114 protein-coding genes and 2 pseudogenes (2 of these 116 only partly in view) are annotated in these 112,555 nt (G+C 66.6%); 55 read left to right on the plus strand and 61 right to left on the minus strand.

Annotation, left to right across the window (positions count from 1 at the left end):
* Positions 1-110, minus strand: the 5' portion of a protein-coding gene (locus CFB34_RS13710; protein ID WP_089442227.1) for an oxidoreductase-like domain-containing protein. The gene continues 88 nt to the left of window position 1, outside the view; 110 of the gene's 198 nt are visible here — the first part of the coding sequence; the start codon lies at positions 108-110; its stop codon lies off the left edge, out of view.
* An 82-nt stretch (positions 111-192) separates the two neighbouring features.
* Complete coding sequence (locus tag CFB34_RS13715) at positions 193-381, minus strand: hypothetical protein (RefSeq protein WP_089442025.1); 189 nt, start codon at positions 379-381, stop codon at positions 193-195.
* 155 nt (positions 382-536) lie between these two features.
* Between CFB34_RS13715 and CFB34_RS13720 the strand changes: the two genes are divergently transcribed.
* The gene (locus CFB34_RS13720; protein WP_089442024.1) at positions 537-959 is read left to right on the plus strand and encodes a RidA family protein; all 423 of its coding nucleotides are present in this window, start codon (positions 537-539) and stop codon (positions 957-959) included.
* An 87-nt stretch (positions 960-1,046) separates the two neighbouring features.
* On the opposite strand, the gene creD is transcribed toward CFB34_RS13720, so the two are convergent.
* The 5 genes from creD to CFB34_RS13745 form a co-directional block, all read right to left on the minus strand.
* Entirely contained in the window at positions 1,047-2,438 is a 1,392-nt protein-coding gene (gene creD / locus CFB34_RS13725; RefSeq protein ID WP_089442023.1) for a cell envelope integrity protein CreD, read from the minus strand.
* Positions 2,439-2,548: 110 nt separating this feature from the next.
* Entirely contained in the window at positions 2,549-4,000 is a 1,452-nt protein-coding gene (gene creC, locus CFB34_RS13730; protein ID WP_089442022.1) for a two-component system sensor histidine kinase CreC, read from the minus strand.
* A 15-nt stretch (positions 4,001-4,015) separates the two neighbouring features.
* Positions 4,016-4,732, minus strand: a complete 717-nt coding sequence (gene creB / locus CFB34_RS13735; RefSeq protein WP_089442021.1) for a two-component system response regulator CreB — start codon at positions 4,730-4,732, stop codon at positions 4,016-4,018.
* Positions 4,733-4,816: 84 nt separating this feature from the next.
* The gene (locus CFB34_RS13740; protein WP_089442020.1) at positions 4,817-5,530 is read right to left on the minus strand and encodes an SDR family NAD(P)-dependent oxidoreductase; all 714 of its coding nucleotides are present in this window, start codon (positions 5,528-5,530) and stop codon (positions 4,817-4,819) included.
* A 106-nt stretch (positions 5,531-5,636) separates the two neighbouring features.
* Positions 5,637-6,545, minus strand: coding sequence for a sterol desaturase family protein (locus CFB34_RS13745; protein WP_089442019.1), 909 nt, complete (start codon positions 6,543-6,545; stop codon positions 5,637-5,639).
* 850 nt (positions 6,546-7,395) lie between these two features.
* On the opposite strand from CFB34_RS13745, the gene CFB34_RS13750 reads away from it, so the two are divergent.
* From CFB34_RS13750 to CFB34_RS13775, 6 genes are all read left to right on the plus strand, one after another.
* Positions 7,396-8,472, plus strand: a complete 1,077-nt coding sequence (locus CFB34_RS13750; protein WP_089442018.1) for a hypothetical protein — start codon at positions 7,396-7,398, stop codon at positions 8,470-8,472.
* Positions 8,473-8,566: 94 nt separating this feature from the next.
* Complete coding sequence (locus CFB34_RS13755; protein ID WP_089442017.1) at positions 8,567-8,872, plus strand: EF-hand domain-containing protein; 306 nt, start codon at positions 8,567-8,569, stop codon at positions 8,870-8,872.
* 43 nt (positions 8,873-8,915) lie between these two features.
* Positions 8,916-9,629, plus strand: a complete 714-nt coding sequence (locus CFB34_RS13760; RefSeq protein WP_089442016.1) for a response regulator — start codon at positions 8,916-8,918, stop codon at positions 9,627-9,629.
* Positions 9,629-10,975, plus strand: a complete 1,347-nt coding sequence (locus CFB34_RS13765; RefSeq protein WP_089442015.1) for an ATP-binding protein — start codon at positions 9,629-9,631, stop codon at positions 10,973-10,975. The genes CFB34_RS13760 and CFB34_RS13765 overlap by 1 nt, the downstream gene beginning before the upstream one ends.
* Positions 10,976-11,401: 426 nt before the next feature.
* Complete coding sequence (locus CFB34_RS13770; RefSeq protein WP_089442014.1) at positions 11,402-12,169, plus strand: DUF4410 domain-containing protein; 768 nt, start codon at positions 11,402-11,404, stop codon at positions 12,167-12,169.
* 159 nt (positions 12,170-12,328) lie between these two features.
* On the plus strand, positions 12,329-13,021 hold the full coding sequence (locus tag CFB34_RS13775; RefSeq protein ID WP_089442013.1) for a dihydrodipicolinate reductase: 693 nt from the start codon (positions 12,329-12,331) through the stop codon (positions 13,019-13,021).
* Positions 13,022-13,515: 494 nt separating this feature from the next.
* Here the strand turns inward: CFB34_RS13775 and CFB34_RS13780 are convergent, their stop codons facing one another.
* Both CFB34_RS13780 and CFB34_RS13785 read right to left on the minus strand, forming a co-directional pair.
* Positions 13,516-14,325, minus strand: coding sequence for an SDR family oxidoreductase (locus tag CFB34_RS13780; RefSeq protein WP_089442012.1), 810 nt, complete (start codon positions 14,323-14,325; stop codon positions 13,516-13,518).
* The gene (locus CFB34_RS13785) at positions 14,322-15,155 is read right to left on the minus strand and encodes a molybdenum cofactor biosynthesis F family protein (RefSeq protein WP_089442011.1); all 834 of its coding nucleotides are present in this window, start codon (positions 15,153-15,155) and stop codon (positions 14,322-14,324) included. The genes CFB34_RS13780 and CFB34_RS13785 overlap by 4 nt, the downstream gene beginning before the upstream one ends.
* A gap of 170 nt (positions 15,156-15,325) precedes the next feature.
* Here CFB34_RS13785 and CFB34_RS13790 point away from each other — a divergent pair, with 170 nt between their 5' ends.
* The 3 genes from CFB34_RS13790 (at position 15,326) to CFB34_RS13800 (ending at position 18,126) form a co-directional block, all read left to right on the plus strand.
* On the plus strand, positions 15,326-16,120 hold the full coding sequence (locus tag CFB34_RS13790) for an AraC family transcriptional regulator (RefSeq protein WP_089442010.1): 795 nt from the start codon (positions 15,326-15,328) through the stop codon (positions 16,118-16,120).
* Positions 16,121-16,344: 224 nt separating this feature from the next.
* Positions 16,345-17,313 (plus strand): DMT family transporter, encoded by a 969-nt coding sequence (locus CFB34_RS13795; protein ID WP_242808610.1) that lies wholly within the window; start codon positions 16,345-16,347, stop codon positions 17,311-17,313.
* 264 nt (positions 17,314-17,577) lie between these two features.
* On the plus strand, positions 17,578-18,126 hold the full coding sequence (locus CFB34_RS13800) for a permease (protein ID WP_089442008.1): 549 nt from the start codon (positions 17,578-17,580) through the stop codon (positions 18,124-18,126).
* A 99-nt stretch (positions 18,127-18,225) separates the two neighbouring features.
* Here CFB34_RS13800 and CFB34_RS13805 read toward each other — a convergent pair whose 3' ends face one another.
* Positions 18,226-18,360: an entericidin A/B family lipoprotein gene (locus tag CFB34_RS13805; protein ID WP_006485835.1), complete on the minus strand. Its 135-nt coding sequence runs from the start codon at positions 18,358-18,360 to the stop codon at positions 18,226-18,228.
* A 233-nt stretch (positions 18,361-18,593) separates the two neighbouring features.
* Here CFB34_RS13805 and CFB34_RS13810 point away from each other — a divergent pair, with 233 nt between their 5' ends.
* Entirely contained in the window at positions 18,594-19,889 is a 1,296-nt protein-coding gene (locus CFB34_RS13810; RefSeq protein WP_089442007.1) for an aspartate carbamoyltransferase, read from the plus strand.
* Between the two features lie 110 nt (positions 19,890-19,999).
* On the opposite strand, the gene CFB34_RS13815 is transcribed toward CFB34_RS13810, so the two are convergent.
* Both CFB34_RS13815 and CFB34_RS13820 read right to left on the minus strand, forming a co-directional pair.
* Entirely contained in the window at positions 20,000-20,419 is a 420-nt protein-coding gene (locus CFB34_RS13815) for a PIN domain-containing protein (RefSeq protein WP_089442006.1), read from the minus strand.
* Entirely contained in the window at positions 20,416-20,655 is a 240-nt protein-coding gene (locus CFB34_RS13820) for an Arc family DNA-binding protein (RefSeq protein ID WP_089442005.1), read from the minus strand. Before CFB34_RS13820 ends, CFB34_RS13815 begins: the two co-directional genes overlap by 4 nt.
* A gap of 322 nt (positions 20,656-20,977) precedes the next feature.
* On the opposite strand from CFB34_RS13820, the gene CFB34_RS13825 reads away from it, so the two are divergent.
* The 6 genes from CFB34_RS13825 (at position 20,978) to CFB34_RS13850 (ending at position 26,715) form a co-directional block, all read left to right on the plus strand.
* A complete protein-coding gene (locus CFB34_RS13825) occupies positions 20,978-23,221 on the plus strand; it encodes a TonB-dependent siderophore receptor (protein ID WP_089442004.1) in 2,244 nt (747 codons plus the stop codon).
* A gap of 3 nt (positions 23,222-23,224) precedes the next feature.
* Positions 23,225-23,992: a tetratricopeptide repeat protein gene (locus CFB34_RS13830; RefSeq protein WP_089442003.1), complete on the plus strand. Its 768-nt coding sequence runs from the start codon at positions 23,225-23,227 to the stop codon at positions 23,990-23,992.
* Complete coding sequence (locus CFB34_RS13835) at positions 23,989-24,672, plus strand: Fe2+-dependent dioxygenase (RefSeq protein ID WP_089442002.1); 684 nt, start codon at positions 23,989-23,991, stop codon at positions 24,670-24,672. The genes CFB34_RS13830 and CFB34_RS13835 overlap by 4 nt, the downstream gene beginning before the upstream one ends.
* Before the next feature lie 330 nt (positions 24,673-25,002).
* Positions 25,003-25,683, plus strand: a complete 681-nt coding sequence (locus CFB34_RS13840) for a M15 family metallopeptidase (RefSeq protein ID WP_242808611.1) — start codon at positions 25,003-25,005, stop codon at positions 25,681-25,683.
* A 103-nt stretch (positions 25,684-25,786) separates the two neighbouring features.
* Positions 25,787-26,371 carry a nucleotidyltransferase family protein gene (locus CFB34_RS13845; RefSeq protein WP_089442000.1) on the plus strand — a complete coding sequence of 195 codons (585 nt, stop codon included), beginning with the start codon at positions 25,787-25,789 and terminating at the stop codon, positions 26,369-26,371.
* 203 nt (positions 26,372-26,574) lie between these two features.
* Positions 26,575-26,715, plus strand: coding sequence for a hypothetical protein (locus tag CFB34_RS13850; RefSeq protein WP_021158153.1), 141 nt, complete (start codon positions 26,575-26,577; stop codon positions 26,713-26,715).
* Positions 26,716-26,786: 71 nt separating this feature from the next.
* On the opposite strand, the gene CFB34_RS13855 is transcribed toward CFB34_RS13850, so the two are convergent.
* The 8 genes from CFB34_RS13855 to panE form a co-directional block, all read right to left on the minus strand.
* Positions 26,787-27,545 carry an SDR family oxidoreductase gene (locus tag CFB34_RS13855; RefSeq protein WP_089441999.1) on the minus strand — a complete coding sequence of 253 codons (759 nt, stop codon included), beginning with the start codon at positions 27,543-27,545 and terminating at the stop codon, positions 26,787-26,789.
* Complete coding sequence (locus CFB34_RS13860; protein ID WP_089441998.1) at positions 27,542-29,089, minus strand: FGGY-family carbohydrate kinase; 1,548 nt, start codon at positions 29,087-29,089, stop codon at positions 27,542-27,544. Before CFB34_RS13860 ends, CFB34_RS13855 begins: the two co-directional genes overlap by 4 nt.
* Before the next feature lie 29 nt (positions 29,090-29,118).
* Complete coding sequence (locus tag CFB34_RS13865; RefSeq protein ID WP_089441997.1) at positions 29,119-30,207, minus strand: alcohol dehydrogenase catalytic domain-containing protein; 1,089 nt, start codon at positions 30,205-30,207, stop codon at positions 29,119-29,121.
* 46 nt (positions 30,208-30,253) lie between these two features.
* On the minus strand, positions 30,254-31,267 hold the full coding sequence (locus CFB34_RS13870; RefSeq protein ID WP_089441996.1) for an ABC transporter permease: 1,014 nt from the start codon (positions 31,265-31,267) through the stop codon (positions 30,254-30,256).
* Positions 31,254-32,774 (minus strand): sugar ABC transporter ATP-binding protein, encoded by a 1,521-nt coding sequence (locus CFB34_RS13875; RefSeq protein WP_089442226.1) that lies wholly within the window; start codon positions 32,772-32,774, stop codon positions 31,254-31,256. The genes CFB34_RS13870 and CFB34_RS13875 overlap by 14 nt, the downstream gene beginning before the upstream one ends.
* A gap of 62 nt (positions 32,775-32,836) precedes the next feature.
* Positions 32,837-33,781: a substrate-binding domain-containing protein gene (locus tag CFB34_RS13880; RefSeq protein WP_046548304.1), complete on the minus strand. Its 945-nt coding sequence runs from the start codon at positions 33,779-33,781 to the stop codon at positions 32,837-32,839.
* A 120-nt stretch (positions 33,782-33,901) separates the two neighbouring features.
* A complete protein-coding gene (locus tag CFB34_RS13885) occupies positions 33,902-34,861 on the minus strand; it encodes an AraC family transcriptional regulator (protein ID WP_089441995.1) in 960 nt (319 codons plus the stop codon).
* A gap of 238 nt (positions 34,862-35,099) precedes the next feature.
* Positions 35,100-36,047, minus strand: a complete 948-nt coding sequence (gene panE, locus CFB34_RS13890; RefSeq protein WP_089441994.1) for a 2-dehydropantoate 2-reductase — start codon at positions 36,045-36,047, stop codon at positions 35,100-35,102.
* Positions 36,048-36,306: 259 nt separating this feature from the next.
* On the opposite strand from panE, the gene CFB34_RS13895 reads away from it, so the two are divergent.
* Positions 36,307-37,860 carry a methyl-accepting chemotaxis protein gene (locus CFB34_RS13895; RefSeq protein WP_089441993.1) on the plus strand — a complete coding sequence of 518 codons (1,554 nt, stop codon included), beginning with the start codon at positions 36,307-36,309 and terminating at the stop codon, positions 37,858-37,860.
* Between the two features lie 102 nt (positions 37,861-37,962).
* On the opposite strand, the gene CFB34_RS13900 is transcribed toward CFB34_RS13895, so the two are convergent.
* From CFB34_RS13900 to CFB34_RS13920, 5 genes are all read right to left on the minus strand, one after another.
* Positions 37,963-38,412: an OmpA family protein gene (locus CFB34_RS13900; RefSeq protein WP_089441992.1), complete on the minus strand. Its 450-nt coding sequence runs from the start codon at positions 38,410-38,412 to the stop codon at positions 37,963-37,965.
* Positions 38,402-39,049 carry a M35 family metallo-endopeptidase gene (locus CFB34_RS13905; protein WP_089441991.1) on the minus strand — a complete coding sequence of 216 codons (648 nt, stop codon included), beginning with the start codon at positions 39,047-39,049 and terminating at the stop codon, positions 38,402-38,404. Before CFB34_RS13905 ends, CFB34_RS13900 begins: the two co-directional genes overlap by 11 nt.
* Positions 39,050-39,053: 4 nt before the next feature.
* A complete protein-coding gene (locus tag CFB34_RS13910; protein WP_089441990.1) occupies positions 39,054-39,590 on the minus strand; it encodes a PAAR domain-containing protein in 537 nt (178 codons plus the stop codon).
* Between the two features lie 9 nt (positions 39,591-39,599).
* Complete coding sequence (locus tag CFB34_RS13915) at positions 39,600-40,262, minus strand: hypothetical protein (RefSeq protein WP_089441989.1); 663 nt, start codon at positions 40,260-40,262, stop codon at positions 39,600-39,602.
* Positions 40,263-40,381: 119 nt separating this feature from the next.
* Entirely contained in the window at positions 40,382-41,053 is a 672-nt protein-coding gene (locus CFB34_RS13920) for a response regulator transcription factor (RefSeq protein WP_089441988.1), read from the minus strand.
* Positions 41,054-41,440: 387 nt separating this feature from the next.
* Between CFB34_RS13920 and CFB34_RS13925 the strand changes: the two genes are divergently transcribed.
* A complete protein-coding gene (locus CFB34_RS13925) occupies positions 41,441-41,935 on the plus strand; it encodes a hypothetical protein (protein ID WP_069252109.1) in 495 nt (164 codons plus the stop codon).
* A gap of 27 nt (positions 41,936-41,962) precedes the next feature.
* On the opposite strand, the gene CFB34_RS13930 is transcribed toward CFB34_RS13925, so the two are convergent.
* From CFB34_RS13930 to CFB34_RS13960, 7 genes are all read right to left on the minus strand, one after another.
* Positions 41,963-42,469: a hypothetical protein gene (locus tag CFB34_RS13930; protein WP_089441987.1), complete on the minus strand. Its 507-nt coding sequence runs from the start codon at positions 42,467-42,469 to the stop codon at positions 41,963-41,965.
* A gap of 133 nt (positions 42,470-42,602) precedes the next feature.
* Complete coding sequence (locus CFB34_RS13935) at positions 42,603-44,000, minus strand: sigma-54 dependent transcriptional regulator (RefSeq protein WP_242808646.1); 1,398 nt, start codon at positions 43,998-44,000, stop codon at positions 42,603-42,605.
* 135 nt (positions 44,001-44,135) lie between these two features.
* Positions 44,136-44,720: a hypothetical protein gene (locus CFB34_RS13940; RefSeq protein ID WP_089441985.1), complete on the minus strand. Its 585-nt coding sequence runs from the start codon at positions 44,718-44,720 to the stop codon at positions 44,136-44,138.
* Positions 44,721-44,876: 156 nt separating this feature from the next.
* Positions 44,877-46,670, minus strand: coding sequence for a chemotaxis protein CheA (locus tag CFB34_RS13945; RefSeq protein WP_089441984.1), 1,794 nt, complete (start codon positions 46,668-46,670; stop codon positions 44,877-44,879).
* Between the two features lie 44 nt (positions 46,671-46,714).
* On the minus strand, positions 46,715-46,996 hold the full coding sequence (locus tag CFB34_RS13950; RefSeq protein ID WP_089441983.1) for a hypothetical protein: 282 nt from the start codon (positions 46,994-46,996) through the stop codon (positions 46,715-46,717).
* 74 nt (positions 46,997-47,070) lie between these two features.
* Entirely contained in the window at positions 47,071-47,661 is a 591-nt protein-coding gene (locus CFB34_RS13955) for a hypothetical protein (protein ID WP_089441982.1), read from the minus strand.
* Positions 47,662-47,773: 112 nt separating this feature from the next.
* Positions 47,774-48,097 carry a hypothetical protein gene (locus CFB34_RS13960; RefSeq protein ID WP_089441981.1) on the minus strand — a complete coding sequence of 108 codons (324 nt, stop codon included), beginning with the start codon at positions 48,095-48,097 and terminating at the stop codon, positions 47,774-47,776.
* Positions 48,098-49,763: 1,666 nt separating this feature from the next.
* Between CFB34_RS13960 and CFB34_RS13965 the strand changes: the two genes are divergently transcribed.
* From CFB34_RS13965 to CFB34_RS13985, 5 genes are read left to right on the plus strand one after another with little or no spacing between them, the layout of a single operon-like run.
* Positions 49,764-50,201, plus strand: coding sequence for a hypothetical protein (locus CFB34_RS13965; protein ID WP_242808612.1), 438 nt, complete (start codon positions 49,764-49,766; stop codon positions 50,199-50,201).
* On the plus strand, positions 50,194-51,201 hold the full coding sequence (locus CFB34_RS13970; RefSeq protein WP_089441979.1) for a UDP-glucuronic acid decarboxylase family protein: 1,008 nt from the start codon (positions 50,194-50,196) through the stop codon (positions 51,199-51,201). The genes CFB34_RS13965 and CFB34_RS13970 overlap by 8 nt, the downstream gene beginning before the upstream one ends.
* Positions 51,198-52,187: a UDP-glucose 4-epimerase GalE gene (gene galE, locus CFB34_RS13975; protein WP_089441978.1), complete on the plus strand. Its 990-nt coding sequence runs from the start codon at positions 51,198-51,200 to the stop codon at positions 52,185-52,187. Before CFB34_RS13970 ends, galE begins: the two co-directional genes overlap by 4 nt.
* Positions 52,188-52,222: 35 nt before the next feature.
* Positions 52,223-53,626: a UDP-glucose/GDP-mannose dehydrogenase family protein gene (locus tag CFB34_RS13980; protein WP_089441977.1), complete on the plus strand. Its 1,404-nt coding sequence runs from the start codon at positions 52,223-52,225 to the stop codon at positions 53,624-53,626.
* Between the two features lie 26 nt (positions 53,627-53,652).
* Positions 53,653-56,313: a glycosyltransferase gene (locus tag CFB34_RS13985; protein ID WP_089441976.1), complete on the plus strand. Its 2,661-nt coding sequence runs from the start codon at positions 53,653-53,655 to the stop codon at positions 56,311-56,313.
* Between the two features lie 45 nt (positions 56,314-56,358).
* Here CFB34_RS13985 and CFB34_RS13990 read toward each other — a convergent pair whose 3' ends face one another.
* Positions 56,359-57,282 (minus strand): AraC family transcriptional regulator, encoded by a 924-nt coding sequence (locus CFB34_RS13990; RefSeq protein WP_089441975.1) that lies wholly within the window; start codon positions 57,280-57,282, stop codon positions 56,359-56,361.
* A 458-nt stretch (positions 57,283-57,740) separates the two neighbouring features.
* Here CFB34_RS13990 and CFB34_RS13995 point away from each other — a divergent pair, with 458 nt between their 5' ends.
* The 4 genes and pseudogenes from CFB34_RS13995 to CFB34_RS14010 form a co-directional block, all read left to right on the plus strand.
* Positions 57,741-58,202, plus strand: coding sequence for a (2Fe-2S)-binding protein (locus CFB34_RS13995; RefSeq protein ID WP_089441974.1), 462 nt, complete (start codon positions 57,741-57,743; stop codon positions 58,200-58,202).
* Positions 58,203-58,204: 2 nt separating this feature from the next.
* Positions 58,205-60,415, plus strand: coding sequence for a xanthine dehydrogenase family protein molybdopterin-binding subunit (locus tag CFB34_RS14000; RefSeq protein WP_089441973.1), 2,211 nt, complete (start codon positions 58,205-58,207; stop codon positions 60,413-60,415).
* Between the two features lie 468 nt (positions 60,416-60,883).
* Positions 60,884-61,282, plus strand: a complete 399-nt coding sequence (locus tag CFB34_RS14005) for a winged helix-turn-helix domain-containing protein (RefSeq protein ID WP_089441972.1) — start codon at positions 60,884-60,886, stop codon at positions 61,280-61,282.
* Positions 61,283-61,791: 509 nt separating this feature from the next.
* A pseudogene (locus CFB34_RS14010) lies at positions 61,792-61,986 on the plus strand (lytic transglycosylase); the annotation flags it as partial.
* 19 nt (positions 61,987-62,005) lie between these two features.
* Here the strand turns inward: CFB34_RS14010 and asnB are convergent.
* Together asnB and CFB34_RS14020 are read right to left on the minus strand one after the other, a co-directional pair.
* The gene (gene asnB, locus CFB34_RS14015; protein WP_089441971.1) at positions 62,006-63,973 is read right to left on the minus strand and encodes an asparagine synthase (glutamine-hydrolyzing); all 1,968 of its coding nucleotides are present in this window, start codon (positions 63,971-63,973) and stop codon (positions 62,006-62,008) included.
* 265 nt (positions 63,974-64,238) lie between these two features.
* A complete protein-coding gene (locus CFB34_RS14020) occupies positions 64,239-65,072 on the minus strand; it encodes an autoinducer binding domain-containing protein (protein ID WP_089441970.1) in 834 nt (277 codons plus the stop codon).
* Between the two features lie 283 nt (positions 65,073-65,355).
* Here CFB34_RS14020 and CFB34_RS14025 point away from each other — a divergent pair, with 283 nt between their 5' ends.
* Positions 65,356-66,261, plus strand: a complete 906-nt coding sequence (locus CFB34_RS14025) for a LuxR family transcriptional regulator (protein WP_089442224.1) — start codon at positions 65,356-65,358, stop codon at positions 66,259-66,261.
* A gap of 127 nt (positions 66,262-66,388) precedes the next feature.
* Here CFB34_RS14025 and CFB34_RS14030 read toward each other — a convergent pair whose 3' ends face one another.
* Both CFB34_RS14030 and CFB34_RS14035 read right to left on the minus strand, forming a co-directional pair.
* The gene (locus CFB34_RS14030; RefSeq protein ID WP_089441969.1) at positions 66,389-68,035 is read right to left on the minus strand and encodes an NRAMP family divalent metal transporter; all 1,647 of its coding nucleotides are present in this window, start codon (positions 68,033-68,035) and stop codon (positions 66,389-66,391) included.
* Between the two features lie 119 nt (positions 68,036-68,154).
* Positions 68,155-68,292, minus strand: coding sequence for a hypothetical protein (locus CFB34_RS14035; protein WP_179243746.1), 138 nt, complete (start codon positions 68,290-68,292; stop codon positions 68,155-68,157).
* Between the two features lie 1,080 nt (positions 68,293-69,372).
* Here CFB34_RS14035 and CFB34_RS14040 point away from each other — a divergent pair.
* Both CFB34_RS14040 and CFB34_RS14045 read left to right on the plus strand, forming a co-directional pair.
* Positions 69,373-69,642 (plus strand): hypothetical protein, encoded by a 270-nt coding sequence (locus CFB34_RS14040; RefSeq protein ID WP_089432988.1) that lies wholly within the window; start codon positions 69,373-69,375, stop codon positions 69,640-69,642.
* A 125-nt stretch (positions 69,643-69,767) separates the two neighbouring features.
* Positions 69,768-71,255 (plus strand): carbohydrate porin, encoded by a 1,488-nt coding sequence (locus CFB34_RS14045; protein ID WP_089441968.1) that lies wholly within the window; start codon positions 69,768-69,770, stop codon positions 71,253-71,255.
* Between the two features lie 96 nt (positions 71,256-71,351).
* Here the strand turns inward: CFB34_RS14045 and treA are convergent, their stop codons facing one another.
* Positions 71,352-73,115 (minus strand): alpha,alpha-trehalase TreA, encoded by a 1,764-nt coding sequence (gene treA, locus CFB34_RS14050; RefSeq protein WP_089441967.1) that lies wholly within the window; start codon positions 73,113-73,115, stop codon positions 71,352-71,354.
* A 377-nt stretch (positions 73,116-73,492) separates the two neighbouring features.
* On the opposite strand from treA, the gene CFB34_RS14055 reads away from it, so the two are divergent.
* The gene (locus CFB34_RS14055) at positions 73,493-74,881 is read left to right on the plus strand and encodes an MFS transporter (protein ID WP_089441966.1); all 1,389 of its coding nucleotides are present in this window, start codon (positions 73,493-73,495) and stop codon (positions 74,879-74,881) included.
* A 388-nt stretch (positions 74,882-75,269) separates the two neighbouring features.
* Positions 75,270-76,484: a crosslink repair DNA glycosylase YcaQ family protein gene (locus tag CFB34_RS14060; RefSeq protein WP_089441965.1), complete on the plus strand. Its 1,215-nt coding sequence runs from the start codon at positions 75,270-75,272 to the stop codon at positions 76,482-76,484.
* A gap of 58 nt (positions 76,485-76,542) precedes the next feature.
* On the opposite strand, the gene CFB34_RS14065 is transcribed toward CFB34_RS14060, so the two are convergent.
* Entirely contained in the window at positions 76,543-76,761 is a 219-nt protein-coding gene (locus tag CFB34_RS14065) for a DUF1653 domain-containing protein (RefSeq protein WP_006480837.1), read from the minus strand.
* 57 nt (positions 76,762-76,818) lie between these two features.
* Entirely contained in the window at positions 76,819-77,271 is a 453-nt protein-coding gene (locus CFB34_RS14070; protein WP_089441964.1) for a GNAT family N-acetyltransferase, read from the minus strand.
* A gap of 223 nt (positions 77,272-77,494) precedes the next feature.
* Here CFB34_RS14070 and CFB34_RS14075 point away from each other — a divergent pair, with 223 nt between their 5' ends.
* Both CFB34_RS14075 and CFB34_RS14080 read left to right on the plus strand, forming a co-directional pair.
* Positions 77,495-77,755, plus strand: coding sequence for a type II toxin-antitoxin system prevent-host-death family antitoxin (locus CFB34_RS14075; protein WP_089441963.1), 261 nt, complete (start codon positions 77,495-77,497; stop codon positions 77,753-77,755).
* Entirely contained in the window at positions 77,752-78,018 is a 267-nt protein-coding gene (locus CFB34_RS14080) for a Txe/YoeB family addiction module toxin (protein WP_011354451.1), read from the plus strand. The genes CFB34_RS14075 and CFB34_RS14080 overlap by 4 nt, the downstream gene beginning before the upstream one ends.
* 14 nt (positions 78,019-78,032) lie before the next feature.
* Here the strand turns inward: CFB34_RS14080 and CFB34_RS14085 are convergent, their stop codons facing one another.
* Complete coding sequence (locus tag CFB34_RS14085) at positions 78,033-78,473, minus strand: DUF4087 domain-containing protein (RefSeq protein WP_179243747.1); 441 nt, start codon at positions 78,471-78,473, stop codon at positions 78,033-78,035.
* A gap of 138 nt (positions 78,474-78,611) precedes the next feature.
* Here CFB34_RS14085 and CFB34_RS14090 point away from each other — a divergent pair, with 138 nt between their 5' ends.
* Positions 78,612-79,235 carry an HAD hydrolase-like protein gene (locus CFB34_RS14090; RefSeq protein WP_089441961.1) on the plus strand — a complete coding sequence of 208 codons (624 nt, stop codon included), beginning with the start codon at positions 78,612-78,614 and terminating at the stop codon, positions 79,233-79,235.
* Positions 79,236-79,629: 394 nt separating this feature from the next.
* The gene (locus CFB34_RS14095) at positions 79,630-80,208 is read left to right on the plus strand and encodes a DUF4142 domain-containing protein (RefSeq protein WP_089441960.1); all 579 of its coding nucleotides are present in this window, start codon (positions 79,630-79,632) and stop codon (positions 80,206-80,208) included.
* A gap of 111 nt (positions 80,209-80,319) precedes the next feature.
* On the opposite strand, the gene CFB34_RS14100 is transcribed toward CFB34_RS14095, so the two are convergent.
* Both CFB34_RS14100 and CFB34_RS14105 read right to left on the minus strand, forming a co-directional pair.
* Positions 80,320-80,919: a GNAT family protein gene (locus CFB34_RS14100; protein ID WP_089427035.1), complete on the minus strand. Its 600-nt coding sequence runs from the start codon at positions 80,917-80,919 to the stop codon at positions 80,320-80,322.
* A gap of 54 nt (positions 80,920-80,973) precedes the next feature.
* Positions 80,974-81,888: a LysR family transcriptional regulator gene (locus CFB34_RS14105; protein ID WP_089441959.1), complete on the minus strand. Its 915-nt coding sequence runs from the start codon at positions 81,886-81,888 to the stop codon at positions 80,974-80,976.
* A 109-nt stretch (positions 81,889-81,997) separates the two neighbouring features.
* Between CFB34_RS14105 and lysA the strand changes: the two genes are divergently transcribed.
* The gene (gene lysA / locus CFB34_RS14110) at positions 81,998-83,236 is read left to right on the plus strand and encodes a diaminopimelate decarboxylase (RefSeq protein WP_089441958.1); all 1,239 of its coding nucleotides are present in this window, start codon (positions 81,998-82,000) and stop codon (positions 83,234-83,236) included.
* Positions 83,237-83,315: 79 nt separating this feature from the next.
* Here the strand turns inward: lysA and CFB34_RS14115 are convergent, their stop codons facing one another.
* Positions 83,316-84,203: a DMT family transporter gene (locus CFB34_RS14115; protein WP_089441957.1), complete on the minus strand. Its 888-nt coding sequence runs from the start codon at positions 84,201-84,203 to the stop codon at positions 83,316-83,318.
* Between the two features lie 126 nt (positions 84,204-84,329).
* Between CFB34_RS14115 and CFB34_RS14120 the strand changes: the two genes are divergently transcribed.
* The gene (locus CFB34_RS14120; protein WP_089441956.1) at positions 84,330-85,787 is read left to right on the plus strand and encodes a PLP-dependent aminotransferase family protein; all 1,458 of its coding nucleotides are present in this window, start codon (positions 84,330-84,332) and stop codon (positions 85,785-85,787) included.
* A 13-nt stretch (positions 85,788-85,800) separates the two neighbouring features.
* On the opposite strand, the gene CFB34_RS14125 is transcribed toward CFB34_RS14120, so the two are convergent.
* Positions 85,801-86,709, minus strand: a complete 909-nt coding sequence (locus CFB34_RS14125; RefSeq protein WP_089441955.1) for a LysR family transcriptional regulator — start codon at positions 86,707-86,709, stop codon at positions 85,801-85,803.
* 154 nt (positions 86,710-86,863) lie between these two features.
* On the opposite strand from CFB34_RS14125, the gene CFB34_RS14130 reads away from it, so the two are divergent.
* The 3 genes from CFB34_RS14130 to CFB34_RS14140 all read left to right on the plus strand — a co-directional run bounded on the left by CFB34_RS14130 (position 86,864) and on the right by CFB34_RS14140 (position 89,332).
* Complete coding sequence (locus CFB34_RS14130) at positions 86,864-87,730, plus strand: NmrA family NAD(P)-binding protein (RefSeq protein ID WP_089441954.1); 867 nt, start codon at positions 86,864-86,866, stop codon at positions 87,728-87,730.
* 424 nt (positions 87,731-88,154) lie between these two features.
* Entirely contained in the window at positions 88,155-88,859 is a 705-nt protein-coding gene (locus CFB34_RS14135; RefSeq protein WP_089441952.1) for a M35 family metallo-endopeptidase, read from the plus strand.
* Positions 88,856-89,332: a hypothetical protein gene (locus tag CFB34_RS14140; protein WP_089441951.1), complete on the plus strand. Its 477-nt coding sequence runs from the start codon at positions 88,856-88,858 to the stop codon at positions 89,330-89,332. The genes CFB34_RS14135 and CFB34_RS14140 overlap by 4 nt, the downstream gene beginning before the upstream one ends.
* An 87-nt stretch (positions 89,333-89,419) precedes the next feature.
* Here CFB34_RS14140 and CFB34_RS14145 read toward each other — a convergent pair whose 3' ends face one another.
* Both CFB34_RS14145 and CFB34_RS14150 read right to left on the minus strand, forming a co-directional pair.
* The gene (locus CFB34_RS14145; protein ID WP_089441950.1) at positions 89,420-90,853 is read right to left on the minus strand and encodes a nicotinate phosphoribosyltransferase; all 1,434 of its coding nucleotides are present in this window, start codon (positions 90,851-90,853) and stop codon (positions 89,420-89,422) included.
* A 73-nt stretch (positions 90,854-90,926) separates the two neighbouring features.
* On the minus strand, positions 90,927-91,967 hold the full coding sequence (locus CFB34_RS14150; RefSeq protein WP_089441949.1) for a bifunctional nicotinamide-nucleotide adenylyltransferase/Nudix hydroxylase: 1,041 nt from the start codon (positions 91,965-91,967) through the stop codon (positions 90,927-90,929).
* Positions 91,968-92,158: 191 nt separating this feature from the next.
* Here CFB34_RS14150 and CFB34_RS14155 point away from each other — a divergent pair, with 191 nt between their 5' ends.
* Both CFB34_RS14155 and CFB34_RS14160 read left to right on the plus strand, forming a co-directional pair.
* Positions 92,159-92,611, plus strand: a complete 453-nt coding sequence (locus CFB34_RS14155) for an SRPBCC family protein (protein WP_027789550.1) — start codon at positions 92,159-92,161, stop codon at positions 92,609-92,611.
* Positions 92,612-92,697: 86 nt separating this feature from the next.
* Positions 92,698-92,877 carry a hypothetical protein gene (locus CFB34_RS14160; RefSeq protein WP_089441948.1) on the plus strand — a complete coding sequence of 60 codons (180 nt, stop codon included), beginning with the start codon at positions 92,698-92,700 and terminating at the stop codon, positions 92,875-92,877.
* Positions 92,878-93,018: 141 nt separating this feature from the next.
* On the opposite strand, the gene CFB34_RS14165 is transcribed toward CFB34_RS14160, so the two are convergent.
* The 6 genes from CFB34_RS14165 to CFB34_RS14190 are packed head-to-tail and all read right to left on the minus strand — an operon-like array spanning position 93,019 to position 96,951.
* Positions 93,019-93,435: a hypothetical protein gene (locus CFB34_RS14165; RefSeq protein WP_089441947.1), complete on the minus strand. Its 417-nt coding sequence runs from the start codon at positions 93,433-93,435 to the stop codon at positions 93,019-93,021.
* A complete protein-coding gene (speD, locus tag CFB34_RS14170) occupies positions 93,432-93,815 on the minus strand; it encodes an adenosylmethionine decarboxylase (RefSeq protein ID WP_089441946.1) in 384 nt (127 codons plus the stop codon). Before speD ends, CFB34_RS14165 begins: the two co-directional genes overlap by 4 nt.
* Entirely contained in the window at positions 93,812-93,961 is a 150-nt protein-coding gene (locus tag CFB34_RS14175; protein WP_155291822.1) for a hypothetical protein, read from the minus strand. Before CFB34_RS14175 ends, speD begins: the two co-directional genes overlap by 4 nt.
* Positions 93,958-95,475, minus strand: coding sequence for a DUF4178 domain-containing protein (locus CFB34_RS14180; protein WP_089441945.1), 1,518 nt, complete (start codon positions 95,473-95,475; stop codon positions 93,958-93,960). The genes CFB34_RS14175 and CFB34_RS14180 overlap by 4 nt, the downstream gene beginning before the upstream one ends.
* 9 nt (positions 95,476-95,484) lie before the next feature.
* Positions 95,485-96,537: an SPFH domain-containing protein gene (locus CFB34_RS14185; protein ID WP_089441944.1), complete on the minus strand. Its 1,053-nt coding sequence runs from the start codon at positions 96,535-96,537 to the stop codon at positions 95,485-95,487.
* Between the two features lie 27 nt (positions 96,538-96,564).
* Positions 96,565-96,951, minus strand: coding sequence for a DUF350 domain-containing protein (locus tag CFB34_RS14190; RefSeq protein WP_021163477.1), 387 nt, complete (start codon positions 96,949-96,951; stop codon positions 96,565-96,567).
* Between the two features lie 121 nt (positions 96,952-97,072).
* Here CFB34_RS14190 and CFB34_RS14195 point away from each other — a divergent pair, with 121 nt between their 5' ends.
* The 7 genes from CFB34_RS14195 (at position 97,073) to CFB34_RS14225 (ending at position 103,411) form a co-directional block, all read left to right on the plus strand.
* The gene (locus tag CFB34_RS14195) at positions 97,073-98,587 is read left to right on the plus strand and encodes a polyamine aminopropyltransferase (RefSeq protein WP_089441943.1); all 1,515 of its coding nucleotides are present in this window, start codon (positions 97,073-97,075) and stop codon (positions 98,585-98,587) included.
* Positions 98,587-100,206 (plus strand): NAD(P)/FAD-dependent oxidoreductase, encoded by a 1,620-nt coding sequence (locus CFB34_RS14200; protein WP_089441942.1) that lies wholly within the window; start codon positions 98,587-98,589, stop codon positions 100,204-100,206. The genes CFB34_RS14195 and CFB34_RS14200 overlap by 1 nt, the downstream gene beginning before the upstream one ends.
* A gap of 124 nt (positions 100,207-100,330) precedes the next feature.
* Positions 100,331-101,077 carry an N-acetylmuramoyl-L-alanine amidase gene (locus CFB34_RS14205; protein WP_089441941.1) on the plus strand — a complete coding sequence of 249 codons (747 nt, stop codon included), beginning with the start codon at positions 100,331-100,333 and terminating at the stop codon, positions 101,075-101,077.
* 54 nt (positions 101,078-101,131) lie between these two features.
* Positions 101,132-101,521 (plus strand): lysozyme inhibitor LprI family protein, encoded by a 390-nt coding sequence (locus CFB34_RS14210; RefSeq protein ID WP_089441940.1) that lies wholly within the window; start codon positions 101,132-101,134, stop codon positions 101,519-101,521.
* Between the two features lie 93 nt (positions 101,522-101,614).
* A complete protein-coding gene (locus CFB34_RS14215) occupies positions 101,615-102,193 on the plus strand; it encodes a hypothetical protein (RefSeq protein WP_089441939.1) in 579 nt (192 codons plus the stop codon).
* Positions 102,194-102,456: 263 nt separating this feature from the next.
* Positions 102,457-102,918 carry a lysozyme inhibitor LprI family protein gene (locus tag CFB34_RS14220; protein ID WP_242808613.1) on the plus strand — a complete coding sequence of 154 codons (462 nt, stop codon included), beginning with the start codon at positions 102,457-102,459 and terminating at the stop codon, positions 102,916-102,918.
* A gap of 133 nt (positions 102,919-103,051) precedes the next feature.
* On the plus strand, positions 103,052-103,411 hold the full coding sequence (locus CFB34_RS14225; RefSeq protein ID WP_143329495.1) for a hypothetical protein: 360 nt from the start codon (positions 103,052-103,054) through the stop codon (positions 103,409-103,411).
* A gap of 129 nt (positions 103,412-103,540) precedes the next feature.
* Here CFB34_RS14225 and CFB34_RS14230 read toward each other — a convergent pair whose 3' ends face one another.
* Positions 103,541-104,041, minus strand: a complete 501-nt coding sequence (locus CFB34_RS14230; RefSeq protein ID WP_143329494.1) for a hypothetical protein — start codon at positions 104,039-104,041, stop codon at positions 103,541-103,543.
* A gap of 311 nt (positions 104,042-104,352) precedes the next feature.
* On the opposite strand from CFB34_RS14230, the pseudogene CFB34_RS14235 reads away from it, so the two are divergent.
* Both CFB34_RS14235 and CFB34_RS14240 read left to right on the plus strand, forming a co-directional pair.
* Positions 104,353-104,631, plus strand: a pseudogene (locus CFB34_RS14235) (integrase); the annotation flags it as partial.
* 151 nt (positions 104,632-104,782) lie between these two features.
* Positions 104,783-105,139 (plus strand): hypothetical protein, encoded by a 357-nt coding sequence (locus CFB34_RS14240; protein ID WP_089441936.1) that lies wholly within the window; start codon positions 104,783-104,785, stop codon positions 105,137-105,139.
* 76 nt (positions 105,140-105,215) lie between these two features.
* On the opposite strand, the gene CFB34_RS14245 is transcribed toward CFB34_RS14240, so the two are convergent.
* From CFB34_RS14245 to CFB34_RS14255, 3 genes are all read right to left on the minus strand, one after another.
* Complete coding sequence (locus tag CFB34_RS14245) at positions 105,216-105,920, minus strand: hypothetical protein (protein WP_089441935.1); 705 nt, start codon at positions 105,918-105,920, stop codon at positions 105,216-105,218.
* A 99-nt stretch (positions 105,921-106,019) separates the two neighbouring features.
* The gene (locus CFB34_RS14250) at positions 106,020-106,547 is read right to left on the minus strand and encodes a pentapeptide repeat-containing protein (protein WP_089441934.1); all 528 of its coding nucleotides are present in this window, start codon (positions 106,545-106,547) and stop codon (positions 106,020-106,022) included.
* A 412-nt stretch (positions 106,548-106,959) separates the two neighbouring features.
* Complete coding sequence (locus tag CFB34_RS14255) at positions 106,960-107,193, minus strand: hypothetical protein (protein WP_011549124.1); 234 nt, start codon at positions 107,191-107,193, stop codon at positions 106,960-106,962.
* Between the two features lie 460 nt (positions 107,194-107,653).
* On the opposite strand from CFB34_RS14255, the gene CFB34_RS14260 reads away from it, so the two are divergent.
* Entirely contained in the window at positions 107,654-108,193 is a 540-nt protein-coding gene (locus tag CFB34_RS14260; protein WP_089441933.1) for a GNAT family N-acetyltransferase, read from the plus strand.
* Here the strand turns inward: CFB34_RS14260 and CFB34_RS14265 are convergent.
* Positions 108,188-109,108: a LysR family transcriptional regulator gene (locus CFB34_RS14265; RefSeq protein ID WP_089442223.1), complete on the minus strand. Its 921-nt coding sequence runs from the start codon at positions 109,106-109,108 to the stop codon at positions 108,188-108,190. The genes CFB34_RS14260 and CFB34_RS14265 overlap by 6 nt on opposite strands.
* Before the next feature lie 153 nt (positions 109,109-109,261).
* Between CFB34_RS14265 and CFB34_RS14270 the strand changes: the two genes are divergently transcribed.
* On the plus strand, positions 109,262-110,437 hold the full coding sequence (locus tag CFB34_RS14270) for an FAD-dependent oxidoreductase (RefSeq protein ID WP_089441932.1): 1,176 nt from the start codon (positions 109,262-109,264) through the stop codon (positions 110,435-110,437).
* 26 nt (positions 110,438-110,463) lie between these two features.
* Here CFB34_RS14270 and CFB34_RS14275 read toward each other — a convergent pair whose 3' ends face one another.
* From CFB34_RS14275 to CFB34_RS14285, 3 genes are all read right to left on the minus strand, one after another.
* A complete protein-coding gene (locus CFB34_RS14275; RefSeq protein ID WP_089441931.1) occupies positions 110,464-111,810 on the minus strand; it encodes a glutamine synthetase family protein in 1,347 nt (448 codons plus the stop codon).
* A 152-nt stretch (positions 111,811-111,962) separates the two neighbouring features.
* Positions 111,963-112,520: an XRE family transcriptional regulator gene (locus tag CFB34_RS14280; RefSeq protein WP_089427004.1), complete on the minus strand. Its 558-nt coding sequence runs from the start codon at positions 112,518-112,520 to the stop codon at positions 111,963-111,965.
* A gap of 17 nt (positions 112,521-112,537) precedes the next feature.
* Positions 112,538-112,555, minus strand: partial view of an FAD-binding oxidoreductase gene (locus tag CFB34_RS14285; RefSeq protein ID WP_089441930.1) — the end only. The gene runs 1,272 nt beyond the window's last position; the window shows 18 of its 1,290 coding nt (coding positions 1,273-1,290); its start codon lies off the right edge, out of view — the gene reads right to left on this strand; the stop codon is at positions 112,538-112,540.

Raw genomic sequence — 112,555 nt, forward strand, 5'->3', positions numbered from 1 at the left:
AAGACGCACGGCGAGCAACCGCTGTTGCAGCAGTCTTCGAGTTCGGGCTGGATGGGCGGGGTCGGACGGGGATCGTCGACGGACGGATCCGGAGAGACAGTGTTGGGCACGGCGAAAATCGAATGAATGGACGCGTTCAGTATAAGCGGATGCCGCACGGCATGCGTGCCGCGCGGGCCATACCATGCTGCGTCATATCCCCAGTATCGTCACCTGGTCGTGGCGGATTCGGACCTCGCGCGTCCATGCATCGATTTCGGCAATCACTTCCGCAAGCGCAGCGCAACGCGTGTCCAGACGGTCGATGAAATCCTGCCGCGAATCGCGGAATACGAAGCCGAGCCGCTCGAGTGCCGTCGTTCGCTGCGTGGCGTCGCTCACGCTTCGCCGGGCGCTGATCCATAATGGCGCGATTGTCGGCGAACCCGGCGACGCCTTCGATGTCTCGCTTCCATCGCATTCCGGCCGGCGCACGACCCGGACCCACCGCGACGCTCGCCGCCGCATCCTCGTCATCGCCCCACCGGAGCCGCACGATGGCCGAAGCAGTGAATCCGCCGGAAGTCTGGGCGCCGTTCGGCGCGTTCTCGATGGCCGTGATCCAGGGCGACGGCCGGATCGTGCATCTGAAGGGGCAAGTGTCGCTCGACCGCGACGGCCGGGTGGTCGGCCACAGCGACATGCGCACGCAGGTACGTCAGACGCTCGACAACATCCGCACCGTGCTCAACGCGATGGGTGGACAGATGCAGGACGTGATCTCGCTCGTTCACTACGCGACCGACATCGATGCCTTCATGCAGGCCGGCGACATCCGCAAGACCTACTTCGCCGAGCCTTATCCCGTGACGACGACCGTCCAGGTCGAGCGTCTCTACCATCCCGATCTGCTGATCGAGATCACCGCGGTTGCCGAAATTCCGCTGGAGCGTTTTCGGCGGCCTGCACCGCGCGCGTGAATCAGCGATGTGGCGATGTGGTACCGCGCCACATGGCGCGCCGGCCGTCACCTTCCCGACCGGCGCGCCTGCGCACAATCCACCCGCTTACTTCGCCTGCGCGCCCGGCTTCACGGCTCCCGCACCCGCCTTGTCGGCCAGCGGCTGCCATGCGGCGCCGAGCGAATACCAGTCGACGCGGCGCGTGAGCGTCATGATGCCGGCGAGGATCGCGAACAGCAGCAGCGAACCGAGCATCAGCGCATTGTCTTCCGACAGCAGCAACCCGTAGAGCGCCGCGTACAGCACCGCGAGCAACACCGCGAACACCGCCCCGCGCTTCACGCTGTGCAGCACGAACGACAGGTAGAACGCGAGCAACCCGATGCAGGCGCCGCTCGCCGCGAGATACGCATACGCGAACTTGATGTGTTCGGACAGGCTCAGCAGCAACAGGAAGAACAGCGCGAGCGACAGGCCGACCAGCGTGTACTGGATCGGGTGAATGCGCAGCCGCTTCACGAGCTCGTACATGAAGAAGCTTGCAAACGTGAGCATCACGAACAGCGCACCATACTTCGTCGCACGTTCGGCCTGCAGATAGACGTTCACGGGTTCGATCACCGACACCGACGCCATTTCGATCGCGCCTTCCCCGTCGCCGGAGATGATCTGCTCACGCGCTTTCGTATTGAACGACGTCACGCGCCAGTTGCCGGTGAAGCCGCGCGCATCGACCGTGCGGTTGTTCGGCAGGAACGCGCCGTCGAAGCTCGGATGCGGCCACGTCGATTTCAGCGAGAAATCGTTCTGGTCGCCCACCGGCGCGAACGCGACGGAATCCGCTCCGCGCAACGGCAGGTCGACGCTGAACGGCACCGACGCCCCCGCGTTGGCGTCGGCCAGCGCCGCGAGATCGACGTTCGCGTGCACGCCCTGGCGCAGGCTGTCCAGCCGCGTGCCCTGCTCGACGTCGAAGCGCGTGCCGCCGATGCGCAGGTCGGGCTGCGCGGTCAACCCGCGAATGTCGCCGATGCCGATCGACACATAGGCATCGTCGATCTTGAAGCTCACGTGGCCGTCCGCCTGCGGCAGCTTCTTCAGGTCCGGCAACGGCAGCGTGCCGGTCATCCGGCTTGCCAGCTCGTACACCAGCGCCTTGTGGATGCCGCGATAGCGGACGCTGGTCGTCAGCGTGCCGTCGACGTTCAGCATCTTCGGAAACACGAGCAGGCGCTTCGTCTCGCTGCGCAGGCTCGTCTTCGTCGCGCCGCCGGCCGCCGAATCGTCGCGCACCCGCGTGACTTCCGTGTAGTGCACGACGAGCACGGGGCCCGCCACCGTCTGCGGCCCCGCATAGCTCGACCAGATGCTCTGCAGCGCATCCCGGCGATACGCGGCGCGTTCATGCACGATGCTTTGCACCATCTGTAGCGGGATCAGGATCAGCAACGCGAGAAACGCGGTGATCGCGAATTTGAACAACAGGACTCGATTCATGGCCGACAGGTACCGGAGTAAAAGGGTACGGTCAGCATGAGCCGCCCCGGTGAAGGGCGATTGAAGCCGGTGTGAAGCGAAGGTGTGGCGAATGTGAAGTCGAAGCGTGTTCAGCCCGCCGACGGCAGCGTGAGCGTCGCGCACGCGCCGCCTTCGTCGCGGTTCGCGAGCGCGACCTGGCCGCGGTGCAGCATCGCGACCTCGCGGACGAAACACAGGCCGAGGCCCGTGCTGCGATCCTGCCCGTCGGGGCGCGGCAGCGAATAGAAGCGCTCGAACACGCGCGCCAGTGCGTAGTCGGGCACGCCGGGGCCGTCGTCGGCCACGCGCACGACCGCGACGTGCGCCCTGCCCGCCGGCTGCCGTTCGAGCGCGATGCGGATCGTGCTGCCCTGCGGCGCGAAATCCAGCGCGTTGTCGAGCAGGTTGCCGAGCGCCTGGCGCAGCAGGAACGGATCACCTTCGACGATCGCCGGATCGGCCGCGTCGTGCGCGTCGATCGCGAGGTTCACGCCGCGCTGCCGCGCGCGCGGCTCGATATCGTCGACGAGCTGTTCGAGCACCGGCCGCAGCGCGACCGGTTCGCGCACCGACAGGCGCTGCTTCTGCTCGACTTCGGCGAGCGCGAGCAGCTTGCGGATCATCTGTTCGAGGCGGCCGGCCTGGCGGCGGATGTTCTCGGTGAAGCGCCGCCGGTTCGCCACCGGCATCTCCTCCTGCAGCAGTTCGGCCGCGCCGCTGATTGCCGCCAGCGGGCTCTTCATCTCGTGCGTGAGCGTGTGGATGTAGGTCTCGACGTACTGCCGGTCCTCCAGCCGCTGATGCATGCTTTCCACCGCGCGCCCGAGCTCGGCCAGCTCGCTCGCGCCCTGCAGCGGCATGTCGGCGCGCTCGCCCGCCGCGATCGCGCGCGCATAGCGCTGCAGGCGCCGCAGCCCGACCACCAGCCACCACGTGCAGGCCACGCCGATCAGGATCGCGCCGCCCATCAGCAATGCGCCGTACAGCATGATCTTGCGCTGGCTGCGCGCGATGAACGGCGCGACCGTCTGGTTCGGCTTCGCGATCGTCAGCACGCCGATGATCGCGTTGCCGTGCCGGATCGGCGCCGCCACGTGCATCACGGTGCTGCTGTCGTCGTTCGGATCGCTGCGCGTGCTGCGCGCGCCGTACTCGCCGCGCAGCGTCCGGTACACGTCGTTCCAGCGCGAATAGTCCTGCCCGAGCGCGCGGCCGGACGAGTCGTAGCGCACGATGCCGTGCGCGTCGGTGATGTAGAGGCGGTAGCCGATCGTGTTCTTCTGCACGCCCCACACGTTCGCGCTGATCGGGCGTTCGTGCAGCTTCGACAGTTGCCGCGCGAACGCGCCGTCGGCGATGTGGCCGTTCGCCATGTCGTCGGCGGCCAGCGTCGCGAGCACTTGCGCGGTATCGACGAGCGTGTCCTCCATCGCCTCGCGCACGCCCGGCTTCACCTCCTGCACGAACACGCGCAGCGTGATCAGCGCAGCCAGGCCGACGATCAGGAAAAAACCGAAGAAGATGCGCAGGCCGATATGCATGGGCGGTGCCGGTCGTTACGGTTGCAGCGAATAACCCATCCCGCGATGCGTGCGGATCGGGTCGCGCTCGGGGTCGATCGCGCGCAGCTTCGCGCGCAACGTCTTGATGTGCGTGTCGACCGTGCGGTCGGCCGAGTCGAATGCCTCGTGCCATACGAGGTCCATTAGCTGTTCGCGCGAATAGATGCGCCCCGGATGCCGGACCAGCAGCGCCAGCAGCCCGAACTCGTAGCGCGTGAGGTCCAGTGCGTGGCCGAGCCACGATACGCGGGCGCCGTCGGTGTCGAGTGTGAAACCCGGTGCGGTTGTCTCGGCCGGCGCGGGTGCGGGTGCAGGCGCGGATGCCGCTTCGGGCGCGGCCGTCCGGTAGAAGCGCCGCAGGATCACGCGCACCCGCGCCGCCAGCTCGCGCGGCGAAAACGGCTTGACCACGTAATCGTCGGCGCCGATCTCGAGCCCGACGATCCGGTCGATTTCATCGTGCCGCGCGGTGAGGAAGATCACCGGCACGTCGGAGAACGTGCGCAGCCGCCGGCACACCTCGAAGCCGCTGAGATCCGGCAGGCCGACGTCGAGCACCACGAGATCGACGCGCGTGTCGCGCAGGTGGTCGAGCGCCGCCTGGCCGAGCATGCAGTGGACGGTCTGCATGCCGTCGGTGCCGAGGGCATAGATGATCGTGTCCGCGATCGCCACTTCATCTTCGACGATCAGGATAGTGGGCTGATGCATGGTCTCAGGCTGGGCTCGCGCAATCCGGTGCGACATTGTACGCACGGCCGGCCGTGGCGCGAGTCCCTGCCTTGCCCTGCCGCGCTATGCCACGCGGCCGGTCACCGGAATCGACGCACCGGTGATCGCCTGCGCATCGGCCGACAGCAGGAAGCCGATCGTCGCCGCGATCTGCTCCGGCTTCACCCAGCGCGTGAAATCCGCGTCCGGCATGTCGGCGCGGTTCGGCGGCGTATCGATGATGCTCGGCAGGATCGCGTTCACCGTCACGCCGCGGTCGAGCAGTTCGGCCGCCAGTGCCTCGGTGAGCCGCTCGACGCCGGCCTTCGCGGCCGCGTAGGCGCCCATCCCCGTGCCGGCCTTGAACGCCGCGCCCGCGCCGATGTTGACGATGCGCCCGGCCGGGTTCGCCAGCAGGTGCGGCAGCGCGGCCTTCGATGCGTTCAGCGCGGTCTTCACGTTCAGTTCGTACATGCGATCCCACGTGGCGGCGTCGCCGTCGGCGATCGTCTGCCACACGAACGCGCCCGCGATGTTCAGCAGCGCATCGACCCGGCCGAATTCGCGCTGCACGGTGCCGAGCGCCTGCGCGGCGGCCTGCGGATCGACGAGATCGATGCCGCCGATGCGCAGCGCGTCGGCCGGCACGCCGGGCAGCGCCTGCGCCGCCGGAGCTGCGCCGCGGCCGATCAGCGCGACGCGTGCGCCGCGCGCGCCGAGCCACGCGGCCGTCGCGACGCCCAGATGGCCGAATCCGCCGGTGATCGCGACGGCCTTGCCTTTGAAATCGTGTTCCATCGATGTTTTCTCCTGGATCGAGGGTTGCTTGATGATGCGTGTCGCATGAGCGATGCCGGCCGCGGCATGCGTGCGCGGCCGGCAATGTGCCACAGGGTAGCGCCGTTCACGCATCCGTGCGCACGGCGACGAGGCTGCGACGACGCAGCTCTTCCGTCGTTTCGCCCTGGTTGTCGGGGCGCCAGCCCGGCGGCAGCAGCACGAAGCGGATCGCGGTCCACACGTCGCGAGCGGTTGCGACGTCGCGGGCAAGGCTCGCCCAGTGCTCGAGCTCGACGACGAACGGGTTGCGCGAGCGGGTCGGCGTGACGAGGCCGAAACGGCACGGCTCATCGGCGCGCTCGGCGACGTAGGTGCCGAACAGCCGGTCGAACACGACCAGCACGCCGCCGTAGTTCGCATCGAGATAGTCGAGGTTCGACGCGTGGTGCACGCGGTGCGCGGACGGCGTGTTGAACACGGTTTCGAGCCAGCCGAGCTTCGGCATCCACGTGTTGTGCAGCCAGAACTGGTACATCAGGTTGAACGACAGGATCGCGAGCACGGCTTCCGGACGCACGCCGAGCCACACGAGCGGCGTGAAGAACATCGCGGCGCCGGCGATCTTGCCGGTCCAGCCGAGACGAAACGCGGACGACAGCGTCAACTGGTTCGGCGAATGATGCACCGCATGGGTCGACCAGAAGAACCGCACGCGGTGCGACGCGCGGTGATACCAGTAGTAGCAGAACTCCTGGCCAACGAACACGAGCAGCGCGAGTGCAACGCTGTGGAGCGGGATCGTGAAGAGCCGGTGCGCCCATGCGAGGTCGAACAGCGGCGTGGCGAGCGACAGCGGCACCAGCGCGAGCAGCTTGCGGCCCGCGAGATCGACGAGCGACAGCCACACCTCGTTCCAGTCGAACGGTTCCGGCCCGCGGGCGCGGCGCCAGGTGAGCACGGCCGCCTCGACGAGCGAGACGGCGACGATGAAGAGCGTGACGTAGTACGCGAGCTTTCCTGTGGTGGTGAGCATGATGGACCTTTCCTCCGGTTGAGTCGGACGCGTCATCGGCGGCACGGGCTGCCATCGCGTCGAATGGAACGCACTGTAGTGGGCGCGGAACGGAAAGACCACGCGGGAAATATGTCGCCGTATGTCGTGGGGGAAGGCGCTCGAATGAGGTGTGGCGGGCGGAGGCGCTTGCGGGCTGGAGCGGGCCGATTTCGGGCTGCGCGTTCGTGTGTCATGCGGGAAATGTGTCACCGCATGTCGCGGTGAAATGCGTTCGGGCGGTAAGCGGCGCTCGCGTGCGCTCATGGGTTGAAAACCGACCCGCTTGTGCGTGCGCGCTTGCATGTCCTGCGAGCAATGTATCGCCGCCTGTCGCGCCGAAACCGGTCGACGCTGCACGCAAGCTGCGGCGACGGATACGGCTGCGCGACACATGCATGCGACAGGTGCCGATCGGAAGCCGATTCGTCGGAAGGCATGCGATTACGGCTTCAGGAAGGCGAAGCAGATTCCGATCGCACGTGGCGCACTGCCCGCGTTCCGGTCGCGCGATTCACCGCAATGCATGCATGAATCGGCCGGCAAATATGTCGCCGCATGTCGCCGCGACACATTTGCGCGCTGCGCAAGACAGGTTCGGCCCCCGCGCCGCGCCACCCTGCTCTCACGCAATTGCATCGCCGACAGCCTTGCCCGGCGCGGCATGCCCCCGATAGGCGCGGCCGGCACACGCATTCGTCGTACTTCGAATCGGCACGCCACGTGTAACACCGCGACATCTTTTATGACGCGACGAGCGCGTGTCATCGCCCTAAAGTTCGTCCCGTCGCCACGCCACTGCGTGCACCGAAACGAACCGCAAGGACACCCGATGAAAACCCGCCTCCTCGTCACCGCCACTGCCCTCACCCTCGCCTGCGCGCCGGCCTTCGCCGGCTGGTCCGGCCACGGCACCGCATACACGCCGCGCGGCACCTACAACGGCGCACACGCCGGCTCGTGCGGCGGCGGCAGTTGCTCGCATGCGGGTGGCGTGATCGGCCCCGGCGGCGGTATCGCGACCAACACGGGCACCGTCACGCGCACCGCGCCCGGCCAGTTCTCGAACAGCGGCACGGCGGTCGGCCCGAACGGGCGCTCGGTCGAACACAGCGGCGACACGAGCTGCGCGGGCGGCACCTGCTCGCACACCGGTTCGCTGACGGGCTCGGACGGCCGCAGCGCCACGACGTCGGGCAGCGTGACGCGCAACGGCCCGGGCCAGTATTCGTCGAGCGGCACGATCACGGGCGCGAACGGCAACACGGCCAGCCACACGGCATCGACGAATTGCGCGGGCTCGACCTGCTCGCGCTCGGGCACCGTGACGGGCACCGACGGTGGAACCGTCACGCATTCCGGCAGCGCGACGCGCGTGGCGCCGGGTGTCGTGACGACGTCAGGCGGCTCGACGGTCGTGCACGGCGGCACGGTGTCGACCGGTGGCACGGCCGTGATCCACGGCAGCACGACGGCGGGCGGCACGGTCGTCGTGGCCGGCGCGACGGTGCCGGTTCCTGTCCCGGTGCCCGTCGTGGCGCCCGCGCCTGCTGCCGTGGTCGTGACGGCCCCGCCGCCCGTCGCCACCGTCGCTGTCGCGGCACCGGCGCCCGCACCGGCCGCCGTCGTGGTCACGCCCCCGCCGCCTCCGCCCGCCGTCATCGTCACGCCGCCGCCCCCGCCCAAGGTCGTGCGTGTTGCGGCGCCGAAGGCCGTCGTCGTCACACCCGCGCCGCGCGTCGTCTACGTCGCCCCGCCGCCGCCGAAGGTCCTGTACCTCGCGCCGCCATTGCCGCGCTCCGTGTACGTCGCGCCGCGCGCCGTGTATGTCGCTCATCCGCCGCGCGCCGTCATCTGGGTGCCCGCCCACTGGGCCGGCCGCGTGTGGGTGCCTGCGCACTGGGCGTAACCCGGACGCGCTTCGTTTCGCTTCGTTTCGTTTTCCATCCGTTTCATCAACCACCCGGCCGGCGCAGACCGTCGGCCACGCAAGGAGAAACCCCATGAAGTCCATCAAGAAGATGATTGCCGTCGTCGTTTTGTGTATCGTCTCAGCAGCAGCGTCGGCCCAGCAGATGCCGCCCGGCGCGGCGAACGGCGGTGCGCGCGTCGAACGTGCGCTGATGCAGTTGCAGACCCGCTTCGCCAGCGCGAACACCACGCACGACGGCAAGCTGACCCGCGAACAGGCGGCCGCGGGCATGCCGATGGTCGCGCAGCATTTCGACGAAATCGACACGCAGCACAACGGCTATGTCACGCTCGAGCAGCTCGCCGGCTTCATGCGCCAGCGCATGGCGGCCCGTTGAGCCCGCACGACGATCCGGCCGCGCACGCACCGGGAGGCAAGCGATGGAACAGTCCTGCAGGATCGTCGTGCTCGACGACGAAGCCGAGCTGCGCAACATGCTGCAGCGCTTCCTGACCAGCCACGGCTTCCAGGTGCGCGCGGTCGCCGACGGCAAGCGGCTCGACCGCCTGCTCCAGCGCGAACCGTACGACCTGCTGGTGCTCGACCTGATGATGGAGCCCGAGGACGGCCTGAGCGTGTGCCGGCGCCTGCGCGCCGAAGGCCAGACGCTGCCGATCCTGATGCTCACCGCGAAAGGCGACGCCGCGGACAAGGTCGTCGGCCTCGAGACGGGCGCCGACGATTACCTGGCGAAGCCGTTTCTCCCCGACGAACTCGTGGCCCGCGTCCGCGCGCTGCTGCGGCGACAGAAGATGGCGGCCGGCGAGCCGACGGTCACGTCGCAGCGGTTGCGTTTCGGCGCGTTCACGTTCGACGTCGGCCAGCAGACGCTGATGCGCGACGGCACACCCGTGGAAATCCATTCCGCGCAGATGCTGTTGTTGCATGCGCTCGGCTCGTCGCCGAACCGCGCGGTGAGCCGCGAGAACCTGCTCGCCCGCGCGCGCGGCCGCGACCATGACGCACTCGACCGCAGCGTCGACGTGCAGATCCTGCGGCTGCGGCAGATCCTCGAGGACGACCCCGGCAAGCCACGCTTCATCAAGACCGTCTGGGGCATCGGCTACATGCTGGTGGCCGGCATCGAGTCGTGATGCGCATCCCGCTGCCGCGCTCGCTGCTTGCGCGCAACATCGCGCTGCTGGTGGCGCTCGTCGCGCTGTCGCTCGTCTGTTCGCTCACCGTGCTGCTGCACTACGTGCAGCGTCCACGCATCGAGCGGGCGTCGATCGTCTTCTCCGACTACGTGCAGTTGCTCGACCGCACGCTCACCGCCCTGCCGCCGGACGCCGGCCGCACGGTCATCGCGCAGTTCGGCGGCCAGGCCGCATTGCCGCCCGCCGCCCCGCCACAAACGCCGAACCTGGCGGCTTTCTTCCGCACGTGGCAGCGCGACGTGTTCATGCAGGCACTCGAGCGCCACTTGCCGCCCGACCTCCCCGCGCGCTGGCAATCGGGCGACGACGAGCGCCTGTGGATCCGCCTGCACGTGGCCGGCTCGCCCGTGTGGGTGCCGCTGCCGATGGCCGCCGACGCGCAGGCGAGCGGCATCACGACGGCGCTCGTGCTGTCGGTCGGGCTGGCGCTGCTCGCGGCGCTGACCGGCTACCTGATCCAGCTCCACCTGAACCGGCCGCTCGATGCGCTGGCACGGGCGGCGCAGCGCGTCAGCGCGGGGGAGCGCCCGCCGCCGCTGCCCACCGACGGCCCGACCGAAATCGCCGACGTGAGCCGCGCGTTCAACCAGATGGCCGACGCGCTGCAACAGGCGGACGCGACCCGCTCGCTGATGCTGGCCGGCGTGTCGCACGACATCCGCACGCCGCTCACCAAGCTGCGCCTGGCGATCGCGATGGCGCTGCCGCGCGGCACGCACGACGCGCTCACCACGTCGACCGAGCATTACCTCGACCAGATCGATACGATCCTGCAGCAATTCATGGACTACGCAGGCAGCGGCGAGCGCGAAACGCCTCAAACCGGCGACCTGAATGCGCTGATCGGCCAGCTCGTCGCGGATTTCGCGGGGCTCGGCCATGAATTCGATTTCGACGAAGGCGAGGTACCCGCGTTCGCGTTCCGTCCGATCAGCCTGATGCGGCTGTTGATGAACCTGATGCAGAACGCGGTCGTCTATGGCCGGACAGGGCTCGGCGTGCGTACGTGGGCCGAGCGCGGCATCGCGTACGCGGTGGTCAGCGATCGCGGCAACGGTATCGGCGCGGCCGAACTCGAACGGCTCAAGGCGCCGTTCAGCCGGGGCGCGAATGCGCGCAGTCATGCGGGCGGCACGGGCCTCGGACTCGCGATCGTCGAGCGGATCGCCCGCCTGCACGGCGGATCGCTGACGTTCCGCGACCGGGATGGCGGCGGGCTGGAGGCGGTCGTTGCGTTGCCGCTTGATTCGTCAGGGGCGGTGCGGCGGTCGATGTCGGTCTGAGGGGTTGTTTGGCTTTTTGCTTTTGGCTTTTGGCTTTTGGCTTTTGGCTTTTGGCTTTTGGCTTTTGGCTTTTGGCTTCTGCCCGCTGCCCGCTGCCCGCTGCCCGCTGCCCGAGGTGTGCAGTGTGCGGCGTGGCCGCCTGACCGTCTGACCGTCTGACCATCTGTCATCTGGCCTTTTATCCGACTGTCTACCTGTCCGCGCCAACGCCACACGACCTCGCGTATCCGCGCACCGCAGCACGTGACATGCGCCGACATAATTCCTGCGTGGCGCATCACGCCCGACCTCCGCATACTTGCGCCTGCGTGTTGCGCAACGGCATGAAACCTCTCACCAGCCAGCGATCACGCCCCGCTTCCGATCGTTCGCGTTCCTGAATGCCGCGACAGTATCGGCACCTTCATCCAGGCCACGGAGATCAACATGTTTTATTCCCTTCACGCACTTGCCGCCCACGCCAAACGTCTGACCAGTGTCGCGCTGATCGCCGGCACCCTCGCGATGACCGGCTGCGCATCGACCGCGACCACGTCCATGACCGCCGCGCCGGCAACTCGCACGCAGCCGCAGGTTCATGCGGACGTCGTATATGTATCCACGTTCGACGTGGACACGACCGACGTCAAGGTCGACGGCGGGATGATCAGCAAGATCGCGACCCTCGCGAGCGGATCGTCCGCCGACGTGCAGCGCCAGCAGAGCGCGCTGAAAACTCGCGAGCAGCTCGCCGACGCACTCGTGCGTGAACTCCGGTCGCAAGGCATCCCCGCGCTGCGCGGCCCGGTGCCGGACGGACGCGACGCGCTGGTCGTCGAGGGCCGGTTCGAGTCGATCGACGCGGGCAACCGCCGCCGCCGCACGCTGATCGGGCTCGGCGCGGGCAAGAGCGAAGTGAAGGCGTCGGTCACCGTGCTGTTCCAGCCGGCGCATGGCGCGCCGCAGCCGCTCGGCACGTTCTCGTCCAGCGCGAACAGCGGCCACCTGCCCGGCATGGTGGAAACCGCCGGGGTCGGCGCGGCGGCCGGCCGCCTCGCGACGTCGGCAGCGGTTGGCGCCGGCCTGCATGGCGTGTCGGAAGTGAAGCACGACACGGTGACAGCCGATACGGACCGCCTCGCGCGCTCGATCGCGAAACAACTCGCGACACAGAACGCGGCAAATGCGTGGCTGCCGACGGTGTCCGCGAGCTGACGCACCGGGCCGCCGCCTGCGCGGCCCGGCGGGCACGCAGGCGAGCGGCCGGGCATAATGCGCGAGGCCGGTCCGGCGCACGCGCCGCGACCGTGCCGAGCCACCCGACGGCCCGCATCACGGCCCGTCCCGAATCCTGAACCTCAATCCGTGAATGTCATGCAAGTACTCGTCGTAGGAACCGGCAAGCTGGCCAGCGAACTGCTCGACGCGCACCGGCTCGACCCGGCCACCTATCGCGTGATCCCCTGGTCGGACAGCGCGCGCGACGACGCGCAGCGCAGCGACGCCCGAACGATCGTCGTGCATGCCGGTTCCGGCCGCGAACTCGCCGCCGTGATCGCGTTCTGCGCGGCCACCGGATCGCCACTCGTCGAGCTGTCGACCGGCTCCGAGCTCGAAACCGGTTCGCACGCTTTCCCGGTCGTGCTGTGTCCGAACACGAACATCCTGATGCTCAAGTTCATGAGCATGCTGGAAACCAGCGGCCACCTGTTTCACGACTGCCGGATCAGCCTGACGGAGTCGCATCAGGCCGGCAAGACGTCCGTCCCCGGCACGGCCGTCGGGATCGGCCAGTCGCTCGGCGTGCGGCCGGAAGACATCCGCTCCGTGCGCGACCCGGACGTGCAGCGCAGCGAATTCGCGGTCGCCGACGATCAACTCGGCCGCCACGCGATTCACCGGATCCGCATCGACGACGGCGCGTGCAGCCTGCAGTTCGAATCGCGTGTGGTGGGCGCGACCCCGTACGCCGACGGTGTATCGCGCATCGTCGACGCTGTTCGACAGCACGATCTCGAGCACCGCCGCTATTCGATCGTCGAGTTCATCCGCAACGGCTGGCTGTAGTCGCGGCGATGCGCGGCGGGTGGCACGCACGCGTGACGACGCAGACGCTTTTTTGCGCAACGCGAGAAGAGGTTCTGTGCCGAGTGCCGTGGATGTCGTCGATCGCCCGATCCGCGGTATCCGGGCCGCCATGAATCTCGCCGACCGCGCCTGACGTCCCGCATTGGCAGCGTTCAACATTGCGCCAACCGGCTTCGTCGCCACGGCTGCCAGGAAAATTCGACGAGCAATCGTCCTGCCGCATTCGCTGACAAGTTATCGGCCGAGGTTCATTCGCCGGGAGGGGGCGCGAGGCACCGCTAACGCCGGCGCCTGAACCGCTCCCCGCGCGGACCGCTGGGTGGACTGGCCCGACAGGCCACTCGGGGACCATGACGGGAAGCCGGACTGACGCCTGCGCAGATTCGCCCGACGAATCCCGCCAAGCCCGCTGCGCGAATTCGTAGCGTGCCGCCGGAACCGCCCTGTTCCGCCCGTTGTTGCCCGGCCCAGCGTCACTCGCCGCCAAGCACCGCCCCGCTCTCGGGCAACGTCGCGCCGCCGTCGACGACGATCGTCTGCCCGGTGATATAAGCGGCATCCGCCGACGCGAGAAACAGCATCGCGTTCGCGATATCTTCCGGCTCGCCCATCCGCGCGAGCGGAATGTCGCGCTCGATCTGCGCGGCGACCGACGCGTCACCGAGATTGCCGGCCGCCGGCGTGCGGATCATGCCCGGCTCGACGCCGTTGACCGTCACGTTGCGGCGCGCGAGTTCCAGCGCCGCCGCGCGAATGAAGCCGTTCACGCCGGCCTTTGACGCCGCATAATGCGCGAGCCCCGGATACACGACACGCGGCCCCGTCACCGACGACGTGACGAGCAGCCGCCCCGCTCCGGCGCGCTCGAATGCCGGCAGCGCAGCCTGCGCGAGCCAGAACAGCGCCGACAGGTTGACCGACAGCGTCCGGTCGAGCGTCGGCTCGTCGATCTGCGTGAACGGCGTCAGCGGAAAATACGCGGCATTGTGGACGACCACATCGAGCCGGCCGCCGTCGCGCTCGACCGCCGCGACCAGTGCGCCCAGTTCGTCGCGGCTCGCGGCATCCACCCGATAGGCGCGCGCCTCGCCGCCCGTGCTCGCAAGCGCGTCGGCCTGCGCGGCGGCCGCCTCGCCGTTCAGGTCGGCAAGCGCGACGAACGCGTCGGATTCCGCGAACCGGCGTGCGATCGCCGCGCCGATTCCCTGCGCGGCGCCCGTGACGAGCACGACGCGCCCGCTGAAATCCGCCCGCAGGCGGCCGCTGCCCGGCACGGCATTCATCGCTGCGCCTCGCCGCCGAGCGGATGCACGGTTTCGTTGAGCACCTGTGCGTGCGCGCCGACGGGGAAGTTCGACAGCGTGCCGAAATCGCCGCCCTGATAGCCGAAGATCTTGCCGTCGGTCTTGCGCTGCGCGAGGTCGATCAGGACGACGCCGAGCGTCGGCACCACCTTTTCTCGCCACACGAAGAGATACAATTCGTCCGCAATCCTGAAGTAATGACAGCGGTCGACATCGGCCAGCCCGCCTTCGACACCCTGCAGGCACTGCCACGCGTAGAAATTCTCGTTCAGGTAGATGTGCTCGTAGCATTCGGTCGGGCTGTAGCGATACATCGTCCGCTTGCCGATCAGCTCGCGCGTGGGCCCGTGCAACGGCCCCGGCTGCGTGTGGCCGCCGAGCGTGCCGTGCCGGAACTCGGCCTCGACGCCCGTCAGCGGCAGCCCGCGCGCAACCCGTGTGAACGCGTCGATGCGCGTGTCGGCTTCGGTCGGCAGCGCGCCGACGACCGACGTCCATACGCCGTTGTCGAGATCGATCACGAGACTGACCGACGTCGCGCGGGCGGCCGAATCGATGTAGTCGACGAAGTACAGCCCGTCGCGCAGCCGCGTCACGCGGCACGGCTCGCGGCCGCCCGTGTCGGTCGCCGCATCACGCCACTGCAGTGCGCCGGGCTCGAACGTATAGACGCGCCACGTGCCCGATGCGTCGCCGAGCGCGAGCGTCCGCCCGGCGAGCGCGTCGACGGATGCGAGGATGTTCGCTTCCGGCGCGAAGCCGTCCGCGAGCGCGCCAACCTGAATGAATACCGGATCCTGTCGTTCCACCTGCCGTCTCCCGCGCAGCTTCAGGCCCGGCGGGCCGTGTACGCTGCTCATGTGCACATGGTGCGGGCTGCGCGCGCCGCGCGGTATCGGCCAAAAGGATGAAGGGCGCGCGGCGCCGGAACGCGCTAAAGTGCACGACATCCGCGCCGCGCCCGGCGCGAGGAGCGCACATGCACCGCGTCACCCATTACCGACGGACCGACGAAGGCATCGAGGCAATCAGCCTCGAATCCGACCGTGCATTTCCGCGCCACGCGCACGACGAATTCGGGGTCGGTGTGATCGTCAGCGGCGCGCACCGGTCGTGGAGCGGCCGCGGGCAGGTCGACGCACTGGCCGGCGACGCGATCATGGTCAACCCGGGCGAGATGCACGACGGCTCGCCGATCGAGGCCGGCACGGGCCGGCGCTGGCGAATGCTGTACCTCGCGCCCGCGCTGGTTGCAGACGTGGCGGCGGAAGAAGGCCTCGGCGGTATCGAACTGGCGCATCCGGCGGTACGCGACGCGCGACTCACGGCTGCCGTCGGCCAGCTGCATGCACGTATCGTCGCGGGAGAATCCCAGCCGCTCGCCCGCGACGAGGCGCTCGTGATGCTCGTCGCCGGGCTGCTCGCCCGGCATGCGAACCGCACGCTGCCGGCGGCGGGCGTCGCACCGGCGATCCGCCTCGCCAGGGAACGGCTCGACGCGACGCCGGCCGCGCCCGTTTCGCTCGCCGAGCTGGCCGACCTGAGCGGCGTCAGCCGCTTCCAGCTGCTGCGCGGGTTTGCCCGCGAACTCGGCATCACACCGCACGCGTACCTGATCCAGTCGCGTGCGCGGCTGGCGCGCGCGCTGCTTGCCAGCGGCTTGCCGATCGCCGATGCCGCGGCCGAAGCCGGCTTTGCCGATCAAAGCCATTTGACGCGTGCGTTCGCGCGCCAGTTCGGGATCACGCCGGGGCGGTTCACGCAGGCCGTTTGACGCCGCTGCCATCCTGCAGGGCCCGTCGCCAAACATACTGACCTCGAAGGCTGCGACCACATCGACTACTGCGACGGCACGCCACGCCGTGCGCTGCTCGCGGTGACTCTCGCCCGCCCCGGTCGTCCGAGCATGCCGAATCGCGCGCTCCGTATTCGACACGCCCGCGCACGCTGCAATTTCGTTCAAGACGTGAACGGCCACCGTACGCGACGATGCGGCGCATGAAGACACGACTGATCGGCTATCTCTATCTCGCCGCCGCCATGGCAGGCGTCGGCAGCACCGTCATCGCGAGCCGTCTCGCGGCCGGCGGCCTGCCGCCGTTCGCGGCCACCGCGCTGCGCTTTCTGATCGCGACACCGCTGCTGTTCGCGCTGATGCGCGCGCAGCGCATGCGCTGGCCACGCCTCTCCACGCGCGACGCCGTGCTGCTCGTCATCCAGGCGGCGGCGGGCGGTGTCGGTTATACGGTGCTGCTGATCTGCGGCACGAAGCTGTCGTCGCCGCTCGACGCGGGCGTGATGCTCGGCACGCTGCCCGCGATGTCGACGCTGATTGCGGCCGTCGTGCTGCGCGAGCGGCAGACACCGCGCGACTGGGTGGCCGCCGCGCTCGCAACGACCGGCGTGCTGTTCGTCACGTTCGCGCCCGGTCAGGCCCTGCCGTCGCTCCGCACGCTCGCCGGCGACGCGCTGGTGCTGGCCGCCGTCGCCTGCGAGGCCGTATTCATCCTGCTCAACCGGCGGCTGGCCGCACCGTTGCCGCCGCTGGCGCTGTCCACCGCGATGTCCGGCCTCGGCTTCGTGCTCGCCCTTGTGCCCGCCGCGTTCGAATGGCACGCGGTGGCGACCGGCTGGACTGTCGGCGCGGTGTCGGCGATCGCCTACTACGCGCTGGTGCCGACCGTGCTCGGCTATCTGTGCTGGTACGCGGGCTCGGCACGCACGAGCGGAACCGAGGCCGCGCTGTTCACGGCGGTCGCGCCGGTCTCGGCGGTGCTGTTCGCGGTCGCGCTATTCGGCGAAACGCTCAGCGGCACGCGTATCGCGGGTATCGCGCTCGTCGTCGCCGGCATGGTCGTCGGCGCGACGCGGCGACGCGAACCGCCAGCCGAAGCACGCAATACGCACCCGGTGGATCCGGGTCGACCGTCCCGCCCCGCGCCCGCCGCACAGACAGCCACCGACTGACTCGCGCTCCTCGCGCCGTTGCGCCGTTGCGTCGTTGCGTCGTTGCGCCGTTGTGCCGTTGTGCCGTTGTGCCGTTGTGCCGTTGCGGAAACGGCGGCGGCTCCGCCCCGCCGTGTAACCGGCCGATCCCCGCGTTTCCCCCGTGCGGCCGGCAACTGTAGGAATGTGTCCGCGCACCGCAAAACCGTTGCGCCCCACCCCGCAAGATGCAATATTCGCGTGGCCGGGACCTTTGACAACCATCGAACAACAATCCGCCACGCAATGAACAGGAAGGAAGCCAGAACAAGAATCGCGGTGCTGCTGTCCGCGGGAACGAGGAAGGCCGACGCATTGGCCGAACTGTCCGGACAAGGACTCAAGGATCGCGTGCTTGCGCACCTGATCGCGTCGCACCCCGATCCCGAACGCTGCCGCCGGAACAAGCTGCACGTCCGGATCCTGGTCGCGCTCGGCATCGCCCAGCTCGCGATCAGCCTCATGCTCGCGTACTACTTCTTTGCCACCGGCGCCGGCAACGGCCTCGTGCTGGTGTTCCTGGCGCTGACCGTGCCGCTGTCGCTGCTGTTCATCTGGGGCTTTGCGACCCATCGTGTCGGCGCGTACCACGCGTTCATCCTGCTGTCTCTGCTGCAGGTGCCGAAGACCATCGCCGCGCTCGGACGCGATCCGTCGACCGCGCTGCCGAGCCTCGCGATCACGGTCCTGCTGGTGGGCTATGTCTGGTTCGTCCGCAACCGCCTGTTCCCCGACTACGGCTGGTTCACGCCGCGCAAGGTCGAAGGCCGTTACGCGTTCGTCGAGCACGCCTGACGTCATCGGCATCGAGTGCCGGCCGCAAGAAAAAAGGCGCCGGGCCGCCCCGCAATCGCGGGACGGCCCGGCGCCTTCTGCATTCCGAAACCGGTCAGCTTACTTGGCCTTTTCAGCCGAATCGCTGATCGCCTGGCCGCCCTTCGAAATGTCCTGCCCCACACCGGCGACCGTGTTGCAACCGGCAAGCGCGGCGGTCACCACCAGCAGCATTGCAGCAATCGTACGCGTCATTCTCATTCTCCTTGGAATCAACAAGCCCGACGGGCGAATCGTGTGCGGCGTCGCGCCCGGCAAGATGCCGGGCACGGGGCCTGACCTGATTATACGGAGACGGCCGCCGCGCGCCAGTCCGAACCCGCCGCCTGTCACATGGGCCACACAGCCGGTTCGCGCAGATTTTCCTTGACTTCAACGTGCCACGAACTAATATACGCACCGCGTATATTTTTCGTCAGGAGCCGCCGATGACCGTTCCCCAGCAAGCCTTCCTCCGCGACGCCATGCGCCGCCTCAACATGACGCGCGAAGCGTTCGCCAGCCGCATCGGTGTGAGCCGGCGCGCGCTCGATACCTGGCTGCTGCCCGACGATTCGCAGGAATCGCGCGGGATGCCCGAGATCGTCGAACGCTTCGTATCGGAAATCGTCGAGCGCTCGGTACCGGAAGGCGGAGGATATACGCAAAGCGTAGATAACCAGGGGCTCGCCAAGCAGTTCTTTTTCGAGGGCAAGCCGCAATTGCTGTCGGTCGACCAGTTCTCGCGGGAATCGGTCGAGGCGCTGTTTCGCGTGGCCGACGTGATGCAGCCGATCGCGCGCCGCCACAAGATTTCGCGCGTGCTGGAAGGCGCGGTGCTCGGCAACCTGTTCTTCGAGGCCAGCACGCGTACGCGCGTGTCGTTCGGCGCCGCCTTCTGCCGGCTCGGCGGTTCGGTGTGCGACACGACGGGCTTCACGTTCTCGTCGATGGCCAAGGGCGAATCGATCTACGACACGAGCCGCGTGATGGCCGGCTATGTCGACGCGCTCGTGATCCGCCATCCGGAGAAAGGCTCGGTGGCCGAGTTCGCGCGCGCGACCAACCTGCCCGTGATCAACGGCGGCGACGGCCCCGGCGAGCACCCGAGCCAGGCGCTGCTGGATCTCTATACGATCCAGCGCGAGTTCTCGCGACTCGGCAAGATCGTCGACGGCGCGCACATCGCGCTGGTCGGCGACCTCAAGTACGGCCGCACCGTGCACTCGCTCGTCAAGCTGCTCGCGCTGTACCGCGGGCTCAAGTTCACGCTCGTGTCGCCGCCCACGCTCGAGATGCCTACCTACATCGTCGACCAGATCGCGACGAACGGCCATGTGATCGAGCAGACGACCGATCTCGCAGCCGGGCTGCGCGGCGCGGACGTCGTCTATGCGACGCGGATCCAGAAGGAGCGCTTCACCGACGAGTCGTTCGAAGGCTACACGCCGGACTTCCAGATCAACCAGGCGCTCGTCGATTCGGTATGCAAGCCGGACACGCTGATCATGCACCCGCTGCCGCGCGACAGCCGGCCCGGCGCGAACGACCTGTCGGTCGACCTGAACCGCGACCCGCGTCTCGCGATCTTCCGCCAGACCGACAACGGCATTCCGGTGCGGATGGCGATCTTCGCGGTGCTGCTCGGCGTCGAGAACCTCGTCCAGCATTCGATGCGCGACGCGACGTGGCGCCCGCCGGCGTATCTCGGGCCGGAGGATGCGGTGTTTCACGGGGTGGATTGAGAAGGAACTGCGGGGGCGAGCCAGTCAGGCGCCCCTACGTTCAACGGAAAGCGTGCCGGGCAGCCCGGCGCGCTTTATTTTTTGGGCGGTGACAGGTGAGCAAACGGCGCCTAGGACGCCCACGGATCGATCACCCTCAGGCCGACCGCCTCGAATGGCGCGACGTCGCGCGTCGCAATGATCAATCCGTTCGCCTCGGCCGTCGCGGCGATGAAGCAGTCGGCGGGCGCGATCGCGGTGCCCGCGGCACGGGCCCGCGCGCGTATGCCGGCATAGGCTTTCGTCGCCACCTCGTCGAACGGCAGGATCCGACCGCGAAACAGCGGCACGACACGCTGCTCGATGCTTTGATGAAGCCAGTCGCGCCTGCGACCTTCCGGCAACGCCGCCACGCCGAAGCGCATTTCGGCGAGACTGATCGCAGCCAGAAACAGCGTTTCGACGTTCTGGGCATCGAGCCACTCGATCACGGCCGCGCTCGGCTCGCGCCGCAACGGCTCGGACATCACGTTCATATCAACAAGGATCATTCGAAGCTCATCGGGTCGGTTAGCGTCTTGTCGCGCTGCGTGTCGAAATCGACACCGCCCGCCTCCCGTCCGATTTCCGCCAGCAGCGTCCCCAGCTTGAGCCGGCCGCCCGGAAGAACGGCCTGCTCGAGGATGTCCCGCACCTCGGCTTCGGTGCTGCGCCCATGCTGGGCCGCGCGAATCCGAAGCGCACGGTGCACTTCATCGGGCAGGTTTCGAACCGTAATCACAGGCATGATGCACCTCACTACATTTGCTTTCAATGCAGTCATATTAGCACTTTGATGTCATGGCGGGCGATCCGCGACAGAACCACTCTACCCCGCCAGACACGCCCGCCACAGCTGGTCTTTCGGCCATCAACACCGCCCCGCGCGCCCCACCGCCACCCCGTCACATTAGTTGACACTTTCCTTATCAACGCTAACAAGAACGCTTCTCATTCAATAAAAAATTACATAGAATGCCGCCTGAAAACAAATCGTAATAATTCCCGGCGGCATGCACACTTCCGTAGCGCACCGCCCCCGGGGCCACACCGCGAGGTCGAAGCGCACCATGAAGTCACGTCCCGACGAGCTGAAGCTCGGCAAATTCACCACCCTGTGCAGCGTGCTCGCCGCAAGCCCGGCCTTCGCGGCGGACGGCACGCCGCCGCCCGCCCCGGCCGGCACCGAAGGCCATCTCGCGCCGATCGAGGTCCAGGGCAAGGCCGAGCACAGCTACAAGGCCGACTTCTCCGCTTCGGCGAAATTCACCGCGCCGCTCGTCGACACGCCGAAGTCCGTCACGGTGATCCCGCAGGAACTGATCCAGAACAGCGGCGCGTCGACGCTGACCGAAGCGCTGCGCACCGTACCCGGCATCACGTTCGGCGCCGGCGAAGGCGGCAACCCGCTCGGCGATCGTCCGTTCATCCGCGGCTACGACACGCAGGGCAGCATGTTCGTCGACGGCATGCGCGACACCGGCGCGACGACGCGCGAGATCTTCAACACCGAGCGCATCGAGATCACCAAGGGTTCCGACGGCGCATACGGTGGCCGCGGCGGCGCGGGCGGCAGCATCAACCTGATCACGAAGGCCCCGCACCTCGGCACCACCGCCGCCGCGAGCGCGGGCCTCGGCACCGACCGCTACCGCCGCTTCACGGCCGACGGCAACTGGCAGTTCGCCGACCACGCCGCGTTCCGCCTGAACCTGATGAGCCACAACAACGACGTCGCCGGCCGCGACGCGGTGAACAACGAGCGCTGGGGCGTCGCCCCGTCGATCGCGTTCGGCCTCGGCACGTCGACGCGCGTCGTCGCGAGCTACTACCACCTGCAGACGGACGACCTGCCCGACGGCGGCATCCCGTACTACTACGGCTTCAACCTCCCGAAAGGCGTCGCCACCGACGGCCCGGCGCCCGTCGACCGCCACAACTTCTACGGCCTGACCAACCGCGATTTCCGCAAGACGACGTCGGACATCAGCACGCTGAAGATCGAGCACGACCTCACGTCGTCGCTGACGATCCGCAACACCACCCGCTATACGGAATCGACGCAGGACTACATCTGGACGCAGCCCGACGACAGCCAGGGCAACGTGGTCAACGGCAAGGTCTGGCGGCGCGCGAACACCCGCGACAGCGCGATCAACAGCATCGCGAACCAGACCGAGCTGTTCGGCGAATTCCGCACCGGCCCGTTCAAGCACAGCTTCACGACCGGTATCGAGTTGTCGCGCGAATGGGGCAAGCGCGACACGTACAACGTCGCCGCCGCGAACGGCAAGATCTGCCAGAACGGCATCGGCGCGGCGTCGGGCTACAACTGCACGAGCCTGTGGTCGCCGAACCCGAACGACCCGTGGGCCGGCTCGATCACGCGCAACAACGACTACGCGCATGCGCGCACCGTGACGAAGTCGATCTACGGCTTCGACACGATCGAGATCACGCCGCGCTGGCAGGTCAACGGCGGCGTGCGCATCGACGACTACTCGACCCGCTTCACCGACACCAAGGCCAACGGCGGCAAGACCACCACGCGTGACGACACGCTCGTGAACTGGCAGGCCGGCCTCGTGTTCAAGCCCGCGCAGAACGGCAGCATCTATGCGTCGTACGCGACGTCGTCGACGCCGGCCGGCATGCTGCTCGGCGAAGGCAGCGAAACGCAGTCGCTCACGCCGGGCCGCGGCGGCGTCGGCTCGAACGCCGATCAGCTGGCGCCGGAGAAGAACCGCAGCATCGAGCTCGGCACGAAGTGGAACGTGCTGAACGACAAGCTCGCGCTGACCGCCGCGCTGTTCCAGATCGATACGACCAACGCGCGCGTGACACTGCCGAACAACCAGTACGCGATGGTCGGCAACAAGCGCGTACAGGGTCTCGAGCTCGGCGTCGCGGGCCAGATCACGAAGCAGTGGCAGTTGTTCGGCGGCTATACGTACATGAAGAGCGAACTGCGCGACAACGGCAAGGACACGGCGAACAACGGCAACCGCTTCCCGAACACGCCGAAGCACAGCTTCACGATGTGGTCGAACTACGACGTGACGCCGAAGTTCACCGTCGGCGGCGGCGCGTTCTACATGTCGCAGGTGTTCGGCGACCCCGCGAACCAGCACGCGGTGCCATCGTACTGGCGCTTCGATGCGATGGCGCAGTACCGCATCAACAAGAAGCTCGACCTGCAGCTGAACGTGAACAACCTGTTCAACCGCACCTACTTCGACCAGGCGTATCCGGCGCACTACGCGTCGATCGCACCGGGCCGCTCGGCGTTCGTCACGCTGAACGCGCGCTACTGATCGATGGAGGCAGTGTCGCTGAAGGCGCTCGCGTCGGTTTCGCCGCGCGAGTTCGCCGACATCCTGGCCGGGCCGCCCGAGCGCGCCGCCGCGTGGGTCGCGGCGGCGGCCGACAACGGCATCGTCGATGCCCAGGCCGTCTACGGGCAATACCTGCTCGACGGGCACGGCGTCGCGCGCGATCCGGCAGCCGCGTTCGACTGGTTCCGGCACGCGGCGCGCGCCGGCCACCCAATGGCGATGAACATGCTCGGCCGCTGCTACGAGTTCGGCTGGGGCACGGCCGCGTGCGCGCCGGTTGCCGTGTACTGGTACCGGCTCGCCGCGCAGGCAGGGCTCGACTGGGGCATGTACAACTACGCGACGGCGCTCGCGCTCGGCAACGGCGTCGACGAGAACCGCGCCGAGGCGCTCGACTGGTTCCAGCGCGCGGCCGCGCTCGGCCATGCGAAATCGATCAACCTGATCGGCGGCTTCTACGAGGATGGCTGGGTCGTACCGGTCGACCGCGACGCCGCATTCGACCACTATCGACGCGCCGCCGTGGCCGGCGACTTCCGCGGTCAGTTCAACCTTGCGCGGCTGCTCGCCGAGCGCGGGCGCATCGACGAAGCGCTCGCGTGGCTTGCACGCGTGCCGGCCACCGCGACACCCGCGTTCGTCGCGAAGATGCTCGCGTATCTCGCGTCGTCGCCGATCGACGCGTTTCGTGCGGCGGCGCTGCAGTTGCCACCACAGCCGCAGCCACATTGTATGGACACCGCATCATGATGCTTCACATCCCCGGCGTACTGACGAAAGCACAGGTCGCGCAATGTCGCGAACTGCTCGATGCGGCCGAATGGATCGACGGCAATGCGACGTCCGGCACGCAGTCGGCGCTCGCGAAACGCAACCGGCAATTGCCGGAAGGCGCGCCGGCCGCACGCGCGGTGGGTGACGCGATCCAGGACGCGCTCGCACGTCATCCGCTGTTCTTCTCGGCGGCGCTGCCGCTCAAGGTGTTTCCGCCACTGTTCAATCGCTACGAAGGCGGCGAGACGTTCGGCACGCACGTCGACAACGCGATCCGGCTGCTGCGCGGCACGGATTTCCGCGTGCGCAGCGATCTGTCGGCGACGCTGTTTCTCGAAGAACCCGATGCGTACGATGGCGGCGAGCTGTGTGTCGAGGATACGTACGGCACCCATCGCGCGAAGCTGCCGGCGGGCGACCTCGTGCTGTATCCGGCGTCGAGCCTGCATCACGTCACGCCCGTGACGCGCGGCGAGCGCGTCGCGTCGTTCTTCTGGATTCAGAGCATGGTGCGCGACGACGGCGACCGCACGCTGCTGTTCCAGCTCGATACGCAAATTCAGGCGCTGTCCGCCGAGAAAGGCGCGAAGGATCCGATGGTCATCTCGTTGACGGGGATTTATCACAACCTGTTGAGGAAGTGGGCGGATGCGTAACCAACGATATGCAAGGCAGCCGCTGGACGTATTGCGCGGCTCGGTCGTGCGCTACGACGGTCCCGTCGATCCAATCGAGGAAAGCGGTTGGGAGGCGCCGCCACACGACACGCGAAACGACGGCGTCCACGCGGGCACGACCATCGATACGCGAGGATAAGAGGCTCACGCCCCCGCAGCGGAAACCGCGACACATCCTCCACCGGACTCTGGCATATTGGCGATTCGTCTGACCCAATCAACCACGAGCACCCGGCCTCGCGCAACCGCGCTTCCTGCTGCCAGCCGGACGTGGCCCGCAACCGTCATTGCGCCACTTCGTCCACTATCGTGATTTCGCTCTCCGATCCCGTTGTCCGGTCCATTACCCTGCTGGAGTCGCACGAAGGGTTTGTCGATCTCGCAGGTTTCCATGCACGCATTGCCGTCGATCTCGGCCGCCGCGACATCGAAAGCAGAAGCCCGCATTTCCTGAAAGTGCGTCGTGGCGTGGCCGAACGGCTGATCGCCGCAGCGCACGCGCTCCCCGCCGGCCTGCGCCTGTACGTCAAGGAAGGCTATCGCCCGCTGGCCCTGCAGCGCGACTCCTTCTCCGCACACCTCGCGCATCTGCGCCGCACGCTGAATCCGCTTCCGGACGAAGACGCGCTGATCGCCCTGACGAGCCACCACGTCGCGCCGCCGGAAGTCGCCGCGCACCCAACGGGTGCAGCCGTCGACCTCACGCTGATCTCGGCGGAAGGCATCGAGCTCGACATGGGCTGCATCATGAACGCCACCGACCAGGAATCCTCCGGCGCGTGCTACACGCACAACCCGTTCATCAGCCGCGCCGCCGCCCGCAACCGTCAGGTGCTGATCACCGCGCTGTCGGGCGCCGGCCTGACCAATTACCCGTCGGAATGGTGGCATTGGTCGTTCGGCGACCGCTATTGGGCCGTGATGCACGATCAATCGCACGCCATCTACGGCCCCGTCGAGGAAACCATGCTCGACGAAGCCTCACGCTGACATTCTTTCCGACGAAACGCGCCCGGCTCGGTAACATCCTCACTTGTCGATCGCTGCCCGCTCCCGCACAATCGCAGCACCTGCATCACTCTCCCCCGCGCCGATGTCCTATGCGTCACTCGCCACCGGCGTCCTCCTCGCGGGCGGCCTCGGTCAGCGCTTCGACCCGAGCGGCCTGCACAGCAAGCTGCTCGCGCTGCTTCCCGACGGCACGCCGGTGGCGGTCGCGGCCGCCCGCCATCTCGCGGCGGCCACGGCCGACGTGATCGCCGTCGTGCGTCCCGGTGCCGAAAAACTCGCGATGCTGCTGAACGAAGCCGGCTGCCACGTCGTCTATGCGCCCGACGCCGTGCGCGGCATGGGCGCGAGCCTCGCGGCCGGCGTACGCGCGACGCCCGACGCGAACGGCTGGCTCGTCGCGCTCGGCGACATGCCGTGGATCGCGGCGTCCACCTACGAAACGGTCACGCGCGCGCTCGACGCCGACGACGCGTCGATCGTCGCACCCGCGCACCGCGGCGTGCGCGGCCATCCGGTCGGGTTCGCTGCGCACCATTTCGATGCGCTCGCCGCGCTCGACGGCGACACGGGCGCCCGCGCGCTGTTCGCCAGCGCGGCGGTCAGGCTGCTCGACGTCGACGATCCCGGCATCGTGCGCGACGTCGATACACCGGCGGATTTGCGCTGACCGGGATCGCACCACGCGCGCGGTGCAAAGCAGCGCCAGCGCCGAGCCCAGCGGGCTCCTGCTGAAACTCGTCCATCCGCGGCTTGCACCGACGACAGACCACCCGTCGCCACAATCCCGCTGCAAACGCGCACCCGATTGGCTATAACGGAGACGAGGCGCCCCTGCCGCGCCACCGCCGTCACGCACTGCGCGAGTTCACCATGACCGATCACACGACCCCGACGCCCGAGCCACCGGCCGACCCGAACCGCGACCCGGAGGACGATCCGCTGTCGTCGCCGCCCGGCCATCACGACAACCCGCAGCAACCGGACGGACCGCCGAGCAAGGATCCGGTCTAGCCGCAAGGCGACCGTTCCACCCATTCGCCGCGCGGTTCCCGTCGTCATGCGCCATCGCCGCATGACGTTGCCTAGCGCGCCGTATACCCGCCGTCGATCGGCAGCGACACACCGCTGACCATCGACGCCGCATCGCTGAGCAGGAACAGGATCGGTTCGACGACCTCGCCCGGCTCCGCGAATCGCCCGAGCGGAATCGCGGCCAGCATCGGCGCCCGCTTTTCCGGTTCGCTCCACGCGAACTGCGCCATCGGCGTGAGCGTGACGGTCGGGTTCACACTGTTCACACGAATGCCGTGCGGCCCGAGTTCGATGCACAGCACGCGCGTGATCGCATCCATCGCCGCCTTCGACGCGCAGTAACTCAGATGCGCGGGCAACCCGACGAGCGCGGCCTGGCTCGATACGTTGACGATGCTGCCCCGCGCCTGCGCGACGCCACGCGCGTCGCGCGCGATCATCTTCCGTGCGACGGCCCGGGCAACGAGCGCTGCGCCGCGCGCATTGACGGCCATTACGCGATCGAAGTGCGCGGCGCTCACGTCGAGCGCCGACTCGAGCGATGCAATCCCCGCGCAATTCACGAGGCCGTCGAATGCCTCGTGCGCGGCGAGCGCCGTATCGATCGCATGCTCGTCGCCACCGACGTCGAGCCGCATCGTCTCGCACGCGGCCTCGCCGGCCAGCGCATCGAGCGCGGCCAGGTCGCGCCCGGCCGCGACGACCTGCGCGCCCGCCCGCGCCAGCGCGACCGCGCATGCGCGCCCGATCCCGCTCGATGCCCCCGTGACGAGCACCCGCGAACCGCCGAAATCGAATCGTGTCTTCATGATGGCGTGTGCAACCCGTGCATGATCGGTTTGAGCGCCGGATACAGCGCCGTGTAGAGCGCAAAGCGCGCCGCGTACGCTTTCGCGCGTTCGGCATCGGGCCGTGCGCGCTCGACGAGCGTGACCCAGCCGCCTTGCGCGTCGTCGTGTGATACGAGCCCTGCCCCGACGCCCGCGAGCAAGGCGGCCCCCATCGCGGCTTCGACATCCTGCTCGATCGTCCACACCGGAAAGCCCGTCACGTCCGCGATGATCTGCATCCACAGCGCCGAATGCGCGGCCCCGCCGACGACGATCAGCCGGTCATCCAAAGCCACCGCGCCGCGTCGGCCGGCCTCGATGTTGTGCCGCAACGCGAACGCGACGCCTTCGAGCACCGCGCGATACAGGTGCGCCCGTGTATGCGCGAGACTCAGCCCGACGAACGCGCCGCTCGCCTTCGCGTCCCACACGGGGCTGCGCTCGCCCATCAGGTACGGCAGGAACAGCACGCCGTCGGCGCCCGGCGGCACGCGTTCGGCCGCTTCCTCGAGCAGCACGTGCGGATCGCCGTGCGGCAGCAGGCGCGCCGCATCGATTTCCGCGTGGCAGAACTGGTCGCGAAACCAGGCGACCGACGCGCCGGCCGTGATCGCGCCGCCGAACACGTACAGGTCGCGCTGCCCGTTGAACACGTGCGGCATGCTGACGAGCCCGTGACGCGCATCGACGTGCGGGCTCACGTAACCCCAGCACATGCTGGTGCCGATCATCGCGACATGCTGCCCCGTGCGCGTCGCGCCGGCCGCGAAGGTCGCGACGGCCGCATCGACGCCGCCCGCGACGACGGGCGTGCCGGCCGGCAGCCCGAGCGGCTCCGTCCATTGCGACAACAGCCCGCCGACGATGTCCGTCGATTCGACGAGCCGCTCGGGCATCATCGTCGCCGGAATGCCGAGCATGTCGAGCGCGTCATCGGACCACTCGCGGCGCGCGACGTCGTACACGCCGCCGATATTGCCGGCCGAACTGTGATCGACCGCGACCTCGCCGGTCAGCAGGTAGATCACATACGCGTTCGGCGGCAGGAAATAGCGCACGTTCGCCCACACGTCCGGCCGCTGGTCGCGCAGCCACAGCATCTTCGTGAAGCCGTAGTAGCTGTCGACGCCGTTGCCCGTGATCACGCGCAGCCGCTCGACGTTCACGTTCGCGTCGATCCAGTCGACTTCCGCGGTCGCGCGCCGGTCCATCCAGATCAGGCACGGATGGAGCGGCCGCATGTCGATGTCGACCGGAATGCCCGAGCCGCCGTACAGGCTGCCCACGCACACCGCGCGGATCGCATCGGCCGGCACGCCCTGCGCGCGCGCATCGCTCACGCAGCCGGCGATGCACGCGAGCACCGCATCGAACCACACCTGCGGCCATTGCTCGGCCCACAGCGGGCGCGGCGTATCGGGCTGGTAGCCGGCCGAGCGCCGCGCGACGATCGTGCCATGCCGGTCGACGAGCAGCGCCTTGGTGCTCTGCGTGCCGATGTCGACGCCTATGACGTATTCCATGATGTCTCCGGTGAGGCGCACGCCGGCCGTCAGCGGGCCGGCTTCAGCAGCACCTTGATCGATTCGGGCGATTTCGCGACGCGGATCGCGTCGTCCCAGTCCTCGAGCGCGAAATCGTGCGTGACGATGCCTTTCGACGTGACGAGCCCGCGCGCGAGCAGGTCGATCGCGATCGGATAGCAGTATGGCCCCAGGTGCGCGCCGCGTACGTCGAGCTCCTTGCGATCGCCGATGATCGACCAGTCGACGGTCGCATCCTCGCCGAACACGCTGAATTCGACGAAGCGGCCGAGCTTGCGGATCAGGTCGAGCCCCTGGCTCACGCCGACCGGCGCGCCGGTCGTCTCGATGTAGACGTCGCAACCGTAGCCGTCGGTGAGCGACCGGACGATCTCGCGCGCGTCGTCGCGCGTCGGGTTGATCGTCACGTCCGCACCATACTCGCGCGCGAGTTCGAGCCGTTCGTCGATCAGGTCGATCACGACGAGTTTCTTCGGCGTCTTCAGGTGCGCGACCTGCGTCATCATCAGCCCGAGCGGGCCCGCACCGGCGATCACGACCACGTCGTCGAGCTGGACATCGCCGCGGTTCACCGTATGGATCGCGCACGACAACGGCTCGATGATCGCGGCATCCTCGAGCGATACGCCGAGCGGAATCTTGTGGACGATCGCGGTCGGCGGAATGCGCATGTATTCGGCCATCCCGCCGTCGGCCACCTCGCGCTGGAAGCCGAAGATGTTGTGCACTTCGCACATCCAGTACTGGCCCGACTTGCAATAGCGGCACTTGCCGCACGGCACGATCTGCTCGGCGATCACGCGGTCGCCCACCGCCACGCCGAAATGCTCGGCCGCGCCGTCGCCGAGCGCTTCGACATGGCCGAAAAATTCGTGGCCGGGAATCACGGGCGCCTTCACCCACGGGCTCGGGCCGCCCCAGAACATCTTCGCGCCCGTATAGCACTTGCAATCGCTCGCGCAGATTCCGCATGCGGCGATGCGGATCACGAGCTCGTTCGCGCCGGGGCGCGGCTTCGCGACCTGTTCGACGCGATAGTCCTCGGGGCCGTGGCAGACGACCGCGGTCATCCGCGGCGGGGCTTCGGGTGTCGTCATGAGTTGTCTCTTTCGTGGATGATCTGGATGACTGATGAATCGGTCGTTACCGCGACCGTTCGCGGCTGATGTAGATCGCGAGCAGGATGATTCCGCCCTTGATCACGTTCTGCACATACGGGTTCACGCCGATCATGTTCAGCCCGTTGTTGAGCACGCCGAGCAGCAGCGCACCGACCAGCGTGCCGAGGATCGCGCCGCGCCCGCCCGAGATCGACGTGCCGCCCATCACGACGGCCGCGATCGCGTCGAGTTCGAAGCCCACGCCCGCGTTCGGCTGCCCGCTCATCAGGCGCCCGGTCAGCACGATCGCGGCGAGCGCCGACGTGAGCCCGGCCAGCGTGTAGACGATCAGCTTCACGCGCGCGACCCGCACGCCGGTGAGCCGCGTCGCCTGCTCGTTGCCGCCGATCGCATACACGTAGCGGCCGAACGGCATCCGGTCGAGCAGCAGCCACGCGATCGCATAGACCACCAGCATGATCAGCACGGGTGCCTGGATGCCGAACACCTTGCCGCTGCCGAAGAACGCGACCCAGTCGGGCAAGCCGTCGATCGGATAGCCGCCCGTGTAGATCAATGCGAGGCCGCGCGCGATGCCCATCGTCGCGAGCGTGACGATGATCGGCGGCATCCCCGCGAACGCGACGAACACGCCGTTCAGGAAGCCGAAACCAAAGCCGACCGCGATGCCGATCGCGAGCGCGGCAACCGCGTTCACACCCGCGACCATCAGCCCGGCCGCGAGCGTGCCCGACAGCGCCATCACCGAACCGACCGACAGGTCGATCCCGCCGGTCAGGATCACGCAGGTCATGCCGACCGCGATGATCGCGTTGATCGACACCTGGCGCAGCACGTTCTCCAGGTTCGCGGCGGACAGGAAGCTCGGGCTCGCGATCATCATCGCAATACAGACGACGATCAGGCCGACGAGCGGATAGAACAGCGTCGAGCGCCGCAGCTGCGCCCACCTCGCGCGTGGCGGTCGTGCGTCGCCGTTTCCGGCGGAGGCCGTGAGCGTCGTGGAAGGCGTGGAAGAAGAATCAGGCAGGTTCATGGGTCGCTCCTCGCGTGCCGGCCGTGGCATAGGTCATGACCGTGTCGGGATCGATCTCGTCGCCGTCGAGCGTCGCCTCGATGCGGCCCTGCCGGAACACGGCGACGCGATCGCACATGCCGACGATTTCCGGCAGCTCGGACGAGATCATGATGATGGCGTAGCCGCGCGCGGTAAGTTCGCGCATCAGCCCGTAGATTTCGGCTTTCGCGCCGACGTCGATGCCGCGCGTCGGCTCGTCGAAGATCAGCACCGACGTGTGATGGTTCAGCCAGCGCGCGATCACGACCTTCTGCTGGTTGCCGCCGGACAACGTCGCGACCTCGGTGTGGATCGACGGCGCCTTCACGCCGACGCGCCGCATCACGTCGAGCGTGGTGCGCGCTTCGCCGCGACGGTCGATCAGCCAGCGCATCGACCGGTACTTGCCGAGGTTGTTCAGCGAGATGTTGTCGCGGATCGAGAACGACGTGACGAGCCCTTCCGTCTTGCGGCTCTCCGGCAGGATGCCGATGCCCGCACGCAGCGCGTCGGCCGGATCGGCGAGCTTCGCCGCCGTGCCGCGCACGCGCACGTCCTTGCGGTGTGCACGCGTCGCGCCGATCACCGCGAGCGCGGTTTCCGTGCGGCCCGAGCCGACCAGCCCGGCGAAGCCGAGGATCTCGCCGGCATGCAGCGTGAAGCGATTCACCGGGCCGCCGCGCTCGATCTGCAGTTCGTTGACCTCCAGCACCCGCGGTGCATCGGCCGCGCGCGCCGGCTTCGGCGGAAAGCTGCTTTCGATCCGGCGGCCGACCATCATCCGTACCAGTTGCTCGACGTCCGTGCGCGCGACGTCGGTCGTCGCCACGTACTGGCCGTCGCGCAGCACCGTAATGCGGTCGCACACCGCGAAGATCTCGTCGAGGTGATGCGAGATGAAGATCATCGCGACGCCCTGCCGCTTCAGCTCGCGCATGATCGCGAACAGATGCTCGGCCTCGGCCGGCGTGAGCGTGGCGGTCGGTTCGTCGAGGATCAGGATGCGCGCGTCGAGCGACAGCGCCTTGCCGATCTCGACGAACTGCTGCTGCGCGACCGACAGCGCGCGGATCGGCGCATCGAGATCGATCGCCACGCCGAGCCGCGCGAAGATCGCGGCCGCCGCGTGCCGCATCCGCTTGCGATCGCGCGCGCCCCACCGGTTGCGCGGCTCGCGGCCGAGGAACAGGTTGTCGACGGCGTCGAGGTGCGGAATCAGGCTGAATTCCTGGAACACGATGCCGACGCCCGCCGCGACCGCATCGTGATAGTCCGCGAAATGGCGGGCGGTGCCGTCGATCTCGATCGTGCCCGTATCCGGCTGGTGAATGCCGCACAGGATCTTCATCAGCGTCGACTTGCCCGCGCCGTTCTCGCCGAGCAGCGCGTGAATCTCGCCGCGCGCGATCTCCAGATCGATGTCGGCGAGCGCCTTCACGCCCGGAAAGCTTTTCGTGATGTGGCTGAGCCTGAGTATCGTGTCCATCGGCTTCTCCGTGCGAAGAGCGCCGGCCGTGCCGCCGCCCTTCGCGTCGCATCGCACGTCGTTCACCAGCTGAAGCCCTTCGCGTTGCCGCGATCGACCACCTTCACGTCGACGGGAATCGCCTTCGGCACCGTCGCGCCCCACTTGCGCGCGATCGCGATGCCGAGCGCGATGCGCACCTGGTCGGCCGGGAACTGCGCGGTCGTCTCGATGAACTTCGAATTCGGCTTCTGGATCGCGGCGATCGCCTCGGGCGCGCCGTCGACGCTCGTCAGCTTGATGTCCTTGCCCGAGCTCTCGATCGCGGCGAGCGAGCCCATCGCGCCGCCGTCGTTCACGCTGAAGATGCCCTTCAGGTTCGGATGCGCGGAGATCATGTTTTCCGTGACCGACAGTGCGGTCGCGCGCTCCTGCTTGCCGTTCTGCGTATCGACGAGCTTCACGTTCGGGTATTTCGCGAGCCCGGCCTTGCAGCCGCGTACGCGTTCGAGAATCGGCACGACCGGGATGCCGTCGAGAATGGCGACTTCGCCGCTGCCGCCGATCGCCTTCGCGAGGTAGTCGCACGACATCACGCCCGCATCGTAGTTCTTCGAGCCGACGAACGAATCGACCGGGCCGTTCGCGTTCGCATCGACGGCCACCACCACCGCACCGGCCTTCTTCGCCTGCGTGATCGCCGACTGGATGCCGGTCGAATCGGTCGGGTTCACGAGCAGGATGTCGATCTTCTTCTGCAGCATGTCCTCGACGTCGCTCACCTGCTTGCTGACGTCGTGATGGGCATCGGTGACGACGACCTGCGCGCCGATCGACGCGGCCGCGTCGTTCAGCGCTTTCTGCATCGTCACGAAATACGGGTTGTTCAGCTCCTGGAACGTCATGCCGATGCGCAGCGGTGCGGCCTGCACGGCGGCAGCGGGCAACCAGGCCGCGACGGCGAGCGCGGCAATCGCCGCCATGCGGGCGGCGCGGCGGGGGGATGAAGCGGGCGATGCATGCGTCATGACGGTGTCTCCGGTTATGTGTACGGCTTTTTCGTGGTTGAACGCGCCCCTCGCGACGTGGGCGACGCGATTGCGCTGGGTGAAACGGTGTGGAAAATCAGGCGGGCCGCGGCCCCGCGATCATCCGGGCTGCGGTGCGAGCGCCGGGACGCCGAGCGTGACGACGCGCGGCGGCAGCGGATTGCCGGTGGGCGCCGCGTGCAGCGCGAGCTCGCGGCTGCGCGCGTTCAGACGCTGCAGCGCGCGGAATTCGGACGGCGCCATCCCCTTCACCGCGCGGAACTGGCGGTTGAAGTTCGACACGTTGTTGAAGCCGGCCTGGAAACAGATATCGGTGATGCTCGCGTCGTCGGCGAGCAGCATCTGGCACGCGGACTCGATCCGCAGACGATTCACGTACTGCACGAACGGCATGCCCGTCTGGCGGTGGAATGCACGCGAGAACGCGCTGACGCTCTGCCCGGTCAGTTGCGCGAGATCGGATTCACGCAGCTCGGAGGCAAGGTTCTTGCCGATGTACGACAGCGCATGGCTGAGCCGCGTGGGCGTGACGTCGGCCTGGTCGTACGCGGGGCTCGCGAGCAGCGTGCGTTCGGCCGCTCCGCAAAGCCGTTCGAGGATCGTCATGAACAGCGCGATGCGGCGCATGCCGCGCGCGGCCAACAGCTCGTCGAACAGCGGCGCGATTGCGGCGCTGGTGGCCGCGTCGAAGCCGACCCCGCGCCGCGCATCGTCGAGCAGCGCCTGCGCGTCGCGGCATTCGGGAAACGCGTCCATGCAACGGCGCACGAACGCCGGGTCGAACTGGATCACGAGATTGCGGCGCTCGACGGTTTCGCCTTCGGCCATGTCGCTGACCCAGTTGTGCGGCAGGTTCGGGCCGAGCAGCACGAGATGACCGGGGCCGAACGAGCCGATGTGGTCGCCGACGAAATACTTGCCGCGCGTCGCGACAATCAGGTGCAGTTCGAATTCGGGATGGAAGTGCCAGCGGATCGTGCGGTACGGATAGCCGTGCGACCAGACCTTGAACGACTCGTCGCGTCGCACGTCGACCACTTCCAGATCGGGGTGCATCATGTTGGCGTCTCCATTCCCATGTCTCGCTGGCCGGCCTGTTCGGCTGCTTGCGCGTCACCGCGCATTTCACGCGGCGACGCGACCGGTCGCATGGGAAGCAATGTAGGTCGATCGAGCGCGCGGCTCCACCAACTTTACGCCTGATTTCCGATACTTTTTTGCGCATTCCGGCCATACAGGGCGCCGGACGGCAAATTTGTGCAGCGCGGAATGGCCGGGCGGCCGCCCGCGCCGATGCTCATGCGGCCGCGTGCTCGCGCGCCGTCCGCACTTCGTATGCCTTCAGGTGGTTGTACGCGATCCTCAGCAATGACAACGCATCGGCCGCCTGCGGGTCGCGGCGCGCGAGCAGGTCGCCGATCACGTGATCGGCTTCGACGCGCGCATGGTTCTCGACGTCGCGCAGCATCGACGCGGTCAGCGGCGACGGTGTCAGCACCATCCGCTGCATCCGCTCGATGGCGGCCGGGTCGGGCCGGTGGCCATTGTGCTCGGCAATCGCGCTGCATTCGCCGAGCATCGTCTCGAGCAGGCGGCGGCCGTCCGGCGCGGCGAGAATGTCGCCCACCGAGCCGCGGAACAGCGACGTGCTTGCGGCGAGCGTCGCGAGGAACACCCATTTTTCCCACATCCGCGCAACCACGTTGTCGCTGAGCGTCGCATCGAACCCTGCGCCGCCGAGCACGTCGGCCACCGCGCGCACGCGCGGCGATTCGCCGCCCGCGAGTTCGCCGAAGGTGACCCCGTGCGTGTCGTTGAGGTGCACGATGCGCTGCTCGCGATCGAGCGTCGCCGCGATCACGCACAGCCCGCCGAGCACCCGAGCGGCGCCGAACCGGTCGCGCAGCACGTCGAGATGACGCATCCCGTTGAGCATCGGCAGGATCAGCGTCTGCGGGCCGACGAACGGCGCGAACGACTGAATTGCGTCGTCGAGGCTGTACGCCTTGCAGCTCAGCAGCACGAGGTCGAACGGCGCGACGCCGGCAGCCGCGTCGCCCGCGCGCACGGTCTGCACGTTCGCGAGCGTCAGGTCGCCGCGCGGGCTGCGGATCAGCAGCCCGTCGCGCGCCAGCGCGGCCGCGCGGCCGTCGCGCACCAGGAACGTCACGTCGCGCCCCGCCGCGGCCAGCCGGCCGCCGAAATACCCGCCGACCGCGCCGGCCCCTACCACCAGAATTCGCATCGTTGCCTCCTTTCGGTTTCATTCGCCGCCGCGCCGCCGAGCCGCTGAGGCGGACGTGCGGCGCACACGCCATCGCCCCGTGAGTATAGCGACACCCGTTATGCATATGCATAGATACCCTTGTCGGGATGAGAGGCATGCGTCCACGGTACCGGTTCCTAGGGATAACCCGTCTACGGTGACGCCCGTCGGACGCCGTCAAGACACTTACCCCGTCACGCCGATCCGGGGAGCATCCACGACTGACCGACCACACACCATGCGCAACCTTTCCCTGAATCAGAAACTCGCCTCGATGATCGTCATCCTCTGGCTCGGCCTGCTTGTGATCGCCGGACTCGGCGCATGGCAGACGCGCGCATCGATGATCACGGACCGCCGCGAACAGCTCGCGTCGCTGGTCGCGCAGGCCGCGAGCGTGACCGACCATTTCTACAAGCTGTCGCAGCAGAACGCGCTGCCGGAAGCCGAAGCGAAGCAGAAGGCGATCGAGGCGATCGCCGCGATGCGCCACGGCGCCGACGGCTACATCTCGATCAACGACTCGAAGCCGGTGATCGTGATGCATCCGATCAAGTCCGAGCTCAACGGCAAGGACGTGTCGAATTTCACCGATCCGAACGGCAAGCACCTGTTCGTCGAGATCGTGAAGGCCGGCAACCTGGAAGGCGGCAAGGGCTTCGTCGAATATCTGTGGCCGAAGCCGGGCGCCGACAAGCCGCAGGACAAAACCAGCGCGGTGCAGCGCTTCGCGCCGTGGGACTGGTATCTCGTGACCGGCATGTACATGAACGACGTCCGCTCGGCGGTGCTCGAAAGCGTCGGCCGCTGGCTCGCGATGACGGCCGTGCTCGGCGGGATCGCGACCGCCGTGATGGTGCTGGTGCTGAAAAGCGTGCGCGCGAACCTCGGCGGCGAGCTGGAAGTCGCGCTCGACGCCGCGCAGCGCATCGCGCAGGGCGACCTGACCGCGCGCGTGACCGTGAAGCAGGACGATCGCGGCAGCCTGCTGCATGCGTTGCACACGATGCAGGGCGGGCTGATCGACATGGTGTCGCGCGTGCGGATGGGCACCGAGAACATCAACGTCGGCGCGAGCGAGATCGCGTCCGGCAACACGGACCTGTCGCAGCGCACCGAGGAACAGGCGGCCGCGCTCGTCCAGACCGCGTCGAGCATGGACCAGATGACCGCGAACGTGAAGCAGAACGCGGACAGCGCCGCGCAGGCCGCGTCGCTCGCCGACCAGGCCGCGCAGGTCGCGACGCGCGGCAGCGCGGTGGTCGACGACGTCGTGCGCACGATGAACGAGATCACCGACCGCTCGCACAAGATCGGCGACATCATCGGCGTGATCGACGGGATCGCGTTCCAGACCAACATCCTCGCGCTGAATGCGGCGGTCGAGGCGGCGCGTGCCGGCGAACAGGGCCGCGGCTTCGCGGTGGTCGCGGCCGAGGTGCGCTCGCTCGCGCAACGCTCGGCGACGGCGGCGAAGGAGATCAAGTCGCTGATCGTGTCGTCGAACGAGACCGTCGAGCAAGGCGCGGCGCTCGTCACGCATGCGGGCGAGACGATGGCCGAGATCGTGCAGTCGGTGCGACGCGTGAACGAGATCCTCGACGAGATCAGCCATGCGTCGCGCGAACAGAGCGCCGGGATCGAGCAGGTCAATCGCGCGGTGGGCGAAATGGACCAGGTGACGCAGCAGAACGCGGCGCTCGTCGAACAAGCCGCGGCCGCCGCGCATTCGCTGCGCGATCAGGCCGAGGCGCTGCGGGATGCGGTGACGCGGTTTGCGTTGCCGGCGTAGGCCTTGAAAGCGTGCGGGCCCGTTTTTCCTGCGCGTGGCCCGCACGCTCGATCGGCATCGGTCGGGATGTCCTCGTGTCTGCACGTCGTGACCCGTGGTAGGTCACTGCGTCTTCGGGACGGGGTTCAGGTTCGGGCAGCAGTGATTCGGGCACCCCGGACTAACGTTGACTTCAACGCGTCGCCCGGATTGACCAAACTCGTCCGGCTTGAATACTTTGCCAGCTAAGGCGCTTTTCTCACCGTGGATGGAGTGCTGTTCCAAGACCGCCATCACGTTTTCGGCTCGTCGCTTCGCAAGCTGTTGCGCGTCACGTTCGGTCTTTTCGGCCAATCCGTTCAACCACACGGTATCGATGATCGGAAAGCGCTTGTGCATGTCGCTCGACCACTCGGACAGCCGTGAGCGCTCGGCCGGAGAAATTGCGCTCGAATTGGTATCGAACACAATATCGATGTAATGCCCTGGCATATTCGATGGGCCGTCACATGCGGCGGATGCGTGCGCGCAGGTCAACGCGAGCGCGGTGGCAGCCAGGAATTTAGTCACCATCGACAACGTACCCCGCAATGCTATCGGCGTTATGAATTGCCAAGTCGGGATTCGACCGCCCCCAAGGCGCCAGGAATGGTGTGATGATGTATTGATCGTCAGTGGATGACATGGTGTCGTGAAAATGCGTGGCTTCGTGGATGATAGTTGACACGTGAGAATCAGCGCCGTCCGTCCACGGGCGCATCGTGCAGAACTGCGCGCTGATTGCAATCGTATGCGTCGCCGTATCCGGTGCGCATACGTGGGCGGCTTCGTTATCCCTCCCGCGCGGGTGAAGAGTGCAGCCTGTCGCCAGATCGCCCGCGCTGCCGCTACGAACGACGTTGTGTTCGTTGAACCCGCGCACCACGGCAAGCACTTTCGTTAGGCCGGTAAGTAGGTGCATGCGCGTGCGCTCGTCGTTACGACCGAACCACTTAAACACGCGATTTTTTTCGGCCTGTGACCATCTTTGCAATGCGGCGACGCGTGCGCCTAGCTTTTCGATGGCCTTAGCTTGAGCCTTCGCAAAGACGGCGCGAAATTCTGAGTTGGTCATGTTCTCGCAGATCGGTCGTAGGTCAACATCTGCGAACGTCTGCGATCCTGCAATGGTGTTCGTCGTCGTCTCGGCGACGGTGGTTTGGTTCCCCATCCTCTCAATCCTCGATTACAAGCGTCAATGTCTGCGCGCGTTCGGTTCGCACCCGCTCGGTACAACCCCGCTCGTCGCTCACTCCAGATGCAAGCATGTTTCCAGATCGATCTTTGATCCAATAGCGCACGTTACTTAACAGTTCCTTCGTTCTAACGTCGCGGATGACGAATTGATCGTCGTGGGTGCCGCGAGCGGACGCGAACCGCTCGGGGGAGTACGCGACGTTACCGAAGTACGGCATCGCATCATTGCGGCCGCCGTCCCCGCCAATGAAAAACGTGCAGTCGGCACCTGCGATTAGTCGGTTTTGCCCGCACGGACAAAGTACCGGGTCGCCTTCAACCGCAACGCATCGGTTGGATGAGATAACGCTGACAGCACTCCCCGCGATGGGGAACATACCTTCGCAATTTCCGCACGTCGCCCTATCGCCGTTCAATGCGGCGAGCCTGTCGCTAACAACGATTGACGATGTACCTTCGACGACGATTCCTCCCGTCGTCGTCATGTCGCCAACTCTGATTACTCGTTTGCTCATGGTGTGCCCTCAATCGAAATCGGTAACGATCCATTCGCCGGATTCGGGATCGTGAATCGCGTATTGGTCGACTTCTGCCCCGGTGAATGCAATCGTCGGTGGCTTGCATGTCAGTGCTTCGGCCTCTGCGTCGGCTATCTGATCGGCCGTCCACTTGCGCATCGCGTCAAGCGTTGCACCGAACCCGGATAACCCGGCGCGCTGATAGGCAATTTCGATTCGCTCGACCACCTCATCCGGAAACTGGATGGTGAAATGGTCGCGCTGATCGAGTGGCACGTCGAAGAAGGAAGCAAAGTAGACCATCAAGGGGTGTCCGACATCGGACACAATCAGACGCCCCCCGGTCGCCCCATAGGCATAGTTCACGGCGACTGACAATCGGCCTTGCTGCTCGATGAAATGACGGGTATCGACTTGGCGAAAGTCGATCGGCCAAAAATGGCCGTCGTTACGCGTGAGCGCTCGGGAACCCATGACCGCATCAAGTGGAGAAAGGTAAGTGCAAATGAACGGATCACGCGTACAGATCATCCGCATGTTGCCGCTGTACGTCGGATCGATCACCTCGGGTGCATCGATCGGTGACGTGTGTAGCTGCTGCACCATCGTATAAAGCTTGATTGATGAATGAAGGAAATACGGACATTCGGCATGTTCCTTTTGGGTCATGGACTCGGATACCTGGTACGTCGACGGACCATAGACATTCGCCGGTAAGAATTTCCTTGTCTATAGGATGAGTACGATATTTATTCGTAGTCCGACTCAATAGGCGATCACGCGGATGTTCAGCAAATATCCCTCGACATACCCGATGCCCCACCAAGCCCCAACCCCGCCGCCCGCTGGATCAGCTCGACGTCGTTGCTCACACCAAGCTTCTTCATCGCACTGATCTTCTGCGCGCTGACCGTCTGCTTGCCCTTGCTCAGACGCTGCGCGATCGTCTTGATCGGCACCCCCGACAGATACAGGCGAATGACCTCGATCTCGCGCGCCGACAGCTTCACGGGCGCCTCGCCGCGCTCGCCGAATGCGTCGACCGCGCGCCTGACGAGCGGCGACAGGTAACGCCCGCCGCTGTAGCTCGAATGAATGGCCGTGACGATATGGCCGACCTCGTCGAACTTGCTGACGATGCTCACGCCGCCGATCGCGAGGATCGACCCGAAGATCAGCGGATTCTCGTTCGCGACCAGCGCGACGATCCCGACGTTCGGACGCGTGCGCCGCAGCCAGTCGAACATCGCGAGGCCGTCCATCTGCTCGTCTGCCCGGATCGCATAGTCGACCAGCACGACATCGCAGTCGACGCCGCCGAGCGACGCGACCAGTTCGGCCACGCTCCGGTACACCGCGACGATCTCGATCGCACAGCCGCTGCCCGCGACCTGCTCGATGCCGGCCAGCGTCAACGGCCAGTCGTACGCGAAAACGACGCGAACATTGAATTTCCTCATGCGCAGTTCCAGGTGATTCATCGGCCGCGCGACACGGGGCACGCACGGCCGATTTGGCGTTGAAAGGACATTCAGGCTATTTTTAGCCTGAATGTCGATTCTATGAAGCTGCGCACAGGCGGGATATCGGACGGCATCGGGATCGGTCGTCCGGGACGTAATACGAGTTTGATATTTGCGCCGGTTCGAACGCCCGACACGAGGCGGCCAGTCGCCGCTGACATCCGCCGAATGGCCAGCGTGGCGGCCGATCCGGGCCAAGCGACCGGCCAGCAGGTAAAATCGACGCCTTTGCATCCCGCGCCGGGCCACCGGCGGCGAGCGACGCGCCGATGCCGGCCGCGCGCCGCCGCCCGTTTGCCGGCTGCCCGTACCCCCGCTTTCCCCATGACCGAATCCGACCTGCAACCCGACGACACCTCCATCCACGAAGACGGCCTCTGGCGCGACAACGGCTGGACGGCCCGCATCATCAAGAACGAAGACGACGACGGCTGGGCCGTCGAGATGATCAAGGACGGCGAGTCCGAGCCCGCGCTCGTCGGGCCGTGGACCATGGGCCGCGACAAGAAGAACCCGAAGCCGATGGATGCGAATGCGTTCCGCACGCTCGTGAAGACCGCGACCGAGGTGCTGATGCGGCACGAGCAGCAGCGGCGCGCGATGCTGCACAAGGAAGTGACGGTTCAGGGCGAGGACGACCAGGATGTGTCGGTGACGCTCGACATCGTGCCGGACGAATTCGAGCCGTACGCGCAGCTCAAGGCATTCGATCCGTATGGCGAGCTGCTGGCCGAAGCGAAGGTGTCGGCCGGGTTCAAGCTCAACAAGGCCAGCGCCGAGCGCTGGGTCGCATCGGGCTTCGAGCGGCCGGCCGCCTGATCGCGCGCGCCGCGCCGGGCCGCGCGCTCAGGCGCCGACGCCCTGCCGGGCGCGCCGCAGCCGGCGCGCCGCCAGCTTGCGCCGCACGAGCTGTTCGAACTGCTGCGTCGCGACCGCCGGGTCGCGCGCGGCCAGCCCGAGCGCATTGCGCACGAGCTGGATCGGCGTCAGTACGAGGCCCCACGGCACCCCCCACCAGCCGAACGCGGCCGAAGCCAGCAGCGCGACCGCCTGCTTCCTGCGGCCGCAACGCCGGCAGCACACGTGGCGCCGCGTCGCCCAGCGCGTGACGAACAGCAGCGACACGACGCGATGCGACGCATGAACATCGACCGGCTGGTCGTTGCGACCGCAGATCGGGCATGGCCCGTAACGCCAGTCGTGCACGTACTCCCAGACTTTCGCGTCGGGCACCTGTTCCGCCTCGACGACGATCGGATGCGCTTGCGCGCACGCCGCACGGCAATAGCGGCGGCCGTCGATCGACCGCCCGCCGGCCAGGAACGTCCTGCCGCAGTGACTGCACTCTGCCACGGTAACCTCGGATAAGCGTGATGCGCCGCGTGCCGGCCGTGCGCAGCATGGCTGCACCGGCGGTCCGGACGGGCCGTTTACTGTCTTAACGGCCGGCATCGCGCGGTCTTGAGCGGCGGTGTGCCGCCGCGCGTCAGGCGTGCAGCCCGTGCGCGGTCATCAGCCGGTACAGCGTCGCGCGCGAGATGCCCAGCTCGGCCGCCACGTCCGCATGCTGGTGGCGGTGGCGCATCAGCGTTTCCTCGATCGCGTGCCGCTCGGCCTGCCGGCGCGCTTCCGCGAGCGTGGGCGGCCGCCGCGACGTGTACGGGTGCAGTTCGAGATCCGCGGCCGAGATCAGCGGGCCGTTCGTCATCACGACCGCGAACCGGATCCGGTTGATCAGCTCGCGCACGTTGCCGGGCCATGGGTAGTTGTGGATCGCTTCGATCGCGCACGGCATGAAGCCGCGAATCCGGTGCGAACTGTCGCCGCGATAGCGCCGCAGCACGTGGTCGGCGAGCAGCATGATGTCGCGGCCGCGCACGCGCAGCGGCGGCTCGTCGATGCGCAGCACGCACAGGCGGTAGTACAGGTCGGCACGGAACCGCCCCGCCTGCATCGCGGCCTCGAGATCGACGTGGGTCGCCGACACGATCCGCACGTCCACCGGAATCGACGCGTGCCCGCCGAGCCGCTCGATCGTGCCTTCCTGCAGGAAGCGCAGCAGGCTCGCCTGGCTCTCGAACGGCATGTCGCCGATTTCGTCGAGAAACAGCGTGCCGCCGTGCGCGGCCTCGATCCGGCCGATCTTGCGCTGGTGCGCGCCCGTGAACGCGCCGCGCTCGTGGCCGAACAGTTCGGCCTGCAGCAGCGTCGGCGGAATAGCCGCGCAGTTCACGGCGACGAACGGCGCGTCGGCGCGCGACGACTGCTGGTGGATCGCCGCCGCCGTCAGCTCCTTGCCGGTGCCGGATTCGCCGGCGACGAAGACGGTGGCGTCCGTGTTCGCGACCTTGCGGATCGTCGCGAACAGCCGTCGCATGGCATCGCATGCGCCGATCATCGTGCCGCCGGGGGGCGCCGCAGCAGCGTCCGGGCTGCCGTCCGCGAGCTTCAGCATCCCGTATGCATGGCCGACCAGATAGCCGATCGTCGTATAGGCGTTCGCATTGCGCACGTAGTCGAAGCAGCAGTGGCGAATCAGGCGCGCGACGGTGAGATCCCGCAGGCGCTCATGGTCGGCGAGTGCGACCCAGCCGACGCGCGGATCGCGCAGCAGCGTTTCGAACGACATGACGTCGAGCGACGCGAAGCTGCCGAAGTCGACGATGCCCGCATGCGGGCGATTCACCCTGACGAGATTCAGTGCGTCCGCAACGGTTTTCGCGCGCCACACGTCCCAGCCCCGTGACGCGAGGCAGTCGACGAGCGCGGCATCGTGCTGCTGCGACAGGTAGACGAGTGGCCGCGGCGGCACGACATGGTTGCGCCGGACGGCAACGAACGGCGCCGGTCCTGCCTCGCGTTCGAGATCCTGCGGGCCCGACACCCTGATCTGGCAGCAATAGTTCACGATGGCCTCGTCGCTTGGATGGGTGGTCGAAACGGCCGTTGCCGGATCGCGCGGGGCGGGACATCGTGGTCCCGCGGCGCAGCGCCGGGCCGTCCTCGGATTGACGTTTCGTTATCGACAAAACACGACGCGCTGCGTGTAGATCTGCGGCTCGACGACCGGCTTCGCGGCACGGTTGAGGTCGTCACGATAGGCGCGGTAGGTCTTGCCGTTCACCGTCACCTCCGTCGCAGGAGCCGTCTCGATCGAGCCGAGCCCGTTGCGCTGCCACCCGCTCACCCGCTCCGCCGCCGTCACGCTCGACTCGCCGGCGATCTTCTGCGTGATCGCGCTGCCGTCGCTCCATGGCTGCGTCTGCATGTCCTCGGCATGCTGCATCGCGCCGATCGTCTTGCCGGTCGATATCGGCCCCTTCTGCGCTTCGAACGGTGCGCCACGGCCGTACACCGGCGATTGCCACGACGGGGCGTGGCCTTCCTCCGGCATCATGTAGATCATCTGCGGATCGCCGATCATCATCATCGGCGCGCATGCCGTGTTGTCGGCGCGACCGAGCGTCGACAGCGCCTGCTGAACGCTCACGGCGTTCGCGGCGGTCTGCTCGCCCAGGATCACGAAGACCGCCGGGTTCTGAAATACCGACTGCGCCGCGGCTTGTGCGCTGTACAACAACAGAGCGATCAAAAAGATCCTCATGATTGAGGCCTCCTTGCATCCTCGTCAGGCAAAAAGAGGTGTTGACCTCGGGGATGGGATCAACACCCGTCAAACAGGAAACGACCGTCGGGCATCGGGTCCGAACGTCTCCCGTGCGGCCGGTGTTCCGATCACACGGGAAACCGACCCGCATGCTTACGACGACGTGCTCGTCGAGATGACGGCCGGAGCCGGCACGACCGGTACAGCCGGGGCGGCCTGCTGGTCGACCGAAGCCGGCGGCAATGCTTGCGCCGGATCGGACAACGCCGGCATGTCGGCGGGCTGCGCAGCCGCTGCTTCCGGCGCCTTCGCGTCGGCGGCCGGCATGTCGGCAGGCGTCGCGGCGACGGCCGGCTGCGCGGCTTCCGGTGCGGGCGCTTCCGCGGCGACCGGCGCCGGCTCGGCGGCCTTCGCATCGGCTGCCGGCGCGGGCATCGCGGCTTCAGCCGCGGGCGCCGCAACGACGGCCGCCGCCGGCGTCGGGTCCGCAGCCGGCGCGGCAGCGGCCTGCGCTGCGTTGTCGGTCGCGGCCGGCATCGGCTCCGGCGCCTTGTCGGCGACGGGCTGCACGGGCTCGGGGGCCTTGTCGGCGACTGCCGGTGCGGGTTCCGGTGCCTTGTCGGCGACCACCGGTGCGGGTTCCGGTGCCTTGTCGGCGACCGCCGGTGCGGGTTCCGGTGCCTTGTCTGCGACCGCTGGTGCAGGTTCCGGTGCCTTGTCGGCGACCACCGGTGCGGGTTCGGGCGCCTTGTCGGCCACCACCGGTGCCGGTTCCGGTGCCTTGTCGGCGACCGGTTGCACGGGCTCGGGGGCCTTCGTCTCGGCGACCGGTGTGGCAGGCGCTTGCGATGCCTTGTCCGCGACTGCCGGTGCGGCGATCACGGCGGCAGCAGGCACGGCCGCAATCGCAGCAGCCGGGACGATCGACGCCGCAGGTGCGGCAGCCACCGCAGGTGCGGCGGCGACGGCCGGTGCCGCGGCCGCAACGGCGGGGGCTGCTACGGCAGGTGCGGCCGCAACAGCAGGCGCTGCCACTGCCGGTGCGGCGGCTGCGACAGCCGGCGCAGCAACAGCCGGCGCCGCGGCAACCGGCGCCATCGACGGCACGGGCACCGGTACCGGCACCGACACGGGTGCTGCCTGCACAAAATTCGTCGCCACCGGACGGGGCTGAGCCGGTGCCGGCGCGGCGGCGCCGAGCGGCGGCAAGCCCATGCGGTCGCGCACGATCGGATCGCGATACTTCACGTCGTCGGCGACCGTCGCTTCCACGCTCGGCGCCACGTTCGAACGGGCGAGCGGCGCGGTCGTACCCGGGCACAGGTGCCCGGTCGCTTCCACCGCACGCCGGTTCGCGTCACTCTGGCAGAGCAGCGCGAGCGCTACGTCGGTCAGGCCCATCGCACGGAATTCACGCGCATCGAGACGTCGCACGCAGGCCTGGTCGACCAGCGTCGTGCCGCCCGTCGCGCCGAAGCCCGGGAACGACACACCGACGCTCACCGAGCCCATGCAGGTATCGGACAGCGTGGTCGTGAGGCCCGGCGCCTGGATCGAGGGGTTCGTCTTGATCGTCTGCGTCCCGGAGTAATTGACGTTTTCCGAGGTCTGGGTGTTGTACGGGTTGGTGCCGGGCGCGCCGGACGACTGCAGCGAACTCACGCTCTGCGGCGTCACGTTCGAACCGCCACTCGTGCCGGACGGCATCGTCACGTTCACGTTCACGCTCGAATTGCCGCTGCCGCGGACCCCGCTGGAGCTGGTGGCATTGCCGCCGCGCGAGCTCGTGGTGTTCGTGTTCATGCTCGAGCCGCCGCCCTGGCTGATGGCCGTCGAGCCGCTCGACGACTGCGAGCTCGAAGTCGAGTCGGCGGTTTGCGCCTGGGCGCCGATCGTGGTCATCGCGAACATCGCAGCGCATGCCACCTTGATCCTGTTGCTGTTCATTTCACTCTCCGGACGAGGTTTGACCTCCCACCCAGGCAACCGTACTAGTTCCCCTGATTCCCTTCAGCTTTGCCTGCTTCCCCGAACTGTTTCCAGCCGTTGCCCAGCTGGGACCATGAGCCTGCCGACATGCCCTGCCACTGCTGGGCGTCGGATCCGCCGATGGCACTGCCCGAAGAAAGCGTTTGTTGTTCTGACGGTTTGGTTGTCTGGTCAGGTTTGTTTGACGTCTGCAAATTCGATTGCACGTCGTCGGCAATACGGTCAGCGCCATACGCCGTCAGAGACGCGAGCATCAGAGCGGCGGCAATCAGTTTCTGCTTCATGCCAACTCCTTACGTGACAACAATGTGGGGAAAAGAGACCAGCGTCGCTGGGAAACTGGTCCCCCCACACCTGACTAATGACTGCTTCCGGTCGCACTTGAACTGCCCTGGCTTCCACCCGATGCGGACGGCGAGCCGGCCGGACCCGTACTCCACACGGTCGACGAGTTGTAGTGATTCGAACCCGCGATCGCGCCCGAACCGCCACTGCCCGTCAGGCCAGCGGCCCCCGCGTTGGCATTGCCCTGGTCGTTTCCGCCCGTTGCCGTGTAGTGGTTCGCGCCGAGTACGATCGTGGCGGTTACCCCTCCCGATAGCGCATTCGCGTTCTCGTTCGTGCTGCTGTTTCCACCGTACGAGCCTGCGGCACCGATACCGCCGCCTGCCGCAAATGCGCCTCCGTTCGTGCCCGAACCACTGGCCGTCGAAGTCGAGTTGTGGAAAGCGGATGCCGTGCCGGCGGAACCAGCGGGTGTGACGGTACTGCCTGCATTCGCGCCCGCCGTCGAAGTCGAATTGCTGGTATAGCTACCGGAACCGACCAGCACCGACCCTGAAACACCGGCCGCAACGGATTGCGTCTGGTTGGTCGTGGACGAACCCGCTGCCAATGCAGCCGACGATAAGACGGTGAGCGCTGTCGCTAATATGACGTTGGCTTTCATAGCAATCCCTTGCTGTGATGAAGTTCAGCGGTGGCGGAGCCGGGCCTGCCCCCCATCGGACGAAACCCGGCATCCGTACCGCCAGCCAATGACGAACGCTGCGCGTCGCGGCTTAGTGGTGATACGTCCAGCCGATCGAACCGGCATTCGCACCGCTGGTGCCACCTGCCTGTGCGCCGCCGAAGCCGAAGCCGCCCACTTGCGAAGTGTTGGTGTGGTCCGTGTACGAGATCGAGCTGCTGCTGCCATGGCCGGCCGTGGCGCCAGCTGCACCGAGCGCTGCACCGGCATCGGTCGCGCCGAAAACGCCGAACCCGACGACCCCGGCCGCCGTCGAACCGCCGCTCGACGAGTTGCTGCTCGACACCGTGCCGCTACCTGCGAACGCTGCACCCGAAACCGCCAGAACTGCTGCTGCAATCAGAAGCTTCTTCATGGTCGACTCCAAAACGGCGTGGACGGAGTGAATCAGGAAGATCGCACGCCTTCAATCTTCCCGACTTGAGCAATCCTCAAAATTAAGGATCACTATCTAATAAATAAAATCTCATTGACTTTTAAATCACGTTTTTATGTTTTTGCCAGACGAAGCTTAGCTTCGAGATTTTTCGTTATCCAAATTTTTTTGGTAGGTGTTTTCTATTATTTTTATGAACATTGGCCTTGCACCGAAAACTCCCTTGCTTGATAGACCGGAACGATGCGCACATCTTTCCGGCTGGCGATATCCGATGCACCGCCGGACGGCATGTCATGAATCGACATCCCGTTTCCGGAATCGAAAATTCGCGAATACATTAACCACCGCAAATTGCAGCGCCGCTTGAAATACACCTTTTACGCGGGCGACAAGGGCCTGCATTGCAGCCGGGTGGCGTGTGTTCTCCCTGAGCTATCGACGAAGCGTCTTCCGGATAATCCGGCCGACAGGCTGTTCGATCTAATCCGGCCGGCGCCGGCATGGGCCAGGCGCGATCGGAGCGGCCCTGCATGGCCGAGGACGAATCGGCATCACGCTGTCCGGCACGAACAGCCTGATCCATCCGGGTGAACTGAATGAGAGCGAGTACCGCTGTCGCCCGACTGCCGTGCGGCGCGACAACCGCGACAACCGCGCCAGCAGGCGACGCGCGCGGCGGGCAAGAAACCGGGACAGCGCAACCCGCGAAGCTGGCACAGCGTCGCGAGCGTCACCCCGGCCTTTCCGACTACCCCAGTGATGCGCAAAGTACGCACCGATCAAGCCACTGCTTATGGTCTTCATCGCCGTTTCCCCGACTGCTTATTGACGAGTTGGCCGCCCCACCGCTTTGTTACATCGTTTCAGCCGCCCGCCGGTGCGTCGAATACCGCAAGCAGCGTGCCACGCGATATTCCACCGCAGCTTGCGCGCGGCACACGGCCGCCATGGCGGCCCAGAGCGCCGGGAACGACATTTTTTGTTTCAGGAATGTATCGCAATAACAGTCTGACACCCGCTCCGATCGTTGAGCACCGCGACGCAATCGCCGGATTAGACGGACGAATCCGGCCCGCAGGCCCGCACCGGGCGGCCTGATGAACGAGTGTTTCAAACTTGAGAACGGGGCTGCCGCGCAAGGCCGGCGGCGCGGGCATTTCCGCCGGCAAACCGTGGGGCGCGACGTGTGCGGCCCCTTCCCGTGCCATCACAAACGAGAATCGATTCGCCCGACACCGGGCACCGAAAGCCCGACACGGCAGCCTCGGGCGCGCCTTCGACATGCGATTCTCCCGATGACCGAAGCGGATTTGATTCATCCGTGAAAATACCGACAGGATCACGCACCGCTCGAGGGCCGAAATAGACCGTAAAAAAGAAAATTTTTGTGGCGGCGTAATCATTCAAATGAATGCAAACTCGGGCCTCGTCATGCCGCACGTCATTTTTTCACCTTCATTCGCCCCGCCTTTCACGCACCGAATCGTCCGATTCGCGTCACATTCGGGAAGCGCCTTGAATCGTTTAGCGATGCATTTCTCATCGATGAAACATTCGAACTCGACACCTGTTCGACGACGCCATTTCAGAAAAAGCCTGATTCATCATGCGTTGCGTCGTATCGAATCGCATCGACCCGGCAATGGAATCGCCCGCTTTTCTGTCCCCACGATACATGCATGAAACAGAAGCGCGCATATCGCGCGGCAATTGCGCCGCCGCTCCCGTGCGCATCGCGGCGGCATCGTTCATGGCATGCCGATTGCCTTGTTTCCGGCTCTCACCGAGCGGCACGTCGAAGCACAAGATCACGGACGGCGGCCGGCTCGTCAATCAGCGTATCGGGGAAAAGGCGATGAAGATCACCACCGGGCGATCGACGTGCGCGTCGTTCAGGCATCAACGGGGTAGCCAACGAAACCGGAGCGCCTGTCGCGGCGCTTCGTCGACCTCGGCCCATGCGAGCCGGCGCTTGCCGAAGCGCTACCCGTGCGGCGGGATGGAACGCGTGCGCACCGCCGTCGAGCAAATCGACGTGTGGTTCCTCGATCTGCTCGACGAAGGTGAAAGCCATGAATGACCGGGTCGCGCTCGAGACGCGCGCCGGTCAGCGCGTCCTGGTGACGGGCGGCGCCGGCTTTCTCGGCAGCTACGTATGCGAACGCCTGGTCATGGAAGGCGCGTGCGTCACGTGCATCGACAGCCTGCTGACGGGGCGCAAGCTCAACGTCGCCGACCTGAAGGCGTCCGGCCGCTTCGAATTCGTGAAGGGCGACGTCTCGCTCGGCCTGCCGCAACTGCAGGTGGACGAGATCTGGAATCTCGCGTGCGCGGCATCGCCGCCCACCTACCAGATCGATCCCGTCCATACGATGATGACCAACGTGCTCGGCATGAACCACTGCCTCATGCTCGCGCGCAAGACGGGCGCACGCGTGTTCCAGGCGTCGACCAGCGAGATCTACGGCGACCCGGACGTGCATCCGCAGACGGAAACCTATCGCGGCAACGTGAACACGATCGGCCCGCGCGCGTGCTACGACGAAGGCAAGCGCGCAGCCGAAGCGCTGTGCTACGACTACTACCGCACGCACGGCGTCGACGTGCGCGTCGCGCGCATCTTCAACACTTACGGCCCGCGGATGTCGCCGCGCGACGGCCGCGTCGTGTCGAACTTCATCGTCGGCGCGCTCAACGGCGCGCCGCTCGAGATTTACGGCGACGGCCGGCAGACGCGCTCGTTCTGCTTCGCCAGCGACCTGATCGACGGCTTCTTCTGCCTGATGAACGCCGAGCGCAACGTCGGCACGCCGGTCAACATCGGCAACCCCGGCGAATTCACGATGATCGAGCTCGCGGAGAAAGTGCTCGCGATGACGGGCTCGACATCGGAGATCGTGTTCCGGCCGCTGCCGATCGACGATCCGCACCAGCGCAAGCCCGACATCTCGGTCGCGTCGGCCGAGCTCGGCTGGCGGCCGGCCATCGATCTCGACGAAGGGCTGCGCCGGACCGTCGACTATTTCAGCCGCGAACTGTGGCTCGAGCCGGTGCTGCGCGTGACCGGGGCCCCGGCATGAAAGTGCTCGTGACAGGCGGAGCGGGCTATATCGGCAGCCATACCTGCAAGGCACTCGCGGCAGCGGGACACGAACCGGTCGCCTACGACAACCTGTCGACCGGCCATCGCGACGCGGTGCGCTGGGGGCCGCTCGTCGCGGCCGACATTCTCGACCGCGACGCGCTGTCGAAGGCGTTCGCCGTGCATCGGCCCGACGTCGTGATCCATTTCGCCGCGCTCGCGTACGTCGGCGATTCGGTGCTCGCACCCGACCGCTATTACACGGTCAACGTCACCGGCACCTGCACGCTGCTGAGCGCGATGCACGCGGCGGGCATCGGCCGGATCGTGATGTCGTCGTCGTGCGCGACGTACGGCATTCCGGACGGGCTGCCGATCTCGGAGCGCACGCCGCAGCAGCCGATCAATCCGTACGGTTTCACGAAGTACGCGATGGAACGGATGGCCGCCGATTTCGAGCGCGGGTACGGGCTGAAGTGGGTCGCGCTGCGCTACTTCAACGCGGCCGGTGCGGACCCGGACGGCGAGATCGGCGAATGCCACGAACCGGAAACGCACGCGCTGCCGCTCGCGATCCGCGCGGCACTCGGCACCGGCCGTGCGTTCCAGGTGATGGGCACCGACTACCCGACGCCCGACGGCTCGGCGATTCGCGACTACGTGCATGTGAGCGACCTCGCCGACGCGCACCTGAAAGCGACCGCCTATCTGTGCGGCGGCGGCCACAGCGTCGCCCTGAATCTCGGCACCGGCAAGGGAACGTCGGTGCTCGACGCGCTGCGCGCCGTCGAAGCCGTGACGGGCCGCCGCGTGCCGACGGTAACGGCCGCGCGGCGCCCGGGCGACCCGCCCGAACTGTACGCCGACGCCACGAAAGCCGCGCTCGTGCTCGGCTGGCGGCCGCGTTTCACCGCGATCGAACCGATGGTCGAACACGCCACGGCGTGGTTTCAGAAAGCACTGCAATTCGAATCCGGCAATTGAGCAAGTTTCCTTGAACGCCACGCGGGGGAATCACCATGAAGGTACGGATCGCCATCGTCGGCACGGGCTACGTCGGGCTGGTCAGCGGCGCGTGCTTTGCGGATCTCGGGCATGACGTCGTCTGCATCGACAACAATCGCGGCAAGATCGACGCACTGAACGAAGGCCGCATGCCGATCTACGAACCGGGCCTCGACGCCGTCGTCGCCCGCAACGTCGAACGCGGCACGCTGCGCTTCAGCAGCGACCTCGCGGCGAGCGTGCGCGATCGCGACGCGGTATTCATCGCGGTCGGCACGCCGACGCTGCCGGGCACCGACCAGGCGGACCTGCAATACGTCGAGGCGGCCGCGCGCGAGATCGCGTCGAACCTGGCGGGCTTCGCGGTCGTCGTCACGAAGTCGACGGTGCCGGTGGGCACCAACCGGATCGTCAAGCAGATCGTCGAACGCTGCGCGCCGGACGGCATCGACGCGGCGATCGCCTCGAATCCGGAGTTCCTGCGCGAAGGCTCGGCAATCGACGATTTCATGCACCCGGACCGCGTCGTGTTCGGCGCCGAGCATCCGCGCGCGATCGAGATCATGAAGGCCATCTATGCACCGCTGGAGGCGATGGGCCATCTCGTGCTCGCGACCGAGATCGAAACGGCCGAACTGGTGAAGTACGCGGCGAACGCGTTCCTCGCGGTGAAGATCAGCTACATCAACGAGATCTCGGACCTGTGCGAAGCCGTCGGCGCCGATGTCGAACTGGTCGCGAACGGAATGGGCCTCGACCGCCGCATCGGCGCATCGTTCCTGAAGGCCGGCCCCGGCTGGGGCGGCTCGTGCTTCCCGAAGGACACGCGCGCGCTGAAGGCAACGGCTTCCGAACATGCGGTGCCGCTGCGCATCGTCAGCGCGGCGATCGAATCGAATGCGCTGCGCAAGGAGCAGATCCTGCGCCGCATCGAGAAGGCCTGCGGCGGCTCGATCAAGGACAAGCGCATCGCGGTGCTCGGCCTCACCTTCAAAGGCCAGACCGACGACGTGCGCGAAAGCCCGAGCATCGACGTGATCCAACTGCTCGTCGGCGCGGGCGCGCATATCCGTGCGTACGACCCGGCGCGTCCGCATGAAGCGTCGCGGCTGCTGCCGCAGGTCTTCATGGAGGGCTCCGCAATCGACGCGGTGCGCAGTGCGGACGCCGTCGTCGTGATGACCGAATGGAAAGCGTTCGAGGCACTCGATCTCGCCGACCTCGCGGATCACATGGCCGATCCCGTGATGCTCGACATGCGCAACCTGTTCAGCGAGCGGCTCGCCGTCGACAGCGGCTTTCGCCGCTATGAGCGCGTGGGCCGCGCGTGCGGCGAACGCACGCCGGCCGACCCGGCATCGGAACAACCGCCTGCCAGCGAGGACACCCGGCTGCCACGCAGCCTGCTTCAAGACTGATGATCTGACCTTGACGGGAGAGCACCATGAAGAAGCTGGTTGCGTCGCTTGCGGGCGGCCTTGCGCCGGATACCGCCGACACCATCGACACCGCCTCCTCCGACGCGGATCGCGCCGCATCGACGAGCGCGGACGTGCCGCTCGTCGTCCCGTTGATGGACAGCGGCACCCGCATCGTCTTCCACCTCCTCGCGCTGGGCTGGTTCGTCGCGCTGGGCATCTTCTGGCGCTGGTGGTTGCGCGACGAGCACTACGTCGACGCCTTCCGCTTCGGCGTCAACTGCTTCGTGCTGTTCTGGACCACCTTCATTCCCGGCTACTTCATCTTCATCATCCGCTCGGCGGTCGTGCCGAACCCCGCGCTGCCGGTGCCGCGCGACTGGCGCGTCGCGATGGTCGTCACCAAGGCGCCGTCCGAGCCGTTCGACATCGTCCGCACGACGCTGCTCGCGATGCTCGACCAGACCTACCCGCACGATACGTGGCTCGCCGATGAGGATCCGTCGCCCGAGACGCTCGACTGGTGCCGCGCGCACGGCGTATTCGTGTCGACGCGGCGCGGCGTCGCCGCGTACCACCGGACGAACTGGCCGCGCCGGACCCAGTGCAAGGAAGGCAATCTCGCGTACTTCTACGACAAGGTCGGCTACGACAACTACGATTTCGTGTCGCAGCTCGATGCCGACCACGTGCCGACCCGCACCTATCTCGAGGAGATGCTGCGGCCGTTCGTCGATCCGGCGGTCGGCTACGTGTCGGCGCCGAGCATCTGCGACAGCAACGCGGCCACGAGCTGGAGCGCACGCGGGCGCGTGAACGTCGAGGGGCCGCTGCACGGCACGATGCAGGCCGGCTATGCGGGCGGCCTCGCGCCGCTGTGCATCGGCTCGCACTATGCGGTGCGCTGCCGCGCGCTGCGCGAGATCGGCGGGCTCGGGCCCGAGCTCGCCGAGGATCACTCGACCACGATGATCTTCAATTCGAAGGGCTGGCGCGGCATGCATGCGCTGAACGCGATCGCGAACGGCGAAGGGCCGCGCACGTTCGGCGACCTGGCCACGCAGGAATTCCAGTGGTCCAAGAGTGTGATGATCATCATGCTGCGCTACACGCGCCACTATTTCATGGGGCTGCCGCTGAAGCTGAAGGCGCAGTTCCTGTTTTGCCAGCTGTGGTATCCGCTGTGCGCGCTCGCGATGGCCGGCGGCGTCGTGATTCCGGTCGTCGCGCTGCTGACCGGCCGCGTGTGGGCGCACGTCGACTACCTCACGTACCTCACCTACGCGCTGCCGCTGGCCGTGCTGCTGCTGTGCGTCGTGACCTGGGCCACGCGTTCGACCCAGTCGTGCCGCCCGCTGAATACGAAACTGCTGTCGTGGGAAGGCCTGTCGTTCGTGTTCGCACGCTGGCCGTGGGTCGTGCTCGGCTGCGTATCGGCGGTGCTCGACTGCGTGCGCGGCAAGGAATTCCCGTTCAAGGTCACGCCGAAAGGCGGCGCGGTCGAACAGGACGCGCCGCTGCGCGTGGTCGCCCCGTATCTGCTGATCTCGCTGTTCTGCAGCCTGCCCGTCGTCACGGTCGAGGATCCGCGCAACGCCGCCGGCTTCTATCTGTTCTCGACGCTGACGAGCATCCTGTATCTGGTGATCGCGGCCGTCGTCGCGGTGAATCATGGCCGGGAGCAAGGGCTCGCGTGGTCGGCGTTCAGGCAGATGTTCTTCAGCCGCCTGCCCGTGCGCAACGCGCTGTTCGTGGTCGCGCTCGCGATGCTGCTGTCGGGCATCGGGCTGCGCGCGCCAAGAGGCTGGCAGGCGATGATGTGGCGCTCGGGGTTGCCGGCCGTGGTCGCGCCCGTGCCGGGCGAACCGGTGAAGCAGCCCGAACTCGGCGCCTACGATCCCGAGAGCACGCTCGCGGGCGAGCGGAATCTCGCGTTCGACCATGTGTTCGTGTCGTGGAACGCGCCCGACATCCGTGCGGAAATCGACGATGCGTACCGGCGCGCGCAGGCGCGCAACCGCGCGCTGATGCTGACCGTCGAGCCCTGGGCTGCCAGCGACACGCGACAAGGCGCGCTGCTCGACGATATCGCGCACGGGCGCTACGACGCGCGGATCGCGGCCACCTGCTCGGCAATCGCCGCGTTGAAAAACCCCGTGTTCGTGCGCTGGGGCCACGAGATGGAGGCCGACACCGGGCGCTATCCGTGGGCCATCGGCGATGCATCGGCTTACGTGCAGGCATACCGGCGGGTCGTGACCGCCTGCCGCGCGATGACCGACCAGATCCGCTTCGTGTGGTCGCCGGCCGGCAACCGGAACCTCGACGACTATTTCCCCGGCCGCGGCTATGTGGACGACGTCGGCCTGTCCGTGTTCGACTGCCCGCGCTGCGCGGTCTGGCCGGCCGGCGGCCACGCGTCCGCCGCGAGCATCCTGCGGACCAAGTACGAGCGGGTGGCCGACTACGGGCTGCCGGTGATGGTCACGGAGCTCGGCGTCGACGGGTCGAGTTCGCGCAAGCTCGAGGCGCTCGACGAATTCCAGCGGTCGCTGTGGCGCTATCCGCTGCTGAAGGCCGTGGTGTATTTCAACGCGGTCGACACGCCCGGCGCGTGGCCCGCGCATTACGTGCCGGACTGGCGGATCGCGCCGGCCTTCCTGCAGACGACGGTGGTCGCCCGGTGACACGCGCGGCGAGCGAGCGCGCGCCGGCTTTCCGGCGATCCGCCGTCAGCCGAGCAGTTCCTTCCTGCGCAGCTGCACGACGTCGCGCATCGGCGGCGCGCCGAACAGCCGGCTGTATTCGCGGCTGAACTGCGACGCGCTTTCGTAGCCGACGACGGCGGCCACCGACCCGACGTCGCCGCCCTGCCGCAACAGCAGCCGCCGCGCCTCGTGCAGCCGCAACTGCTTCTGGTACTGCAGCGGGCTCAGCGTCGTCACGTGCTTGAAATGATGGTGCAGCGACGACACGCTCATGTTGACCGCCTGCGCGAGCGACTCGACGCGCATCGGCTCGGCGAAGTGATCGCGAATCCATTCGATCGCACGGGCGATCCGGTGCGTCTGGCTGCCCGCGATCGCCATGTGCCGCAGCCGCGTGCCCTGCCCGCTCGTCATCAGCCGGTACAGCAGTTCCTTTTCGATCAGCGGCGCGACGACCGCAATGTCGGCCGGCGTATCGAGCAGCCGCATCAGCCGCAGCGCGGCATCGAGCAGCGGCGGCGTCAGCTCGGCGAGCGCGATCCCCTCGCCTTCGGGGCCCGCATCGGGTTCGGGCAGCCGCATCTCGGCCGCGAGTTCGACGATGCGCTGCGGATCGAGCGTCAGCGACAGGCACAAATACGGCGCGTGCGGCGACGCGCTCGTCACGCGCGACAGGATCGGCAAGTCGATGGAGGTAATCAGGCAATTTTGCGCGTCGTACTCGTAAGCCTGACCGGCCACGATCACGCGCTTCGAGCCCTGGGCGGCGATCACGAGCGCGGCCCGCGACACGCCGCAGCCGAGATCGACCGGCCGCGTGTGCCGGTGCAGCATCAAACCCGGCACGGCCGTTGAATGCGAGCCGTCCGCGGGCGCGAAGCGGCTGATCAGCGTCGCCAGCTCGCGCTGCCCGGATTCGCGCGACGTCACGATATCGGTCATGTCCATGACGCTTCCTCGATCAATTTCCTCATGTCGCGGGAGCATAGCGAAACCGCCCGCCGCCTGCCGGGGATTTGCAGGATTGTTCAATAAATTTGCAGGATTGGGTAGACGCAAAAACCGATGCCTCGCGCACACTCAGGGCCTGCTCACGCTCATAGCGGGCTTGCGAACGTGCGTTGCCGGTCGTAGTGCAAGGAGTGAGGAGCGCCGTTTGGCCAAGCCAAACGCCCCGAAGGAAGTCCCCTTGGGGGACAAGCGACGATCGACGCCGCAATACGGCCGGCAACGCACGTTCCCCTGTTTTGGATAAATTCATTCGTGGGGCTGGCCCCCAGAAGGGCCGATCGCGGCGTCATGCTCCTTGCGCTCGGCCCTTCTGGGGGCCAGCGCAAGCCCGCTATGAGCGTGAGCAGACCCTGTGACCGGGCGTATGCCGGGTTTTCCCCACGGAGACAATCACAATGCCTACCTCCTTTGTCCTGAACGGCAAGAACGTCACGCTCGACGCCGATCCGTCGATGCCCGTCCTCTGGGCGATTCGCGAACACGCGGGACTGACCGGCACGAAGTTCGGCTGCGGCATGGCGCAGTGCGGCGCGTGCACCGTGCATCTCGAAGGCCTGGCCGTCCGCTCGTGCGTGCTGCCGCTCGCCGGCATCGCGGGCAAGCACGTCACGACGATCGAAGGCCTGCAGAGCAAGCCAGCGCAGGCCGTGCAGGCCGCCTGGGTCAAGCTGCAGGTGCCGCAATGCGGCTACTGCCAGTCCGGCCAGATCATGTCGGCCACCGCGCTGCTCGAACAGAACCCGAAGCCGACCGACGCGGACATCGACGCCGCGATGAACGGCAACCTGTGCCGCTGTGCGACCTACGCCCGCATCCGGGCGGCGATCCACGACGCGGCCGCGACGCTGGGAGCCTGACCATGACGATCGAACTCGACAACACCGGGGCGGTGCGTCCGTCGCGCCGCACGTTCCTGAAGGCCGCGGGCGCCGCGGCCGCCGTCAGCCTGACCATCGGCTTCGACTTCAGCGGCTTCGGCCGCCGCGCGCTCGCCGCGCCCGCACCCGCCGCCGACTTCGCGCCGAACGCATTCCTGCGCATCACGCCCGACGGTACCGTCACGGTCATCGCGAAGCACGTCGAAATGGGCCAGGGCGCGTATACGGGCATCGCGACGATCGTCGCCGAGGAGCTCGACGCCGACTGGTCGCACGTGCGCGTCGAAAGCGCACCGGCCGATGCGAAACGCTACGCGAACCTCGCGTTCGGCACGATGCAGGGCACGGGCGGCAGCTCGGCCATGTCGAACTCGTGGCAGCAACTACGCGAAGCCGGCGGGAAGGCCCGCGCGATGCTGGTATCGGCCGCGGCGGCCCGCTGGAAGGTGCCCGCGAGCGAGCTGACGACCGCCAAAGGCGTCGTCACGCATGCGAAGAGCGGCAAGACGGCCGCATACGGCACGCTCGTCGCCGACGCGTCGACGCTGCCGGTGCCGGACAAGGTCACGCTGAAGCAGCCGGCCGATTTCAAGCTGATCGGTCACCCCATTCCGCGCGTCGACGCGTCGGCCAAATCGAACGGCACCGCGCATTTCACGCTCGACACGACCGTCCCCGGCATGCGCGTCGCGCTGCTGCAGCGCCCGCCGCGCTTCGGCGCGAAGGTGAAGTCGTTCGACGCGACGGCGGCCAAGGCCGTGCCGGGCGTCGTGTCGGTCGTGCAGGTGCCGGGCGGGGTCGCCGTCGTCGGCACCGGCTTCTGGGCCGCGAAGCAGGGCCGCGACGCGCTGAAGATCGAATGGGACGAAACGAACGCCGAAAAGCGCAGCTCGGACGAGATCATGCGCGAATACCGGCAGCTCGCCGACAAGCCGGGCACGTCGGCGCGCAAGGACGGCGATGCCGACGCGGCAATCACGGGCGCCGCGCGCAAGATCAGCGCGACGTACGAATTCCCGTATCTCGCGCATGCGCCGATGGAGCCGCTCGACGCGGTCGTCAAGCTGACGGCGAACAGCTGCGAGATCTGGGCCGGCGACCAGTTCCAGACCGTCGACCAGGCCAACGCGGCCCGGACGGCCGGCCTGAAGCCCGAGCAGGTGCAGATCCACACGCTGTACGCGGGCGGCAGCTTCGGCCGGCGCGCGAACGCGTGGTCGGACTACGTGGTCGAGGCCGTGTCGATCGCGAAGGCGCTCGGCGCGGACGGCCAGCCCGTCAAGCTGCAGTGGACGCGCGAGGACGACATCCAGGGCGGCTTCTACCGGCCGATGTACTTCCACAAGCTCGACGCGGGGCTGACCGCGGACGGCAAGCTGGTCGGCTGGCGCCACCGGATCGTCGGCCAGTCGATCCTCGCCGGCACGCCGTTCGAGGCGTTCATGGTGAAGAACGGCGTGGACGCCACCTCGGTCGAGGGCGCGGCGAACCTGCCGTACGCGGTGCCGAACGTGTCGGTCGAACTCACCACCACGAAGGTCGGCCTGCCCGTGCTGTGGTGGCGCGTGGTCGGCAGCTCGCACACGGCGTACGCGGTCGAGGCGTTCATCGACGAAGCCGCGCACACGGCCGGCAAGGATCCGTACGCGTTCCGCCGCGACCTGCTCGCGAAGGAGCCGCGCATGCGCGCGGTGCTCGACCTGGCCGCGCAGAAGGCCGGCTGGGATCCGGCCAAGCCGCTGCCGAAGGGCCGCGGGCGCGGGATCGCGGTCGCCGAGGCGTTCAAGAGCTATGTCGCGCAGGTAGCCGAGGTGTCGGTCGACGCGGACGGCAAGGTGAAGGTCGAACGCGTGGTGTGCGCGGTCGATTGCGGGATCGCGATCAACCCCGACATCGTCGCCGCGCAGATGGAGGGCGGCATCGGCTTCGGGCTCGGCGCGGCGATGCACAGCGCGATCACGCTGAAGGACGGCCAGGTCGAGCAGCGCAACTTCGACGGCTACCACGTGCTGCGGATGGCCGAGATGCCGAAGGTCGAAGTGCATATCGTGCCGTCGGCCGAAGCGCCGACCGGGGTCGGCGAGCCGGGCGTCGCGCCGATCGGGCCGGCGGTCGCGAACGCGATCTTCGCGGCGACGGGCAAGCGGCATTACGTGCTGCCGTTCGATTCGGCGGATAGCGCGAAGGCTTGAGGATGGCCCGGAACGCCGGCCGCGGGCGGAGACGTCTCGCGGCCGGCGTTTTTTTATTCAGGAGGCGGGCAGTGTAGGGTTCGATGGCGGCAGAAAACCACCCGTAACACATTGATTCGCATGAAAAATCCATCGACCCCATGCAGGGTTCGATGTAGGGTTCGATATCGGGTTCGCCATTCGGCTGCAGCGACACTCCGCCGGCCCGCCCCCCGCCTCGCCCCGCACGTTACGTCGGACGTAACGCCCGTAACGTCGCCGGCCGATGCTACGTAACAATCCTTCAAGGTTATCCCGCCCCCGTTTCTCCCCGCCCCGCGCCTCCCGTTAAAATTTCTTTTAAATTCAAGGCTGCCGCGCCGCCCCCACGGGCGCCGCCGCCGTTCGATCCCCGACGATCCGCTCCCTGGCCCGAAAGTTGCAGCACAGGACCCGCAAACACTCCTTTATGGACATGCGAGGGCCACCATGGATTGCAAATACCTGTACATCGACAACATAAAAATCAACTTCGTGCGCCGCACGATCGAAATCGACAACAAGATCATTGATGTGACGCCGCGTGAATTCGACGTCGTCGAATTCCTGCTCGACAACATGAACAAGATCGTGCCGCGGCAGGCAATCCAGGAAGCCGTGTGGGGTCGTGAACTCGGCGTGTCGTCGCGCACGCTCGACACCCATATCTCGCGTATCCGTTCGAAGCTGCAGCTCGATCACGACAAGAACCTGCGGATCATCCCGATCTACGCGGTCGGCTATCGTCTCGTGCTGTTCGGTGCGGCGATGACGCACGTCGAGCGCCACGAAGCCGCGCCGATCCTGCGCGCGGCGCCGCAGGCCGTGATGGCCGCCGACTACGCCTGACGCTTCCCCCGCGCCGCCCGCGCGCGGCGCGCCGGTCACGCTCCCCCCACCGCGCTGCGGCGATCCGCAGCGCCTCGCGGCCCGCTCGTCGGACGCGGCCTGCACGCGGCCCGGCCCGCCAGCCAGTCGCGACCCGACCGCCGCCTCCGGGCGGCGGTCGCTTTTGCGCGGCGGCAGCCGAACGTCCTCGCGCGTCACGCTTCGTCGCACCCGCTCCGTCCATCGCCGCCCATGCCACCGTCCATGCCCGTGACGACGGATTCCGGCGTGACACTCGGCCTGCGTCGTCCCTACAATCGACGCAGCAGCCGCGCGCCCTCCGCGCCGCCGGCCCCGGAACGAACGGAATGACCATGAAAATGCGCGCGTCGCGAACCGTTGTCGCCTGCCTGTATGCGCTGGTTGCGCTCATGTGCGCCACGCCGCCACCCGTTGCGCATGCAGGCGGCGACGGCGCGCTGCACGTCGCGTCGATGACGTCCGGCAATCCCGATGAAGACAGCGCCGGGCGCGACACGCCGCCCGCACGCCAGCGACGGATGGATGCCGCCGCGACCACCCCGCCCGAGCGCGCACGCCGGCAAGCGTCTCCCGCGGCGTCCGCCGATCCGCCTTCGTGCCATGCGCGGCCCGTGACGACGATGTGCCGCGGCCGGCACTCGAGCGCCGCGAAGCAGCGCTGCATGCGCTGCCTCGACGAGTGACGACGCGCGGTGCACCGCCTTATGCGGCGCGCTGCGCTTCCAGCCAGGCCTGGAACATCAGCACCGTCCACAACTGGTGCTGCCAGTTCATCCGGCCGGTCACGTGCTGCCGCCACAGGCGCTCGACCGCGGCCGCATCGAAGAAGCCTTCCTCGCGCAACCGCGACGGCCGCAGCAGCGCCTCGGCCCAATCCCGCAGCGCGCCGCGCAGCCAGTGGTCGACGGGCGCGCAGAAGCCCTGCTTCGGCCGGTCGATCAGCGCGGACGGCACGTACCGGTCGAGCAGCCGGCGCAGCAGCGCCTTCGATTGCCCTTCCGGCAAACGCACCGCCGCCGGTACGCGCCACGCGAATTCGACGACGTGATGATCGAGGAACGGCATGCGCGTTTCGAGGCTCACGGCCATCGCCGCGCGATCGACTTTCGCGAGGATGTCGGTCGGCAGGTACGTGAGCGTATCGATCGCCATCGCCTGCTCGGCGAAGCTCAGGTGCGCGGGCCACGCGGATGCGGTGTCGAGCGGCGTCGCCGGCTCCTGCCCCGACAGCGCGAGGCGCTCGGGATGATGCACCGACGACATCAGCAGCCGGTACAGCCCGATGCGGCTCTCGGCCGTCATCACGTGGCCGAGCTTGTGCAGGCGATCGCCGATGCGCGCGGCCGATTCGCGTGCCTCCACGCCGCCCCACGCACCCTGCGCGACGGCCGCGAGCTGGTCGGCATGATCCGGCCGCAACGCATGCAGCGCGGCGGCGATCCGGGCCCGCACGGCACCGGGGACCCGATGCAGCTTGCGCCACAGGCGCGGCGTCAGGAAGTAGCGCGTATAGCCGCCGAACAGCTCGTCGCCGCCGTCGCCGGACAGGCTCACCTTCACGTGCCGGCGCGTCAGCTCGGACACGAGAAAGGTCGGGATCTGCGACGCATCGGAGAACGGCTCGTCGTAGATCGACGGCAGCTTCGGCACGACGCCGAGCGCGTGGTCGGCCGTGACGTAGAGCTCGGTATGACGCGTGCCGAGGTGACGCGCAACCGCCTTCGCATACCCGGCTTCGTCGTAGCCGGCTTCATGGAAGCCGATCGTGAACGTATCGACCGGCGTCGACGATTGCGCCTGCATCAGCGCGACGATCGTCGACGAATCGACGCCGCCCGACAGGAACGCACCAAGCGGCACGTCGGCCTCCATCTGCCGCGCGACGGCCTGGCGCAAGACCGTGTCGAGCTGGCCGACGGCCTCCTCGGCGTTGCCCTCGAACGGCTGCGCGCGACCGTCCTCGATCGCCTGATCGAGCGTCCAGTACGCACGCAGACGCGGCGTATCGCGCGCATGCTCGAACTGGATATACGTGCCGGGCGGCAACTTGCGGATGCCACGATAGATCGTATGCGGCGCGGGCACGCTCGACTGGCGCAGGTACAGACACAACGCGTCGCGATCGATCGCGCCGTCGAAGCCCGGATAGCCGCGCAGCGCCTTCAGCTCGGACGCGAACACGAGCGCGTCGCCGATCCGGCCATAGTAGAGCGGCTTCTCGCCGATCCGGTCGCGCGCGAGCGTCAGCACCCGCGATTCGCGATTCCACAGCGCGATCGCGAACATGCCGGTCGCGCGCCGCAACGTCGCCTCGACACCCCACGCGACGATCGCCGCGATCAGCACCTCGCTGTCGGAGTGGCCACGCCACGCCGGTGCGCGCCCCGCGCGCTCGAGCTCCGCGCGCAGTTCGCGATGGTTGTAGATTTCGCCATTGAAGACGATGACGTAGCGGCCGCACGCGGATGCCATCGGCTGTCGGCCGTGCACCGACAGGTCGACGATCGCGAGCCTCCGGTGGCCGAGCGCGATGCCGGCTTCCGGATCGACCCAGATCCCCTGTCCGTCCGGCCCGCGATGCGCGAGGCTTGCCGTCATGCGCGCGAGCGTGCCGCGTGCTGTCTCCTCATCGAAGGCGACGCTATTCAGAAAGCCGTCGATTCCGCACATTGATTTGTCTGCCCCTGTTGACCAGTTCCGTCATGCATGGCGCAACCTCGCGGCCCGCCGTCCGGCGTGACGGTCGAGCCATATTACGAAGAAATAAATCAGCAATAATTCACTGGTGAATGCCGCAATCACTCGAAAAAAACGCTGTCAAGCAGCGTGCGTGCATCACGACGGTACGCGCGGCCGACGTGCCCCGCCGGGCCGGCCACGGACGGGCCGGCCCGGCGATCATCGGGTCACGCGGAAAAACGGGGAACGGACCGCGTCAGGACGGCAGCCGGCGCGCCGCCAGATACGCAAGCTGCGCGCGGTTCTGCACGTTGAAGAGTTTTTCGAGCGAGCGGATATGGTGACCGACCTTGTGCAGCGACGTGCGCAGCGCGCTCGCGATCTCCTGGTCGGACAGCCCGTGCACGAGACGGTCGAGCACCTGCTGTTGCTCGTCGCCGAGTGCGAAGCCGCGCATCCGTGCGATGCGTGCCTCGAGGAACGGCAACGCGACACGATGCACGGCGAGGCTCACCGACAGCGCACCGCCGATCACGCGATCGTCGATCCAGTCGGTGCCGTGCGTCTCCGATGTCACGTTCACCGCGACACGCAAATCGAGACGCGGCGCCGACAGGCCGAACAGCACGCCGCTGTTCATCGCGTGCGCGCGCAGATGGCCGGCGAGCGCCAGCATCTTGCGGTCGCCGCTGCCCTGCGCGGCCGCCTCGATCTCGTCGAGCCGCCACGCGACCGGAAAGCCGCTTTGCCGCACCTGCGCAAACCGCGGATCGCTCTCGTAGAGCATCCCTTCGATAAATGGCTGCATGAATGTCGCGGGCGCGAGGTCGCGCAGCAGATGCGCGCACAGGATGCGCCGCCCGATCATTTCGAAAGCGCCGTAACCGAGCGTACTGAAACCGATTTGCCGCAAGCGCGCATGGCATTGCGCGAAATCGACCGGAGCAAGGTCGGTTTTACCGGATTCAATTGAAGTGCCGGTAAAAACGTCGTGCCCGATTGCCTGATATTGATTCGAATAAGCCGCAGTCGTTGCGATATCGGCCTGCGAAAACCACTCGACGCGTGGTGCGCCGTCAGCATATGTCATGAGGAGCCCGCCCTTTCCCAATATGTGAACCTGCGCCCCGTCACGATCTGGTCTTTTCTTTTTGGATTGTCTGGTCTTCGTTATCGGCGTGCGAATAGGAATCTTCCGCCGCCATTAGTATTACGGCATATTACGCATACACAGGCATTTTTGTACAATGCCCCCGCGTTTCGTCAGGGATGACGATCGGCGCATATCACACGATGCTCGATCGCACCGCCACGAACGCCGTACACGATACGGCCGCCGCCAGGCGATGCGCGTCGATTCCGAGGGATGGCACATGTCCGATATTGCATTGCATGAAGAAGCGGTCGCCCCAACCTTTCCCCGCCCGATGCACGGGTTGAACGCGTGCCCGGACGTGCTGCGGGAGCGCCCCGTGCAGGTCGTCTGGTGCGACGACGTGAAGCGCGCCGAGCTCACGCAGCCGCACGCGCCGAAGCTCGGCGTCGCCGATACGCTCGCGCACGCGCAGAGCACGGCCGAACGCAGCCGCATCGTCGCGAGCCTGCTGCACCTGACGGGCTTCTCGACGTTCGCGTACTTCGCGCTCGAATTCGCGCATGAGCGCGTCGAAAGTCTCTACCTGCACGAAGCCTTCACGCCGGCCACCTATCGCGGCGACTACGTGCGGCACAGCCATCACGACATCGACCCGCGCACGCTCGGCGCGCGCGTGTGCAACATGCCGATCGTGTGGGACCTGCAGCAGTTGCGCCGCGAACACCGCGAGCGCGACGCCGGCCCGCGCGCGACGCCGGCCGCGCTCGACGGCTTCCTGCAGACGATGCAGGACGACGGGATGTGCAGCGGCATCATGTATTCGATGGCCGTGCCCGGTACGCGGCTGCATGCGTTCATGAGCTTCACCGCGCCGCGCCGCACGCGCGAATGGATCACGCCGGCGACGATCGAGCAGGCGCTGTCGATCGGGCTGTCGGTGCACAAGTTCGCGTCGCCGCAACTGATCTCGACGTCGCGCGAACGTGCGGTGAACGGGCTCACGCCGTTCGAGCAGGAACTGCTGCTCGGCATCGCCGAAGGCGCCTCCGACAAGGAGATCGGCCGGCGCCTCGACACGAGCGCACACAACGTCGACTATCACCTGCGCAAGCTGCGCAAGCGCTTCGGCGTCGCGAACCGGATCCAGCTCACGTACCTGACGTCGAAGCTCGAGCTGATCTGACGATCGCGCGGCGTGCGCGGCCTGTCACAAACGGACGCGTAAACGCACATGCCGGCCTCGCGGGCCGGCATGTACGGGTTGCGGCGCGGTGCCGGGTCCGGCGCCGCTTCCTGGAAGACGACCTGCGTTACTTCAGCAGCGTCATCTGCACTACCTTGACGATCACCAGACCGACCGCGATCACGAGATAGCCGCGCAGCACGGCCATCCACACGCGCGTCGTCATCGTCATCTTCTGCGGCTCGAGCGTCTCGAGCGGCGGCATGCGCCACGTGTCGCGCTGCGAACGGTCGACACCCGGTTCGACGACACGCTTGTTGCGGCGGATCAGCACCGTCGCGAGATAGCCGACGATCGCGAGCACGCTGCCGCCCACCAGCACGTCGAGGATCGCTTCACCGCTGATGTCCGGATACATCACCGATGCGGTCAGGATGATCGACAGCATCACGAGCACCCAGATCACCGCGCCGGTGAACACGTTGAGCTTCGTCGAGTTGATCCACGGGCCGAGCACCTGCTTGTCGTTGCAGAGCAGCAGCAGGAATACGGTGGCGCTCGGCAGCAGCACGCCCGCGAGCGTCTGCACGGCTTCCGTCAGCAGGCCCAGCGGGCTGCCCGGGATCAGCACCAGCGCAGCGGCGGCCGCGACGATGCCGAAGTAGACGAGATAGAAGCCCTTCGCGTCCGACACGTTGCGGTGCAGCGAGTGACGGATCTTGAACACGTCGCCGATCGCGTAGGCGGTCGACAGCGAGACGGCCGCCGCGCCGATGATGCACGCGTCGAGCAGCGCGACGGCGAACAGCGTCGCGCTCGTGCGGCCCGAATACTTCTCGAGGCCCGCGATGATGCCGCCGGCGTCGGTGAAGTTGCCGAATTCCGGATGGCCCGAGAACAGCTGGGCCGAGAACGCGATCATCGCGACTGCGCCAACCAGTACGAAGGCGATGCCGATCCACAGGTCCGCCTTTTCATACTTCATGAAGCGCGGGGTGATGCGCTTGTCGATCACGTAGCTCTGCTGGAAGAACAGCTGCCAGGGTGCGACGGTCGTACCGACGATGCCGATCACGAGCAGCATCACGTCCGACAGCTTCGAATGCGCGGGCCAGTTCGGGATGAAGAAATCGCGCGTGATCTGCCCGACCGGCGGATGGATCGCCACGAGCACCGGCACGAGCAGCAGGCTCAGCAGGCACAGCCCGATCGCGAACCGCTCGAAGCGCCTGAAGTCGCCCGTACTCACCGCGGCCATGGTCAACGCCGCGGCCACGCACACGCCGGCCACCTTCGGCAACCCGAAGAAATCCAGCACGAACGTGATGCCGATGAACTCGGTGACGATGGTGAGCGCATTGAGCAGGAACAGGTCGATCACGCTGAACGCGCCCCAGAACTTGCCGAAGCGCTCGAAGATCAGGCGGGCGTGGCCGACGCCCGTGACCGCGCCGAGGCGCAGCACCATTTCCTGGTTCACGTACAGCACGGGCACGAGCAGCAGCAGCGTCCACAGCAGCGTCGTGCCGTAGTTCTGGCCGGCCTGCGTATAGGTGCCGAATGCGCCGGCGTCGTTGTCGCCGACCATCACGATGAGGCCCGGGCCGATGATCGCAAGCAGCGTGCGCAGACGCGCCCACCACGTGCCGCGTGCACCGGTGTCGTGGCGTGCGATCGTGCCGAGCGCGCCGCGGATATCGCCCAGGTGGGCTTCGTCGAGCACGGCGCTGCGTTCGGCGGCGATCGGTGGAGAAACGTTGGATGGCGTGGACATGATTTATTCCGTACGGCTAAGGGTTATCTGAAGAGCGTGTGACCTTGGAATACGCGCGGGGCGGCCGCGCGATGGCGGCCGTGCGTGCGCATGCCGAGGCGCGCTCGGTACTTCCTGCTTCAGTGGATCAACGATTTCAGCTGGTTCAACAGGCGGGCGAACACCCGCGGACGGGCGTCGAGCGTCAGCATCGCTTCGTAGTGGTTGCGCGATTCGGTGACGTGCGGGAGATTCGACAGCAGAAGGCCGAAGTTCATGATCTGGCTCCGTGCGGCGACGGCAGGCTGCCGGCCGCGTGTGGGGCGCGGGGCCAGTCCGGGGCCTGAACGACGTGTCAGGCTAGTCGGCCGGATTGTCCCTGCGACCCGGGTTCAAAAGGGTCTGTGCGTGCAACGGGCATAAGGGACAACTGTCACTGTCGTTCATGGCGGCTCCTGTGCGGTGTTCCGGAGAACACGGTTGACCGCCGTCAGGCGGGCGGGCCGGCATTCGCGATGCCTGAAAAGGCGTGCGCGAACACGGCCGCCTGCCGGGCGGCGGTGAAACCGGCGGGCGCATGCGAAAACGCATCACGCTAACCGGCGCGAATCAGGGTGCACGTAGGGGGTTACTGCGGAATACTGCTGCGCGCACCGTTTGCCTGGGAGACAAACGGCGGCTTCGATGAGGCGCGGACGTCGGTCGCTCAGGCGGAAATTTCGTTCGAAGATCGACTACTGCAGGCGTCCAAGGCGGCGGCCCCAAGAGTGAAGATGGCGGATTCTATGGACGGCCCGAAAGTGAAGTCAACCCCTCGAAACCCCATTTCTCGAAATAAATTTCGCGCGCCGCGGCACTGAAAGAATTGCCCTTGAAAACACGTGGCGCAACCTTTCAGGGCATGCGGTGCAGCCGGGGGGCGATGCGTATGAACAACGCGGCGGCGCGTCCGGTCGCGCGCCTTCGTTGCCGATCCGTTGCCCGCCCCGTGCCGGAACGGGCCGCCGAAGTGCCCGCGCAACGTGCGCCATTTTTTATGCGTTTTTTACTTGCGCTGCAGCAAACGACGCGAATACAATCCGCCGCAATTCATCAAGGGAGTCCCTCCGTGGACACATGCTCTAGTTGCAGTTCGATGCCGGTCCAGGCCGGCCAAGCCATCGCGAGATAGCAGCCAGACGCATGTCTTTCGCCGCTAGCTCGCATTCGTCGGGTTAGCGCGCTTCCTCCCGAGCCGGTCATCGCCGGTTCGTCCGTTGCACGCTCCGTTACGTTCCACCCTCCGATCGCAGGCCGCGTCATGCGCCCGCGCTCGACCACGTCGTCCGGCCCGAGCCGGACACGACGGAGGCAGCGTCATGTTTTTTCAATCGTTCGCGGTCAGACTCAAGCGCATCGTGCATGTCGCATGCGACCGCTCATTCGTCTCCGGCCTGTCGCCGCTCGCCCACGCGTTCAGCAACTGGCGCGGCACGGCGCTCGCCCACGTGCCGGCGGCGCCCCGCCCGCTCGACTGCCTGCTGGTCGCCGTGATGGCCGCCGCGGTCGCCCTCGTCGCGCTGCTGTGCTCGGCCGCGCCGCGCCTCGGCTTCGCGCAGGTGGGCCGCATCGGCGGCTGGCTGCCGTAAGCCCCGCGGGCGTGCGGCAGCGCCACGCGCCAGGGGCCGCCGCGCGACCGTCTCGTCTCGCCACGCTTCCCGCAACACGTTTTCGTTTCTTCAGCCTAACTAATCAAACCGCCAACGGAACCCACATGAAGAACTACCTCGAACCCGTCCCGCGCAAGCTCCGCGTCAATGCGCTCGCCACGCTGCTGCTGTCGCTCGCCGCCACGTCCGCGTTCGCGCAAGCGTCGTCACCGGCCGCGGCCGAACCGGCGGCCGGCGCCAGCGACGCCGCCGCGCCCGCACAACAGGCCGCCGATGCTGCCGCGCCCGCCCCCACCGGCTTCTGGGAGCGCTCGAACCTGCTCGGCAACATGGGCGGCCTGCGCGACGTGCTCGGCGATCACGGCATCACGCTAAGCCTGCAGGAAACCAGCGAGTACCTGTACAACACGTCGGGCGGCACGCATCGCGGCGGCGCGTACCAGGGGCTCACGCAATTCGGTTTCAACGTCGACACGGGCAAGGCGGTCGGCCTGCCGGGCGGCACGTTCAACGTGTCGGCGCTGCAGATTCACGGCACCAACCTCACGCAGCGCTATCTGCAGACGCTGCAGACCGCGACCGGCATCGAGGCGAATTCGACCACGCGCCTGTGGGAACTCTGGTACCAGCAGTCGCTGCTCGACGGCAAGGTCGACGTGAAGGTCGGCCAGCAGAGCGTCGACCAGGAATTCATGGTGAGCCAGAACGCGGCGACGTTCATGAACGCCACGTTCGGCTGGCCCGTGCTGCCGTCGACCGACCTGCCGGCCGGCGGCCCCGCGTACCCGCTGTCGTCGCTCGGCGTGCGGCTGCGCGTGAAGCCGTCCGATGCGTGGACCGCGATGGTCGGCGTGTTCGACGGCAACCCGGCCGGCCGCAGCGACGGCGATGCGCAGGTGCTGAACGCGCACGGCACCAACTTCAACCTGCGCAGCGGCGCATTCGTGATCGGCGAAGTGCAGTACGCGCTGAACGCGCCGCCCGCGGATCCGAAGGCGCCGCAACCGGCCGGCCTGCCGGGCACGTACAAGCTCGGCTTCTGGTATCAGTCGCAGCATGCGAACGACCCGCGCTACGGCACCGATGGCCTGTCGCTCGCGGATCCCGCCAGCAACGGCATTGCCGCGACCCATCGCGGCAACTACTCGTTCTACGCGGTCGCGGACCAGATGGTATGGCGGCCGTCGGCCGACAGCCCGCGCTCGGTCAACGTGTTCGCGCGCGTGATGGGTGCGCCGGGCGACCGCAATACCGTCGATTTCGCGGCGAACGCAGGCGTGACGCTCAAGGCGCCGTTCAAGGGACGCGACAACGACGTCGCGGGCATCGCGGTCGGCTACGCGAAGATCGGCTCGCATGCGCGCGGCCTCGACGGCGACACCGGCGTCTACACGACGCCCGGCTATCCGGTGCGCCGCGCGGAGACGGTCGTCGAAGCGACGTACCAGTACCAGGTCACGCCGTGGTGGCAGCTGCAGGCCGACCTGCAGCACTTCTTCCGTCCGGGCGGCGGCATCCCGAACCCGAACGCGGCCGGCGCGCGCATCGGCGACGAAACGGTCGTAGGCGTGCGCACGACGATCACGTTCTAAAGCAGGCCCGAAGCAAACACGGGCCGGACGGCCGCTTGCGCGACAATCCGGCCCGTGCGTTCTCCTGCAATACCCGCGCGCGGCCCTCGCCGCGCGTCACTCGCCGTACAGCCCGAGCAGTTTCAGCGTGACGCCGTTGGTCCAGCCGAAGCCGTCCTGCAGCGGATATTCACCGCCCCCGCCGCCGCCCGTGCCGGCGCCTTCGACCACGTACTTCTCGACGAGCTTGCCTTCGGTCGCATACACATGCTTCACGTCGGACAGGAAACGCGTGCCGATGTCCTTCGCAAGCGCCGGTTCGCCATAGCGGCGCAGCCCGTCGATCGCGATCCACTGCAACGGCGCCCAGCCGTTCGGCGCATCCCACTGCTGCCCGGTGTTCTCGGTGGTCGTCGCGAGGCCGCCCGGCTGCAGCAGCGTCTTGCGCACCTCGCGCGCGGTCGCCTTCGCGCGCTCGGGCCACGCCACGCCCGCGAACAACGGATACAACGCAGCGGCCGTCACCGCGTCGCGCGGCTTGCGCTGTTGCCAGTCGTAGTCGCCGTAGTAGCCGCGGCGGTTCCACAGATAGCGGTTGATCGCGGCCGCCCGCCGCGCCGCGCGCGCGGAAAAATCGGTCACGCACGCCACGTCGCGCGTGATCGCGCAGCCCTTCACGATCGTCGTCTCGAGATGGAACATCAGGCTGTTCAGGTCGACCGGCACGATCGACGTCGTGCGGATCGTCGCGAGCGTCTTGCCGTCGCCGAACCAGCGCGAGCTGTAGTCCCAGCCGCTTTCGGCGCCCGCGCGCAGGTCGCGGTAGACCTCGTTCGCCGGACGCCCCGGCACCGACTTCGCGGTCGTCACGTCCTCGAGATACGACTCGTCGCGCGGCGTATCGCTCGCGTCCCAGTAGCGGTTCAGTACCGCGCCGTCGGGCATCGCGACCACATGGCGCGTGGCCTGCCCGCGCGGCGTCGTGGCTTCGCCCTGCATCCAGTACGCATGCTCCTTGCGCAGTTCCGGCAGGTATTTCTGGTAGACCTTGTCGCCTTCGGCCTGCGCGGCGAGCGTGACCATGTACGCGAAGAACGGCGGCTGCGAGCGGCTCGCGTAGTACGTGCGGTTGCCGTTCGGGATGTGCCCGATCGTGTCGATCAGATGGGCGAAGTTGTCGAGCATGTTGTCGACGAGATCCTCGCGCCCGGACACCTGCAGCCCCAGCATCGTGAAATAGGTGTCCCAGTAGTAGCCTTCGCGGAAGCGGCCGCCGGGCACGACATACGGCTTCGGCAGCGGGATCAGCGAACTGTACGGCGGCACCGTCGTGCTCGTGCGCGTGAGCTGCGGCCACAGCCAGTCGATGTGCTGGCGCAGCGTCTGGTTCGGCGGCGGCGTCACGCCGCCTTCCGGGGGCGGCGTGAAATGCTGCGCGACGAACGCCTTCAGCGAGAAGCCCGGCTGCGATTTCTGTTGCTGATACAACTGCACGATCGTCGCCGGATCGCCGTCGGGCGTCGCGTCGACGAAGGTCTTCTGGTCGGGATAGATCTGCGCGGTCTGCACCGCGACGAACAGGTCGCCGTAGAGCTGGCTCGGCGGCGGCAGCAGCGTGCCCGACGCGGGGATAGCAATCGCGGCCGTAGCCGGCGGGGCCGACTGGGTAGTTGCCTGCGCGGCGGCCTGGTTCGCGTTGTCGGCCTGGGCGGCGCAGCCGGCAACGGCGAGATACGCGACGGCCAGCGCGGCAGCCCAGCGAAGACGCGGCGCGGGTGGCGCGAGAGGCGGTGAGAGTCGGGCTGAGAAGCGACCTGAGAAGCGGCCTGAGAAGCGACTCGAGAAGCGCGATGCGATCGATGCGGCACGACGTGACGTCATGACGTGTCCCCTCCTTTCGATGGTGAGTGGGTCGGCACGAGGTCTCGTTCGCGCGCGCGCTCGTCTCGATGGCCCTCGATCGATGCGCGTCGTTTGGTGATGCGAGTGGATCCGACTGTCGCACGAAACGTGCGGATCAAGCAAGTTTCGATTCGTGCAACTCGCGCGGATACAGATCACCGGACATGGCCCGCCACGCACGCGCGTCGAGCGCGGCGCATCGCGCAGCCCCAGCGCGCGCGGCAGCGTCATGCAGTCGTTCTTTCCATGCCGCCGCCAACCAGGACGACTGTTGCAACATGCGGAACAACTGTTGTCGTACGTGACTCAACGGTCACATTGTGGGCATAATGGCGTCTTTACCGCGCGCCCAGCCCATGTCGCCCGTCTTTCTAGCACCGCTCATCGTTGCCTGTGCGTTGTTCATGGAAAGCGTCGACGCGAACATCATCGTCACCGCCCTCCCCGCGATGGCGAGGGACTTCGGGCACAGCCCCGTCACGTTGAACATTGCGATCACGGCCTATGTGGTCGGGCTCGGCGTGTTCATCCCGATCTGCGGCTGGCTGGCCGACCGCTTCAGCGCACGTTCCGTATTCCGCACCGCGATCGGCATCTTCGTCGTCGGCTCGCTGATGTGCGCGGCCTCCAATTCCCTCGGCGTGCTCACGTTCGCGCGCTTCATCCAGGGCGTGGGCGGCGCGATGATGGTGCCCGTCGGCCGCATCATCATCTTCCGCGCCGTGCCGCGCTCGGATCTCGTGCGCGCGATGAACTACCTCGCGATTCCCGCGCTGTTCGGGCCTACGGTCGGGCCGCTCGTCGGCGGCTTCATCACGACCTACCTGCACTGGCGGATGATCTTCTTCATCAACGTGCCGATCGGCATCTACGGGATCTACCTCGCCAGCAAGCACATCGCGAACACGCGCGAGCCCGATCCGGGCCCGCTCGACTGGTTCGGCTTCCTGCTGTCGGCCAGCGGCGCCGCGCTGCTGCTGATGGGCCTCACGCTGATCGACGGCGCGCTCACGTCACGCTCGAACGCGCTCGTCATGTGCGTGGCCGGCACCGTCCTGCTCGCGCTGTACGTACCGTACGCGCGCCGCAAGGAGCGCCCGGTGCTCGACCTCAGCTTCCTCAAGATCCCCACGTATCACGCGAGCGTCGTCGGCGGGTCGCTGTTCCGTATCGGCCTCGGCGCGGTGCCGTTCCTGCTGCCGCTCGCGCTGCAGGAAGGGCTCGGCATGAGCGCGTTCCATTCGGGGCTCATCACGTGCGCGTCCGCGTTCGGCGGCGCGATGAGCCGCTCGACGGCCACCCATACGCTGCGCCGCTTCGGCTTCCGCACGGTGCTGATCTACAACGCGGCCTTCGCGGGGCTCGCGATCGCCGCGTACGGCGTGTTCCATCCCGGCATGGCGACCTGGGCGATCTGGCTGATCGTGCTCGTCGGCGGGATCTTCCCGGCGCTGCAGTTCACAAGCCTGAACTCGATGATCTACGCGGACATCTCCCCGCGCGACGCGGGCCGCGCGACGAGCCTCGGCAGCGTCGTGCAGCAGATGTCGCTCGGCCTCGGCGTGACGGTCGCCGGCCTCGTGCTGCACATTTCGCACTGGCTGCAGGGCCATCAGAAGATGATGTGGTCGGATTTCTGGCCCGCGTTTCTCGTGGTCGGGCTGTGCTCGTTCGCGTCGATTCCGATCACGCGGCGGCTGCCGCCCGGCGCCGGCGACGAAGTCGCGCGCGGCAAGCGGCAATAGCCACCAGGCAGACGGGCGGGAAATCACGAGAGGGACGGAACGGGCAAAAGAAAAGGAAAAACCGCCCGCGAAGCAAACCGGCAAATACAAAAAAATCAGCGGACATCCACACGGGGCCGGTGCACAGCCGCATGGATGTCCGCTCAGGGCTCCGGGTCTCCCGATGGGGGTTGAGAATCCCGGATTCGCTTCCTGCGTGCCATGGACATATGTGCGTCGGAAGCAAAAGCGTTGCGCGTGTTTATCGTTGCGCCATGAACTGCACTATAGGGAAACTTGCGCAACGCATCTGTCAAGCATTGTCAGACACGGTGCATCGGCACGTCGCACGCGTGCGCCGCTTTCGCGCTAAAGTGGTTCCCGACCATCACTCCCGGCCGCCCTTCCGATGCTTACGCTCTCGACCGCCGCCGCCCGCGCGCTGCATCTCGCCGCGCAAGGCCTGCTGACGCCGCCCCGCCGCAAGGCAACCAAAGCCGACGTGCTCGACACGATCCGCCGGATGGCGCAGCTGCAGATCGACACCATTCACGTCGTCGCGCGCAGCCCGTATCTCGTGCTGTTCAGCCGTCTCGGCGATTTCGCGCCGCAGTGGCTCGACGAACATCTCGCCGAGGCGCGCCTGTTCGAATACTGGTCGCACGAAGCGTGCTTCCTGCCGGTCGAGCAGTTCGGCCTGATGCGCTACAAGATGCTCGATCCGTCGGGAATGGGCTGGAAATACGCGGCCGAGTGGCATGAGCAGAATCGTCCCGAGATCGACCGGCTGCTCGCGCGGATTCGCGCGGAGGGCCCGGTACGGTCGGCCGATTTTGCCCGAGAGGATGGTGTGAAAGGCAACGGCTGGTGGGATCGCAAGCCCGAGAAGCGCCACCTGGAAGTGCTGTTCACGACGGGCGACCTGATGGTGTCGGAACGCCGCAATTTCCAGCGCGTGTACGACGTGCGCGAGCGCGTGCTGCCCGACTGGGACGATACGCGCGACCTGCCGCCGCGCAGCGCCGTGCTGCCCGCGCTGCTCGACTACACGTGCCGGGCGCTCGGCGTCGTGCGCGCGGACTGGGTGGCCGACTACTATCGGCTGCCGCGCCGCTCCTACCGCGCGGAGCTCGAGCAGCTCGCCGGCGCGGGCGACCTGATTCCGGTGGCGATCGACGACTGGAAGGAGCCGGCCTACGTGCATCGCTCGCTCGAAGCGTTGCTGCCGGCCGCGCAGGCCGACACGCTGCGCTCGACGGTCACGACGCTGCTGTCGCCGTTCGATCCGGTGGTATGGGACCGGCGGCGTGCGTCGACGCTATTCGGTTTCGACTACACGATCGAATGCTATACGCCAGGGCACAAGCGGCGTTACGGCTATTTCTGCCTGCCGGTGCTGCATCGCGGGCGGCTGGTCGGGCGCATCGACGCGAAGGCGCATCGCACGCTCGGCACGTTCGAACTGAAGGCGGTGCATGTCGAGCCAGGCGTGCGGTTCGGCACGGGGCTCGCAGCCGATGTCGCGAAGGCGGTGAGGAAGCTCGCGGCGTGGCACGGCACGCCGGAAGTCACGGTCGGGCAGCAGGCCCCGCCGGAGCTGGTGAAGGCGCTGGCCGGCGCTTAGACGCCCACGCAGCCGGCTGGCACGACGGCGGCGCGGACGTCTACGTGCCGGCCGTCAATCAGTCGCGCAGCTTGCGAAAACGCGGGGTGCCGTCTTCGAGGTTCCCGTTGAACATCGCTTCCGGCCGGACCCACAGCCCGCGCGCATGCGGCCACAGGTGTTCGTACACGACCACCGATTCCTCGGTTTCGGAATGACGGGCAACGCCGATGTAGCGGTACAGGCCACCCTTGTAATGGCGATGCGTCGCGAGCTGTTCGGCTTCCTGTTCGGTCATGATGGGCTTCTCTTCGGCAAAAACGGAAAGCGCGTATTGTATGCGCTGCGCGGCGCGTCAGCGTTTCGCGTAGATGTCCGGGCGGCGGATCTCCATCACGCGCTCGGGATTCGCGCATGGCTCGAAGCCGACCGGCCGGTACAACTCGTGCGCATCGGACGTCACGAGCATGATGCGGCGCAGCCCCTGCACCACCTCCTGTGCAAACACGTGGTCGATCAGCGCGCGGCCGTAGCCGTTACCGCGCTCGGCCGGCAGCACGAACACGTCGCACAGGTACGCGAACGTCGCGTGATCGGTCACGAGCCGCGCGAACCCGACGAGCCGGTCGCCCACGTAGGCGCCGAAACACAGCGAGCCCTCGATCGCCCGCTCGACCACGTCGCGCGGAATGCCCTGCGACCAGTACGCGTCGCGGTGCAGGAAGTCGAAGATCGCGTCGACGTCGAGTTCGCGTTTGTCGGTGGAAAATCTCAGCGTGGCGGGGGTGGCGGGGGTGGCAGCGGGCACGTCGGTCTCCGGTCGCGATGGCGGAAGGCGAGACGCTGACGATACCGCGCGGCGGGGCGAGCTACAAGCGGCGGCACTTGTCGCCTCGGCCAGACGGCACGCAGGCTCATTCCGGACGTTTCTGGTGTGTTACGAAACTGGGGTGGGTAGACTTGTACAGCAAACCGTACACCTCTCTCGACTGTGCTAAACTTGTACGGTTATATGTACAAGTGAGGCAATCATGCGCACGATTCATTTTTCGGATGCCCGTGGCAATCTGAAGACCGTTATCGACCAGGTCGTCGACGACGCGGACGTGACGCTCATCACGCGCCGCGATGCGCCGAACGCCGTCATCATGTCGCAGGACTACTACGACAGCCTGATGGAGACGGTGCACTTGCTGCGCTCGCCGGCCAACGTCGCCCATCTCGAGCGCTCGATCGCGCAACTACGCAAGGGCAAGGCAAAGGAGCGCAAGCTCGCGGCGGATGACGAATGAGCGTACGCCGCGTGCTCTTTACTTCCGACGCGTGGGACGACTATGTCTACTGGCAGGGGCAGGATCGCAAGACGCTCAAGCGTATCAACCAGCTCATTCGCGAAGCCCAGCGAACGCCGTTCGAAGGAATCGGAAAGCCCGAACCGTTAAAGGCCAATCTCTCCGGCTTCTGGTCGCGCCGTATCGACGACACGAACCGTCTGGTCTACGAGGCTGACGACTTGCAGATCAGCATCGTGTCCTGCCGTTACCACTACGAATAGCATCGCCCCACGGGTCATGGCGCCCGCAACGTGCGATCTGCCTTGCAACGCTTCAACGGCAGCGGCCGCGCTGCGACTATCCGCGTCACCTCGCGCGTGCGCGGGTCGATTTCGAGGTCGAGGCATGCGCAACCGTAGCCATGCCCGCCGGCGTTGGTGACGACCCAGCCCTTCGTCGACATGTCGGGCATCGTGTCGAGGCCCGGCACCGGCTCGTTGCCCATCGTCAACAGTGTCCAGGTGCCGTCCTTGTCATTCAGCCACCAGTTGGCCGGCGACGGATTCTCAAGCCATCCGCAGCGCTTTTCCGGTGCGGCAGATACCTGCGTCGCGGCTGCCAACGTCAACGCTGCACCCAGCATCCACATTGCAAGACGTGCACGAGTGATTGTCATGTGATCGATCCGGAAACGAATGGGCATCGGGAAACCGTCATTGCAGGTGCCGGACAGCATACCGGGCTTTCTCTCGGATGTCGCTCGTCCGCACCGGCCGTCCGGTCGCATCGGTCGTCGCGCGCGGCGACGACGAGATCGGCTTTCAGCAGATTCGGTGACAATGTCGCCTGCCCAACAAGTTCGCCACGCCGCCTCATGCCCTACCGCCTCATCGCATTCGACTTCGACGGCACGCTCGCCGATTCGCTCGACAGCTTTCTCGCGGCGCTGTCGGAAGCGTCGCGCCTGCACGGCTTTCGCGACGCCACGCCCGAGCTGCGCCCGGCGCTGCGCGGCATGTCGGCGCGCGACATCATTCGCGCGCTCGACGTGCCGATGTGGAAAGTGCCGCGCGTGACGATCGACATGCGCCGCCTGATGCAGCCGCGTGTCGCGCAAGTGGCGCTGTTCCCCGGCGTCGGCGAAACGTTCGACGCGCTCGCCGCGCGCGGCATCCGCATCGCGATCGCCACGTCGAATACCGAGGCGATCGTGCGTGACCGGCTCGGCCCGCACGCCAGCAGCCGCGTCGAGCACTTCGCATGCGGCATTCCGCTGTTCGGCAAGGCGCGTCGCCTGCGCGCGCTCGTTCATGAGGCCGGCGTGCGCAGCGACGAAGTGCTGTACGTCGGCGATGAAATCCGCGACGCCGACGCGGCACGACGCGCGCGCATCGCATTCCAAGGCGTCGCGTGGGGCTACACCGCCCCGGACGCGTTGCAGGCGCATTGCGCGACACCGTTGCTGCCGCGTCTCGACGCATTGCTCGATCGCGTGTGATGCATGCGTGCGCTGCGCGCATCCAGTTCGCCCCATCGCGCGATGCGCACGTCATCGCACGACACAGCCGCACGACGATGAAACGCGGATGACACCCCCGTGCATCCCGCACGCGTCATGCGCGCAAAAATTGCCGCCGACGCACACGCAACAGGTACGCACTACCTGTCGGCGTGCTGGCTCATCGATTCGTCTTACCAACCGTTACACAAACCACAGCGCGGTTGCACCTGCTACCGGATCGCTCTCCTAGAATCAGTCGGGCCGGGAAACGCTTCGACCGGCGCCGCGGCAGAGCGGCGGTCGAATCCGGCCCGGGCGCGCCCGGTCTCTCGCACAGCGACGGATCACGTGATCCGTTTTTCAACCAGAGCCCCGATCGAAAGGAGGTCCCATGAACCGCTTTCCCCAACTCTCGCGCCTTGCTTTGTCTGCCGCTGGCCTGCTTCTCGTCGCCGTAACGGCGACCGCGCAAACCGCACAACCGGCACCGGCCGCACCGAACGCGCCGGCCGCCGCCGCGACGCGTATCCACGAAGCCGACCAGGCCTTCATCACCGACGGCACGAAGACCGTGTCGACGCAGCACGACGCGGCACGCATCGCCGATTCGCGCACGTCGGACAGCCAGGTCAAGGCGTTCGCGCAACGCGTGTCGACCGACGATGAAAAGATCATCCAGGCGATGCGCGCGGCCAGCCCGCGCGGCGTCGACGTGCCGGCCAACGATCCCGATACGGCCGTGCTGGGCAGCATCAAGAACCTGCGCGGCGCCGAGTTCGACAAGGCGTATATCGAGCAGGTCGCGCTCGCCGGCCAGCAGAAGGCCATCTCGGCATTCCAGGCCGAAATCGCGTCGGGCCGCGACACCAAGCTGAAGGAAGTCGCACGCCAGTCGCTGCCGATCCTGCAGAAGCACTACGCGGACGCGCAGAAGCTCGCGGAACGCCACCACCTCGCATCGGCGCAGTAACGCGCCGCAGCGCCGCGCATCACGCGCGGCGCACTGCTTCCCCTGTCGTCGCGTCGCCTCCCCTTCCGGCGGCGCGACGCACGTCAAACCCGACGCTTCACGCGTGACCCGTTACGTCGCCAGCTTCGCCAGCAGCCGCGCACGCACTTCCGGCCATTCGTCGTCGATGATGCTGAAGCGCACCGAATTGCGCTTGCGGCCGTCCGGCATGATCCGCTCGTGCCGCACGATCCCTTCCTGCTTCGCACCGAGCCGCAGGATCGCCGCGCGCGATTTCTCGTTCAGCTCGTCGGTCGTGAACTGCACGCGCACGCAGTGCAGCACGTCGAACGCATAGCCCAGCAGCAACCATTTCGCTTCGGTATTCGCGCGCGTGCGCTGCGCCGATTCGCTCAGCCACGTATGGCCGATCTCAAGCTTGCGGTTCTTGCGATCGATCTTCCAGAAACGCGTGCTGCCGATCACGCGGCCCGATGCGCGATCGACGATCGCGAACGGCATGACAGTGCCGGCCGAACGCCCTTGCAATGCGGTGTCGATATACGCGTCGATCGTCTCCGGGCCCGGCACGACCGTGACCTTCAGGTTCCACAGCTGGCCATCGGCAGCCGCGTCCAGCAGCGCCTGCCGGTCGGATGAATCGAGCGGCCTCAGCTCGACGTGTTCGCCGGTGAGGATCGGTGGTTCGAGGGAAGCAGAAGCGTCGGTCATGAAGGATTCCGGAAAGTGGTGGCGATGGCGGCGAAACACGATCATACGGCCGCTTCAGCCGAGGAGCGTGGCCAACCGGCGGCGAATCGCCTTCGCCTCGCCGCGCAACGCATTGGTAAACGCATCGACGAGCAGGCTCTTCGGCCGGTGCTCGGGCACGATCACGCTGACCCGGTACGGAAAGGATCGCGTGAGCGGCCGCACGTGCAGGTCGCGCCCGACGAAATCGAGCGCGGTCAGCGGATTGACGATCGCCGCACCGAGCCCCTGCCGCACGAACGCACACACCGACACGGCCGACGGTGTTTCGACGACCGAGCGCGGCGCCACGCCGAGTTGCGCGAACGCTTCGTCGATCAGGATGCGGTACGGATCGTTCAGCGACAGGCTCACGAACGGGCGATCCGCGAGATCCGGCAGATCGATCGCGTCATGCGCGAGCAGCGGATGGCCGTCAGGCAGCACGCACACTTCGTCGACTTCGAGCAGTGGCGTGAGCACGGTGCCGGCCGGCGCGACGTCGCGCTCGGTCAGCCCGAGGTCGTAACGCTGCGCGGTCAGCCACTCTTCTAGCACCGGCGATTCCTGCGTCGCCACCGACACGCTGACGCCAGCGTGCTGCTCGCTGAAACGCCGGCACGCACCGGGCAGGATCGCGTGCGAGAACGCCGGCAACGCGATCACCGACAGTTGACCGTCACGAAACTCGCGCAGGCGCGCGGCGGTTGCCGCGACACGTTCAAGCCCCACATACGCGAGCCGCACGTCGTCGAACAGCGTGAGCGCGGCCATCGTCGGCCGCAGCCGGCCGTGCGCGCGCTCGAACAGCGCGAAGCCGACGACCTGCTCCATGCGCGCAAGCTCGCGGCTGATCGTCGGTTGCGACGTATAGAGCATCTCGGCCGCGCGCGTCGTGCTGCCGGTGACCATCAGCGCGCGAAAGACCTCGATATGGCGGTGCGTGAGCATGATCTGCTATATCAAATATGAATCGAATGTCGATAAACAGGCATTTTACTGGATAGACGATCAGGTGCATCATGGCCGTTATCCATTCATTCGCCCCGATTCATCTGCCATGTCCCTCGATTCCCGCCAGCTCGCGACGCTCGCGCAGCAATACGGCACCCCGCTGTGGGTGTACGACGCCGACGTCATCCGCGACCGCATCGCCCAACTGCGCCAGTTCGACGTGATCCGCTACGCGCAGAAGGCGAACTCGAACGTCCATATCCTGAAGCTGATGCGCGAGGAAGGCGCGTGCGTCGATGCCGTGTCGCTCGGCGAGATCGAGCGCAGTCTCGCGGCCGGCTTCAGCCCGGCAGGCGAGCCGGAAGGCGTCGTGTTCACGGCCGACCTGATCGACCGACCGACGCTCGCGGCCGTGCTGAAGCACGGCGTGACCGTGAATGCCGGTTCGCTCGACATGCTCGCGCGCATCGGCGAGCATGCGCCCGGCCACCGCGTGTGGCTGCGCGTCAACCCCGGTTTCGGCCACGGCCACAGCAACAAGACCAACACCGGCGGCCCGCAGAGCAAGCACGGCATCTGGATCGACGACGTGCCGCGCGCGATCGAGATCGTGCGCCAGTACGGGCTGAAGCTCGTCGGCATCCACATGCACATCGGCTCGGGCGTCGACTACGGCCACCTGTCGCAGGTGTGCGATGCGATGGTCGACCTCGTCACGTCGCTCGGCCATGACATCGACGCGATCTCGGCCGGCGGCGGCCTGTCGATCCCGTATCGCGACGGCGAGCCGCGCGTCGACGTCGATCACTATTTCAGCCAGTGGGACGCCGCGCGCAAGCGGATCGAGCGTCACCTCGGCCACCCGGTGCGCATCGAGATCGAGCCGGGCCGCTTCCTCGTCGCCGAAGCCGGCACGCTCGTCACCGAAGTGCAGGCCGTCAACCGCCGGCCGAAGCACGATTTCGTGCTGATCGACGCGGGCTTCAACGACCTGATGCGCCCGTCGATGTACGGCAGCTACCACGCGGTATCGGTGCACACGCATGACGGCGCGCTGCCCGCCGGCCGGCCGCTCGTCGATCTCGCGATCGCCGGGCCGCTGTGCGAATCGGGCGACGTGTTCACGCAGGACGCGGGCGGCGTGGTCACGCACCGCAAGCTGGCGCAGCCGCAGATCGGCGACCTGCTGTTCCTGCACGATGCAGGCGCATACGGCGCGTCGATGTCATCGAACTACAACAGCCGGCCGCTCGCGCCGGAAGTGCTCGTCGATCGCGGCGCACCGCGGCTGATCCGCCGCCGGCAGACGATCGGCGAATTGCTCGCGCTCGAAACGTTCGAGTAACGCTTGCGCGCCAGATGATCGAGTGTGAGCGGGCGCACCTTCGACAGGTCGCGCCCGTGCATCCGATCAGCCCCACACGTCAGCCCACGCGCCGCACGGGCGCCATTTTCGAGAAGTATTTCGCGCCCGCCACGCAGCCGACCACGACGACCGTCACCACGACCATCGACGACGGCACTGCCTCGTGCAGGAGCCCGGCCGCCAGCAGCAGGCCGAAGAACGGCTGCAGCAGCTGCAACTGACCGACGCCCGCGATCCCGCCGAGCGCGAGCCCGCGATACCAGAACACGAAGCCGATCAGCATGCTGAACAGCGACACGTACGCGAGCCCCCACAACGCGGCGGCATCGACGCCGTCGAACGACGCAGGCCAGGTAAGCCACGTGAGCGGCAGCATCAGCGGCAGCGACAGCACGAGCGCCCACGAGATCACCTGCCAGCCGCCGAGCTCGCGCGACAGGCGTGCGCCTTCCGCGTAGCCGAGCCCGCATGCGACGATCGCGGCCAGCATCAGCGCATCGCCGACTACCGACGCCTGGCCGCCGTTGCGCAGCGCAAACGCGGCCACCGCGCCGCTGCCGATGATCGAGAAGATCCAGAACGGCAGCCGCGGCCGTTCACCGCCGCGCCACACGCCGAACAGCGCGGTCGCGAGCGGCAGCAACCCGACGAACACGATCGCGTGCGCCGATGTGACGTGCTTCAGCGCAAGCGCCGTCAGCAACGGAAAGCCGATCACGACCCCGAGCGCGACGATCGCGAGCGACACGGCCTCGGCACGCGTCGGCCGCCGCTGCTTCAGCCCGACGAGCAGCAGCAGGCCGAGCGCGCCGGCGATCGTCGCGCGCGCAAAGGTGAGAAACAGCGGGTCGAGCCCCTGCACCGCGATACGCGTCGCGGGCAGCGAGCCACTGAAGATGATCACGCCCAGCAGGCCGCTGAGCCATCCGTCGGTCGTCTTTTGCACGGGAAGTCCTGAACGGGGAAAGTGGATGACCGATGATCCGCCGCCCGCGAAAAGCGCGTAAGCTACAGCCCAATACAATTCGGACAAACTGTACTGGACAACCGGCCGTACAGTTGATTCTTCGCCATGAGCCAGGCCGCCCCGCTTCCCGTTCCGCCCACCCCGTCGCGCACGCGCGTGGAAACCGTGATGGATACGTTGCGCGCACGCATCGCGAGCCGCGCGCTGGTGCCCGGCGCGCGCGTGCCGTCGATCCGGATGATGGCGGACGCGCTCGGCGTGTCGAAGTCGACCGTCGTCGATGCGTACGAGCGGCTCGCGAGCGAAGGCGTGCTGGTCGCGCGGCGCGGCTCGGGTTTCTATGTGTCGGGGCATGCACCGCCGCTCGCGCTCGCCGATCTCGGCCCGCAGCTCGATCGCGGACTCGATCCGCTCTGGCTGTCGCGCCAGTCGCTCGAAGCGGCGCCGACGTCCGTGAAGCCCGGTTGCGGATGGCTACCGCCGTCGTGGCTGCCGGACGAGAGCCTGCGCCGCGCGCTGCGCGCCGCGTCGCGCGACGAAGCCGACGCGCTGACCGACTACGCGACGCCGCTCGGCCTGCCCGCGATGCGCCAGCAGCTCGCGTGGCGGCTCGCGCAGCACGGTGTTCAGGCCGACCCCACGCAGATCATGCTGACCGACGGCGGGTCACACGCGCTCGATCTCGTCTGCCGGCTGCTGCTGGAGCCGGGCGACACGGTCGTGCTCGACGATCCGTGCTACTTCAACTTCCAGGCGCTGCTGCGCGCGCACCGTGCGCGGATCGTCAGCGTCCCGTACACGCCGAACGGCCCCGATCTCGCGCGCTTCGAGCAGGTGCTCGCCGAGCACCGGCCGCGCCTGTACATCACCAACTCCGCGCTGCACAACCCGACCGGCGCAACGCTCTCGGCGCCCGTCGCGCACCGGCTGCTGACGCTCGCGGCCGAACATGGCCTGCTGATCGTCGAGGACGACATCTTCGCGGATTTCGAGAGCACGCCCGCGCCGCGCCTCGCGGCCTTCGACGGGCTGTCGCGCGTGGTGTCGATCGGCAGCTTCTCGAAGACGCTGTCGGCCGCGATCCGCTGCGGTTACGTCGCCGCGCGCCCGGAATGGATCGAGGCGCTCGTCGACCTGAAGCTCGCGACGTCGTTCGGCCATGCGCAGATCGGCGCGAACGTCGTCCACCGGCTGCTCGTCGACGGCACGTACCGGCGCCATGTCGACAGCCTGCGCGCGCGCCTCGCGGACGCAATGGGCGAAACGCTCCGGCGCGTCACGCGCGCCGGGCTCAGGATCTGGACGGAGCCGCGCGGCGGCCTGTTCGTGTGGGCGGCGTTGCCCGACGGGCTCGACGCCGCGCGCGTCGCGCGCCATGCGCTGGATCACGACGTGGTGCTTGCGCCCGGCAACGTGTTCAGCGCGTCGCACAATGCAACGTCGTACCTGCGCTTCAACGTGTCGCGCTGCAAGGGGCCGGCGGTGTTCGATGCGCTGGCGCGGGCGATGGACGCGGTGCGGGCGGCGGACACGACGGGACGCATGCTCGCCCGCGAATCGTGACGGCGGGCGCGCGCTAGCTGCCGGCCGCCACGATTTCCGCGACGAAATCGACGAACGCCCGCACCTTCGCGGGCGGCAAGTGGCGCGACGGGTAGTACGCAAACAGCGGGAACGCCTCGCCGCGCCAATCCGCAAGCAGCTCGACGAGCCGACCCTGTTCGATCAGCCCCGCCACCCCGCTCGCCTTGAAGCGTGCAATGCCGACGCCGGCCAGACATGCGCCGAGCATCGTGCCGGCGTCGTTGACGAGCAGCCTGCCCGTCGTCTTCACGGGCACGCGCTTGCGGCCGAGCTGATAGACCCATTCGATCGGCTGGCCGGTCAGCGTGTTGCGCATCTGGATGCACGCATGGCCGACGAGGTCGGCTGGCGCTTCCGGGCGTCCGTGTCGTTTCACGTACGCAGGTGCGGCGACCGTCACCGCTCGCGTCTCCAGCAGCTTGCGCGCCACCAGCGACGACGAAGGCGGCTCGCCGAACCGCACCGCGACGTCGAATCCTTCTGCAACCAGATCGCCGAGTTGCTCGCGCGCCGCCAGTTCAAGCGACAGATCGGGATGGCGCGCCAGGAACGCGGGGAGATGCGGCGCCAGCACCCGCCGCGAAAAATACGCGTCGACATTCACACGCAGCCTGCCGCGCACGGCCGCCGCCGAACCGGCGGCCAGCGTGACCGCGTCGCCGATGCCGGCGAGCAGCGGGCCGATGTCCTCGTACAGGCGACGCCCCTCGTCCGTCAGCGTGACCGAGCGCGTCGTGCGATCGAGCAGCCGCACACCGACGCGCGCCTCCAGCCGGCCCACGGCCCGGCTGACACCGGACGGTGACAGGCCGAGCGCGTCGGCCGCGCGCGCGAAGCTGCCGCTTTCGACGATCGCGGCGAGCACGCCCACGTTCGCCAGGATCCGCCCGTCGATGCCCATGATTTCACTCATGACAAAAGATCACCAATCAAATGACATGGATTCGATTCCATCAGGAATCGCCGCTCCCTATCATGCAACCCGATGCATCGCGACGGCAAGCCCGGTCGTTCCGGCATGCCGCTTCTCCCCTTCTCGATGAGGATTTCGAATCATGTACGCCATTACCGGCATTACCGGACAAGTCGGCGGCGCGCTCGCCCGGACATTGCTCACCGCAGGCCAGCCCGTACGGGCCGTCGCGCGCGACGCCAATCGCGCCGCGCCGTGGGCCGCGCGCGGCTGCGACGTCGCACTCGCCGACATGACCGACACCGCCGCGCTGACGACGGCCTTCTCGAACACGGCCGGCGTATTCGTGCTGCTGCCGCCCTGCTTCGATCCGTCACCCGGATTCCCCGAAACGCGCGCGGTCATCGACGCCGTGGGCGCGGCGTTGCGCGCCGCTCGGCCGCGCAAGGTGGTCTGCCTGTCGACGATCGGCGCGCAGGCGACGCAGGTCAACCTGTTGACGCAGTTGACGATGATCGAGCAGGCGTTCGGCGACCTGCCGATGCCTGTCGCGTTCCTGCGCCCTGCATGGTTCCTCGAAAACGCCGCATGGGACGTCGCGACCGCGCGCGACACGGGCGTGATCCACAGCTTTCTGCAGCCGCTCGACCGCCCGGTGCCGATGGTTGCCACCGAAGACGTCGGCCGCACGGCGGCGGCCCTGCTGCAGGACGAATGGTCCCGCACGCGCATCGTCGAACTCGAAGGACCGCGGCGCGTCAGCCCGAACGACCTGGCCGCCGCGTTCGCCCGCGTGCTCGGGCGCCCCGTACAAGCCGAGGCCGTCCCGCGTGACACGTGGGCCGGCCTGTTCGATGCGCAGCGGATGCGCTACCCCGAACCGCGCATGCGCATGCTCGACGGCTTCAATGAAGGGTGGATCGACTTCGCGTCGGCGCCTGCGGATGTCCTGAAGGGACACCTCGACGCAGACGCCGTGCTGCGCACGCTCGTCACGCGCGCCGCCTGAGCGGGAACGAGGCAGCGCGATACACCGCCGCCTGCTTCACACCTCCCCCGCGTGCGCCCTCGCCCGCACTTCGGCAAACGACGTATCGACGAGCAGGCGCCCCGTATCGAACACAGTTTCCAGCGCGTCCTCCCACTCGCCTTCCAGCATTCGGTCGTCCCACGCGGCGGGCTCAGGATCTGGACGGAGCCGCGTGGCGGCGTGTGGATGGGCGCGAGCCACCGTATCCATGCTGGAGAATGATGAAGCCCGGCAATCGGGCGGACAACTACGGAATGAATCGGCATTCTGCCGCCAAGCAGGCCGACATCCGATAAAGCATGGCAATTGAGTTACCTCGTTTCGCAAATCGTACACGTCCAATAGACGAGCGTGCCTCCGTCAGTCGATAGTTTTCGTCCTCTTCCGGACAACTATCGAATCAATGAGCGAAAACTTCGATTCACGCGACGCCACGCGCCAAGAAGACTGCGACGAATGGATATGCGTCGGAACCACTTATACAAACACCACACCGGGATCCACTCACACCATCGAACTCGACATGGCGCAAATCTGCGAAAACATGTCGAACAAAGCATTCAGGCGTCTGATTGCTCGGCTGCGCGATGCTGCGATTGTCCTGATTCGTGAGCGAATTCATGGCCTCGCCGCTTGGGATCAGGAAGAACAGCGCCGCGTCCAGACTTGGTTCGGCCGATCAGATGACATAGTCCGCCGAAGACTCGACACCGGATTACCCAAACTTCTGCGCGTCATGCAAGAGCTGAAACCTGAGAATGTCATCAGGTGGGACGAGCAAACGCAGAGAAACATAACGTGCACCGTGTTTCCCGACAACGGAATCACGGATGCCGCAGTATGCAAACCCGATTCGCACAGGCGGATAATCGCGATTTATCCGCACTTCTGCACACTTCCCGATGCTCGGCTTTCTACCAACTGCAAGCTGAAAGTCCTGATTCATGAATGCACGCACTACGTCGACACATTCAACTCAAACGACGAAATCTACGGGTTCGGCACCGGTCTGAAGTACTGGGCTCAGACACACCACGATGTAGCGATCGACAATGCAGACAGCCTCGCCTGCTACATTTCATTTTTCGACGACAGGATTCTGTGGTGACATTTCTTGCACGCGCGATAAGCGTCGCGATCTGGTTCTGCCTCTCGTTTTCGATGTCATCCGTGGCTTGTACCATTTCCGAAGACATGCTCGACAGCGTCCCGCTCAATTCCGACGCGATCCCTAACGAGGATCGCGTCAAGATCGCGGAAATGGTCATTCGCGCGCGTCAATGGCCGGGCGCAGAGATTCGAGGCATCGTTACCGCCGGCGCCTACATCGGGGAAGTCAATCCACAAGCGCTCGCGTTGCGACGAGCGGTGAACCTGAAGGAATACCTGATACAACTCGGCGTCAAGAACAAGAACATCTGGTCTGATACCCACATCATCTCGAAACCGTATCCGAAAGACAGCGCCGGTTACGAAGGTTATCTTCAGATCGGACTGACACTGGTGCCGCTTTGCAACGATGGATGTCGGCACCTGTGCGGCGACCCGCGCGTCACGCCAACATCCAGAGCACTTCACTGAGGTCGTCCGCAACGAAAACGACATCGCAATCAAGTCGCGTCGGCGACGGCGTGACCCGAGCCTCTCACGCCGCCACCGCCGCCTGCTTCACACCTCCCCCGCGTGCGCCCTCGCCCGCACTTCGGCAAACGACGTATCGACGAGCAGGCGCCCCGTATCGAACACCGTTTCCAGCGCGTCCTCCCACTCGCCTTCGAGCATTCGGTCGTCCCACGCGGCGGGCAGCGTCGTCGTCCGATACTCACCGGTGCGGAAACTGCGCAGCAGCGTGAGCCGCCCCTTCTTCGAGCGCTTGCCCTGATCGGTGACCGGATCCTTGCACACGTCGTGCCACACGTCGCCACGCCGGATCGCCGAGCACTTCATCGCGAAGCGCTGCGTATCGCGGTTCACCTGTTGCAGCAGCCCGCCGCCCATGCCGAACACGACGTTGCCGGCCGCATAGCCCGCGTCGTCGAGCGCGGACAGAATCGCTTCGATCGACAACTCGTCGACGCCATCGCCCTGGATCACGCGCACGCGATTCAGCACGCGTCGCCCCTTGCCGTTCACGGTCGAGCCGAACGATGCGTCGAGCGCGCGCACGGTCTGCAGCACGATCGCCACCGGGTCGCCCGAATCGGGCCGCACGACCAGTGTCGCGCCGGAATCGAGCACGGCCTGCCGAAGCTCGCCGCCCCACAGATCGAGTGCGGCGAACAGATCATAGGAGTCCGACACGACCGACACGATCGCACCGGGCAGGCCAAAGCGGCGAATCATGTTCCGGTACGCATCGGCTTCGTGCTCGCGGCCCCACGATGTGATCGTGCTGTGCTCGGCCGCCGGCACCGAGTACGCGGCCATCGGCTCCCGATAGAAGCGGTTCGCGGCCAGCACGCCAAGTACGGTATCCGAGCCCATGAAGTTGACGAGGTGTGCGGCACCGCCGATCGCGGCCGACTCCGCGCTCGACACGCCGCGTGCGCCGAAGTCGTGCAGCTTGAACGGCAGTTGCGCGAGGTCGTCGTCGGTCTTTTCCAGGAAGCGGCGAATCGTTTGCCGCAGGTGCCAGCTGCGCGTCGCGACCGTCACCGGATACCACACGCGCAGCAGCATCGTCTCGAGATACGACGCGAGCCAGAATACCTGCGGGTCGTCGCATTCGACCGTCATCAACACATTGTGCACCGGCACGACCGAGCCCTCGGGCACCGCGCGGATCTTCACCGGCAGGTAGCCGTCGTAGCGTTCGACGATATAGCGCCAGCCTGCCTCGTTGAACGGCTCGCCATGCACCGTGAAGAAATCGCGCGCCTCGTCGATCATCGCGTGCGTGATCGGCTTGCACAGATATTCCTTCAGCAGCATCTGCAGGCCGAAGAACACTGTGCGGTCGTAACGGCCGCCGCGCGATTCGACGTACGAGAACATCGCCGATGCGTCGGGCGGATATTGCAGGAAGTGGGAAGCCTTGTACGAATCCGTGTTGAGGATCGGATTGGCGAGAACCGCGGCAAAGCCGCCGAGATCGTTTTGCATGGCTAGAGCTCCTCTAGGCCGTTGAAGTGCCGCCGCGTCTGTCGCGGCGGACGGAATGCGGGGAATCAGCGGATCACAGCTTCCCCAGGAAGTGATACGCGATGTCGAAGTGATCCTCGAACATCACGCTGCGCATCTGCGCGAATTCGTTGAGCGGCACCCAGCGCGCCTTGTCGGCGTCGTCGCCGCCCTTCACGCGCGGCAGCTCGCCGGTCGGGAAGTTGAACAGGCACGCATGCGTGATCGTGCGGCCGCGCAGCGAGCGCGTCGGGTGATCGAACACCTGGCGATCCTTGATCGAGCCGCGCAGCACGGGCTCCGGCAGCTTCAGGCCGGTCTCCTCGCGCAGCTCGCGGATACAGGCCGCGTCGAGCCGCTCGTCCTGGTTCACGAACCCGCCCGGCAGCGCCCACAGGCCGCGGCCCGGCTCGCTGCGGCGGCGCACGAGCAGGATATGGCCCGAGTGCACGACCACCGCGTCGACCGTCACGAACGTGACGGGATACGGCGCCGCCGCCCACGCCTTGCGATACCCGGCGATGAATTCGGCTTCCGACTTCAGCTGCGCGAATTCCGGCTGCGTGCGGAAACGCTCGAGCCAGCCGAACACGGGTTCCGGCACGGCCCACTGCACGAAGCTGTTGGTGCGTTCGGCGAAATATTGATCGCGGATCTCGGTGGCGGAAATGTCTTCCGTCGCGTCGACGTCGACGAGCTCCCATTGCGGGAACATCCGCAGGTAATACGAGGTGGCGTCCTTCTCGTGGCCGATCAGCCCGACCTTGCGCTGCGCGATGTCGCCGAGCGCGGACGCGACGGCGTCCTGCACCCAGCGCACCCAGTCGCCGTCGTTGTAGGTCGAATCCTGCAACGGCGCGATGGTGACGCGGTCGCGCTCGGACGCGTCGAGCAGCGAAGCCAGCATCTGGCGGCGCTCGTCGAACGAGAACGGATCCTTGATGGTGCGGGGCTTGTCGGTCGATCCGATCAGCACGCACACGCGCTCGGCCCGGCTCAGTGCCGACTTCAGCACGTTCAGGTGACCACGATGCGGAGGCTGGAAACGACCAATGAAAACGAGCGCGTCGAAGCGCCGGTTCTGTTGCGTACTCATGAGGCTCCCTCAAGAGATTGAAACGCTTCGGGTCTTTCCCGAAGGGTTGAAACGAATCCTAGGGGAAATCCCGAGGTGCGTCAATCCAGCCCATTCGAGCACATGCTCGACTTGACGAAGTCTGACGAAACACCGGTTATTGGCGCGGTACACTCGATTTCATCCCACTCCGCGCCAGGGCGCCCGCCATCATGAGGATCTCAGTCAGCCGCACCGTCGGCGTCGATCGCAGACGCCTCTTCACGTGGTCGCAGGATTACGCGCGGCGGCTCGTGTGGGACAGCTTCCTCACCGACGCCTACCTGCTCGACGGCATGACGGCCGACGTCGGCGTCGATGCGTTCTGCCGCAGCCAGTCGGGCGCGACGATGGTGTCGCGCTACATCTCGTACCGTCCGCCGCAGGTTGCCGCCGTCGAAATGGTCGACGGGCCGAAAGTGCTCGAACGCTTCAGCGGCAGCTGGAACTTCACCGAGCACACGCCCGGCACGACCGAAGTGAAATTCACGTACCACTTCCGCGCCCAGCCGGCCTGGCTGCGCTGGCTGCTCGAACCGCTGATCGGCGCGTTCTACCTGGTGCAGACGCGCCGGCGTCTCGATTCGTTCAAGCGCTGGGCCGAAGCCGAAGCGCTGCCGCACTGAGCGGCGACGCGGGCCGCACGGCCCGGCGCGTCCGCGCCACCTCCTCCCGAATGCGTTCGAACACGCCATCGCCGCGCCGTCCCGGCATGCGCGCGACGATCACGGGCATCAGCGATCCGGAAACCGGCTTCCACGCGGCCGGCGGCGACTGCTACTGGGCCGTGCTGAGCAACGGCAAGCGCGCGGTCGTCGCGAATACGCAGGGTATCGTCGGCACCGACGATGCGACGATGCACAGCGTGTCGTCGTTCCGGTTCGAGCGCTAGCGGGAACGTCGTGACGTGTGATGCGTCATCGCAACGCCCCCTCGGCAGCCTGTCGCCGCCATCCGCAAGCGTAACAGCGCGCTGCATGGCCCGATCCGCAACGCTCGCTCCTCCAGCCGCGCCGTTCGAACCGCATCCGCGCTAACGCGCGCCGTCCCCGCGCAACGGGAACGTTTCCGCCCCGGCGTCTCGGCGCAACGTGACTTCCGTACCGGTCAGCCATCCTGACGATTTCAGGATCGGGCGTGCGATCGCGTACAGGCGATCCGCGCTCGCACCATAGAAGTACAGATAGCCGTCGTTACCATCGCGATGCAGTTCGGTCTCGCCCAGCTCGCCGGCCCCGGCCTGCTTCACCGCACGATCCAGCCGTTGCTCCAGCGCATGAAGGCGCGCCTTGTCCTTCTCGTCGTAATCGAAGTGCACCATCACGACCGGCCCGGGCGGCTTCGGCGGCACGTCAGCGGCCGCGTTGGCGGCAAGCAGCGCCCAGCCGAGCAACGCGGCACACCGGATTCTGTTACGCCCATCGGCGAAGAAAGTGAATCGCCCGCTCATGTCGGTGCGCCGCCGCGCGCAACCTGCTGCCGGGCTTGCGCCTGCGTGCCGAGCGCAGCGGCGATCGCATCGACCGCATCGGCCGCACGCGCCGCGCCGCACATGAACGCGTCGACGGCCGCGAAGCAGTGCTCGGGCCACGTGTGGATCGTGATGTGCGATTCGGCGAGCAGCACGACGCCCGTCACGCCATGCTCACCGCCGAAATGATGGAAATGCGCGCCGATCACGCGCGCGCCCGCCTGGTGCGCCGCTTCGGTGAGAATCGACTCGAGCCGGGCGGCGTCACGCAGCAGCGCCGCGTCGATGCCGGCCAGGTCGGCCAGCACGTGCGAGCCGAACGTCGCGCGCGGTGGCGCGATCCCGTCGCGCGCGGTCATTTGTGCGACCCGTACGACGAGTAACCGCTGCGCGCCGACGAACTGCCCCAGCCGCTGCCGCCCGAGCCGCTGCCGCCGATCGATGCGCAGCTGAACAGCGTGACGACGATCAGGCCGTAGATGCCGTAGAGGATGTACCGGATCACGCGTTGCCCCCGTCCGATGCAAAGGTCTTCCACAGCCACTCAGGCAGCCACAGCACCAGCAGGCCGACCAGCACGTAGACGGAACGGCCGCTGAACGAGAACAGCGCGCCCATGTTCAGGATCACGAGCAGCGCGCTGAACACGAGCGGCAGCGGCGCGAAACTATGCGGGCCCTTCCGGCCGAACAGGCCCGTCGACGCGGTGGCGCCGGTTGCCGCCGCAGCCGCGGCCGTCGCGAGCGCCGGCGTGCCGAAGCGTTCGGCGAGCGTGCTGCCCGACAGCGGCCGCGCACGCGACCAGACGATCTCCGCGTCGCTGCGCTCGCGCGTCAGCTTGTCCTTCTGCCAGCCGTAGTCGATGATCGACGTGCGATCGCCGACCTGCACGCGCCAGTTGAACGCACCGACCACGTAGACGACCTCCGACTCGTATTCCTCGCGCAGGCGGTAGGTCTTGTCGCCGTCGGTCACATCGGCATCGCTGCCGATCGTCGGCCACTGGTCGAGCACCTGCACGCGTTCCCAGCGCCCTTCGCTCTGCACGAGCCACAGGAACCCGCGCGTCGGGTTCAGCAGCAGGTATTCGTCCCACGTCTCCTCGTCGTCCGGCACGCGGCAACGCATCATCCCGATCACCGTGTACTTCACGCCGTCGAACGTGCCGATCGCGCCGAGCTCCAGCGCCCCCTTCACCGCTTCGAGCTTGCGCTGCGCCGCGAACACGGTCTGCTGTTCGGCCGTGCACTGCACGCCCGCATGGCAGGTGCCGCACACCACGTAGTCGGCCACGTTCGGCGCATACGACAGCGGCGCGCCGCAGCTCGGGCACGCGAACGGCACCATTTCCGCGCCGCGCTTCTCGCGCGTATCGTGGTCGGTATCGCGCAGTCCGGTGAACGCGAGCGCATCGAATTCGAGCGCTTCGCCCGTGTAGACGGCCGGGCTCCCGCCATTCGAATCGGCGTCGGAATAGTCGTAGGTCGCGAACGCGTTGCCGGTGCGCAGGTCGACGACGCGCGCCTCCCAGCCGGCATCGACGCGGAACGGCAGTTCGCCGTCGCCGCCCGTGCAGCGCGCGGTGCGCACGTCCGACACGAGAAACGCGCGGCCGCCATGGTCGATCCGCATGCCCGGTTCCAGCGTGCCGAACGCAGGCCACGCGCCGCCGGACGCATCGTCGGGCTCGCGCACCGTGATCGCATACTGGCCCGACGCATCCGACAGCCAGCCGAACGTGCCGTCGTCGAACACGACGTACCACTCGCTCCACGCGCCGGCGTCGTAGGTCATCTGGATGCGCCCGAGCACCGTGAACGTACGCTTGCCGTAGCGACCGGCCGTGCCGATCTGGATCGGCGATGCGTCGTCGAGCACCGTCGCCAGTTCGCCGATCCGTTCGACGTCGGTGCCGCGCCTGAGCAGCGTGCTGCGACAGAACGCGCAGACGGCCATCACCGCCGCCGCCGAGCGAAACTCGACCGGCGCGCCGCACTGGGGGCACGAGGTACTGAACATGCGCGACGCTTACCGGGTGAGCTTCGCGAGGATCTCGGCCTTCGCGCGCGAATATTCGTCTTCCGTCACGAGGCCCTTGTCGAACAGCGCCTTCAACTGTTCGAGCCGCTGCACGTAGTCAGTGCCTTCCGCCGGTGCGGCAGTCGGTGCGGCAGCCACCGGCGCTGCGGCGGGCGCGGGCGGTGCGGCCGGCGCCGGTTGCGCGGCACCTGCCATCTGGCCGGCCATCGCCTGCCCGATCGCCGCACCGGCAGCGAGCCCCGCGCCGATCCCGGCGATGCCGCCCGGGTTCTGCGCGGCGAGCGGAATCGCCTGCGCGGTCTGGTATTGCGTGGCGCGCGCGAGATCGCCGGCCATCCCCGCACCGATCCGCAGGTCGAGCGCCTTCTGCAGTTCGGCCGGCAGCGACACGCTTTCAACCGCGAACGCGTCGAGCGCGAGGCCGTAGCGCGTGAACACCGGCACCAGCGCCTCGGCGACGCGCTGCGACAGCAGCGACTGGTTCGCGGCCATGTCGACGAAAGGCACGTCCGCCGAGCCGAACGTCGTGCTCATCGCGGTGACGACCAGGTTGCGCAGTTGCTGTTCGAGATCGTCGACCGTGTACTGCGCGCGCGTGCCGCTGACTTCGCGATGGAACGCGCCCGCATCGACGATCCGGTACGAGTAGATGCCGAACGCACGCACCTGCACGAAGCCGAATTCGCGATCGCGGATCGTCACCGGCTGCGCGGTGCCCCAGCGCCGGCCGAGCTGCAGCCGCGTGCTGAAGAAATAGACGTCCGATTTGAAAGGCGACTGAAAGAGTTTGTCCCAGTTCTTCAGGTACGTGAGCACCGGGAGCGTGTTCGTTTCCAGCGTGTACAACCCCGGCTGGAACACGTCGGCGACCTTGCCTTCGTTCACGAAGATCGCGACCTGCGTCTCGCGCACGGTCAGCTTGCCGCCGTACTGGATTTCCTGGTCTTCCATCGGATAGCGCCAGGCCAGCACGCCGTCCGTGTCTTCCGTCCATTGCAGGACGTCGATGAACTGCTTGCGGATGAATGAACCCAGACTCATGTCGGTCTCCTCGAAACGCGTGGCGCGTCAGGTCAGGCAGGCGGCATTGATGATGCCGACGACGAGCGACGCGGTGCCCATCAGGCCGCCCATCGCGACGTTGCGATCCTCGATTGCATGATTCATGCCGGGCATCAGGCGTGTGAGCGCCGCATAGGTGATCAGTTGCACGACCATCGCGCCGACGGCCCAGATCACGACTTCGCCGAGCGTGGAATTGTGCGCGATGCTGGACGCGAGCGTCAGGCAGAAGCCGATCAGCGCGCCGCCGAACGACAGCGTCGCGGCGGCGTTGCCGTCGCGGATCAGCGCCAGTTCGTCAAATGGGGTGACCTTCAGGTACACTGCCGCGAACACAAGAAGCAGCACGAACGCCGACAGTAAATGAACCGCATAGAGATAGGCACTATTCATTCTTTCCCTCGGATTTTGTGCTCGGTTCGCCGCCCCGTCGCCGGCCGGCCCATGCAGGGCCGGCGGACAAAATTCCGCGCCAGTATATCCACATTGCCGACCACCGCACAACGGACGCCCCATGCTGCATAGGCGCGCGCTCGTCCTGTCGATTCTCGTGCTCGCATCGTGCGGGCTCGGCTACGAACTGATCAGCAGCGCGCTGTCCAGCTACCTGCTCGGCGATTCGATCCTGCAGTTCTCGTCGGTGATCGGCTGCTACCTGTTTGCGATGGGGATCGGCTCGTGGCTCGCGAAGTTCGTCGAGGACGACGACGTACTCGACCGCTTCGTCGACATCGAGCTGCTCGTCGGCCTGCTCGGCGGCGTGTCGGCCGCGCTGCTGTTCGTGGTGTTCGCGTGGCTCGCCGCACCGTTCCGCGCGGCGCTGTATGCGCTCGTGCTGGCACTCGGCCTGCTGATCGGGATGGAGATCCCGCTCGTGATGCGCGCTTTCCAGCAGCGGCGCCAGGCATTCCGCCATACCGTCAGCGAAGTGCTCACCTTCGACTATCTCGGCTCGCTCGCCGTGTCGCTGATCTTCCCGCTGGTACTCGCGCCGCGTCTCGGCCTGCTGCGCACCAGCTTCCTGTTCGGGCTCCTGAATGCGTTCGTCGCGCTTTGGACGACGCACCTGTTCCGCGACGAGATCCGCAACGTACGCGGCAAACTGATGCGCGCGTCGCTCGTGATCGGGCTGCTCGTCGCCGGCTTCGCGCTGTCGGACCGCATCACGCACTGGGCCGAACACGGCGTGTACGGCGACGAGACGATCTATTCGGAAACGACGCCGTACCAGCGCATCGTGCTCACGCAGTGGCACGACGACATGCGGCTGTACCTGAACGGCAACCTGCAGTTCTCGTCGCGCGACGAGCATCGCTATCACGAGGCGCTGATCCACCCGACGATCGAGGCGCTGCCGTGGGCGAAACGCGTGCTCGTGCTCGGCGGCGGCGACGGCCTCGCGGTGCGCGAGCTGCTGAAGCACCGCAATCTCGAACAGATCACGCTCGTCGATCTCGATCCCGCGATGACGAAGCTGTTCTCCACGTCCGCCCCGCTCGTCAGGCTGAACCAGGGTTCGCTGAAGGACCCGCGCGTACACGTGATCAACGACGACGCGGTACGCTGGCTCGAATCGAATGCCGACGTGTACGACGCGATCGTCGTCGACTTCCCCGACCCGACCAACTTCGGGCTCGGCCGGCTGTATTCGGTGCCGGTGTTCCGGCTGCTCGCGCGCCACCTGTCGGAGAACGGCTACGCGGTGATCCAGTCGACGTCGCCGTATTTCGCGCCGCACGCGTACTGGACCATCATCGCGACGCTGCACGAAGCCGGCCTCAACACGTGGCCGTACCACTGTTACGTGCCGTCGTTCGGCGACTGGGGTTTCGTGATCGCCGGCAAGCGCCGCGACTTCACGGTGCCGACGCACTACACGGTGCCCACGCGCTGGCTCGACGCGCAGACGGCCGCCGAGATGTTCCACTTCCCGGCCGACATGCCGGCGCTGCCGATGTCGCCGAACGAACTCAACGACCAGCCGCTCGTGCGCCGTTTCGACGACGACTGGAAACACGTGCTGCGCTGATGGACCGGCGCACGTTCCTCGTCGCGTCGGCGGCCGCGTCGCTCGCCGCCTGCGGACGCACCGGCTGGATCGAGACGACGCCGCAGGTCGGCTACCCCGGCATGCGCGAAGGCCACGCGCTGCGCGACCATGCAACGCTGCCGCCGCCGTCCGGCACGCTCGAGACCGACGTCGCGATTCTCGGCGCGGGCGCGGCCGGGCTGTCGTGTGCATGGCAACTCGCGCGCGCGGGGCACCAGCGCTTCACGGTGCTCGCCGGCCCCGAATTCGGCGGCAACGCGGCCGGCGGCCGCTTCGGCGATCTCGGTTACCCCAAAGGCGCGCACTACCTGCCGCTGCCGTCGCTCGAATCCACGCACCTGCGCGACATGCTCGCCGATCTCGGCGTGATCGAATCCGCGCCGTTCTCCGCGCGCCCGGTGTACGACGAGCGCGTGCTGGTCCATGCCCCCGACGAGCGGCTCTTCATCGCCGGGCAATGGCAGGACGGCATCGTGCCGACGGCCGGCGTCGGCGCCGACGAACTCGCGCAGCAGGCACGCTTCTTCGCGTACACGGACGGGCTGCGCACCGCACGCGGCGCCGATGGCCGCAAGGTGTTCTGCATCCCGATCGCGGAATCGTCGCGCGACCCGCGCTGGCGCGCGCTGGACCGGCGTTCGTTCCGCCAGTGGCTGCTCGACGAGGGCTACACCGCGAAGGCGCTGCACTGGTACCTGAATTACTGCTGCCGCGACGACTATGGCGCAGGCTACGAGCATGTTTCGGCATGGGCCGGCCTGCACTATTTCTCGTCGCGCGGCGGCCACGCGGGCGATGCGAGCGATGGCGCAGTGCTGACCTGGCCCGACGGGCTGCACACGATGGTGACGAAGCTCGCCGATTCGATCACCGCGCGCACCGGCTCGACCGCATGGTCGCGCGACGGCTTCGCGGTGCGTGCGACCGAGCGCGCGGGCGGCGTCGACGTGCTGTGCGCGCGCATCGGCAACGACGGCACGCTGTCGACGTTCACGCTGAAGGCGCGGCGCGTCGTCTGCGCGATGCCGCTGTTCGTCGCGACGCGCGTGTTTCCGCAGCTTGCCGCATACGGTTTCGATCCCGCGCGCGACTTGCCGCCGCGTGCGCCGTGGCTCGTGTCCAACTTCCTGCTCGACGGCATGCCGGCCGAGGAAGCGGGCGTGCCGCTCGCGTGGGACAACGTCGTCTACGACGGCGCGGGGCTCGGCTACGTCGTGTCGACGCACCAGCTGATCCGCCTGTCGCCGCCGACGCGCTCGGTGTTCTCCGCGTACCAGGCGTTGAGCGCGCAAGCGCCCGACGACACGCGCCGCTGGCTCGCGCAGGCCCGACCCGACGCGTTGCGCGAACAGGCGGCGACCGACCTGCAGGCCGTCTACGGGCGCGAACTGTGGAAACATGCGACGGCGCTCGAGATCACCGTACGTGGTCACGCGATGGCGACGCCCGACGTCGGCTTCCTGAGCCGGCCGGGGCTGCTCGCGCTGCGCGATGCCGACGGCCCCGTCGTGTTCGCGCATGCCGATCTGTCCGGGCTGTCGCTGTTCGAGGAAGCGTCGTACTGGGGCGTGCTCGCCGCCCGGCGCGTGCTGGCTTGACGGCCGTCCTCCGTCATTGCGGCGCCGCCGCCAGCCGCTATAATCGCCCGACATTCCGACTGCATTGAGCAGGCCGACGGTGCCGCGCCGTCCGACGCGCCGTATGCCCTCCTCGACAACAACAATGACGAACCGAACCATCCGACGCCTTCGCCCGTTCGTGCGCACCGCCGCGCGCGTGCTCGCCTGCGCCCCGCTGCTCGGCGCGCCGCTGGCGCTGCATGCGGCCGACTCCGCACCCGCCTCCGGGCGCTACATCGTCGTCGACACCGGCCATACGCCGGCGCGGCCGGGCTCCACAGGTGCGAGCGGCCGCGTCGAATACCTGTACAACCTCGACCTGTCCGCGGCGGTCGCCGAAAAACTCGCCGCGCATGGCGACCGCGTGCTGCGCACGTCGGCCGACGGCCGCGAGATCGCGCTCGACCAGCGCTCGACGCAGGCGCCCGACGCGAACCTGTTCGTGTCGATCCATCACGACTCGATGCAGCAGCAGTTCATCGACGCGGGCCGGCAGCGCGAATTCCGCGGCTTCTCGGTGTTCGTGTCGGAACGCAATCCGCACTATGCGGAAAGCCTGCGTTGCGCGAAGGCGATCGCCGAGCGGCTGGTGGCAGCCGGCGAGCGGCCGTCGCTGTATCACGCGCAGCCGATCCGCGGCGAGAATCGCCCGCTGATCGATCCGCAGCTCGGCATCCACCGCTTCGACGATCTCGTCGTGCTGCGCACCGCGCCGATTCCGGCGGTGCTCGTCGAAGCCGGCGTGATCGTCAATCCGGACGAGGAAGCGCGGCTTGCACGACGCGAGACGATCCAGAAGCTGTCCACCGCGATCGCCGGCGGCATCGACGCGTGTACCGTGCCGAAATAAACAACGATCACGCCCGTCGGGCTCAACGGTTTTCACCCAGTCAGGAGCATCACCATGAAAATGAAGAACCTGCTCGCATCCTGCGCGCTGCTCGCGCTTGCCGTTCCGTTCACCGCACACGCCGCCGGCTGCGCGAAGCCGCACAGCGCGTTCGACCAGGTGTACTGCAGCAGCACGCAGTTCTCGCAAACCGACCGCGACCTCAACGACGAATACGGCCGCCTACGCAAGCAACTGAGCAGCGACCAGCAGGCGACGCTGAAGGCCGGCCAGCTCGCGTGGCTGAAGCAGCGCGACGCGCAGTGCAGCGAGACGCGCAACAACGGCTATCTCGTGGATCTCCAGTGCGCGACCGACATGACGCAGTCGCGGCTGTCGTTCCTGCGCGAGCGTGAGCGCGAATGCTCGAGCACGGGCTGCGTGACGTCGAAGCTCGGCGAGTAAGGGCGTCGCGCGTGCCGCGCCGCGAGACGTTTCGCGGCGCGGCGCTTCGTGCCCTTGCGAACCCTGCGCATCGGCACCGCGAAAGGAGCCGCGATGCGACATGAATTCTCTGAAGTCCTCAACGATCTGGTCGACTATTTTCTCGTCGGCGATCTCCTGCTGCTCAAGCGCTTCAAGGAACGGCACGGTCTGCCGGACGACGTCGCATCTGCGTTCACCACCAGCGACAGCGGCGACCGCGCTGTGCTGGAAGGCGTCGTCATTCCGCTGGCCGGCATCGAGAACCATCCGTACACGATCATCTTCACGCTGGATGGCGACACACCCGAATTGCTCAAAGCCGGAAGCCGCCTGCAGCATCGGCGCGGCGGCTACGTGCTGCGCGTCGAACATCGTTCGATCATGCTCTACACGTGGCGGATTCTTGAACACTTCAACGACGCAACGGTCGATGCGCTGATCGCGCGTTACCGCGAACCGGGTCGACCCGTGATCGAAATCGACAACGGCTGGTATGACGTCGAGATCCTCGGTGGAGAAGTGCCGCGCGACGGCTGGTTCGAGCCTGCGTTCGAATTCGTGCTGAAGAGAACCGACGTGCCGGGCGATGCGTCGCAGGTGGATATCAACTACCGCTTTGCGATAGAAGGCAGTCTGGATCCGGCGAATTGAATCCCGTGTCGAGATTCACTCTACCTGGAATTTGCCTCGCTCAACGTTGAGCTCTGAAGTTACTTCAAGGTTGTGGTCGAAGCCGGTCCGCCATCTTTAGGGTTGCTCTGTGCTCGGTTCGGCCAGAAACCGTCGGTCGACATGGCCGTGCAGTTCGTTGACAATCGGCCTTTCCAGAGTTGATCGCGCTTGTCGCAAGCAAACCAACGATACGTGCTTCAATCGGTGCGATCGACGCCAGAATGACCCCGATTGCCGGATGAATGGGAAAAACAGAAATGGGAGCAAGAGTGCCTATCTGCACGTCGGCATCCAGCCCGCGTCGCGCAGCGCTCGGGGTCGCCGCGGCGCTGACATTTTCGTGGTTCACCGCAGCGCAAGCGCAGAGTTGCGCACCTGATAGCGTGTCGCCAGAGTGTTTGCTGCAGCGTAGTCAAGATGAACTTCAGCGAGCAGACGACGAATTGAACCGCACCTACCGAAAGGTTTTGAAGGCGATTTCTCGGCCACGTGACGAGTATGTCGACTATCCGGCTCTCAAGGTGAAATTCGTCGAGGCTCAGCGGCAATGGATCCGTTTTCTCGACAAGGAATGTACCGCCTGGTACCTGATCAACGAGGCAGGAGCAGATCGCAATCTCGATCTACTGACTTGCGAAATCGATAGAACACGCGATCGGACGCGTGAATTGGACGCGTGGCTCAAGCAAGTGAGCCACGATTAGTGCGGCACTGGATAAAGACAACATGCCAGGGTGACGGATACTGGAGAGCGGCTGGTTCACACTGCGAACAAAAGCGCCTGGCGTGACAATCTGAATGCCATTCAAGCCGTCGCCGCCTCATTGACTGGACAGGATGGTTGATTCGATGGGTTTTTTACAGAACAGCGAGCTGGTGGATGCCCTGTCCTCGCTGCCGGAGCGGCAGCTGGTCGACGTAATCGCCTTGGCGCTGGAGACACGCGAGGCCAAAGTGGGACGTCCGGAATGGCAGTCAGCCAAACTCGTCCTCGCGGAGGCTCACCGATTCAACGAGACGTCCGCGGTGCCATCACCCTGGACGCTTCTTGTGCTCGCACGGCCTCAATATTCCGGGGAATGTGTCGACGAGGAGCACGGGCCAAGCCAGGAGGGAACATGCTGCGGCCTCACGCTCGTCAGCTACGCCAAACGCATCGTTTGTCCCGTTTGTGGCGAACCGGCTACAGCAACTTGAGCGAGCCGCCAAGTGTTGGCTTTGGGCGTTCGAGTCGCAACTCGTATGCCAACAAAGGGATAGCGACTCGGCCGGGCAATCGGGTAGCGTCCGGACATGACCGGCCGTTCAATGCCAGCGCTATCCGTTTCATTTCTTCAGCAGCACATTGTAGTAGTCGGCAATGTCGGCTTCAGAGCCTTTCGTGATTCGATCGAATGCTCGAGCCCACGGCCAGAAATCTGTACCCGACGTGGTTCGCATTCCAGGGAATCGATGGTCGCCGAGCGTGACCATTCCCCATTCGCCACCATGATTGCGGCGAAACACCTCACCTACGTAACTTCCAAAGCCTTTTGCAAACGACATGACTTGCTCGTCAGACGGCTTGGGAGTCGTGTCGGTGTAGGAAGCATGCATTTTCGACAAGGTTTTTTCGACGTCCGCCACGCTTGCATCCGACCAATCCAGTTTGATGGAAAACTGCTTGGCGGAGAAATCAACGGCATCTTGCGCATACGCTTCAGCCATCTTTCCGATCCTCGGATCGGGAGAAAAGGACGGACTTCCGGTATTGTCTGCGCTGGCAACGTTCGAGATGGTCAAGGGCACCCAGGCAAGCAGCGCTGCAATCAAAAATCTGGTCTTCAATGTCGCCCCGACTGGAGTGTTCTGACTGTTTGCGCTCGCCCGACGTGTCGCCATGACGGAGCAACTTCACTGTAATGTGATCGACCGATATCGGAAAATCCGGGATCCGACTCGCGTGTGATGTACGCGGCGAGGCAAGCTCTGCGCCTGACCATTACGCAGACGGTGCCCAAGACCCTGGGCGCGGTCGGCCTTACCCACTGGTGCCCCCTGACGGAGTTCCTTCCCCCGCCGCGACGACAGTATATCTACTGCGCCGCTTGCCGAACTGTTGAACGCTACAAGCGAACGATCTGCATCATTGCTCACGGGCGGATTTTCGGTTCCCGAGCCGGGTGCGCACATCACCGCATCTTTCGACGCGGCAATTTTCCCGGCGGGTACATCGCCGGGATCCATCGATCAGCCTTGACGATACCGCGTACGGGACTCACGCGATGTGCTGCACCAACACTTCACCGATCTGCCGGTGAACGAAGAACCTTCGGGCCGTGCAGTTGCTGCCCGGACATCCAATGCCCGAAATCACGGTCCGCTACCTCCGCATCGAAATCGACGATGCCCTTGAGACGGCAAGGCGGACGGAAGTTCGAAGGCATCGCGGCTGGCGGGCGGGCGCTTGCCGGCCACAACGGGCCACTCGACATCAAATCCTGAATCGTCGACAATCGCTCGCATCACATTGAGCGGAACTGCAACAGAATGGGAATCCTCTGGACGGTTTGGCCACTTGATTCTCAAATGAAGACCTGGCTTCAGGAACTCGATGTTCCACACCCCGACGTCTCGTCCCGCTTTCCGACCGGGTGCGAGATCAAGGCTGTCCTATCCCAGCTTCACGGTTTCAATGTGGACATTCAAGACAACGGAATCGGCTGCAATTGGCAAGCGTCGATTGTCTCCAAACTCGGTGGCGACAAGGGTGGATGGACGCAACTCAACATCACCGAATATGCTGGTGATCAGGAGCGGCAGCATCTCTGGTTCGAGAAGGGCTGGGAGTCGCTGATAAAGACCATTCTCCGTCACCTTGCAAAGGATACAGGTCCGCTTGTGCTGATCGATGACGCCAGTAGCCAGCCTCAGGTCATAGTTTGATTCGGTGCCGCGCACTGACGGCCCCTCGGACTCGAGTGTCCGTTTTCGGCAGGAGCGACCGTTCGTAGCCGCCTGCTCAATAATCTGCGTGCATGCCGTGTCCGCGCGACGACCAGAACAGTGCCCATCGTGCTGCAGATGCAATGATGTGGGCCTTGTACGCCGGACCACCCTCGACAGTACTGAGAGCCAGATTGTCCGCGGGATACGCGCGCAGGTTCAGAATATGTGCCACGTCGTGAGTTTTCGCATACATGCTGGCGCAGTTCATCAACCCACGGCCGTAGTCGGCGAGCTGATCCGGGAGATGGTTGAGCCAGGCTTCGTTGAACAAGCGCTCGCCCAGCACATCCTCGCAATCGCGAAAGAACTCCGCGCGGAAACTCCATCGTTCCCACTGGGCATCGAGCGAGGCGTTGCTGTAGAAAGGTAGCCCGTCGTTCTCGGGCAGCAGTGCCATCACCCAGTAGCCATTGAACGACCGGACCCATTCCTCAATCGTCGATGGCTTGTTTGGCGCGCCTTCATACTTGGATCGAATCCAGTCATCGGCCTCAGGGTCGTAGCCAACGCGCGGCGGACTCAAGGTCTCGTAGGGCGAAATCTGGATCTCGGAAAAGCGCCGAAGCACTTCCTCCTGTTGGGCCTCGTCGATCGAAGAGAAAGCAAACGGCACAGGCTGCATCCAGTCCTCGGCCGTTCCAAGTTGGCCAAGCCGACAGTAATACTCTTCTTCCGCCCCAAGCTTGGCTTTGCCAAGCGGATTCCAGTCGAGTCCCATTCAAACCCGCTCCTGCCTGTTGTCATCTCGGTTTCAATACGCCTGAACCATCTTCCAAATCACCCGTGCCACTCGCGTTCCGCATGCAATGACGCGGGTTCATCCGCCTGCCGGTTCAGGGCCTTCGTTGTCAGTCCACGCGATTTCCTGACGCTGCTTTTCAGATAGCTCAAGCGCTTTCCCTCCGGCGTGCGTCATGATGACGCCAGTCATGATGGCCTCACCGAAGTCGCATTGTACGAACGAGGAATGGCGCAAGTCGGCGAACGAAAGATTGGCCCCGGTAAATCGGACTCGGTCGAAAAGACTGGCTCGCAGGTCGCTACGCGTCAGTACGGCGCTGGAAAAATCAACGTCGATGAAGTCGTTCCAGCACAGGTTGGATTCGGTGAGTTCGGTATTGCAGAAACGAACACCGTTGAATTCGGAACGCCCGAAAAAGGTGCGTGGCAAGGTGAGGTTTGACATGTCTTCGCGGTCGCCAAGAAATACGCGGAAGAAGCTAACACCCAAGGGTTCCAGATCATCGGCCTGTGGCAGGCGATCGGGTATGGGCGGGATGCTGTCCGGATCGAGGTGATGTTCCTGGAGGCGCCGGCAAGATTCTTCGTAGCTCAGTCTAGTCATGACTCGGGAATATATTCGTTTTTTCGTATGCGAGGCAGATCAGGGCGATCAACAGGAGGCACCGATGTTTCATCGGGAATATGCGGTGTGCAACCCTTGAGCCCAAGACGTCCGCCACCGAACAATGCACATGTTTTCAGACGTCTGCCACACATTTCTGACGATTCAGCCAATTGAGCCGGGCGGCTCGAACAGTCGTCGGCGCGGCTGCCCCTCGGGAGACAGGGGGTTGATCGGAACGGTCCCGACTGACCCACGGGAACGACTGCTGCCGAGATGACCGACGGTCCGCCCAGGGTCGATTTGCGCCGGTCGCGTGTGATGGGCGGCGGCCGGCCTAGTTCGGCCACGAACGGCCGTTCGACACAGCTTTTTAGATCGTCGGCAATCGGTGCGGATAAGGGCGTAGCCTTTAGCGGTTACCGTCGATCAGATCGTTCAGCAGCGCATCGAACGCGGCCTGTGCGTCTTCAAGTTCCTGCAGGGCGGCATCAAAGGTTTGCAGCGCGAACGGCGAAGGCTCGCCGCTGCCTTGCGGCGGAAATTGCTTCTGCATCGAGGCGAACGTACTCTGCACGCGCAGCGTGGCGGCCACCATGCGCTCCATCGCCTGGGTTTCTTCGGCTCGGGCCTGTTCCGGATTCATTCCTCTCTCCTTGGATGGTTTTCTTGAAGACCAGATCGTACACGCTGTGTCCGTTCTTGCCGCCCTTGGCAGAACGACTCCGTTGAAGGTTCCAACGGCACGCTGCGGGAGAAGGGATTTAATCGGGAATGATTCCGCAGTCGCGCCGAGGCCAAGATACTCATCGAGCGAGGCTATAAAATCCCGCCGCAGGTCACAACGATTGGCCGCTTTGGATAAATCTGAAGGGCCGTTCTGGGTCGATGAGAGCCGGTCGGCCGTGCGCGAACGGGCCAAGCTGCCTTTGAAAGTTCAAAGTTGAATGAACGGCAAAGCAGATAGTCCAACGTTGAATGAACCGCGAATTCAACATTGAATGAGCGGGTTTGCCGGTACGCAGTGTACGGCCACCAAGTTGAGTGAATCTCGACATCCCGCGCGCGACGGCGCGGTACACGCCAACCGATCAGGCGGAGTACACATGACACCGAACACGATGCACATCGACATCCGCCCTGCCACGCCCGCCGATGCCCCGGCCATCGCCGCCATCCACGTCGCATCGTGGCGGGCCACCTACCCGGGCATCATGCCGGCCGCGTTCCTCGCCGGCCTGTCGGTCGAAAAGCGCACCGCTTCGTGGCGCCATGCGCTCGACGCCGGACGGCCGCGCGTCGCGCTCGCGCTCACGAAAGGCGGGCCGATCGGCTGGATCGCGTACGGCCCGACCCGTGACACCGACAAGGATCGCACCTGGGGCGAAATCGAATCGATCTATCTGCATCCAGCGCATTGCGGGCAAGGTGTCGGCGCGGCACTCGTCGACCATGCATGCCGTGCGCTGCATGATTTGGGCCATGAATGGGTGTCGCTCTGGGTGCTGGTGAAAAACCATCGTGCACGGGCGTTCTATGAACGCGAGGGCTTCGTCGCCGAAGACGACATCAAGACGTTCGAGATCGAAGGCGCGCCGATTGAAGAAGTGCGCTACTGGCGCGCATTGCCGAAACGATCGTCATGACGGCATCGCCACCCCTGCCGCCAGACGCGCCTGCATCAGCTGCAGCAACTCGCGGATCTTCGCGTTGACGGAATTGCGGCTCGAATAGGCGGCCAGCAGTTCCAGCGGCGCCGGCGTCATCTCCAGCGGCACACGCACCAGCCGCCCGGCGGCCAGCTCGGCCGCGCACCCGCGTTCGACGAGAATCGCGAAGCCGATCCCGTTCACCGCCGCCAGACCCGCCATCTCGCCGCTATTGACGCGATACCGGCTCGCGACCGGAATCTTGTGAATCCGCCCGTCGCCGTCGGCGAACTGCCACGGTTGCCCTTTCAGCGTGCTCAGCGTCGTGATGCACGGCAACTGCCTGAGCTGCTCCGTCCGCGTCGGCATGCCGGTGCGCTCGATCAGCGACGGCGCGGCCACGACGACGCTCGGCAGGCTCACGAGCGGCCTGACGACGAACGCGCTGTCGTCCAGCTTGCCGCGATGGACGATGATCGACAGGTCGATATCGTCGCGCAGCGTCGAGACGCCCGCGAGGCTCGTATCGCAATCGATTTCGACACGCGGATGGCGGCTCGCGAATTCCGCGACGATCGGCCCGAGCATGCGTGGCCCGATTTCGCCGGGCACGCAAAGCTTCAGCACGCCGCGCAGCTCCGTCTGCTGCGAGGTCAGTTCGAATTCAGCAAGCGTCAGCGCATCGAGCATCGGCTTCGCGCGCTCGTGCAGCAGGCGCCCAGCCTCCGTCATGCGCAGGTGCCGCGTGCTGCGCTCCAGCAGGCGCACGCCAAGCCTCGACTCCAGTTGCGCCACATGGCGGCTCACGTTGGAACCGGGTATCGACAGCACGCGCGCGGCGCCGGCAAAGCTGCCTTCGTCGACGACCGACACGAACACGCGCACCGCGTTCAGATCCAGCTTGCTCCGCATCATTATCCCGTTTCAGGTATCAAAGCTCGCCGTTTTTCACGGCTTATCCCGTTCGGGACCGTAATTTACGATGCGGATCCAGTCAAGGCGTGGCCGCCGGCGCACGAACCCGCGCCGACGTGAGCACGCACACGAACCTACGGGAGCATCAACATGGATATCGCCATTCTCGGCGCCGGCGTGGCCGGCATGAGCACCGCGCTTGCGCTCGCCGGGCAGGGGCACCGGATACGGCTCCATGAACGCAGGCCGTCCGCGACGACGATGGGTGCGGGCGTCGTGCTCTGGCCGAATGCCGGCTTCGTGCTCGAGCAACTCGGCCTCCTGCCGGACATCGTCGAGGTCAGCGGCCACCTGCACGCGATGCGGTGCATGGACCGGCACGGCACCCCGTTCAAGCGCTTCGATATCGGCGAACTCGACCGCCACATGGGTTTCCCGACGCGCTCGATCTTGCGGCGCGACTTGCAGGCCGTGCTGGCGCGGCACGTCGCCGCGCACGACATCGAAGTCTGCTTCGGTCACTGCGCGACAGCCATCGATACCGGCACAGATGGCCGCGCGATCGTTCGCTTCGACAACGGCGTGGCGATCGCCCCCGATCTCGTGATCGGCGCGGACGGCCGCATGAATTCCGTCGCGCGACGCTACGTGGTCGGCGACGCCACGCCCGTCTATCAGGGATTCGTCAACTGGATCGGCGTGGCGCAGAGCGATGTGCCGCTGGTCGACGACGTGTCGATATTCGACTACTGGGGCCAGCGCGAACGATTCGGCATCGTCGCGCTGGACCGGCATCGCATGTACTGGGCAGCGGCCCGGGCCGAGGCTGAAATCGACGATAGCGACGATGCGGCACCGGACGATCCCGGCCCGCTGCTGGAATGGCTCTTCGACGGGTGGCCCGCGCCCATCGCGAACGTGATGCGTGCAACACCGCCGGGCACGATCGCGAAGATCCGCGTGCACGATCTCGATCCGGTGGACGTATGGCACCGCGGCAATGTGCTGTTGATCGGTGACGCCGCGCACGCACCACTCCCCACCTCCGGACAGGGCGCATGCCAGGCGCTCGAGGACGCATGGCACCTCGCCCGTTGTCTCGACGAGCATGGAAAAGGCAACGACCTCGACGCAGCGTTCGCGTCGTTCACGCTGCGACGCACCCGGAAAACCACGGCAATCACGCTACGTGCACGCGAGTTCGCTCACCGGCTATTCGGCAACGACACGCACGACGCTGCTCGACAGGTCGATCCGAGCGCCGAAATCGAAGCGCTCGCGAACGCGTGGGGAGCGGGCCTGCCGATGATGCCGGCGCCGGACTGACAAGACGCGCAAGCGATGGCATTCGATCACAAGAACCACCGATACTCCCGCGCCCCGATTTCATTGCGGAAATCCAGCTCCTCCTGCCGCTTGTTCTCGCAATACACCATCACGAATTCGCTGCCGAGCCCATCGCGCACGGCGGCGTGATCCTGCATCTCCGCGACGGCCGACAGCATCTCCTTCGGAAAGTCGATCCCGCTGCCGCGATCCTCGTTGAGCGGCGCGATCGGCTCGCGCTTCGCGTCGAGCCCATGCTCCATCCCGGTGAGAATCGCCGCGAGCACGAGATAAGGATTCGCGTCCGCACTCGCGAGCCGGTGCTCGATCCGCAGGTTGCGTGCATCCGATTCGGGAATCCGGATGCATGCATCGCGATCCTCGAAGCCCCAGCTCGCGCGGCTCGCCGCATTCACCATCGATCCGTAACGCCGGAACGCATTGTGATTCGGCGCAAACACGGGCATGCAATGCGGCAGCAGCGCGAGGCAGCCGGCCACCGCGTGCCGCAGCGGCCGCTGCCCGTCCGCCGCGAGCAAGTTGCGCCCCGCATCGTCGTAGAGGCTCACGTGCACGTGCATCCCGCTGCCCGGCGCATGCAGGTACGGCTTGCCCATGAAGCTCGCGCGATAGCCGTGCTGCAACGCGACGCCGCGCGTGCTGCGGCAGAACATCGCCGACCAGTCTGCCGCGCGCAGCCCGTCGTCGCAATGGCCGAAATTGATCTCGAACTGGCCCGGCCCGAGCTCGGCGGTGATCACGGTCGCGTCGATGCCCTGCACGCACGCGACGTCGACCATTTCGTGCAGCACGTCGGAGAAGCGCGACAGGCGCTCGATGTGCATGTTCGGCTGATCGTCGCGATCATCGGACAGGCGGTCGCGCGGATACTTCGGCATCCCCTCCTCGAGCTGCGCGGCGAACAGGTAGAACTCGAGCTCGAACGCGACGACCGGCCGGATGCCGCGCCGCGCGAGCCGCTTCAGCACGCGCGCGAGCACCTCGCGCGGCTCGAACTCGACCGGCGCATCGGTGCCGTCCGTCGTGATCAGCATCTGGCCGAGCGGCTGCTTCTCCCAGGTCACCGGCTTCAGCGTGCCGGGGATCAGCCGGCGCACGGCGTCCGGGTCGCCGTCGTTGAAACAGTAGTCGCCGATCTTGTAGAGCCCGCCCTGCGTGCCGAGCAGGATGCAGTTCTGCGGCAGCTTCAGCAGCGAGCCGGCCGCCACCTTCTCGAGCGCATCGATCGGGTAGCGCTTGCCGTAGAAATGCCCGGGCAGGTCGAGGCAGATCAGGTCGACATAACGGATCTCGGGATGCGCTTGCCGGAATGCGCGGACCTCGGCGACCAGCGCGGGAACGACGTCAGCCATGTCTCATCCTTTCCATGTCTTGTATGGCGGTGCCGCGGGGCGGCGAACCGGATTCATGCAGCACACTCGACAACGAACGCCGCATTTAAATCAGTACTGCAAACATGCTGCGTGGCGCGATGGCCTGCATCACCGCGCGCCCCGCCATCCCCTCAGGTGAATACCCAGATCACGCGCGTTGGCGCATCGGTCAAATTGGCATAACGAAAGCGCTTGTGCGCGGGAAGCTGGAATGCGTCGTTCGGGCCGAGCGTGACGGGCGTATCGTCGCCGTCGACCCAGATCGTCAGTTCTCCTTCGAGCACGAAACCGCCCTGCTCGTCGCTGTCGTCGACGGGCCGCTCGCCGCTGCTCGCGCCCGGCGCGAGATGGCTTTCGAGGATCGAGAAGCGCGAGCGCATGTTCGGCGACACGAGGATGTCGGTAATGCCGGCCGCGTAATACACGGTGCGCCGCTCGTCGGGCCGCGTGACCCACGGCACGCTGCGCGGCTTGCTCAGGCTGTAGAAATAGGTGGTCGGCACGCCGAGCGCCTCGCCGATCGCGGTGAGATCCGCCACCGTCGGGCGCGACAGCCCGCGCTCGACCTGCGACAGAAAGCCGACCGAGCGGCCGATCCGTTCCGCGAGATCGTTGAGCGTGACCTTGCGATGCTTGCGCAGGTCGCGGATCAGGATCGCCAGGCTTTCTATCTCTTCCTGTTCATTCATGGTGGGTTCCGGTGCAGTCAGACGGTATCGCGCAG

Source organism: Burkholderia sp. HI4860, from assembly GCF_002223045.2.
Taxonomy (GTDB): Bacteria; Pseudomonadota; Gammaproteobacteria; order Burkholderiales; family Burkholderiaceae; genus Burkholderia.

Coding starts and splice junctions, on each gene's coding strand:
- CFB34_RS13720 (WP_089442024.1), top strand. CDS start 537: ATGGCCGAAGCAGTGAATCCGCCGGAAGTCTGGGCGCCGTTCGGCGCG.
- creD (WP_089442023.1), bottom strand. CDS start 2,438: ATGAATCGAGTCCTGTTGTTCAAATTCGCGATCACCGCGTTTCTCGCG.
- creC (WP_089442022.1), bottom strand. CDS start 4,000: ATGCATATCGGCCTGCGCATCTTCTTCGGTTTTTTCCTGATCGTCGGC.
- creB (WP_089442021.1), bottom strand. CDS start 4,732: ATGCATCAGCCCACTATCCTGATCGTCGAAGATGAAGTGGCGATCGCG.
- CFB34_RS13740 (WP_089442020.1), bottom strand. CDS start 5,530: ATGGAACACGATTTCAAAGGCAAGGCCGTCGCGATCACCGGCGGATTC.
- CFB34_RS13745 (WP_089442019.1), bottom strand. CDS start 6,545: ATGCTCACCACCACAGGAAAGCTCGCGTACTACGTCACGCTCTTCATC.
- CFB34_RS13750 (WP_089442018.1), top strand. CDS start 7,396: ATGAAAACCCGCCTCCTCGTCACCGCCACTGCCCTCACCCTCGCCTGC.
- CFB34_RS13755 (WP_089442017.1), top strand. CDS start 8,567: ATGAAGTCCATCAAGAAGATGATTGCCGTCGTCGTTTTGTGTATCGTC.
- CFB34_RS13760 (WP_089442016.1), top strand. CDS start 8,916: ATGGAACAGTCCTGCAGGATCGTCGTGCTCGACGACGAAGCCGAGCTG.
- CFB34_RS13765 (WP_089442015.1), top strand. CDS start 9,629: ATGCGCATCCCGCTGCCGCGCTCGCTGCTTGCGCGCAACATCGCGCTG.
- CFB34_RS13770 (WP_089442014.1), top strand. CDS start 11,402: ATGTTTTATTCCCTTCACGCACTTGCCGCCCACGCCAAACGTCTGACC.
- CFB34_RS13775 (WP_089442013.1), top strand. CDS start 12,329: ATGCAAGTACTCGTCGTAGGAACCGGCAAGCTGGCCAGCGAACTGCTC.
- CFB34_RS13780 (WP_089442012.1), bottom strand. CDS start 14,325: ATGAATGCCGTGCCGGGCAGCGGCCGCCTGCGGGCGGATTTCAGCGGG.
- CFB34_RS13790 (WP_089442010.1), top strand. CDS start 15,326: ATGCACCGCGTCACCCATTACCGACGGACCGACGAAGGCATCGAGGCA.
- CFB34_RS13795 (WP_242808610.1), top strand. CDS start 16,345: ATGAAGACACGACTGATCGGCTATCTCTATCTCGCCGCCGCCATGGCA.
- CFB34_RS13800 (WP_089442008.1), top strand. CDS start 17,578: ATGAACAGGAAGGAAGCCAGAACAAGAATCGCGGTGCTGCTGTCCGCG.
- CFB34_RS13805 (WP_006485835.1), bottom strand. CDS start 18,360: ATGACGCGTACGATTGCTGCAATGCTGCTGGTGGTGACCGCCGCGCTT.
- CFB34_RS13810 (WP_089442007.1), top strand. CDS start 18,594: ATGACCGTTCCCCAGCAAGCCTTCCTCCGCGACGCCATGCGCCGCCTC.
- CFB34_RS13815 (WP_089442006.1), bottom strand. CDS start 20,419: ATGATCCTTGTTGATATGAACGTGATGTCCGAGCCGTTGCGGCGCGAG.
- CFB34_RS13820 (WP_089442005.1), bottom strand. CDS start 20,655: ATGCCTGTGATTACGGTTCGAAACCTGCCCGATGAAGTGCACCGTGCG.
- CFB34_RS13825 (WP_089442004.1), top strand. CDS start 20,978: ATGAAGTCACGTCCCGACGAGCTGAAGCTCGGCAAATTCACCACCCTG.
- CFB34_RS13830 (WP_089442003.1), top strand. CDS start 23,225: ATGGAGGCAGTGTCGCTGAAGGCGCTCGCGTCGGTTTCGCCGCGCGAG.
- CFB34_RS13835 (WP_089442002.1), top strand. CDS start 23,989: ATGATGCTTCACATCCCCGGCGTACTGACGAAAGCACAGGTCGCGCAA.
- CFB34_RS13845 (WP_089442000.1), top strand. CDS start 25,787: ATGTCCTATGCGTCACTCGCCACCGGCGTCCTCCTCGCGGGCGGCCTC.
- CFB34_RS13850 (WP_021158153.1), top strand. CDS start 26,575: ATGACCGATCACACGACCCCGACGCCCGAGCCACCGGCCGACCCGAAC.
- CFB34_RS13855 (WP_089441999.1), bottom strand. CDS start 27,545: ATGAAGACACGATTCGATTTCGGCGGTTCGCGGGTGCTCGTCACGGGG.
- CFB34_RS13860 (WP_089441998.1), bottom strand. CDS start 29,089: ATGGAATACGTCATAGGCGTCGACATCGGCACGCAGAGCACCAAGGCG.
- CFB34_RS13865 (WP_089441997.1), bottom strand. CDS start 30,207: ATGACGACACCCGAAGCCCCGCCGCGGATGACCGCGGTCGTCTGCCAC.
- CFB34_RS13870 (WP_089441996.1), bottom strand. CDS start 31,267: ATGAACCTGCCTGATTCTTCTTCCACGCCTTCCACGACGCTCACGGCC.
- CFB34_RS13875 (WP_089442226.1), bottom strand. CDS start 32,774: ATGGACACGATACTCAGGCTCAGCCACATCACGAAAAGCTTTCCGGGC.
- CFB34_RS13880 (WP_046548304.1), bottom strand. CDS start 33,781: ATGACGCATGCATCGCCCGCTTCATCCCCCCGCCGCGCCGCCCGCATG.
- CFB34_RS13885 (WP_089441995.1), bottom strand. CDS start 34,861: ATGATGCACCCCGATCTGGAAGTGGTCGACGTGCGACGCGACGAGTCG.
- panE (WP_089441994.1), bottom strand. CDS start 36,047: ATGCGAATTCTGGTGGTAGGGGCCGGCGCGGTCGGCGGGTATTTCGGC.
- CFB34_RS13895 (WP_089441993.1), top strand. CDS start 36,307: ATGCGCAACCTTTCCCTGAATCAGAAACTCGCCTCGATGATCGTCATC.
- CFB34_RS13900 (WP_089441992.1), bottom strand. CDS start 38,412: ATGGTGACTAAATTCCTGGCTGCCACCGCGCTCGCGTTGACCTGCGCG.
- CFB34_RS13905 (WP_089441991.1), bottom strand. CDS start 39,049: ATGGGGAACCAAACCACCGTCGCCGAGACGACGACGAACACCATTGCA.
- CFB34_RS13910 (WP_089441990.1), bottom strand. CDS start 39,590: ATGAGCAAACGAGTAATCAGAGTTGGCGACATGACGACGACGGGAGGA.
- CFB34_RS13915 (WP_089441989.1), bottom strand. CDS start 40,262: ATGACCCAAAAGGAACATGCCGAATGTCCGTATTTCCTTCATTCATCA.
- CFB34_RS13920 (WP_089441988.1), bottom strand. CDS start 41,053: ATGAGGAAATTCAATGTTCGCGTCGTTTTCGCGTACGACTGGCCGTTG.
- CFB34_RS13925 (WP_069252109.1), top strand. CDS start 41,441: ATGACCGAATCCGACCTGCAACCCGACGACACCTCCATCCACGAAGAC.
- CFB34_RS13940 (WP_089441985.1), bottom strand. CDS start 44,720: ATGAGGATCTTTTTGATCGCTCTGTTGTTGTACAGCGCACAAGCCGCG.
- CFB34_RS13945 (WP_089441984.1), bottom strand. CDS start 46,670: ATGAACAGCAACAGGATCAAGGTGGCATGCGCTGCGATGTTCGCGATG.
- CFB34_RS13950 (WP_089441983.1), bottom strand. CDS start 46,996: ATGAAGCAGAAACTGATTGCCGCCGCTCTGATGCTCGCGTCTCTGACG.
- CFB34_RS13955 (WP_089441982.1), bottom strand. CDS start 47,661: ATGAAAGCCAACGTCATATTAGCGACAGCGCTCACCGTCTTATCGTCG.
- CFB34_RS13960 (WP_089441981.1), bottom strand. CDS start 48,097: ATGAAGAAGCTTCTGATTGCAGCAGCAGTTCTGGCGGTTTCGGGTGCA.
- CFB34_RS13965 (WP_242808612.1), top strand. CDS start 49,764: ATGGAATCGCCCGCTTTTCTGTCCCCACGATACATGCATGAAACAGAA.
- CFB34_RS13970 (WP_089441979.1), top strand. CDS start 50,194: ATGAATGACCGGGTCGCGCTCGAGACGCGCGCCGGTCAGCGCGTCCTG.
- galE (WP_089441978.1), top strand. CDS start 51,198: ATGAAAGTGCTCGTGACAGGCGGAGCGGGCTATATCGGCAGCCATACC.
- CFB34_RS13980 (WP_089441977.1), top strand. CDS start 52,223: ATGAAGGTACGGATCGCCATCGTCGGCACGGGCTACGTCGGGCTGGTC.
- CFB34_RS13985 (WP_089441976.1), top strand. CDS start 53,653: ATGAAGAAGCTGGTTGCGTCGCTTGCGGGCGGCCTTGCGCCGGATACC.
- CFB34_RS13990 (WP_089441975.1), bottom strand. CDS start 57,282: ATGGACATGACCGATATCGTGACGTCGCGCGAATCCGGGCAGCGCGAG.
- CFB34_RS13995 (WP_089441974.1), top strand. CDS start 57,741: ATGCCTACCTCCTTTGTCCTGAACGGCAAGAACGTCACGCTCGACGCC.
- CFB34_RS14000 (WP_089441973.1), top strand. CDS start 58,205: ATGACGATCGAACTCGACAACACCGGGGCGGTGCGTCCGTCGCGCCGC.
- CFB34_RS14005 (WP_089441972.1), top strand. CDS start 60,884: ATGGATTGCAAATACCTGTACATCGACAACATAAAAATCAACTTCGTG.
- asnB (WP_089441971.1), bottom strand. CDS start 63,973: ATGTGCGGAATCGACGGCTTTCTGAATAGCGTCGCCTTCGATGAGGAG.
- CFB34_RS14020 (WP_089441970.1), bottom strand. CDS start 65,072: ATGACATATGCTGACGGCGCACCACGCGTCGAGTGGTTTTCGCAGGCC.
- CFB34_RS14025 (WP_089442224.1), top strand. CDS start 65,356: ATGTCCGATATTGCATTGCATGAAGAAGCGGTCGCCCCAACCTTTCCC.
- CFB34_RS14030 (WP_089441969.1), bottom strand. CDS start 68,035: ATGTCCACGCCATCCAACGTTTCTCCACCGATCGCCGCCGAACGCAGC.
- CFB34_RS14035 (WP_179243746.1), bottom strand. CDS start 68,292: ATGAACTTCGGCCTTCTGCTGTCGAATCTCCCGCACGTCACCGAATCG.
- CFB34_RS14040 (WP_089432988.1), top strand. CDS start 69,373: ATGTTTTTTCAATCGTTCGCGGTCAGACTCAAGCGCATCGTGCATGTC.
- CFB34_RS14045 (WP_089441968.1), top strand. CDS start 69,768: ATGAAGAACTACCTCGAACCCGTCCCGCGCAAGCTCCGCGTCAATGCG.
- treA (WP_089441967.1), bottom strand. CDS start 73,115: ATGACGTCACGTCGTGCCGCATCGATCGCATCGCGCTTCTCGAGTCGC.
- CFB34_RS14055 (WP_089441966.1), top strand. CDS start 73,493: ATGTCGCCCGTCTTTCTAGCACCGCTCATCGTTGCCTGTGCGTTGTTC.
- CFB34_RS14060 (WP_089441965.1), top strand. CDS start 75,270: ATGCTTACGCTCTCGACCGCCGCCGCCCGCGCGCTGCATCTCGCCGCG.
- CFB34_RS14065 (WP_006480837.1), bottom strand. CDS start 76,761: ATGACCGAACAGGAAGCCGAACAGCTCGCGACGCATCGCCATTACAAG.
- CFB34_RS14075 (WP_089441963.1), top strand. CDS start 77,495: ATGCGCACGATTCATTTTTCGGATGCCCGTGGCAATCTGAAGACCGTT.
- CFB34_RS14080 (WP_011354451.1), top strand. CDS start 77,752: ATGAGCGTACGCCGCGTGCTCTTTACTTCCGACGCGTGGGACGACTAT.
- CFB34_RS14085 (WP_179243747.1), bottom strand. CDS start 78,473: ATGCTGTCCGGCACCTGCAATGACGGTTTCCCGATGCCCATTCGTTTC.
- CFB34_RS14090 (WP_089441961.1), top strand. CDS start 78,612: ATGCCCTACCGCCTCATCGCATTCGACTTCGACGGCACGCTCGCCGAT.
- CFB34_RS14095 (WP_089441960.1), top strand. CDS start 79,630: ATGAACCGCTTTCCCCAACTCTCGCGCCTTGCTTTGTCTGCCGCTGGC.
- CFB34_RS14100 (WP_089427035.1), bottom strand. CDS start 80,919: ATGACCGACGCTTCTGCTTCCCTCGAACCACCGATCCTCACCGGCGAA.
- CFB34_RS14105 (WP_089441959.1), bottom strand. CDS start 81,888: ATGCTCACGCACCGCCATATCGAGGTCTTTCGCGCGCTGATGGTCACC.
- lysA (WP_089441958.1), top strand. CDS start 81,998: ATGTCCCTCGATTCCCGCCAGCTCGCGACGCTCGCGCAGCAATACGGC.
- CFB34_RS14120 (WP_089441956.1), top strand. CDS start 84,330: ATGAGCCAGGCCGCCCCGCTTCCCGTTCCGCCCACCCCGTCGCGCACG.
- CFB34_RS14125 (WP_089441955.1), bottom strand. CDS start 86,709: ATGGGCATCGACGGGCGGATCCTGGCGAACGTGGGCGTGCTCGCCGCG.
- CFB34_RS14130 (WP_089441954.1), top strand. CDS start 86,864: ATGTACGCCATTACCGGCATTACCGGACAAGTCGGCGGCGCGCTCGCC.
- CFB34_RS14135 (WP_089441952.1), top strand. CDS start 88,155: ATGAGCGAAAACTTCGATTCACGCGACGCCACGCGCCAAGAAGACTGC.
- CFB34_RS14145 (WP_089441950.1), bottom strand. CDS start 90,853: ATGCAAAACGATCTCGGCGGCTTTGCCGCGGTTCTCGCCAATCCGATC.
- CFB34_RS14150 (WP_089441949.1), bottom strand. CDS start 91,967: ATGAGTACGCAACAGAACCGGCGCTTCGACGCGCTCGTTTTCATTGGT.
- CFB34_RS14155 (WP_027789550.1), top strand. CDS start 92,159: ATGAGGATCTCAGTCAGCCGCACCGTCGGCGTCGATCGCAGACGCCTC.
- CFB34_RS14160 (WP_089441948.1), top strand. CDS start 92,698: ATGCGCGCGACGATCACGGGCATCAGCGATCCGGAAACCGGCTTCCAC.
- CFB34_RS14165 (WP_089441947.1), bottom strand. CDS start 93,435: ATGAGCGGGCGATTCACTTTCTTCGCCGATGGGCGTAACAGAATCCGG.
- speD (WP_089441946.1), bottom strand. CDS start 93,815: ATGACCGCGCGCGACGGGATCGCGCCACCGCGCGCGACGTTCGGCTCG.
- CFB34_RS14180 (WP_089441945.1), bottom strand. CDS start 95,475: ATGTTCAGTACCTCGTGCCCCCAGTGCGGCGCGCCGGTCGAGTTTCGC.
- CFB34_RS14185 (WP_089441944.1), bottom strand. CDS start 96,537: ATGAGTCTGGGTTCATTCATCCGCAAGCAGTTCATCGACGTCCTGCAA.
- CFB34_RS14190 (WP_021163477.1), bottom strand. CDS start 96,951: ATGAATAGTGCCTATCTCTATGCGGTTCATTTACTGTCGGCGTTCGTG.
- CFB34_RS14195 (WP_089441943.1), top strand. CDS start 97,073: ATGCTGCATAGGCGCGCGCTCGTCCTGTCGATTCTCGTGCTCGCATCG.
- CFB34_RS14200 (WP_089441942.1), top strand. CDS start 98,587: ATGGACCGGCGCACGTTCCTCGTCGCGTCGGCGGCCGCGTCGCTCGCC.
- CFB34_RS14205 (WP_089441941.1), top strand. CDS start 100,331: ATGACGAACCGAACCATCCGACGCCTTCGCCCGTTCGTGCGCACCGCC.
- CFB34_RS14210 (WP_089441940.1), top strand. CDS start 101,132: ATGAAAATGAAGAACCTGCTCGCATCCTGCGCGCTGCTCGCGCTTGCC.
- CFB34_RS14215 (WP_089441939.1), top strand. CDS start 101,615: ATGCGACATGAATTCTCTGAAGTCCTCAACGATCTGGTCGACTATTTT.
- CFB34_RS14220 (WP_242808613.1), top strand. CDS start 102,457: ATGGGAAAAACAGAAATGGGAGCAAGAGTGCCTATCTGCACGTCGGCA.
- CFB34_RS14225 (WP_143329495.1), top strand. CDS start 103,052: ATGGTTGATTCGATGGGTTTTTTACAGAACAGCGAGCTGGTGGATGCC.
- CFB34_RS14240 (WP_089441936.1), top strand. CDS start 104,783: ATGAAGACCTGGCTTCAGGAACTCGATGTTCCACACCCCGACGTCTCG.
- CFB34_RS14245 (WP_089441935.1), bottom strand. CDS start 105,920: ATGGGACTCGACTGGAATCCGCTTGGCAAAGCCAAGCTTGGGGCGGAA.
- CFB34_RS14250 (WP_089441934.1), bottom strand. CDS start 106,547: ATGACTAGACTGAGCTACGAAGAATCTTGCCGGCGCCTCCAGGAACAT.
- CFB34_RS14255 (WP_011549124.1), bottom strand. CDS start 107,193: ATGAATCCGGAACAGGCCCGAGCCGAAGAAACCCAGGCGATGGAGCGC.
- CFB34_RS14260 (WP_089441933.1), top strand. CDS start 107,654: ATGACACCGAACACGATGCACATCGACATCCGCCCTGCCACGCCCGCC.
- CFB34_RS14265 (WP_089442223.1), bottom strand. CDS start 109,108: ATGCGGAGCAAGCTGGATCTGAACGCGGTGCGCGTGTTCGTGTCGGTC.
- CFB34_RS14270 (WP_089441932.1), top strand. CDS start 109,262: ATGGATATCGCCATTCTCGGCGCCGGCGTGGCCGGCATGAGCACCGCG.
- CFB34_RS14275 (WP_089441931.1), bottom strand. CDS start 111,810: ATGGCTGACGTCGTTCCCGCGCTGGTCGCCGAGGTCCGCGCATTCCGG.
- CFB34_RS14280 (WP_089427004.1), bottom strand. CDS start 112,520: ATGAATGAACAGGAAGAGATAGAAAGCCTGGCGATCCTGATCCGCGAC.